115 protein-coding genes and 3 pseudogenes (1 of these 118 running past the window's edge) are annotated in these 115,343 nt (G+C 41.4%); 79 read left to right on the top strand and 39 right to left on the bottom strand.

Annotation, left to right across the window (positions count from 1 at the left end; all coding sequences use genetic code 11):
• Positions 1–376 carry the 3' portion of a 7-carboxy-7-deazaguanine synthase QueE gene (queE, locus tag CEF17_RS11845; RefSeq protein WP_100399711.1) on the top strand. It extends 344 nt beyond the left edge of the window, so only the last 376 of its 720 coding nucleotides appear in the window; its start codon lies off the left edge, out of view; it ends in the stop codon at positions 374–376.
• An 18-nt stretch (positions 377–394) separates the two neighbouring features.
• A complete protein-coding gene (gene queF, locus CEF17_RS11840) occupies positions 395–892 on the top strand; it encodes a preQ(1) synthase (protein WP_100399710.1) in 498 nt (165 codons plus the stop codon).
• Positions 893–1,135: 243 nt separating this feature from the next.
• On the opposite strand, the gene CEF17_RS11835 is transcribed toward queF, so the two are convergent.
• The 5 genes from CEF17_RS11835 to CEF17_RS11820 form a co-directional block, all read right to left on the bottom strand.
• Positions 1,136–1,468, bottom strand: coding sequence for a YtxH domain-containing protein (locus tag CEF17_RS11835; protein WP_100399709.1), 333 nt, complete (start codon positions 1,466–1,468; stop codon positions 1,136–1,138).
• The gene (locus CEF17_RS11830) at positions 1,465–1,920 is read right to left on the bottom strand and encodes a DUF948 domain-containing protein (RefSeq protein WP_054634976.1); all 456 of its coding nucleotides are present in this window, start codon (positions 1,918–1,920) and stop codon (positions 1,465–1,467) included. The genes CEF17_RS11835 and CEF17_RS11830 overlap by 4 nt, the downstream gene beginning before the upstream one ends.
• A 45-nt stretch (positions 1,921–1,965) precedes the next feature.
• A complete protein-coding gene (locus CEF17_RS11825; RefSeq protein ID WP_100399708.1) occupies positions 1,966–2,343 on the bottom strand; it encodes a DUF5665 domain-containing protein in 378 nt (125 codons plus the stop codon).
• A 143-nt stretch (positions 2,344–2,486) separates the two neighbouring features.
• Complete coding sequence (locus CEF17_RS20060; RefSeq protein ID WP_157049690.1) at positions 2,487–2,663, bottom strand: hypothetical protein; 177 nt, start codon at positions 2,661–2,663, stop codon at positions 2,487–2,489.
• 82 nt (positions 2,664–2,745) lie between these two features.
• On the bottom strand, positions 2,746–3,039 hold the full coding sequence (locus CEF17_RS11820) for a 4a-hydroxytetrahydrobiopterin dehydratase (RefSeq protein ID WP_100399707.1): 294 nt from the start codon (positions 3,037–3,039) through the stop codon (positions 2,746–2,748).
• 257 nt (positions 3,040–3,296) lie between these two features.
• Between CEF17_RS11820 and CEF17_RS11815 the strand changes: the two genes are divergently transcribed.
• The 8 genes from CEF17_RS11815 to meaB all read left to right on the top strand — a co-directional run bounded on the left by CEF17_RS11815 (position 3,297) and on the right by meaB (position 14,048).
• Positions 3,297–4,139, top strand: a complete 843-nt coding sequence (locus CEF17_RS11815; protein ID WP_100399706.1) for a dimethylarginine dimethylaminohydrolase family protein — start codon at positions 3,297–3,299, stop codon at positions 4,137–4,139.
• Positions 4,140–4,411: 272 nt separating this feature from the next.
• Entirely contained in the window at positions 4,412–5,755 is a 1,344-nt protein-coding gene (gene accC / locus CEF17_RS11810; RefSeq protein WP_100399705.1) for an acetyl-CoA carboxylase biotin carboxylase subunit, read from the top strand.
• Positions 5,756–5,788: 33 nt separating this feature from the next.
• Positions 5,789–6,430, top strand: a complete 642-nt coding sequence (locus CEF17_RS11805; protein ID WP_054634972.1) for a TetR/AcrR family transcriptional regulator — start codon at positions 5,789–5,791, stop codon at positions 6,428–6,430.
• 15 nt (positions 6,431–6,445) lie between these two features.
• Positions 6,446–6,952 (top strand): acetyl-CoA carboxylase biotin carboxyl carrier protein, encoded by a 507-nt coding sequence (gene accB, locus CEF17_RS11800; RefSeq protein ID WP_100399703.1) that lies wholly within the window; start codon positions 6,446–6,448, stop codon positions 6,950–6,952.
• A 153-nt stretch (positions 6,953–7,105) separates the two neighbouring features.
• The gene (locus tag CEF17_RS11795; RefSeq protein ID WP_100399702.1) at positions 7,106–8,659 is read left to right on the top strand and encodes an acyl-CoA carboxylase subunit beta; all 1,554 of its coding nucleotides are present in this window, start codon (positions 7,106–7,108) and stop codon (positions 8,657–8,659) included.
• Between the two features lie 17 nt (positions 8,660–8,676).
• The gene (locus CEF17_RS11790; protein ID WP_100399701.1) at positions 8,677–10,794 is read left to right on the top strand and encodes a methylmalonyl-CoA mutase family protein; all 2,118 of its coding nucleotides are present in this window, start codon (positions 8,677–8,679) and stop codon (positions 10,792–10,794) included.
• Entirely contained in the window at positions 10,781–12,940 is a 2,160-nt protein-coding gene (gene scpA, locus CEF17_RS11785) for a methylmalonyl-CoA mutase (RefSeq protein ID WP_100399700.1), read from the top strand. The genes CEF17_RS11790 and scpA overlap by 14 nt, the downstream gene beginning before the upstream one ends.
• 79 nt (positions 12,941–13,019) lie before the next feature.
• Positions 13,020–14,048: a methylmalonyl Co-A mutase-associated GTPase MeaB gene (gene meaB / locus CEF17_RS11780; RefSeq protein ID WP_100400890.1), complete on the top strand. Its 1,029-nt coding sequence runs from the start codon at positions 13,020–13,022 to the stop codon at positions 14,046–14,048.
• Positions 14,049–14,371: 323 nt separating this feature from the next.
• On the opposite strand, the gene CEF17_RS11770 is transcribed toward meaB, so the two are convergent.
• A complete protein-coding gene (locus tag CEF17_RS11770; RefSeq protein WP_100399699.1) occupies positions 14,372–14,821 on the bottom strand; it encodes a hypothetical protein in 450 nt (149 codons plus the stop codon).
• A 268-nt stretch (positions 14,822–15,089) separates the two neighbouring features.
• Between CEF17_RS11770 and CEF17_RS11765 the strand changes: the two genes are divergently transcribed.
• Positions 15,090–15,680, top strand: coding sequence for an NAD(P)H-dependent oxidoreductase (locus CEF17_RS11765; protein ID WP_100399698.1), 591 nt, complete (start codon positions 15,090–15,092; stop codon positions 15,678–15,680).
• A gap of 331 nt (positions 15,681–16,011) precedes the next feature.
• On the opposite strand, the gene CEF17_RS11760 is transcribed toward CEF17_RS11765, so the two are convergent.
• Positions 16,012–17,775, bottom strand: a complete 1,764-nt coding sequence (locus CEF17_RS11760; RefSeq protein ID WP_100399697.1) for a B12-binding domain-containing radical SAM protein — start codon at positions 17,773–17,775, stop codon at positions 16,012–16,014.
• A gap of 182 nt (positions 17,776–17,957) precedes the next feature.
• Here CEF17_RS11760 and CEF17_RS11755 point away from each other — a divergent pair, with 182 nt between their 5' ends.
• Positions 17,958–18,560, top strand: a complete 603-nt coding sequence (locus CEF17_RS11755; RefSeq protein ID WP_198508961.1) for a hypothetical protein — start codon at positions 17,958–17,960, stop codon at positions 18,558–18,560.
• 102 nt (positions 18,561–18,662) lie between these two features.
• A complete protein-coding gene (locus CEF17_RS11750) occupies positions 18,663–19,574 on the top strand; it encodes a fumarylacetoacetate hydrolase family protein (protein WP_100399695.1) in 912 nt (303 codons plus the stop codon).
• Between the two features lie 55 nt (positions 19,575–19,629).
• Here CEF17_RS11750 and CEF17_RS11745 read toward each other — a convergent pair whose 3' ends face one another.
• Positions 19,630–20,823 carry a KamA family radical SAM protein gene (locus CEF17_RS11745; protein ID WP_100399694.1) on the bottom strand — a complete coding sequence of 398 codons (1,194 nt, stop codon included), beginning with the start codon at positions 20,821–20,823 and terminating at the stop codon, positions 19,630–19,632.
• A 429-nt stretch (positions 20,824–21,252) separates the two neighbouring features.
• On the opposite strand from CEF17_RS11745, the gene CEF17_RS11740 reads away from it, so the two are divergent.
• Positions 21,253–22,644, top strand: a complete 1,392-nt coding sequence (locus tag CEF17_RS11740) for an aspartate aminotransferase family protein (RefSeq protein WP_100399693.1) — start codon at positions 21,253–21,255, stop codon at positions 22,642–22,644.
• An 88-nt stretch (positions 22,645–22,732) separates the two neighbouring features.
• Positions 22,733–23,587, top strand: a complete 855-nt coding sequence (locus CEF17_RS11735; protein ID WP_100399692.1) for a MurR/RpiR family transcriptional regulator — start codon at positions 22,733–22,735, stop codon at positions 23,585–23,587.
• Positions 23,588–23,629: 42 nt separating this feature from the next.
• Here the strand turns inward: CEF17_RS11735 and CEF17_RS11730 are convergent, their stop codons facing one another.
• On the bottom strand, positions 23,630–25,639 hold the full coding sequence (locus tag CEF17_RS11730; protein ID WP_100399691.1) for a TRAP transporter permease: 2,010 nt from the start codon (positions 25,637–25,639) through the stop codon (positions 23,630–23,632).
• A 223-nt stretch (positions 25,640–25,862) separates the two neighbouring features.
• On the bottom strand, positions 25,863–26,918 hold the full coding sequence (locus CEF17_RS11725) for a TAXI family TRAP transporter solute-binding subunit (RefSeq protein ID WP_100399690.1): 1,056 nt from the start codon (positions 26,916–26,918) through the stop codon (positions 25,863–25,865).
• 316 nt (positions 26,919–27,234) lie between these two features.
• On the opposite strand from CEF17_RS11725, the gene CEF17_RS11720 reads away from it, so the two are divergent.
• From CEF17_RS11720 to CEF17_RS11690, 8 genes are all read left to right on the top strand, one after another.
• The gene (locus CEF17_RS11720) at positions 27,235–28,335 is read left to right on the top strand and encodes an AI-2E family transporter (RefSeq protein ID WP_100399689.1); all 1,101 of its coding nucleotides are present in this window, start codon (positions 27,235–27,237) and stop codon (positions 28,333–28,335) included.
• 19 nt (positions 28,336–28,354) lie between these two features.
• The gene (locus tag CEF17_RS11715; RefSeq protein WP_100399688.1) at positions 28,355–28,732 is read left to right on the top strand and encodes a rhodanese-like domain-containing protein; all 378 of its coding nucleotides are present in this window, start codon (positions 28,355–28,357) and stop codon (positions 28,730–28,732) included.
• A gap of 174 nt (positions 28,733–28,906) precedes the next feature.
• Positions 28,907–29,050, top strand: coding sequence for a lmo0937 family membrane protein (locus tag CEF17_RS20055; protein ID WP_157843023.1), 144 nt, complete (start codon positions 28,907–28,909; stop codon positions 29,048–29,050).
• Positions 29,051–29,182: 132 nt separating this feature from the next.
• Positions 29,183–30,079 (top strand): hypothetical protein, encoded by an 897-nt coding sequence (locus CEF17_RS11710; protein WP_100399687.1) that lies wholly within the window; start codon positions 29,183–29,185, stop codon positions 30,077–30,079.
• 108 nt (positions 30,080–30,187) lie between these two features.
• On the top strand, positions 30,188–30,511 hold the full coding sequence (locus CEF17_RS11705; RefSeq protein WP_100399686.1) for a hypothetical protein: 324 nt from the start codon (positions 30,188–30,190) through the stop codon (positions 30,509–30,511).
• Between the two features lie 172 nt (positions 30,512–30,683).
• On the top strand, positions 30,684–31,448 hold the full coding sequence (locus CEF17_RS11700) for an alpha/beta fold hydrolase (protein WP_157843022.1): 765 nt from the start codon (positions 30,684–30,686) through the stop codon (positions 31,446–31,448).
• An 89-nt stretch (positions 31,449–31,537) separates the two neighbouring features.
• On the top strand, positions 31,538–32,383 hold the full coding sequence (locus CEF17_RS11695) for a YitT family protein (RefSeq protein ID WP_083465201.1): 846 nt from the start codon (positions 31,538–31,540) through the stop codon (positions 32,381–32,383).
• Between the two features lie 118 nt (positions 32,384–32,501).
• Complete coding sequence (locus tag CEF17_RS11690) at positions 32,502–32,975, top strand: BsuPI-related putative proteinase inhibitor (RefSeq protein ID WP_100399684.1); 474 nt, start codon at positions 32,502–32,504, stop codon at positions 32,973–32,975.
• A gap of 270 nt (positions 32,976–33,245) precedes the next feature.
• On the opposite strand, the gene CEF17_RS20050 is transcribed toward CEF17_RS11690, so the two are convergent.
• The 5 genes from CEF17_RS20050 to CEF17_RS11670 all read right to left on the bottom strand — a co-directional run bounded on the left by CEF17_RS20050 (position 33,246) and on the right by CEF17_RS11670 (position 39,375).
• A complete protein-coding gene (locus tag CEF17_RS20050; protein ID WP_157843021.1) occupies positions 33,246–33,407 on the bottom strand; it encodes a hypothetical protein in 162 nt (53 codons plus the stop codon).
• Positions 33,408–33,423: 16 nt separating this feature from the next.
• Positions 33,424–36,411 (bottom strand): DEAD/DEAH box helicase, encoded by a 2,988-nt coding sequence (locus CEF17_RS11685; protein ID WP_100399683.1) that lies wholly within the window; start codon positions 36,409–36,411, stop codon positions 33,424–33,426.
• Positions 36,395–37,645, bottom strand: a complete 1,251-nt coding sequence (locus CEF17_RS11680) for a hypothetical protein (protein WP_198508960.1) — start codon at positions 37,643–37,645, stop codon at positions 36,395–36,397. Before CEF17_RS11680 ends, CEF17_RS11685 begins: the two co-directional genes overlap by 17 nt.
• A gap of 687 nt (positions 37,646–38,332) precedes the next feature.
• Positions 38,333–38,638 (bottom strand): AzlD domain-containing protein, encoded by a 306-nt coding sequence (locus CEF17_RS11675; RefSeq protein WP_100399681.1) that lies wholly within the window; start codon positions 38,636–38,638, stop codon positions 38,333–38,335.
• 2 nt (positions 38,639–38,640) lie between these two features.
• Positions 38,641–39,375: an AzlC family ABC transporter permease gene (locus CEF17_RS11670; protein WP_100399680.1), complete on the bottom strand. Its 735-nt coding sequence runs from the start codon at positions 39,373–39,375 to the stop codon at positions 38,641–38,643.
• A gap of 107 nt (positions 39,376–39,482) precedes the next feature.
• On the opposite strand from CEF17_RS11670, the gene CEF17_RS11665 reads away from it, so the two are divergent.
• Positions 39,483–40,055, top strand: coding sequence for a helix-turn-helix domain-containing protein (locus CEF17_RS11665; RefSeq protein ID WP_198508959.1), 573 nt, complete (start codon positions 39,483–39,485; stop codon positions 40,053–40,055).
• A gap of 64 nt (positions 40,056–40,119) precedes the next feature.
• On the opposite strand, the gene CEF17_RS11660 is transcribed toward CEF17_RS11665, so the two are convergent.
• The 4 genes and pseudogenes from CEF17_RS11660 to CEF17_RS11650 all read right to left on the bottom strand — a co-directional run bounded on the left by CEF17_RS11660 (position 40,120) and on the right by CEF17_RS11650 (position 42,114).
• Positions 40,120–40,572 carry a GNAT family N-acetyltransferase gene (locus CEF17_RS11660; RefSeq protein ID WP_100399678.1) on the bottom strand — a complete coding sequence of 151 codons (453 nt, stop codon included), beginning with the start codon at positions 40,570–40,572 and terminating at the stop codon, positions 40,120–40,122.
• Positions 40,573–40,687: 115 nt separating this feature from the next.
• Positions 40,688–41,008, bottom strand: a pseudogene (locus tag CEF17_RS11655) (peroxiredoxin family protein); the annotation flags it as partial.
• Between the two features lie 18 nt (positions 41,009–41,026).
• Positions 41,027–41,167, bottom strand: coding sequence for a thioredoxin domain-containing protein (locus tag CEF17_RS20045; RefSeq protein WP_157843019.1), 141 nt, complete (start codon positions 41,165–41,167; stop codon positions 41,027–41,029).
• A 122-nt stretch (positions 41,168–41,289) separates the two neighbouring features.
• The gene (locus CEF17_RS11650; RefSeq protein WP_100399676.1) at positions 41,290–42,114 is read right to left on the bottom strand and encodes a Cof-type HAD-IIB family hydrolase; all 825 of its coding nucleotides are present in this window, start codon (positions 42,112–42,114) and stop codon (positions 41,290–41,292) included.
• 212 nt (positions 42,115–42,326) lie between these two features.
• Between CEF17_RS11650 and ctaG the strand changes: the two genes are divergently transcribed.
• The 21 genes and pseudogenes from ctaG to CEF17_RS21055 form a co-directional block, all read left to right on the top strand.
• Positions 42,327–43,259 (top strand): cytochrome c oxidase assembly factor CtaG, encoded by a 933-nt coding sequence (ctaG, locus tag CEF17_RS11645; RefSeq protein ID WP_100399675.1) that lies wholly within the window; start codon positions 42,327–42,329, stop codon positions 43,257–43,259.
• 80 nt (positions 43,260–43,339) lie between these two features.
• Positions 43,340–43,948: an SCO family protein gene (locus tag CEF17_RS11640; protein WP_100399674.1), complete on the top strand. Its 609-nt coding sequence runs from the start codon at positions 43,340–43,342 to the stop codon at positions 43,946–43,948.
• A 107-nt stretch (positions 43,949–44,055) separates the two neighbouring features.
• Positions 44,056–44,235, top strand: coding sequence for a hypothetical protein (locus CEF17_RS11635; RefSeq protein ID WP_054634946.1), 180 nt, complete (start codon positions 44,056–44,058; stop codon positions 44,233–44,235).
• 15 nt (positions 44,236–44,250) lie between these two features.
• Positions 44,251–44,559: pseudogene (locus tag CEF17_RS11630) on the top strand (redoxin domain-containing protein); the annotation flags it as partial.
• A gap of 254 nt (positions 44,560–44,813) precedes the next feature.
• On the top strand, positions 44,814–45,851 hold the full coding sequence (argC, locus tag CEF17_RS11625; RefSeq protein ID WP_100399672.1) for an N-acetyl-gamma-glutamyl-phosphate reductase: 1,038 nt from the start codon (positions 44,814–44,816) through the stop codon (positions 45,849–45,851).
• A gap of 25 nt (positions 45,852–45,876) precedes the next feature.
• Entirely contained in the window at positions 45,877–47,109 is a 1,233-nt protein-coding gene (gene argJ / locus CEF17_RS11620) for a bifunctional glutamate N-acetyltransferase/amino-acid acetyltransferase ArgJ (protein ID WP_442857437.1), read from the top strand.
• A 29-nt stretch (positions 47,110–47,138) separates the two neighbouring features.
• Complete coding sequence (argB, locus tag CEF17_RS11615; RefSeq protein WP_100399671.1) at positions 47,139–47,918, top strand: acetylglutamate kinase; 780 nt, start codon at positions 47,139–47,141, stop codon at positions 47,916–47,918.
• 26 nt (positions 47,919–47,944) lie between these two features.
• Complete coding sequence (locus CEF17_RS11610) at positions 47,945–49,099, top strand: acetylornithine transaminase (RefSeq protein ID WP_100400887.1); 1,155 nt, start codon at positions 47,945–47,947, stop codon at positions 49,097–49,099.
• A 43-nt stretch (positions 49,100–49,142) separates the two neighbouring features.
• The gene (locus CEF17_RS11605) at positions 49,143–50,225 is read left to right on the top strand and encodes a carbamoyl phosphate synthase small subunit (RefSeq protein WP_100399670.1); all 1,083 of its coding nucleotides are present in this window, start codon (positions 49,143–49,145) and stop codon (positions 50,223–50,225) included.
• Entirely contained in the window at positions 50,218–53,394 is a 3,177-nt protein-coding gene (locus CEF17_RS11600; protein ID WP_100399669.1) for a carbamoyl phosphate synthase large subunit, read from the top strand. Before CEF17_RS11605 ends, CEF17_RS11600 begins: the two co-directional genes overlap by 8 nt.
• A gap of 15 nt (positions 53,395–53,409) precedes the next feature.
• Positions 53,410–54,369 (top strand): ornithine carbamoyltransferase, encoded by a 960-nt coding sequence (argF, locus tag CEF17_RS11595; RefSeq protein WP_100399668.1) that lies wholly within the window; start codon positions 53,410–53,412, stop codon positions 54,367–54,369.
• A 345-nt stretch (positions 54,370–54,714) separates the two neighbouring features.
• Positions 54,715–54,792, top strand: a complete 78-nt coding sequence (locus tag CEF17_RS11590; RefSeq protein ID WP_083465225.1) for a YjcZ family sporulation protein — start codon at positions 54,715–54,717, stop codon at positions 54,790–54,792.
• Positions 54,793–54,827: 35 nt separating this feature from the next.
• Entirely contained in the window at positions 54,828–55,061 is a 234-nt protein-coding gene (locus tag CEF17_RS11585; RefSeq protein ID WP_100399667.1) for a hypothetical protein, read from the top strand.
• A gap of 74 nt (positions 55,062–55,135) precedes the next feature.
• Entirely contained in the window at positions 55,136–55,612 is a 477-nt protein-coding gene (locus CEF17_RS11580; RefSeq protein ID WP_442857455.1) for a spore coat protein, read from the top strand.
• Positions 55,613–55,782: 170 nt separating this feature from the next.
• The gene (locus CEF17_RS20040) at positions 55,783–55,932 is read left to right on the top strand and encodes a hypothetical protein (protein WP_157843018.1); all 150 of its coding nucleotides are present in this window, start codon (positions 55,783–55,785) and stop codon (positions 55,930–55,932) included.
• 82 nt (positions 55,933–56,014) lie between these two features.
• On the top strand, positions 56,015–56,182 hold the full coding sequence (locus CEF17_RS20400; protein ID WP_198508958.1) for a hypothetical protein: 168 nt from the start codon (positions 56,015–56,017) through the stop codon (positions 56,180–56,182).
• A 136-nt stretch (positions 56,183–56,318) separates the two neighbouring features.
• Entirely contained in the window at positions 56,319–56,510 is a 192-nt protein-coding gene (locus CEF17_RS11575) for a ComZ family protein (RefSeq protein WP_100399666.1), read from the top strand.
• Between the two features lie 377 nt (positions 56,511–56,887).
• Positions 56,888–57,130, top strand: coding sequence for a penicillin-binding protein (locus CEF17_RS11570; RefSeq protein WP_100399665.1), 243 nt, complete (start codon positions 56,888–56,890; stop codon positions 57,128–57,130).
• 235 nt (positions 57,131–57,365) lie between these two features.
• The gene (locus tag CEF17_RS11565; protein ID WP_100399664.1) at positions 57,366–58,301 is read left to right on the top strand and encodes a beta-ketoacyl-ACP synthase III; all 936 of its coding nucleotides are present in this window, start codon (positions 57,366–57,368) and stop codon (positions 58,299–58,301) included.
• Positions 58,302–58,504: 203 nt separating this feature from the next.
• On the top strand, positions 58,505–59,749 hold the full coding sequence (gene fabF, locus CEF17_RS11560; RefSeq protein ID WP_100399663.1) for a beta-ketoacyl-ACP synthase II: 1,245 nt from the start codon (positions 58,505–58,507) through the stop codon (positions 59,747–59,749).
• A 360-nt stretch (positions 59,750–60,109) separates the two neighbouring features.
• A pseudogene (locus tag CEF17_RS21055) lies at positions 60,110–60,343 on the top strand (IS5/IS1182 family transposase); the annotation flags it as partial.
• A gap of 250 nt (positions 60,344–60,593) precedes the next feature.
• Here the strand turns inward: CEF17_RS21055 and CEF17_RS11555 are convergent.
• The 3 genes from CEF17_RS11555 to CEF17_RS11545 all read right to left on the bottom strand — a co-directional run bounded on the left by CEF17_RS11555 (position 60,594) and on the right by CEF17_RS11545 (position 64,662).
• Positions 60,594–61,556 carry an LCP family protein gene (locus tag CEF17_RS11555; protein WP_100399662.1) on the bottom strand — a complete coding sequence of 321 codons (963 nt, stop codon included), beginning with the start codon at positions 61,554–61,556 and terminating at the stop codon, positions 60,594–60,596.
• 180 nt (positions 61,557–61,736) lie between these two features.
• Positions 61,737–64,307 (bottom strand): CBS domain-containing protein, encoded by a 2,571-nt coding sequence (locus CEF17_RS11550; protein WP_100399661.1) that lies wholly within the window; start codon positions 64,305–64,307, stop codon positions 61,737–61,739.
• 73 nt (positions 64,308–64,380) lie between these two features.
• Positions 64,381–64,662 carry a hypothetical protein gene (locus CEF17_RS11545; RefSeq protein ID WP_100399660.1) on the bottom strand — a complete coding sequence of 94 codons (282 nt, stop codon included), beginning with the start codon at positions 64,660–64,662 and terminating at the stop codon, positions 64,381–64,383.
• Positions 64,663–64,890: 228 nt separating this feature from the next.
• Between CEF17_RS11545 and CEF17_RS11540 the strand changes: the two genes are divergently transcribed.
• Together CEF17_RS11540 and CEF17_RS11535 are read left to right on the top strand one after the other, a co-directional pair.
• Entirely contained in the window at positions 64,891–65,112 is a 222-nt protein-coding gene (locus CEF17_RS11540; protein ID WP_100399659.1) for a hypothetical protein, read from the top strand.
• 95 nt (positions 65,113–65,207) lie between these two features.
• Positions 65,208–65,960 (top strand): YjbA family protein, encoded by a 753-nt coding sequence (locus CEF17_RS11535; protein ID WP_100399658.1) that lies wholly within the window; start codon positions 65,208–65,210, stop codon positions 65,958–65,960.
• Positions 65,961–66,302: 342 nt separating this feature from the next.
• Here the strand turns inward: CEF17_RS11535 and trpS are convergent, their stop codons facing one another.
• Positions 66,303–67,292, bottom strand: a complete 990-nt coding sequence (trpS, locus tag CEF17_RS11530; RefSeq protein ID WP_100399657.1) for a tryptophan--tRNA ligase — start codon at positions 67,290–67,292, stop codon at positions 66,303–66,305.
• A 236-nt stretch (positions 67,293–67,528) separates the two neighbouring features.
• On the opposite strand from trpS, the gene CEF17_RS11525 reads away from it, so the two are divergent.
• Entirely contained in the window at positions 67,529–68,632 is a 1,104-nt protein-coding gene (locus CEF17_RS11525) for a glycosyltransferase (protein ID WP_100399656.1), read from the top strand.
• Here CEF17_RS11525 and CEF17_RS11520 read toward each other — a convergent pair.
• Positions 68,618–68,809 (bottom strand): hypothetical protein, encoded by a 192-nt coding sequence (locus CEF17_RS11520; RefSeq protein ID WP_157843017.1) that lies wholly within the window; start codon positions 68,807–68,809, stop codon positions 68,618–68,620. The two genes, CEF17_RS11525 and CEF17_RS11520, sit on opposite strands and share 15 nt — an antisense overlap.
• Before the next feature lie 70 nt (positions 68,810–68,879).
• Here CEF17_RS11520 and CEF17_RS11515 point away from each other — a divergent pair, with 70 nt between their 5' ends.
• On the top strand, positions 68,880–69,428 hold the full coding sequence (locus tag CEF17_RS11515; RefSeq protein WP_198508957.1) for a peroxiredoxin family protein: 549 nt from the start codon (positions 68,880–68,882) through the stop codon (positions 69,426–69,428).
• 69 nt (positions 69,429–69,497) lie between these two features.
• Entirely contained in the window at positions 69,498–70,394 is an 897-nt protein-coding gene (locus CEF17_RS11510) for a DMT family transporter (protein ID WP_198508956.1), read from the top strand.
• 172 nt (positions 70,395–70,566) lie between these two features.
• Here CEF17_RS11510 and CEF17_RS11505 read toward each other — a convergent pair whose 3' ends face one another.
• Positions 70,567–71,550 carry a sodium:calcium antiporter gene (locus CEF17_RS11505; RefSeq protein WP_100399652.1) on the bottom strand — a complete coding sequence of 328 codons (984 nt, stop codon included), beginning with the start codon at positions 71,548–71,550 and terminating at the stop codon, positions 70,567–70,569.
• Between the two features lie 482 nt (positions 71,551–72,032).
• Here CEF17_RS11505 and CEF17_RS11500 point away from each other — a divergent pair, with 482 nt between their 5' ends.
• Positions 72,033–72,305, top strand: coding sequence for a YciI family protein (locus tag CEF17_RS11500; protein ID WP_100399651.1), 273 nt, complete (start codon positions 72,033–72,035; stop codon positions 72,303–72,305).
• 22 nt (positions 72,306–72,327) lie between these two features.
• Positions 72,328–73,197 carry an NAD(P)-dependent oxidoreductase gene (locus CEF17_RS11495; protein ID WP_100399650.1) on the top strand — a complete coding sequence of 290 codons (870 nt, stop codon included), beginning with the start codon at positions 72,328–72,330 and terminating at the stop codon, positions 73,195–73,197.
• An 80-nt stretch (positions 73,198–73,277) separates the two neighbouring features.
• On the opposite strand, the gene CEF17_RS11490 is transcribed toward CEF17_RS11495, so the two are convergent.
• A complete protein-coding gene (locus CEF17_RS11490) occupies positions 73,278–73,814 on the bottom strand; it encodes an HD domain-containing protein (RefSeq protein WP_100399649.1) in 537 nt (178 codons plus the stop codon).
• A gap of 436 nt (positions 73,815–74,250) precedes the next feature.
• Between CEF17_RS11490 and CEF17_RS11485 the strand changes: the two genes are divergently transcribed.
• From CEF17_RS11485 to cls, 6 genes are all read left to right on the top strand, one after another.
• On the top strand, positions 74,251–75,456 hold the full coding sequence (locus CEF17_RS11485) for a putative glycoside hydrolase (protein ID WP_100399648.1): 1,206 nt from the start codon (positions 74,251–74,253) through the stop codon (positions 75,454–75,456).
• A 237-nt stretch (positions 75,457–75,693) separates the two neighbouring features.
• On the top strand, positions 75,694–76,266 hold the full coding sequence (locus CEF17_RS11480) for a GNAT family N-acetyltransferase (protein WP_054634925.1): 573 nt from the start codon (positions 75,694–75,696) through the stop codon (positions 76,264–76,266).
• Positions 76,267–76,386: 120 nt separating this feature from the next.
• On the top strand, positions 76,387–76,524 hold the full coding sequence (locus CEF17_RS20395) for a hypothetical protein (RefSeq protein WP_198153376.1): 138 nt from the start codon (positions 76,387–76,389) through the stop codon (positions 76,522–76,524).
• Between the two features lie 430 nt (positions 76,525–76,954).
• The gene (spxA, locus tag CEF17_RS11475) at positions 76,955–77,350 is read left to right on the top strand and encodes a transcriptional regulator SpxA (RefSeq protein ID WP_100399647.1); all 396 of its coding nucleotides are present in this window, start codon (positions 76,955–76,957) and stop codon (positions 77,348–77,350) included.
• Positions 77,351–77,825: 475 nt separating this feature from the next.
• The gene (gene mecA / locus CEF17_RS11470) at positions 77,826–78,497 is read left to right on the top strand and encodes an adaptor protein MecA (protein ID WP_100399646.1); all 672 of its coding nucleotides are present in this window, start codon (positions 77,826–77,828) and stop codon (positions 78,495–78,497) included.
• 189 nt (positions 78,498–78,686) lie between these two features.
• The gene (gene cls, locus CEF17_RS11465) at positions 78,687–80,195 is read left to right on the top strand and encodes a cardiolipin synthase (protein WP_100399645.1); all 1,509 of its coding nucleotides are present in this window, start codon (positions 78,687–78,689) and stop codon (positions 80,193–80,195) included.
• A gap of 253 nt (positions 80,196–80,448) precedes the next feature.
• Here the strand turns inward: cls and splB are convergent, their stop codons facing one another.
• Both splB and CEF17_RS11455 read right to left on the bottom strand, forming a co-directional pair.
• Complete coding sequence (splB, locus tag CEF17_RS11460; protein ID WP_100399644.1) at positions 80,449–81,477, bottom strand: spore photoproduct lyase; 1,029 nt, start codon at positions 81,475–81,477, stop codon at positions 80,449–80,451.
• A gap of 14 nt (positions 81,478–81,491) precedes the next feature.
• A complete protein-coding gene (locus CEF17_RS11455; RefSeq protein ID WP_100399643.1) occupies positions 81,492–81,734 on the bottom strand; it encodes a transcriptional regulator SplA domain-containing protein in 243 nt (80 codons plus the stop codon).
• A 93-nt stretch (positions 81,735–81,827) separates the two neighbouring features.
• Between CEF17_RS11455 and CEF17_RS11450 the strand changes: the two genes are divergently transcribed.
• Positions 81,828–83,042 (top strand): competence protein CoiA, encoded by a 1,215-nt coding sequence (locus CEF17_RS11450; protein WP_157843016.1) that lies wholly within the window; start codon positions 81,828–81,830, stop codon positions 83,040–83,042.
• Positions 83,043–83,169: 127 nt separating this feature from the next.
• Positions 83,170–84,996 carry an oligoendopeptidase F gene (pepF, locus tag CEF17_RS11445; protein ID WP_100399641.1) on the top strand — a complete coding sequence of 609 codons (1,827 nt, stop codon included), beginning with the start codon at positions 83,170–83,172 and terminating at the stop codon, positions 84,994–84,996.
• Positions 84,997–85,492: 496 nt separating this feature from the next.
• On the opposite strand, the gene CEF17_RS11440 is transcribed toward pepF, so the two are convergent.
• The 4 genes from CEF17_RS11440 to CEF17_RS11425 form a co-directional block, all read right to left on the bottom strand.
• Entirely contained in the window at positions 85,493–86,410 is a 918-nt protein-coding gene (locus CEF17_RS11440) for a ClpXP adapter SpxH family protein (RefSeq protein WP_100399640.1), read from the bottom strand.
• 20 nt (positions 86,411–86,430) lie between these two features.
• Complete coding sequence (locus CEF17_RS11435; protein WP_100399639.1) at positions 86,431–86,814, bottom strand: globin domain-containing protein; 384 nt, start codon at positions 86,812–86,814, stop codon at positions 86,431–86,433.
• A 301-nt stretch (positions 86,815–87,115) separates the two neighbouring features.
• The gene (locus CEF17_RS11430) at positions 87,116–87,811 is read right to left on the bottom strand and encodes a lytic transglycosylase domain-containing protein (protein ID WP_198508953.1); all 696 of its coding nucleotides are present in this window, start codon (positions 87,809–87,811) and stop codon (positions 87,116–87,118) included.
• 88 nt (positions 87,812–87,899) lie between these two features.
• Entirely contained in the window at positions 87,900–88,499 is a 600-nt protein-coding gene (locus tag CEF17_RS11425; RefSeq protein ID WP_100399638.1) for a CYTH domain-containing protein, read from the bottom strand.
• 257 nt (positions 88,500–88,756) lie between these two features.
• Here CEF17_RS11425 and CEF17_RS11420 point away from each other — a divergent pair, with 257 nt between their 5' ends.
• The 4 genes from CEF17_RS11420 (at position 88,757) to CEF17_RS11405 (ending at position 91,607) form a co-directional block, all read left to right on the top strand.
• Positions 88,757–89,143, top strand: a complete 387-nt coding sequence (locus CEF17_RS11420; protein ID WP_100399637.1) for a UPF0738 family protein — start codon at positions 88,757–88,759, stop codon at positions 89,141–89,143.
• 18 nt (positions 89,144–89,161) lie between these two features.
• On the top strand, positions 89,162–89,782 hold the full coding sequence (locus CEF17_RS11415; protein WP_100399636.1) for a GTP diphosphokinase: 621 nt from the start codon (positions 89,162–89,164) through the stop codon (positions 89,780–89,782).
• A gap of 114 nt (positions 89,783–89,896) precedes the next feature.
• On the top strand, positions 89,897–90,691 hold the full coding sequence (locus CEF17_RS11410) for an NAD kinase (protein ID WP_100399635.1): 795 nt from the start codon (positions 89,897–89,899) through the stop codon (positions 90,689–90,691).
• Between the two features lie 19 nt (positions 90,692–90,710).
• The gene (locus CEF17_RS11405; protein ID WP_100399634.1) at positions 90,711–91,607 is read left to right on the top strand and encodes an RluA family pseudouridine synthase; all 897 of its coding nucleotides are present in this window, start codon (positions 90,711–90,713) and stop codon (positions 91,605–91,607) included.
• A 148-nt stretch (positions 91,608–91,755) separates the two neighbouring features.
• On the opposite strand, the gene prpE is transcribed toward CEF17_RS11405, so the two are convergent.
• On the bottom strand, positions 91,756–92,505 hold the full coding sequence (gene prpE, locus CEF17_RS11400; protein WP_100399633.1) for a bis(5'-nucleosyl)-tetraphosphatase PrpE: 750 nt from the start codon (positions 92,503–92,505) through the stop codon (positions 91,756–91,758).
• 256 nt (positions 92,506–92,761) lie between these two features.
• Between prpE and CEF17_RS11395 the strand changes: the two genes are divergently transcribed.
• The 4 genes from CEF17_RS11395 to ptsG all read left to right on the top strand — a co-directional run bounded on the left by CEF17_RS11395 (position 92,762) and on the right by ptsG (position 99,238).
• Positions 92,762–94,831, top strand: coding sequence for a cation:proton antiporter (locus tag CEF17_RS11395; protein ID WP_100399632.1), 2,070 nt, complete (start codon positions 92,762–92,764; stop codon positions 94,829–94,831).
• 433 nt (positions 94,832–95,264) lie between these two features.
• Positions 95,265–96,047 (top strand): enoyl-ACP reductase FabI, encoded by a 783-nt coding sequence (gene fabI / locus CEF17_RS11385; protein WP_100399630.1) that lies wholly within the window; start codon positions 95,265–95,267, stop codon positions 96,045–96,047.
• A gap of 124 nt (positions 96,048–96,171) precedes the next feature.
• Positions 96,172–97,005 carry a glucose PTS transporter transcription antiterminator GlcT gene (gene glcT / locus CEF17_RS11380; RefSeq protein ID WP_100399629.1) on the top strand — a complete coding sequence of 278 codons (834 nt, stop codon included), beginning with the start codon at positions 96,172–96,174 and terminating at the stop codon, positions 97,003–97,005.
• A gap of 175 nt (positions 97,006–97,180) precedes the next feature.
• Positions 97,181–99,238 carry a glucose-specific PTS transporter subunit IIBC gene (gene ptsG / locus CEF17_RS11375; protein WP_100399628.1) on the top strand — a complete coding sequence of 686 codons (2,058 nt, stop codon included), beginning with the start codon at positions 97,181–97,183 and terminating at the stop codon, positions 99,236–99,238.
• Between the two features lie 80 nt (positions 99,239–99,318).
• Here ptsG and CEF17_RS11370 read toward each other — a convergent pair whose 3' ends face one another.
• Entirely contained in the window at positions 99,319–99,708 is a 390-nt protein-coding gene (locus CEF17_RS11370; protein WP_100399627.1) for a hypothetical protein, read from the bottom strand.
• Between the two features lie 219 nt (positions 99,709–99,927).
• Here CEF17_RS11370 and CEF17_RS11365 point away from each other — a divergent pair, with 219 nt between their 5' ends.
• Both CEF17_RS11365 and CEF17_RS11360 read left to right on the top strand, forming a co-directional pair.
• Entirely contained in the window at positions 99,928–100,023 is a 96-nt protein-coding gene (locus CEF17_RS11365) for a YjcZ family sporulation protein (RefSeq protein ID WP_100399626.1), read from the top strand.
• Positions 100,024–100,165: 142 nt separating this feature from the next.
• Complete coding sequence (locus CEF17_RS11360; protein WP_100399625.1) at positions 100,166–100,687, top strand: CotO family spore coat protein; 522 nt, start codon at positions 100,166–100,168, stop codon at positions 100,685–100,687.
• 43 nt (positions 100,688–100,730) lie between these two features.
• On the opposite strand, the gene CEF17_RS11355 is transcribed toward CEF17_RS11360, so the two are convergent.
• The gene (locus tag CEF17_RS11355; RefSeq protein ID WP_054634909.1) at positions 100,731–101,216 is read right to left on the bottom strand and encodes a CotY/CotZ family spore coat protein; all 486 of its coding nucleotides are present in this window, start codon (positions 101,214–101,216) and stop codon (positions 100,731–100,733) included.
• 122 nt (positions 101,217–101,338) lie between these two features.
• Positions 101,339–103,678, bottom strand: coding sequence for an ATP-dependent helicase (locus CEF17_RS11350; protein WP_100399624.1), 2,340 nt, complete (start codon positions 103,676–103,678; stop codon positions 101,339–101,341).
• 161 nt (positions 103,679–103,839) lie between these two features.
• Here CEF17_RS11350 and CEF17_RS11345 point away from each other — a divergent pair, with 161 nt between their 5' ends.
• The 7 genes from CEF17_RS11345 (at position 103,840) to CEF17_RS11315 (ending at position 111,527) form a co-directional block, all read left to right on the top strand.
• Complete coding sequence (locus tag CEF17_RS11345) at positions 103,840–104,079, top strand: hypothetical protein (RefSeq protein WP_100399623.1); 240 nt, start codon at positions 103,840–103,842, stop codon at positions 104,077–104,079.
• 76 nt (positions 104,080–104,155) lie between these two features.
• On the top strand, positions 104,156–104,368 hold the full coding sequence (locus tag CEF17_RS11340) for a hypothetical protein (RefSeq protein ID WP_100399622.1): 213 nt from the start codon (positions 104,156–104,158) through the stop codon (positions 104,366–104,368).
• On the top strand, positions 104,349–105,242 hold the full coding sequence (locus CEF17_RS11335) for an MBL fold metallo-hydrolase (RefSeq protein ID WP_100399621.1): 894 nt from the start codon (positions 104,349–104,351) through the stop codon (positions 105,240–105,242). Before CEF17_RS11340 ends, CEF17_RS11335 begins: the two co-directional genes overlap by 20 nt.
• Positions 105,243–105,367: 125 nt before the next feature.
• A complete protein-coding gene (locus CEF17_RS11330) occupies positions 105,368–106,762 on the top strand; it encodes a sigma-54 interaction domain-containing protein (RefSeq protein ID WP_198508952.1) in 1,395 nt (464 codons plus the stop codon).
• A 247-nt stretch (positions 106,763–107,009) separates the two neighbouring features.
• Positions 107,010–108,176, top strand: a complete 1,167-nt coding sequence (locus tag CEF17_RS11325) for an iron-containing alcohol dehydrogenase (RefSeq protein WP_232725576.1) — start codon at positions 107,010–107,012, stop codon at positions 108,174–108,176.
• A 15-nt stretch (positions 108,177–108,191) separates the two neighbouring features.
• A complete protein-coding gene (locus CEF17_RS11320) occupies positions 108,192–109,649 on the top strand; it encodes a CoA-acylating methylmalonate-semialdehyde dehydrogenase (RefSeq protein ID WP_100399618.1) in 1,458 nt (485 codons plus the stop codon).
• An 84-nt stretch (positions 109,650–109,733) separates the two neighbouring features.
• Entirely contained in the window at positions 109,734–111,527 is a 1,794-nt protein-coding gene (locus CEF17_RS11315) for an L-lactate permease (RefSeq protein WP_100399617.1), read from the top strand.
• Between the two features lie 136 nt (positions 111,528–111,663).
• On the opposite strand, the gene CEF17_RS11310 is transcribed toward CEF17_RS11315, so the two are convergent.
• The 3 genes from CEF17_RS11310 to CEF17_RS11300 form a co-directional block, all read right to left on the bottom strand.
• Complete coding sequence (locus tag CEF17_RS11310) at positions 111,664–112,728, bottom strand: M42 family metallopeptidase (RefSeq protein ID WP_100399616.1); 1,065 nt, start codon at positions 112,726–112,728, stop codon at positions 111,664–111,666.
• 43 nt (positions 112,729–112,771) lie between these two features.
• Positions 112,772–113,167, bottom strand: a complete 396-nt coding sequence (locus tag CEF17_RS11305) for a GNAT family N-acetyltransferase (protein ID WP_100400884.1) — start codon at positions 113,165–113,167, stop codon at positions 112,772–112,774.
• A 75-nt stretch (positions 113,168–113,242) separates the two neighbouring features.
• Entirely contained in the window at positions 113,243–113,971 is a 729-nt protein-coding gene (locus CEF17_RS11300; RefSeq protein WP_100399615.1) for an alpha/beta hydrolase, read from the bottom strand.
• Between the two features lie 213 nt (positions 113,972–114,184).
• Between CEF17_RS11300 and CEF17_RS11295 the strand changes: the two genes are divergently transcribed.
• Together CEF17_RS11295 and CEF17_RS11290 are read left to right on the top strand one after the other, a co-directional pair.
• The gene (locus tag CEF17_RS11295) at positions 114,185–114,742 is read left to right on the top strand and encodes a phosphatidylglycerophosphatase A family protein (RefSeq protein ID WP_100399614.1); all 558 of its coding nucleotides are present in this window, start codon (positions 114,185–114,187) and stop codon (positions 114,740–114,742) included.
• A 343-nt stretch (positions 114,743–115,085) separates the two neighbouring features.
• Complete coding sequence (locus tag CEF17_RS11290) at positions 115,086–115,265, top strand: hypothetical protein (protein WP_083465191.1); 180 nt, start codon at positions 115,086–115,088, stop codon at positions 115,263–115,265.
• The last annotated feature ends 78 nt before the right edge of the window (positions 115,266–115,343 follow it).

The following is a 115,343-nucleotide window of genomic DNA, read 5'->3' as shown; positions in this document are numbered from 1 at the left end:
GCTCGATATTGATGAAGTAACGTTATCACCCAAGCCTCCAAGTTCTAACATGAAAACAAACTGGCAACAGCTTGACTTTTATGTTGAAAGGTTAAAAGAAGAAGGCAAAGGACAAGCTAGCTTTAAAATTGTTATTTTTAATATAGAGGATTTAACGTATGCACTAGCTGTTCACCAAAGATACCCCCACGTTCCTTTCTTTTTACAAGCAGGGAATGAAGATGTAAAAGAGGCAGATGATCAAAGTGTGAGGGACCGGCTGTTAACCAAATATGAATGGCTGGTAGACGCAGTAACGAAATCTGAGGATTTCAATAATGTGAAGGTGCTGCCTCAACTTCACGCTTTGTTATGGGGAAATAAGCAGGGAGTGTAAGACGAAAGGAGACTAAGGATGTCAGGGAGAAAAGAAACTGACTTAACTGAGGTTACACATCTGGGGAGCCAAAATACAGCATATCAGTTTGATTATGATCCTTCTGTGTTAGAAACCTTTGATAATCATCATCCGAAAAGAGATTATTTTGTGAAATTTAATTGCCCTGAGTTTACCACTCTATGTCCTAAAACTGGTCAGCCTGATTTTGCTACTGTGTATATCAGCTATATCCCGGATATTAAGATGGTGGAAAGCAAGTCGCTAAAATTGTATTTATTCAGTTTTAGAAATCACGGAGATTTCCATGAAGATGCAATGAATATTATTCTAAACGACCTTGTGGATTTGATGGATCCACGCTATATCGAAGTATGGGGGAAATTCACCCCAAGAGGCGGCATTTCAATAGATCCTTATGTGAACTATGGAAAGCCTGGCACGAAGTATGAAGAAATGGCAGAGTACAGACTCATGAACCATGATATGAATCCGGAAACGGTTGATAATCGCTAATAACGAGCATTGTCAGGGAATTCTTCAGGGCGTGACCTTGCAGAAATAAATAGCACAACAAGTAAAGGAGGTGTCTCGAAAGGTCACATGATTAGTGATCTGGATGAGACACCTTTTTGTATTATGGTTGAATATTTGCGTTATGCCATTGTTTTGAAGCAATGGACCAGTACCACAAAAACAGGGTGGTAAGAAAAGATTCTTTACCACCCTGAAGACCTCAAAAGAGGGATTGCCTTTATTTTATTCCTTATTCTCCGGCTCATGTTCCTTGTCTTTCCGCAAAGACAATCTTGCTTCTTTTTTTAGGACTGACATATCTTCATGAATCTTTCCATATACCTCACTGCCTCTTACCAGCAGCTGGCTTTTTTGCTCTTCAATTCTGGATTTTAATCTAGATGGGATATTTTTGACTTTCCCTGCTGTATCAGCAGCTTTCATTCTGGAAGTCTTGCCGTCTGCAGGGGCAAAGAGCAGGGTAAGCCCTGCTCCAAGAAGAGCACCTAAACCTGCGCCGGCACTTAGAGAAAATAAACGGCTGGGCTGTTTAGGGATATGGCTTTCCTTCATCATGGGTTGCCTGCTCCTTGTTGTTGGAATTCATCCTTTAACGTTTTTCTTTTCTGTGCAAGGAAATAAGTGAGAGCCAGCGCTCCGTACAACCCGCCCATGTTTTTCTCTTTTACCTTAGAAGAGCCCTCAGTGGAGTCTTTCTTAAAGGAGTTAGTGATGTCTACCAAAGAAGAAGAAAGTCTTTGTGACGCTTCCCCGGTATCTCTTACGATATGAAAAATCGGATTCAAATCATCCATTTTCTGGTTTAAGTCTAGAATCGTCTCATTGCTGTTATGGAGGATAACTTCAGTCTGCTTTGAAATTTCATCCATTTGATCAGGAAGCTTACCGACGGTCTCCTCAACCCCCCCCAGTACTTTTGTAAGGGAGTTCAAAGCTTTAATAAGGAAGATGACTAAAATTAAAAACGCGATTGCAAAAACTAATACTCCAATGCCTAATAGATCCATAAAAATTCCTCCTGCTCACATTAATTAAAATATGGTATACATAACTTATTCGCCAGGTTCTCCATTTTCCCTTTGTTCATCGATAAAATCCAACATGTCAGCTATATATTCGCCGACAAGAGGAGCGGAAACGAATAAGTTAAGGATGAATATAAGTAAAGCCAAAAAAATTGCTGTCCCTAACGTAAGTCCCACGCCGCGGGCTATCCCGGCAATTAGGTTTGTTTTTATTACTTCTTTGGGACTTGTGAAGTGATAAGCCATATCCTTAAAGCGCCCTTTTGTCGTCACTTCATCAAGACGGTCAGCAATTTTTTCTAAGCGTGTTACTTCCTCATGCTCCGGGCGGCGTCTTGTTTTCTCTAGACGTTTTTCCGTTTTGGGTGGATTGTCGTTAGATTGATGATTTTGGTCTTCTGCCACTATGTTCTCCTCCTTATTGAAACCAAAAAAACGTGTATAAGGTTTCCTTACCCTGTACATTCCTGTTTCAAACAGAAAGAAGAGGACAAGCAGTAGAACAAAAAAATTAAAGAGGGCACCCCATTTAAGGGAGACCCTCGCCATTACGTCAAGTGCACGTATGCGTTCCTCATCATTGGCTCTTTCAGGACGTAAGCATCAAATACCATTTTTAAGGCTTCATCCTCATCACCAATGCTTCTCTTTATCTCTTCAAACGTGTGATGGAGAAAACGGTCGGTCTCCAAAAGTTTTTTCATTCTGCTCTCTTGATAGCTCATCTTTATCACCTCAATTGGTCGGAGCTTGTTGTACTACTATTATATGCAAAAATTCAATTTGCGTCTCCGTACCTTGTTTATTTTATGCATGAACTGTGGAAATTAATCGATTATATTCAAAAGCTGAGCGGATATCTTTTTCGGTGATTCCTCCAGCGTCCACCGTAGTCAATCGGACAGTGACCTCTGTATGGTTTATGGTTAGATGTGGATGGTGGTTTACTGTTTCGGCGTGTGCAGCAATTTTGTTGACAAAATGAATACCATTAAGAAAAGCCGAGAATGTATACACTCGCTCTATGGTTTTTTCATCCGCCTGTTTCCATCCGTTAAGACTTTTGATTTTCTCTTCAACAATTTCATTAGCTAATATCATCGGTCTCCCTTCTTATAGTATCCAAATTTATCCTTTGGTGCTTCCGCTATCTCTTCATATCTTCATTATACCACTAAGAAAAGAATTTCAAACGAAAGACCTCTTGCTTCACCTGAAAAATTTTAAAAATTTAGAAAAAAGTAAGGAACTCCCCTTATATTTACTTTCCTATATTTCCTTCCTGTAGTAATGAGAAGAAAAAGAGTGTGAAAAGGTACGAAGGGAGGAATAATAAAATAACCAAGGAGGGGTAAAGAGTGAAGGTTGCGAGCATGCCGCAGGTAAAAACAGATTTTGATACATTAAAAGAGGTCATCGTATGTTCTCCTAGAGCGATGGAAATTCAGGAAGTCATCAACGATACACAGGAAGAATATGCAGGGTCAAATATTGATAAGAAAGAAGCAGTAAAACAGCATAATAACATGATCGAAGTGTTTGAAAGAGAACAGGTAAAGGTTCATACACTGGCTGTAGACGAGGCTCTGCCTGAACAAGTCTACACCAGGGATTTAGGAGTAGTGATTGACAATACCCTGGTTGTAGGAAAAATGAAGCAAAACATTCGAAAGAAAGAGACAGAAGTATTCAAAGGCTGGTTGAAAGAACATGGAATAACATATTATGAGATTACAAAAGGAGCCTTAGAAGGCGGAGATGTGGTAATAAGCAAGAATAATATCTACGTTGGACAAAGCGGGAGAACGGAAGCTTCTGCTATTGAAGAGCTTGCTGCTTTATTTCCTGGGAGAAGGGTGGAGAAAGTCCCAATCGAAGACAAGTATCTGCATTTAGACTGTGTGTTTAATCCTTTTTCCGAAGAATATGCGCTGTTGTATCCCAATGCCATGTCTGAAGAGTGGGCCGATACATTGCGTTCAAGGTATAAATGCATAGAAGTCACAGAGGATGAGCAGTTTAACCTTGGTGTCAATATCTTTTCAATCGGTCATAATACAGTAATCAGCCAGGACAAGTGTAAAAGAATTAATAAAGAATTACGTAATGCAGGCTTTACGGTGTACGAAGTATCCTTTTCTGAAATTATTAAGTCAGGTGGATGTTTTCGTTGTGTTACCTTTCCTATCTCCAGACAGTAAGTCTCATTGGAATTTCCGGTGAGGCTTTTTCATTTTTTAAGTGTGCGTATAAAGGAGAGAAGTTAGAAAAAACTTGAGCAAAAAACGAGGAAAGAATACAATGGAGAAAGAAACTATAAACTTTTTTCATAAAAGAAGAAAAATTCCTGAAAGAGAAATTGACAAAGTGAAAAATTTTACATAGAATTTAATTACAGACTGACCAGTCGGTCTAAACCTGACCGGATGTAAGCGTTTAAAAAAATGATAGAAATGGCAAAGAGGGTGAAGGAATGTTTACGAAAGTGTTAATAGCCAATCGAGGGGAAATTGCAGTTAGAATTATCAGAGCTTGCAGAGAGCTTGGCATTGAAACAGTAGCCGTTCACTCTGAAGCGGATAAAGAAGCCCTGCATGTCCTCATGGCAGATGAAGCTTACTGCATTGGTCCTCATTCATCAGCTGAGAGCTACTTAAAGAAAACGAACCTTGTAGCCACGGCACTGAAGACAGGGGCAGAAGCGATTCACCCAGGCTACGGTTTCCTGGCTGAAAACGCAGAGTTTGCCGAGATGTGTGCTGACCATGATATTACATTTATCGGCCCATCGCCTGAAGCGATAAATAAAATGGGGGCAAAGGCCGTTGCGCGTGAAACAATGGCAGAGGCCGGAGTGCCGATAGTTCCAGGGACAGACGGAATTATTGAAGAAGAATCAGAAGCTCTCAAAACCGCTGAAGAAATAGGATACCCGGTGATTGTCAAGGCTACAGCAGGCGGCGGAGGAAAAGGAATGCGGGTAGCATATGAAGCAGGTGAGCTGAAAAAAGCCATTTCTATGGCCCAGCAGGAAGCTGCCACCGCATTTGGAAACCCGGGTGTGTATCTAGAGAAATTTGTGGAAGAACCTCGCCACGTCGAAATTCAGGTTATGGCTGACTCCCACGGAAATGTTGTTCATTTTGGCGAGCGGGATTGTTCCATTCAAAGGCGTCATCAAAAGCTGGTTGAAGAAGCACCCTCTCCAGCTTTAGACGAAGACATCAGAGAAGCGATGGGAACTGCTGCAGTAAAAGCAGCCCAGGCTGTTAATTACTGTGGTGCGGGGACTGTAGAGTTTTTATTAGATAAGCACAAAAACTTCTATTTTATGGAAATGAATACGAGAATACAGGTAGAACATCCAGTAACCGAAGAAGTCACTGGCATAGACCTTATAAAAGAACAAATTAAAGCAGCGGCAGGAGAAAAGCTTTCTGTAAGTCAAGAAGAAATTGTGATTGATGGCTGGGCTATCGAATGCCGTATCAATGCAGAAAATCCGGAAAAAGGATTTATGCCTTCACCAGGGAAGCTTGATATGTACCTTCCTCCTGGCGGATTAGGTGTCCGCATTGATAGTGCAATGTATCCTGGCTTTACGATTACACCTTTCTATGATTCCATGGTGGCCAAGCTTATTGTCAGAGGCAAAACAAGGGAAGAAGCCATTTCACGAATGAAAAGAGCGTTAATGGAATTTGTCGTTGAAGGAGTAGACACGACCATCCCTTTCCATTTAAAACTAATGGAAAACGAAGACTTTGTAAACGGCACCTTTGATACTAGCTTTCTCGATAAGACAAAGCTTTTATAAGGGAGGTAATTTGGGAAAGAGCAGGTGATGAACATGGCCGAGAAACCAACCAAGGAGCGCATCACAGAAGCTGCTTTAAAACTTTTTGAAGAATATGGTTTTCATGCTGTGACAGTGGACAAAATTGTGAGAGAAAGCCGGACGTCAAAGGGCGGCTTTTACCATAATTTTAAATCAAAAGACGAGCTTCTATATACCATCCATGATTCATTTATTACATATGTGCTTGATAAAGCTGTAGAAGCTCATTCGAGGTACGGAACTCCAACAGAGAAGCTGTACGCAACGGTAAGGTCATTTGTTAAAATGTTTGAAATGTACAGAGCTCATGTAACAGTTTTCTATCAGGAGAGTCTATATCTTGCTCCGGAGTATTTTACCGAAATAAAAAAGAAAAGAAACAAGTATAAAGAGCTGATGTTTTCAGTGGTGAGAGAAGGAATTACCGAAGGGGAGTTTAGAAAGGAAATTCCTGTTCCGATCATGTCCATGGCAATTTTTGGAATGATAAACTGGACCTATAAATGGTATAAAGATACAGGAGAATATTCAGTTAATGATATTGCTGATATCTATGCAGATTTAATTTTGCATTCTGTGCTCACTAAAACAGCTTTGGAAAATCCGGCCTATCAAAGGTTATTTTTACGTCCTACAAATTTCAGCAGCCTTTAAAAGGAGTGAATGAACATGTTTAAAGTAAATGAAATAAAAGAATTGATCAGAGCCATAGACAACTCATCTATTGGCGAGGTTGAGATCCGCGGAGAAAATAAAGAAAAAATCACCATCCGTAAAGAAGGTGTCCAACAGACAGTGAGCGTACCGCAAGCGGCAGTGCAGCCAGCGCCAGTACCGGCCCCGCAGCCGGAACAGCCGAAAGCAGAAGAGCCAAAGCAAGACCAAGGTAGTGAAAAGTCAAAAAATGAAACGACAAGCAAACAAAATGATGATTCATTAAAGAAAATTACCTCTCCAATGGTAGGAACGTTTTATGAATCGCCGAATCCAGAGTCTGATCCTTACGTAAAAGAAGGAGACAAAGTCTCTCCGGATACAGTAGTTTGTATTGTAGAGGCAATGAAGCTAATGAATGAACTTGAAGCAGAAGTAAGCGGGGAAATTGTTGAGGTTCTTGTGGAAAATGGAGAACTTGTTGAATATGGACAGCCCCTTTTTCTTGTTAAGCCGAACTAGTACACCTTTAAAGGGCCTGTTATGAAAGCAGGCCCTTTTTTATACCCAGCCGTGCTTTATGGAGAAGAAGAAGGAATGAGACGGCTTTTTAAATCCCCTTTTTAGCACGGTTTCAAATACTTACACAATTACAGTTTTTAAGGAGGATGCAGTATGGATGATATGTTTTCAAAAATAGAAGAAATGGAACTTCGGCGGGAAAAGGTTAAGTTAGGCGGAGGGGTCAAGAGAATTGATGCCCAGCATGACAGGGGAAAGCTTACTGCCAGAGAAAGAATTGACGTGTTAGTAGACGAGGGAAGTTTCGTAGAATTGAATCCTTTTATTGAAAACAGAGGGATGGATTTTGGGGGTGCCGAATCACCTGGAGAAGGAGTGGTGACAGGGTACGCGAAAATCAATGGAAAAACGATATTTCTATTTGCCCAGGATTTCACAGTCTTTGGAGGCGCCCTTGGAGAGATGCACGCTCTAAAAATTGCGAAAATTATGGATTTAGCAGCGGAGAACGGAGCACCTATTATCGGGTTGAATGATTCAGGAGGCGCCCGCATTCAAGAAGGTGTGTTGTCTTTGGATGGCTACGGACATGTCTTTTATCGTAATTCTATATACTCCGGAGTCGTCCCGCAAATTTCAGTCATAATGGGCCCGTGTGCCGGGGGAGCTGTATATTCTCCAGCCATTACAGATTTTGTGTTCATGGTTGAAAAAACTAGCCAGATGTTTATTACGGGTCCAAAAGTGATCGAAAGTGTCACCGGTGCCAACATTAACAGTGAAGATCTGGGCGGAGCTGCCGTTCATTCCACCAAAAGCGGGAATGCCCATTTTACAGCATCTTCAGAAGAAGAGGTACTCGGAGAAGTGAGACGCCTCATCAGTTATCTTCCTTCAAATTTTGAAGAAAAACCTCCAAAGGCAGAAAAAAACAACTCCAGGGATACTGAGGACCGGGTGGATGAATTATTGGATATAGTACCTGTAGACAGCATGAAAGTTTATGACGTACGAAAGGTTATTGCCAAGGTTGTGGATAATGAAGATTTCATGGAAGTTCAGGCGGGGTTTGCTAAAAATATAGTGGTAGGCTTTGGAAGAATTAACGGGGAAACAGTAGGAGTGGTGGCTAACAATCCTAAAATGATGGCCGGGGGGTTAGACATTGATTCGTCAGATAAATGCTCTCGTTTTATCAGGTTTTGTGACTGCTTCAACATCCCTCTTATTACATTTGAAGATGTAAGCGGTTTTATACCTGGGGTGCAGCAGGAACACGGGGGAATTATACGTCACGGGGCCAAAATTCTGTATGCCTATTCGGAAGCAACAGTGCCAAAGCTGACAGTCATTTTAAGAAAGGCTTTTGGAGGAGCTTATGTTGCGTTAAATAGTAAGGCCATAGGCGCGGATTTAGTATATGCATGGCCAAACGCCGAAATAGCCGTGATGGGCCCTGGGGGGGCAGCCAATATTATTTTTGCTAAAGAAATTAAGGAAAGCAGCGATCCTGAAAGAACCCGTAAGGAAAAAATAGAAGAATACAGAGAACGATTTGCCAACCCTTATATTGCTGCGAGAAATGGGATGGTGGATGATGTCATTGATCCAAGAGACACGAGAAAGGTACTGGCAAGTGCCCTTGAAATGCTGAAAAATAAAAAGAAAGAAAATCCAAAGAAAAAGCATGGCAATATTCCACTCTAGGAAAGAAGGTGAAAAACATGAATCAAGAGGATGTTAAAAAAACAATGGAACAAATTTGTGACTTCTCTATTCCGTCTACAGCCTCCTGGAAGGAAACAGCAGAGAAATCGTTAAAAGGAGCCTCCTATGAGCGCAAGCTCCTTACCCAGACTTACGAAGGGATTACGATCCATACCCTTTACAGAAAAGAGGATATTGACGGCTTGCCATTTATAAATGCTATGCCAGGAGAGTTTCCCTATACACGGGGTACTTCACCTTCGCTTCCTTTGAAAACACCCTGGGAGATTTCACAGGAAATAAGAGAAAGTACGCCGGAGAGATTCCACTTGGCATTAAAGCATGATATTCAACGAGGTCAAAATTCTGTGGTCATTATGCTGGACCAAAATGCAAAGCTTGGAACCGATCCATTTGATGGCAAAGAAGCAGCGGGAAAAGAAGGACTTTCCATTTGTAATGCAGAGGATATAAAAACGGCTTTACAAAGCATAGAAGCGGCAGACGTTCCTTTTCATGTGGATACAGGGGAGCATCCTCTTCCTGTTTTTTCCCTTTTTTTAGCAGCTTTAGATGGAAACGTTAAAGAGCTGAAAGGAAGTATAGCGGCTGATCCTTTTGGTGCCTGGGTAGTAAAAGGAGAGTTAACGTATGAACTTGACAAGATTTTTAATGGGATGGCTGAAATCGTTCGGTGGTGTCAGGAGGAAGAGTGCCCGGTGAAAACGATACTTGTTTCCACTTCTCCCTATCATAATGGAGGGGCAAGCGCAGTTGAAGAGTTAGCTTATGCACTGGCTACAGCAGTAACTTATATTGAAGAATTAAAGGAACGGAGAATTCCTCCTGAGGAGGCTTCGAAAAGGGTTCGTTTTCAATTTTCTATTGGGTCAGATTATTTTTTAGAAATAGCAAAGCTGAGAGCAGCTCGATCTTTGTGGGCGAACGTTATGGCAGCCTATACAGAGGACGAGATGGCGAGGAAGATGAATATCCATGCAAGAACCTCTTCTTGGACAAAGACACTGTATGATCCATATGTCAATATACTAAGAGCCTCATCGGAAGCCTTCTCAGCAGCAATTGGACAGGCAGACAGTATACAGGTGAGCCCATTTGATGAAAGCTTCCAAAAACCTACCTCATTTTCCCGCCGAATAGCAAGAAATACCCAGGTGATTTTGCAGGAAGAAGCACATATAGGGAAAACGGCAGACGCGGCAGGGGGTTCGTATTATATTGAAACAATGACAAATGAACTGGCAGAGAAAGCATGGAAATTGTTTCAGGAAATAGAACAGAATGGTGGAATGAAAAAAGCGATAGAAAACGGAGCAGTACAAAAAAGGGTAGAAGACATTTCCTCAAGAAAAGAAATTGATATAGATCACCGCAAAAAGGTATTTGTTGGTACGAATCAATACCCCGACATAGAGGAAAATCCAGTAAGCTTCATTCCGGAAGATGACAGTCAAGAGATCGAAGAATTTGTGCAGAAGACGACCTCAAAAAAGAAAGCGGAAGATATTGAGGAAAGAGAAACTAGAGATTCAATCGTTTACGAGGGAATTGAGCGAGCGAAAAAAGGGTGGACCCTTGGCCAGATCGCAACGTGGTGTGGAAAGCAGGTGCCAGGAAACGAGATTACATCTATTGAACAAAAAAGAGGAGCAGAACGATTTGAGACTCTCCGCAAAAATGCACTGGCCTTTGAAGAAAAGTCGGGGAAACCATTGAAAACGTTCCTGGTTAACTTAGGAGAACTTCGCGATTATAAGCCTCGTGCTGATTTTGTTACTGGATTTTTTCAGACAGGCGGGTTTAAAGTAGTCGCTGAAAACGGTTCACTGCACGTTCAAGAGGCAGTTGAAAAAGCAATTAAAGCCAATGCTCCGTTTGTTGTTTTGTGCGGCAAAGAAGAGGATTACTCTACAATGGCTCCTGAAATTATTGAAGGAATCAAAAAGACAGATCCAACCGTTACTGTGATGATTGCAGGTAAAACACCTGACTCCCTGCACACCATTCTTACGGAAAAAGGGCTGGATGGCACAGTTTCTCTAGGGTCGAACGCCTATGAACTTCTGAAAACACTCCAACAAAAGAAAGGAGCTGAAACATATGAGCAGGCCTGACTTCACGAAAATAAGCTATCGGCCCCAAGAGTATCCTGCCAAACCGGAATTAGAAAGCTTTTCTTCTTCTGAGGGCAGCTTCGAAACTGTTGAAAAAATTCCAGTAAAAAAGGTATACAGTCAAGAGGATATAAAAGACTTTAAGCACGTTGACTATGTATCTGGCATTCCTCCATTTTTAAGAGGTCCATACCCTGCCATGTATAAAACACGCCCTTGGACGGTACGCCAGTATGCTGGTTACTCGACTGCTGAAGAATCCAATGCATTTTACCGGAGAAATCTGGAGGCAGGACAAAAAGGACTGTCAATTGCCTTTGATCTCGCAACGCACAGAGGATATGATTCAGATCATCCCCGTGTGGTAGGAGATGTGGGAAAAGCAGGGGTAGCTGTGGACTCTATACTGGATATGAAGATTCTTTTTGATGGCATTCCTTTAAATGAAATGTCAGTGTCTATGACGATGAACGGGGCAGTTCTCCCTGTAATGGCTTTTTATATTGTCGCCGCAGAAGAACAAGGAGTAAGTCAGCAACAACTAACCGGTACAATTCAAAATGATATATTAAAAGAATATATGGTGAGAAATACGTATATTTATCCTCCTGATATGTCCATGAGAATTATTGCAGATATTTTTAAATACACGTCAGAACATATGCCGAAATTTAACAGCATTTCTATATCAGGCTATCATATGCAGGAAGCTGGAGCTACAGCAGACTTGGAGCTGGGTTATACTCTTGCGGACGGTCTTGAGTATGTTCGAACAGGATTGAAAGCAGGAATTGACATTGACTCTTTTGCACCTCGGCTATCTTTTTTCTGGGCTATAGGGATGAATTATTACATGGAGATAGCAAAAATGAGAGCAGCCAGGCTTCTTTGGGCAAAATTAATGAAGTCTTTCCAGCCCAAAAACGAAAAGTCAATGGCTCTTAGAACCCACTCTCAAACTTCAGGCTGGAGCTTAACTGAGCAGGATCCATATAACAACGTGATTCGGACAAACATTGAAGCAATGGCGGCAGCTTTAGGGCATACTCAGTCCCTTCATACCAATGCTTTGGATGAAGCGATTGCCCTGCCTACAGACTTTTCTGCCAGAATCGCCCGTAATACTCAGCTTTACTTACAAGAAGAAACCGGGATTACCAATGTGGTTGATCCTTGGGGTGGGTCGTATTATGTGGAAACTCTTACGGCCCAGCTTGCTAAAAAAGCCTGGGATCATATTCAGGAAGTGGATGATTTAGGAGGCATGTCAAAAGCAATAGAAACTGGCCTTCCTAAAATGAGAATTGAAGAAGCGGCTGCCAGAAGGCAGGCTCATATTGACTCCGGCAAGGAAACTGTCGTTGGGATTAATAAGTACCGTCTTGAACAGGAAGAGCCTCTTGATATATTAGACATTGATAACAGTGCAGTAAGAGCTGCCCAAATAAAAAGGCTGGAAAAGCTTCGGGAAGAGAGAAATGAAGCAATGGTGAAAGAGGCCCTTCAGGCTTTAGGAGATTCCGCTGAGTCAGGTAAAGGGAATCTACTAGAGCTTGCGGTTGAAGCAGCGAGGGCAAGAGCAAGCCTTGGAGAGATTTCTGATGCTATTGAAGAAAAGGCTGGCCGCCACCAGGCAGTAACCCGCTCAATCAGCGGGGTTTACATTGCAGAGTACGGAGAGGAGGAGCTTATGAAGGAGGTGCGTGAGCTTACGGATGAATTTGCCCAGAGAGAAGGAAGGCGTCCTCGTATTATGGTAGCTAAAATGGGACAGGACGGCCATGACAGGGGAGCAAAAGTAATCTCCACAGCATTTGCTGACTTAGGATTTGATGTAGACATCGGTCCGTTGTTTCAAACGCCTCAAGAAGCAGCTGTCCAGGCGGTAGAGAATGACGTCCATATCCTTGGAATGAGCTCATTGGCAGCAGGGCACAAAACTCTCCTGCCAGAAGTCATAGCTGAACTAAGAAAGCTTGGCCGAGAAGATATAGTGGTGGTTATAGGTGGTGTGATTCCGGCACAGGACTATGAATTCTTAAAGAAACAAGGCGCAGCTGCGATCTTTGGACCAGGTACTGTAATTCCAGCAGCAGCTAAACAAGTCCTAGAAGAAGTGAATCAAAGAATAGAAGAGGAAGTATAATGAAGCGGCAAAGTCCCCTGTATGTTTCGAAAAGGGATGGAGGATAAGAGAGTCCATGCAGCGAAAGGGGCAAGTGTACATGGAAAATAAATACCAGGAAAACCGAAATCACCCGAAAAGAAGGAGAACTCTGTCAGTAGAGCAATATGTAGAAGGTGTATTAAACGGTGACAGGGCCACTATCGCCAGGGCTATAACCTTAGTTGAAAGCAATTCACCCAAGTATTTTCATAAATCACAGGAAGTGTTAAGGCATTTAATGCCCTATACAGGAAATTCGATTCGTTTAGGAATTACCGGTGTGCCAGGAGCCGGTAAAAGCACGCTGATTGAATCACTTGGCACAAAGCTTTGTGACAGGGGCCATCATGTAGCGGTCCTAGCGGTAGATCCTTCTTCAAGTGTAAGTAAAGGCAGTATTCTTGGTGATAAGACGAGAATGGAGAAGCTTTCCAAACATCAGCAAGCCTTTGTAAGGCCCTCTCCTTCTGGGGGGACACTCGGGGGAGTATCCAGAAAAAGCCGGGAAACGATGTTAATTTGTGAAGCGGCAGGCTATGACGTTATTATTGTAGAAACAGTTGGTGTCGGCCAAAGTGAAATAACTGTGCGTTCCATGGTAGATTTCTTCTTAGTTCTGATGCTAACTGGAGCAGGAGATGAACTGCAGGGAATGAAAAAAGGAGTCATGGAAATTGCGGATGCTCTTTTCATTAATAAAGCAGACGGCCCAAATAAACAGACAGCTGAAAATGCGAAGGCTGAGTATAATCGTCTTCTTCACTTTCTTCAGCCGGCTACACATGGATGGGAAACTAAAGCCTATACAATTTCCGCTTTAACGGGAAACGGAATTGATGACATGTGGAATGTAATTAACAAATACAAAGAAAAGACCTTGGAATCAGGTGTTTTTCAGAAACGAAGGCAGAATCAGCTTTCAGAATGGATGGACTCTTTGATTGAAGAACAGTTAAAAAGGGACTTCTATGAAAACCCGTATATTAAAGAGATCTTAACAGACACGAAGAAGAAAGTAACAGAGGGGACGCTCCCGCCTGCCCAGGCAGCTGAAAAGTTGCTTAGTGAATATAGTAAAAATAAGTAGATTTCTCTAATAGAGAGGTCTGCTTTTTTGTTTCAGCTTCAGTAAATAATGGTAAAATAGTTCTAAGAAAAGGGTTGCTGCTTACCTTAAGGAGGGTATTCTTAATGGGTGACTATAGCCGCACGAGCTGTACCCAAAAGGGATTGAAAACAAAGAAGAAGCTGACTTTGTAAAAAGCCTGGGCTTTCATTATGTACAAGGGTATTATTTTGGAAAGCCCAATTATTGCCCTCTTCCTAACAAAACAACCAAGTCGTCTTGATTGAACTTATGTAGGACGTAAAGACTGTTTGGTGCACATGGAACAGTCTTTACACTATTTCTTACATTGAAGACCCCATGACCATAGCGGTTACACCTACTACACCTAGTACGATAGGAAGGTTTTTGGCCATATACTGACGGTTGGGCATCCTGCTGATGATCCAAAAGCTTCGGTCAGCTATGAAGAATAACATAGCTGCAATCATAGCCATAATTGTAATGTCAATATTGTAAGTGAATAAATAGGCAAGTGATCCCCCGATCAGGTGAAGGATAAAAGAAATCGTATTGAAATGTTTTTCAGCCTGACGAGCAAGAAAGTCAGCGATAAAGGATACGATAGAGCCAAAGAACACAATGGGTATTAAGGAGAAAAATCCATAGATAGTATAGCTTTGCAGAATCATTCCAATTTGGTTTGCACCTGAAGTTGTCTGGATGGGAAACAGCATTCCCATAATAAACATAAACAGTGTCCAAACAGCAAGTCCTGTTAGTAGTTTATTCATGATGATCTTCGCCTCCGTTACCAGCTATCAAATTTTATCAGATGTCATTCGTTCGTTATATATCCTTCTTTTTAGACTTATAAACGGCCAAATCTATCATACATACGTAAATGGGTAAAATAATGAGAAAAAGGGAAAGAAAGTGAATGACAGCAGGCTAATGATAAAAATTGACTGGCAAACAGGAAAGCCAGCTGACTGGAAGGTATTTGCGGTAAGAAATTCAGATCATGAACCAGGTAGATAAAATAGAAAGGACTGAGAGAGGATGGGAAAGCAATTAATATTATTTATGCATCCTGACAAAGATAGTTTTAACGGAGCCATTTTACAAAAAGTGAAAGAAACGTTTCAAAGCAGCGGGGAAGAAGTAAAGATAAGAGATATTCACCAGCTGGCCTTATCTCCTGTGTTATCAAGAAAAGAATATAAAGATTCTCTTCAAGGCATATATCCTCGAGAAGTAAAAGAAGAACATAGATATATGGAGTGGGCAGACAAGATAACGATTATTTTTCCACTTTGGTGGGGAACATTTCCAGCCGTGGGAAAAGGGTATCTTGACCGTATTCTTTCATATGGGTTTGCTTATGAATTGGACGGAGAGGATCCGATCGGAAAAATGAAAGGAAAGGAAGTTGGTGTTATTTATACAACCGGCTCTCCTAAAGAAGAGTATGAGGGCAGCGGGATGGCGGATAGTGTAAATAAAGTGATGGATGAAGCCATTTTCTCCTTTTGCGGCTTTACTCCCCTTCCACCTCTTCATTTTGGCAATGCAGTGTTAGCAAGTGAAGAAGAGCATGAGGAGATGCTTTCTCAGGCAAAAGAGTACATCAAGAAATATTATTTAAACTAATCTTACTTTCGTTTTCCAGTCTGATTACAATAACGTGTCTGCAAAATAAGTAATGTTCTTTTCTACATACCTAACTTTCCCTCCAGCTTTTTACTTTCCCTTTTCCACAGGAGGGCAGGAAAAAGCTTCTGTATAAAGACAAAAGTGGAATGCAGCAAGGTAGAAAAAAATATGCAGGTTAACGTAAGGGATCTCATTGAATAAATATGTAAAGAAAGTCGTAATTCCCCTCACTGAGGACTTTACGACCTTCTTTAGACAAAAGGATATGAAGAGAGATCCTCTCTTTTCATAAATAAATACTAGGTGAAGTTTATTAATGCTTTACGTTTTACGCTTCTACAATCTTTGCAGAGGACAGGGGCAAATGAAAGACTTGTTTTTCTTTCGTTTGCGTATGGTAATATACAATCAAGTATTCTGGCTCCTTCAAGAACGTACCAGTTTGTAAATAATGGCTTAATGAGAAATCAAGAAGCTCAGTTACTGAATGCTTGTGAAGTTCTTTTTCCGACGCCTGAAGACTTTCAAAGGAAGGCCCTGCCAGCGACGGAGCATGTGCCAGACTTTTGAGGAGAGAGGAATGCTCTTTTTTTGATAAGCTATGCTCCCACCATACCTTTCTAGGTTTGTGCTTTTGATGAAGGAAATAATCATACTTCATTAAACCTTCAATGACAGATAAATGTTCTGTATCTATATCTAATAAAAATTCATGAAGGCGAAGGAAAAGGTCTTCAAGCTGATGCCCTATTCTGCTCCAGCCCTGCTTTTCCCAGTAGTCACCGAAATCCTGAAAGAAGTCAAAAGGAGTTGAAAAGGTGTGTTCTACCAGGTATTCAATTGTATGATCCATCCGGTGATCATTCCAGTACTTTTCTAACACGTCTTCCACTCGCTTAATTCGGGAAATATCACTAAAGCTTAGTATATTGTTTTTCAGCATTTCATATGGCGCGTGATCCATATAGACGTAACCGTAGTCTTCGGCTCGAAGACGCAGGCCAGTTCCCCGGAGCATTTTTAAAAAGCCGAGCTGCAGCTCTTCAGGCCGCATCTCAAATACGTCGTTAAATGTCTGTTTAAAACGCGTATAATCTTCCTCCGGCAAACCAGCGATTAAATCGAGATGCTGGTCGATTTTGCCCCCCTCTTTTACCATCGTTACTGTCCGCTGAAGCTTTTTGAAGTTTTGTCTTCGTTTTACAAGCTCATTGGTAGCATCATTTGTTGATTGAACACCAATTTCAAAGCGAAACAGGCCTTTGGGGGCATTTTTATTAAGGAAATCTAAGACTTCAGGGCGCATGATATCTGCTGTAATTTCAAACTGGAATTGACACCCTTTATGGTTTTTAATAAGGAAATCAAAGATTTCTAGGGCATAGTCTCTCTTAATATTGAAGGTGCGGTCGACAAACTTAATCATTTTAGCCCCGTTATCAATTAAGTACAAGAGATCGTCTTTGATTTTTTCCATATCAAAATATCTGACTCCGGTTTCAATGGAGGATAAGCAAAATTGACAGCTGAAAGGGCACCCTCGAGAGGTTTCAAAATACGTGATTCGTTTTCCAAGCTCACTGAGATCTTCTGCAAAGCGGTATGGTGAATTCATTTCGTTTAAATTAAATTTGGGACGAGGAGGTGAAATAACAACTTCTCCGTCTTTTCGGTAGGCTGTTCCAAAAAGGAAATGATATTTTTGCTCTCCCTCTATTTCCTGTAAAAGGTGCTTAAATGATTCTTCCCCTTCACCCATGACAATAAAATCAACCTCAGGAATCCTTTCCATCCAGTACTTTGTGTCGTAGGAAACTTCGGGTCCGCCCAAAACAATCGTGAGCTCTGGCCGGATTTTTTTAAGCATGCTTACGACCTGAATGGTTTCTTCTATGTTCCAAATATAACAGGAAAAACCAATGACATCCGGCTCTTTTTCAAATAGGCTGGTTACGATATTCATTGCCGGGTCTTTAATGGTATACTCAGCCATTTCTAATTGATAATCAGGTTCAGCATAGGCTTTTAAGCAGCGCAGAGCCAAACATGTATGAATATATTTTGCATTTAACGTACTAATTACGACTTTCATAAGATCCCTCTTTCTATGTGACGCGACCTTTTTAAAGAGGTGGGTATGTTTTTAAAAGAAGATCGTTCGCCATTTATGCTAGGAGTATGATACCATATTTCTGTTGTCTTTACAGGCTGGCATTGTTTAACGGTTTGATAAAACAGAGGTTTATCATAGGAAAAGGCGAAAAAGAAAAGGATATGATACATATGATGACATTTACCCCGTGGCTTTTTTATTTACTTCTTTCGGTTACCATTATTATTCTTGTGTTAGGATTAGGCTGGCTCATGCAAAAAGGTATAAAAAATTTGAAGAAGGAAGGCAGTAAACGCTGGGAACGAGGCGGAGCGGTTCTCCTCGCTATTCTGATGATTGGGTTTTACTTTTGGATAGCTGAAGGGTTTACAGACAGGGCTTCCTACGGGGAAACCATTGTTACTCCGCAAGGATTCGAACAGGTAGAAGAGGGTCAGAAGGTGTTGATTCCTTTTTCTTCTTATTTAGTAATCGAAAGGTTATATGAATTTGGCTTTGCCGCGCAGGAAGAAGTGAATGGAGAAGTGATAAACATTCGTTTGTTTATTGAAGATCCGCCTTCTTTATTACAAGAGTTTCCGGAATGTATTGATGGGGATGGCGTGTTTACTAACCATGCTCGTTTTGATTTTAGAGGATGCTACGAAGGGCATTGGCAGTCAGCAATCGTAGAAGAGCTTCAGCAAGAAGATTCTTTAGAACAAGCCTCAAGAGATATTGAAGGCATGTTCCCGTATTTTTCAGTAGGGCTCGGATCTGAATAAGGAAAAGACGGTAAAAGGGCAGGATTCTTTCCATAATGGAGAGAATCCTTTTTTGTACTGCTAATTTATTACTATATGAAAACAGGAAGGTGTGCGAAGAACATGAAGTTTGTGACAGCAAGAATCGGAGAATATGAAACAGCAGGTGTGGTAACAGTACAGGAGCAGATCATTGATTTAAAGCAGGCTCAGTTTGCGATGAAAAATGAAGTCTCCATTCCTGAAACGGTCGCAGGGATTATTGAAGAGGGCGTAGAAGTGATGGTGGAAATTAAGAAAGTAGTAGAGTGGGCTTCTCACCAGAAAGAAAGTAAAACGAATGGAATTTATTCATTATCAGATAAAGACGTGAGTCTTAAAGCACCTATCCCTCAGCCGCCTAAGAACGTCCTTTGTATTGGCAAAAATTATGCAGATCATGCTGCAGAAATGGGTGCAGAAAATCTTCCTTCTCACCCAATTGTCTTCACGAAAGCCCCGACCACGATTATCGGTCCAGAAGAGGAAATTGATCCCCATAAAGAGGTAACAAGTGAATTGGATTATGAAGGTGAAATTGGAGTGGTTATTGGCAGAAGGGGAAGAGGAATCTCGAAAGAGGAAGCAAAGGATTATATTTTCGGGTATACGCTCATCAATGATATTACAGCAAGAGACCTTCAACAAAATCATAAACAATTCTTTCTAGGGAAGAGTTTAGATACAAGCTGCCCGATGGGACCTTATATCGTCCATAAAGATTCTGTTTCTCATCCTGATAAGCTGGAGCTGACAACAAAAGTTAATGGGGAGGTACGTCAGCAAGGGAATACTTCTCAGCTTATTTTTGATATTCCAACCCTTATACATATTCTGTCTAAAGGAATGACCCTTGAACCAGGGGATGTAATTGCTACAGGGACCCCTGCAGGAGTAGGAAAAGGGTTTACTCCTCCGAAATTCCTGCAGCCAGGAGATGAGATTGAAATTACTGTTAAAGATATTGGTACATTGATAAATCGAATAAAAAAATAAAAACAACGTCCCGTTCAATGATTGAGCGGGACGTTGTTTTGTGCTTACGCTTTTCTTACTGTGTTGTTACTTTCTTTTTCTTGAGGGCTTTTCGGCCTTGAGGCATATCAGGCATTTCATTTACTGAAACGACTTCTTCCACCTTTTTCTTAGGCTTCGTCCAGTATTGTTCGTTTCCTGGCAGATCATCAAACCAAGCTGCATTTTCAGGGTAGTCGAGAACCATAAACTTCCCATATTCCTCATCTCGGGATTGGTGATATTTAAGATATGCTTTTCCGTCTTCAATGCCAAGGATTTCAATTTTTCCTGAAGTATGACTCATGGACAAACGAATTCTTTTTCCTAGTCCGCTTGTTTTCGCTTTAGCGGCTTCTACAGCATCATACGCCTCTTTTAAGGTAAGTACAAAATCATTGTTACCGGCAACAGGGCGGTTAATAAAGAAGTAATAAGGAGTTACTCCTGCCCAGGAAAGCTTATCAAGCAATTCTGCCAGATCATCCGGATTATCATTAATCCCTTTTAATACTGGCGTTTGATTTACGACAATTGCCCCTGCTTTATGCAATGCATCAAAGCCTTTTTTAGCTTCAGCCGTGATTTCACGAGGATGGTTTACGTGAGCCATAATATATATTCTATTGTCTGGCGTAGAGTACTCACTGATTAATTTTAACAATTCTTCATCCTCATAAATACGCATTGGATTAAATACAGGAAGCTTTGAACCGATGCGAATAATTTTCACATGAGGAATCTCACGTAGCTTTTCAATGATGTAGCGCAGCTTTTTCGTTGCAAGAATAAGAGGATCTCCCCCTGTAAGCAGCACGTTATTGATTTCAGGAGTATTTCGGATGTATTCAATTCCTGGATCAACGTCTGACATGGCTTCTTTTACATCATTTCTGAATAAACGTTTGCGGAAACAGTAACGACAATAGGCTCCGCAAACCTCGGAACAGATCAAAAGAGCAGTCGTTTTATACTTATGCTGGCACCCTGGTGCTGCATAGTTTGTATCTTCATCTGATGCATCCCAGCGTCCATACTCTTCAAGTTCTCCTTCGTTAGGAATAACAAGGTTTTTTATCGGATCATTAGGATCCTCCCAGTTAATTAAACTTAAATAGTACTCATTTACCCGGAAAACAAATTTGTCAGTAATTTTTTTCAGTTTTGCCCGCTCTTCTTCTGGGATTTCTTTAATCTTATCGATATCCATAATGTACTTCGGCTGTGCCATAGGATCACCTTCCCTTGTGGTAATAACCGCCTTAGTAAGACGGTTGTTTTCAAAGAATAAGAGAGTTATAAGGCTTTGAAATATGTAAATGACTCTGTAAGGAATCAATTTACAGCTATATAGATTAAAACATATGAGTTCAAAAACGTCAAAAAAGAAAGAAAACTTTAATAAAGGGGGAAAAATGAAGGGAAAATTTCGGTATATTGGACATACAATGTGTATATGAAGTTTGACTTTCTTTTTCGTTTATACAATGAAACTAATATTTCATTTAATTTCTTGTTTTTTTGAAATTATAATTTCATTTATTAAGAAAGTATGAATAATTGCCTTCACATTCGGGTAGTGTTACCATATAATGAAATTAACAATTCATACATTGAGGTAAAAGAAAAAGAAATTTCAAAAGTGAGGGAATGAAAGAAAATGGCTATTGAGAAGAGGCAGCATCCAGTCATGGAGCTGGCAGAACGAACGAAAGGCTCCTATGAATTTATGGAAGAGGCAAAAAAAGTAATGCCTGGCGGTGTAACAGCTAACATTAAGCACTTTGCGCCGTATCCTATTGTCATGAAGCATGGGAAAGGAGCCTACCTTACAGACGTAGATAATAATCAGTATATTGATTATCTAATGAGCTACGGAGCTCTTATGACTGGCCATGGGGATGAAGAAGTAAAAAAGGCAGTGATCAGGCAGGTGGAAGAAGACGGAACATGGCTGTTTGGTACTCCTCATGAGCTGGAAATCAAGATGGGGAAAAAGCTGCAAGAGTATTATCCAAGCATGGAGCTTCTTCGTTACACTAATTCAGGGACAGAAGCCACACTTCTTGCTATACGCCTTGCTGCAGCTTTTACTGGTAAACAAAAAGTGGCCAAGTTTGAGGGACATTACCACGGAGGCTATGACCAAATGCTTGTCAGTGTCAATCCGTCAGTTGACGACGCAGGGGAAGAGGATGAACCAAAAGGTATAGCAGAATCTAAAGGCATGTGTCCATCTACAGTTAGAAATACGGTGGTCCTTCCCTTTAATAATTTAAAAGCTTGTAAAAAGATTTTAAAAGCGAGAAAAGATGAAATTGGTTGTGTCATGATTGAACCTGTACAGGCTGGTTTTATCCCCGCTGAAAGGGAATTTATTCATGGGCTGCGTAAAATTACTGAAGAGCTTGGTATGGTATTAATTTTTGATGAAGTGAAAACAGGCTTTCGAGTAGCGCTTGGAGGCGCACAGTCAATTTATAATGTGAAGCCAGATATTACTACGTTAGGGAAAGCAGTAGGAGGCGGCTACCCTGTTGGAATGGTTGGAGGCAAAAAAGAAATTATGATGATGAGTGCGCCGACAAAAGGAGCAGATGTTTTTGACAGCAGTCAAAGTAAAGCCTCTACTGCGAATGATGTTTTATTTCACAGCGGCACGTACAATGGCCACCCTTCCATTCTGGCTGCGGGGTTAGCTACCATAGAAATACTTGAGAAGAAAAGTGATGAAGTATTCTCCTTAACCACCTATTTAAAACAGAGGCTGGAATTAACATTTAAGCGCTATAAAATACCAATGAAGGCAGTTGGCGTGGGCTCAATTTTTAGTGTAGTATTAACTGATAAGAAGAAAATTTCACACTACCGGGACCTTCAAAACACAGACCTGCAAACAAGAAAAAAGATAGATATTGAGCTGTTAAAAGAGGGGATTTATACAAAGCCTTTAAATCGTTACAGTCTATCAACCGCTCATACAAAAAAAGAAGTGGATGAAACAGTTAAAGCCTATGAAAGGGTGCTCTCTAAGATAAGCAGTTGTCTATAAATCTTAAAATGCAGTAGGTGTGAGCAAAAATAGATTCCCTCCTTTTATACCAGTTCAGAAGGTTTTGGCTACAAAGGGATGAGAGACCATGCTGGAAAGTGAAGTGTATCAGCGCATCATTGATCTTCAGGATGAAATGAGCAAATCTCAAAAGAAAATCGCAAATTATTTAATTAACAATCCAGAAACGGCTCCCTTTTTGACAGCTTCTAAGCTCGCTAAAAACGTGGAGGTTGGTGAGGCTACAGTAGTTCGATTCGCTGTCTTCTTAGATTACAAGGGATACCCAGATTTGCAGCGTCACTTGCAGGAAGCACTGCAAAGAAAATGGACTTCAGCAGAGGTCTTTGCAAGAACAACTGATAAAGAAGATCAGCCTGAAAATGCTGTAACAGAGATATTAGCAGATGATATTCAAAACTTGAATACAACTCTTCAACAAATGGACTCCAAGGTTTTTCATGAAGCAGTGAACGATATCATTCACGCCAAACGTATTTATATCATTGCATATCGAAGTGCGGCCAGTTTAGGTCTTTTCTTAGAATTTTATTTAGACCTGGTTTTGCAGAATACTGAAATGGTGACACAGGCTGATGGAGTTTCAGAGCATTTGCTTGACATCACTGATGAAGACCTTGTGATAGGCTTTGGTTTTTCCAGATATACAAAAAGAACAGTAGAAGTGCTAAAGTATGTCAAGCAGCAAGGTGCTAAAACATTGGTCATTACAGACCATTTAATGTCGCCCCTTGTACCATACGGAGACCGAAAGCTCCTGGCGTCAACGGAGATTAATTCATTTATAGACTCGTTTAGCGCCCCTTTGAGCATAGTAAGTGCTTTAATTACTGCGGTAACCCGTTCAGAGCATGAGAAAGTAGCGGTGCGTTTAAAAGAGTTAGAGGAATTATGGGGGACATTTGATGTCTTTCATGATTAATAGAAAAAACTGTGCGGTTTTACTCGCACAGTTTTTTTGTTGTTATGCTGTTTGCTGTTTGCTTCCACGGTTGCGGAAATGGTGAATAATACCGATAATAACCAGAATTGCTATCCCCGGTAGAGAAATCATTAAGTTTCCAGGGTAGATAGCCATAAGGCCTCCGGCTAATAACAAAATCCGTTCAATGATATTTGGCTTAGCAAAGTAGTAACCCATTAATGAGGCACTTACACCGGCCATACCAATCAAAGCAGTCAATACTGCTGGAATAAGCGTCATAGCCGTAGCATCCTCAAGCACCAGCACTGGATTATATACAAAGGCGTACGGGATGATGAAGGCTGCAATGGCAAGCTTTAAGGCATTTACCCCGGCTGCCATTGGATTGGCCCTGGCTATCCCGGCCCCTGCATAAGCGGCCAAACAAACAGGGGGTGTAATATCTGCCACAATACCAAAATAGAAAACAAAGAAGTGAGCTGCAATATCTGGGACACCAAACTGAATCAATGCTGGAGCAGCGATAGAGGCAGTCACAACATAGTTGGCTGTTGTTGGCAGACCCATACCAAGCAAAATACAAGCAATCATTGTATAGAACAATAGTAAGAAGAAGTTCCCTGCAGCCAAATCCAGGATAGCGCCTGCAAGTTTACCGCCCAGTCCTGAGAAGGTAACGACGCCCACGATGATCCCGGCTGTGGCACACGCAGCAATGACAGGGAGGGCAATTCGAGCACCCTTTTCAAACGCCCATAACAGATCGCGGAGGGACATTCTTGTATCTTTCCGGAATAAGCTGACCACAAAGGCTGTAACGATACCTGACATGGCAGCAAAAGTAGCTGTATAGCCCATCAATAGCAGTGCTACGATAGCAACCAAAGGAGCGATCAAGTCCATTCTTTTTAAAATACCCTTAAAGGACGGAAGCTCCGATTTAGGCAGTCCGTAGATTCCTTGTTTTTTGGCCTGAAAATGTGTTCCCATAAATACACCAGAAAAGTAAAGCATGGCAGGGACGATAGCAACTAAAATGATTTCACTGTACGGCACACCTGTGTATTCTGCCATGATAAAAGCTGCAGCCCCCATAATAGGCGGCATAATCTGTCCACCGGTAGAAGCAGAGGCTTCTGCAGCAGCAGAAAATTCAGGTTTGAATCCTGCGCGTTTCATCATGGGAATTGTAAAGGAACCCGAACTTACCGTATTGGCAACAGAACTTCCTGTTACCATCCCTTGAAGGGCACTGGCTGACACGGCAGCTTTTGCCGTTCCACCTGTAAATCGGCCCGTAGCTCCAAAGGCCAGGTCGTTAAAGAATTTTCCAATACCACTTTGGACGAGCATCACTCCAAAGAATAAGAAGAGGTAAATGAAAGTGGATGAAATTTGTATCGGGGTGCTAAAAATCCCTTCGGTAGTAAAGAAAAGACGTGTTGTCAATCTTTCCCATGTAAACCCGCCGTGAGAGAAAGCGCCCAATCCGGCCCAGTCGCCATAAACCCCATACAAAATCGCGCCCAGCGCGATGATAACAATGGGAAGCCCGACAGCACGTCGTGTAGCCTCAAGCAGTAAGACGACTGCCGTGACAGCAACTAGCGTATCAAAATCTGTATACCCAGCGACAATTGAACTGCTGACTAACGTTTCATAATTCCAAATGATATGGAAATTACAATATAAAGCTATGGCAGCAAGGAGTACATCGTACCAGGGGACACCCGGCTTTTTTGTCATGGAGCGCTTGATCGGATATAAGATAAAAATCAGCGCCAATCCTGTACCAAGATGGATAGCTCCCTGGACAATCGAAACATAGGGACCATTAACTGCTGTATATAAGTGGAATATAGTGAGGGAGATCCCCACAATAGCAACGACCCATCCCCATTTCATCAAGTTCTGCCGATAGGCAGACTCTTTATCATATTTAGATATGATTTCCTGCTCTTTCAACTGGTTCTCCTGAGCATCCACTTGTTCGGTTATGGAGGTCCCGCTGCCTGATTTATTTTCCTTCTTATTATCTTTGTCAGTCATTCACTCACCACCTTTTGTAGTATAAAAGTACCTTTAATGTATGTAGGCTGCAAAGTAGAAGTATCAGTAAGCATGCAGGAGAAAGGAATCACCATCATCATAACAAAAATGAATCGCTATGTCTCTTCATTTTAATAGGCTGAAATACCTTAATTCCCATAATATTCTCATTATTTAAAGAAGAAAGTAAAAAACGGGCCAGATCGGCCCGTTTCTACTGAGATTAGTCTAGAAGACCTTCTTCTTCAAAGTAGCGCTCTGCTCCTGGGTGAAGAGGGAGATCATCAGATCCATTCATAACATTTTCTTTTGTAGTATGCTGACCTTGAGTATGACTGATTTCATCTGCGTTTTCATAAAGGGCACGAGTGATTTCGTAGCCTAGCTCTTCACTTACCTGATCAGTAGATCCTACAAGAACTGCGTATGCCGTTACAGTCATAGCTGACTCTTCCATAAAGTCGTAGCTGTCAGCTTCGATTTCCATTCTTTCATAGCCGCTGTTCGCTTCTACTTCATCAAGAATATCGTCAGAGATTGAAATAATTCTTAAATCACGCTGATTGCTTAACTCATCAATTGTGCTGTCTGGAAGACCTAACAATCCAAAGGAAGCATCGATATTACCGTCTTGAATCTGGCCGGCAGCATCGCCAAATCCTTCTTCATAAGCATTGTAGTCTCCGTCTTCAAGACCAGCAGCTTCAAGGATTAAGCGGGCAGCTTCCTGTGTTCCCGACCCTGGAGGCCCGATTGCTACATTAGCTCCTTCAAGATCTTCAACGCTTTCAATACCAGACCCTTCAGTAGTTACAATTTGCATAACCTCCGGGTAAATGTGTCCCATAAATCCAACGTTTTCTACAGCATGGCCCTCAAACTCACCTTCGCCATTTATAGCATCCTGTGCAGGAAGGTGAACAGTCATACCAAGCTGCATTTCTCCTCTTGAGATTTGAGCAAGGTTGTCCACAGAGGCACCAGAAGAGACAGAACTTACATCAAAGTCCTCATATTCAACGTGGTTATTCATAACATTAGCCATTTCCTGGCCTAGCGGGTAGTATGTACCCCCTGTGCTCCCAGTTCCTAATTGAAGTCTTGTCATTTCATCCCCGGCAGCTTCTCCATCATCTTCTGCTGCGTCATCTTCTGTTTCTTCAGTGTCTGGAGCGTCTTCAGCACCCTCATCTACACCGTCTTCAGCTTCCCCGCAAGCTGCTAGAAACAGGCCGAAAGTAAGCAGCATGACAAGCAAAAATGAAAACTTAGATTTCATCTTGTTTCCCCCTTTATATTTTGTCTGAAGTGAACGTAGGTTCACGCTTTAATTAAAGCAAAATTGCCTATAAAAGTAAAGGACAACAACCAAAAGACCTAGTTTATTTGGATATTTTTTACACTAAACACATTGTTTTTGACAGATGTTTGTGAATTTTGCAAAAGTTGTTCACCTGGAAGCAGTATTGAGCATAAGTTACCTGGTACTTGCGGAAGAAAAAGAATGATTCGAGAGCAGGTTAGACAGGCAGAGTAGGTTACCATATATGATATAATAGTTATATTTTTATCATATAATATCAGTAGGTGATCACATGCCAAAGGGAAAATTTTTCACAATTGGATACGGGATTATAGTTGTTTTTATTATTATATATTTAGGAACGCTGATTGATTTTATTTTTACCCCGATTGTCGTCCTGATTCAAACCTTGTTTGCCCCAATTATTCTGGCCGGGGTGCTGTATTACCTGGGAAGGCCAGTTGTAAAGGTTTTAAGCAGGAGGATGCCAAGGGTCGCAGCTATTCTTCTTTTGTATTTAGGCGGGGCCGGTCTCATTTCTTTTTTAATTTACCTGATAGGTCCTGAATTACAGCGTCAGTTCTATAGTTTTGTAAATAATGTACCGTTTTTTATCAATGAAATACGGTATATGATTATTGAGCTTCAGAATAATGAATGGATTAATAATTTTATTGAACAGAATGAAGAACTGAGTATTGAAGAACTTACCCGCCAGGCAGCCGAGTATCTAAATGACTTTGCAGGACAATTAGGCAGCAATTTAGCGAGTCTTTTTGGGGCAATTGCTAATTTCCTTATAATAATAGTTATCATTCCTTTCATCCTTTTTTATATGTTAAAAGAAGGAGAGAAGGCGCCTAATATGGTGTTGAAGCTTCTGCCGCTTAAGCATCAGCAGGAGGGCAGGAAAGTGTTATCAGATATGGATAACGCATTAAGTTCTTACATACAAGGACAGATTATTGTGAGCTTTTGTGTTGGCGTGCTAGTTTATATTGGCTATCTAATCATTGGACTAGATTACTCCCTCGTTTTGGCATTGGTGGCCATGTTTACAAACGTGATACCGTTTATCGGCCCATGGATTGGAACGTTTCCAGGCGTTATTGTCGGTCTGTTGCATTCGCCATTGATGGCGTTATTAGTTATAATTATAGTAGTTGTCGTCCAGCAAATAGAGAGCAATGTAATTGCCCCTCAGGTGATGGGAAGAAAGCTTTCCATTCACCCATTAACAATTATTCTCCTGCTCCTGGTGGCAGGCCGTTTTGCAGGGTTGATAGGACTTCTTCTTGCTGTGCCCACTTATGCGGTAGGAAAAGTCATTGTCAGTCATACTTACCGATTGTTGAAATTAAGAAAGCCCCCTGAGGAGGACGGCAAATTGTAATAGGAAAGAGGGTGGGAAAATGAGCTATCACCTAGATGGTGTCGAACAACTCGATTATGCAGAATTAAAGGAGATCTTTGACCAAAAGAAGTCTTCACCGATTCTTATTGACGTGAGGGAGCCTGAGGAATATATTGAGCGGCATATTCCCAACGTCCCGTTAATCCCAATGCAAAGCATCCCAGAGAGAATAGAAGAATTTCATAAGGATGCGGAATACATCTTTATATGCAGGAGCGGGACAAGGAGTCATCATGTCGCCTTATATTTTAAAGACAACGGAATTGAAAATGTAAAAAACTTTGCCGGTGGAATGCTTGCCTGGGAAAGTGAAACAGAATCCGGCTGGGAAGGGCAAGTAAGAGACATAGAGGGACTATACTCCAGGCAGACATAATGAAAGAACCTGATGATAAGCTTATCGTCAGGTTCTTTTTTTAGGTAATAGAGCTATCGTTAGTTTAGTGGAGAAGAAAAGAGGAAATTAGAAAAGCAAGGAGTAATTGGAGCAGCTGTGAGAATAAAGGTGACCGGCTGCTATGATGGCTGAGAAGCAAAGGAGAGGGTTAACATGTTATGGACGATTATTGGAGTGCTCATCGCATTATGGCTATTAGGATTCTTATTTGAAATTGCCGGAGGATTAATCCACATTTTACTTGTTGTCGCCTTAGTTGTTTTAATCTTTAGAATGATAACAGGAAGAAGGCCTTGATAAAAGCAAGGAAAACATTTCAAAAAAATGGATAACGCTTTATAATGAAAAGAGGGCTCTGTCCCTCTTTTTTTTATGAATGGAGGGCAGAAGCCTAAAAATAAATAAAGCAAGAATGTGAGGGGGATAGAAGTGAATCTGATAGTATCTGGTATCTTTTCTGCTTTCCTGTTTTCAGGCCAATTATCAGCTCCTTTTAGTTGGGAAGACAGCACTCCGGCAAAAGAAGCAGATCGAGAGGACATAGCAGGCCAAAACCAAATTGAAGAAATAAATGAGAGAGAAGAACAGTCATTTCATGAATCTTCTTTAGAAGAACCTGAATTATACATAGATGGGCAGCGCCAAATATACACCCCTTTTTTTAAGGAAGGAGAGTTATTCCTGCCATTACCGGCAGCGATTCAGGCTCTTTCTCAATACGAAGAGTATGGAAGCGGGGAGGGAGAAGTTGCTGAGCCGTTTGATTATATTAAAGAACGTTCAATGGTTGAAGAAGTGGAAGGTCAAGAAGCAGTCAACATTGAAGCGCTGCAGGATCTGGGTATGAAGGCCTCATGGTATGATAATCCAGACCATCTTCATTTGGAAACTGGAAACCTTCTTGGAATTGAGGGAGTAAGTGTAGGGGATTCAGTTCAGGCAGTAGATAGGAAATTTGATATTCATTGGAACACAGGGTTTGGCCAGGCTGCTGACTACGTAGGATTTTATGGTGGAAACAATGAATTTGTGTATACAGATAGGTATGGGATAAAAAGAACAGGCCAAGTGCCGGATGTTCAATTTGAGGTAATGGACGACTATATTACATACATTATGATGGCCTCTGCTGATTATTCTACTTCCAAAGGCGTGTCTCCTGGGGATCCTCTATCCGAAGTACAAAGAGTTTATGGTCGGGATCATGAAACCGAATTAATAGACGGAAACAGAGTCTATATCTATGAAGTGGACCATGGCAGCCTTTGGTTTATAGGCGACAAAGAAGAAGATAGCATTCAAAGAATTGCATTATGGGATAAATAGTTTACAGAGTCTAAGCCAGAGTATTTTTTCCCTGTCAGGAAAAAGTGTTTATATTTAAACAAGTAGGGTAAGTAAATAATAAATATTCTGATAGGGGGAAATAGAGTAATGGCAAAAAGATTAGTAATGTTATCAAGTATTGCAACAGCAGTTGCTGGAATTGTAGCTTACGTAATGAAGAATGAAGAAAGAAAAGAAAAGGTTATGCATGCATCACAGCGGTTAGTAGCTAAAGCTAAAGGACAAGCAAAAGAGGATGAAGATGCAGAATTAAATGAAAAGGTAGGACATTCTGATCCTTATGATATTGATGATAACAACATGGTAGCTGAAGGGGCTCAAACCTCAGTGTTCCATTATAATAAAGCTCAAGATCGCGAGGATGAAGATCCGGCTAAATCCCCGGCAGGTGCTAAGGTAAGTGACGTGTGATAAAATTTTTACACCATGACCGTGTAGATAGAAGACAAGGGAGCTACTTCCCTTGTCTTCTTCATATTCAGCCAAAAGGCTGCCTGAACCAGGCAGCCCTTTTCCCTGTGGACAAAGACCATACATAGAAAAAGAAAAAAACCCCATTCTAAGTAAAAAGGGATGTGCTAGAATGATTGCTGTACAAGATGCTAAACTGCGTGGAATTCCTTCCCTTATCATAGCAGATGAAGAAAAGAAGTCTCTCCCTTTACCAACCGTTATTTTTTGGCATGGTTTTACAAGTGCAAAAGAGCATAACCTTCATTATGCTTTTTTATTGGCTAAAGAAGGTCTTCGTGTTATACTCCCTGATGCGCTATATCACGGAGACAGAGGGGAAGGGGTTTCTCAGAAAAAACTAAGCCTGTCATTTTGGGCTATTGTTCTTCAGGGGATCCGGGACTCAAGTGCCGTTCGGGATGCCTTGGAAGAGCGGAAGTTAATAGCAGACGGGCGTTTATTTATGGCAGGCACTTCTATGGGAGGCATTCTGACAAGCGGTGCGCTTGCCGCATTTAACTGGGTTAGAGGAGGAGCTGTGTTAATGGGAAACCCGTCCTGGGAAACATTTGCCCGTCAACAAATCAGCCGACTTACTCAAGAAGGTGTTTTAAATCTAAGTGTTGAGGAAACGGAAAAGCAAGTAGCTGCTCTGCGCCCTTACGATATATCAACGCAGGTTGAGAAATTTAAGGACAGGCCTCTCTTTTTTTGGCACGGTAAACTTGATGATGTGGTGCCTTATCATAGTGCCTATACATTTTACCAGGCTTTACATGAAGCCGTAGATGTTCAGGAAGACAATGCGGTATTTCACCTTGAACCAGCTTCAGGTCATAAGGTGACAAGAGAAGGCATGTTAGCTATGGTTAAATGGGTGGCTGGAAAGATTTGAACGAAGAAACTTAGTGTGAAGTCGTCCTCTTCTTTCACCGATGTAGAGAAGCAGCAGACGAATTATTTATATTGCCGAGGTGTCAGTTTATGATTACGAAGAGTTCAACATTAATGCAGGAAGTACAAAAGGTAGGAGTCATTGTAGTCTCGGCTATTATTATGGCAATTGGGCTGAACATGTTTTTAATTCCTGCTCAAGTTTTTGCAAGCGGGTTAACGGGTGTCGCTCAGCTCCTTGCACAATTCCTGCCACTATCAACGGGTATTCTTCTATTTATTCTCAATGTGCCGGTTGCTATATTGGGCTGGTTAAAAGTTGGGAAGCTTTTTACATTTTACAGTTTTATGCATGTAGCTTTAACTACATTTTTCCTTGAGACATTACCAATCATACAATTATCACCTGATATTTTGTTAAACGGGGTGTTTGGCGGCGTTATCACAGCAGTAGGGGCAGCCTTTGCCTTGAAATGGGGGGCTTCAGCGGGCGGTCTTGATATCATAGCTCTTATTCTTGCAAAATTAAGTGACCGCCCCGTTGGTACGTATTTCTTTTTGCTCAATGCTTTGATTGTATTAGGAGCAGGCTTTCTGATTGACTGGGAAAGCGCCTTATATACTCTCGTGGCCCTTTATGTAAGTTCAAGGGTTATTGACGCTATTCATACTAGGCATGTAAAAGTAACAGCAATGATCGTTACGAAAAAACCAGATGAGCTGAGAGCGGCCATTCATAAACACATTACAAGAGGGATAACAAGAATTCCTGCCAAGGGTGGATTTGACTCTTCGGATAAGGAAGTTATGATGATTGTTATAACCAGATATGAATTGTATGCCTTGCAACAGGTTCTTCAGGAGGTAGACCCTGATGCGTTCACAAATATCCTTACTACAACTAGTATTCTTGGAGTGTTTCGCAAAGATAACTAATGGAAATTGCGATCTTAATGAGCCCAATGGGTATTCTGTTTCTGTCTAGAGGAAAGGCATTTTTCTGTTTTTACACATGATATGATAGAGGAACAGGAGAGGATAGAGGGGGAGCGTCATGAAGCATTTGGGCTTGTTGTTATTACTATTTCTTGCAACAGCATGCGGTTCAACACAAATGAATGAAGATGATTCTTCAAAGGAAGGAGAAACAGCGATGGGCAACGGCTGGGAGCTTTCTGCAGAGATCGACGAAAGGGAAGAAACAGTAGATTGGTCATTAACTCTTCAAAATACTGGAGAAGAAGCTCTTCGTTTATTTTTTCGCACCAGCCAGCAAGTGGAAGTGGTTGTAACAGCGGAAGATGGTGAAGAACTCTATCGCTATTCAGAGGGAATGATGTTTACCCAGGTGTTAACAGAGAAAGTAATTCAGGGAAATGAAAGTCATACCTGGGAAGGGAATATTGAAAAACGAAAGTTGGATTCCGGGGAAAATAAAGTACGCTTATCAGTAACCGCGTCTGAAGTTAATGATGAAGCTGTTCAAGAAGAGGAAATGACGATCTACAAGACAGTCGCAATAGAGTAAGCTGAAAATGAAGTAATTCGCATGCGAGAAGCGTCAGCGATAACGAATGCTAGTCTTTGTCAGTGATTTAGATGAAGAAAGGGGCTGGGATAATACAGTCTCTGAAAAGTAAAAACGGTGCCAATTATCGCTTGTCGATAGTTGGCACCGTTTTGTTGATCTAAAATAGGCTTGGTCGATGATGAGGGCCCTTCTTATTAGCTAGGTTTTGTCACGGTCTCTTTTTATATTGTGCCACATTTTCAATCTCGATTGATGGTTGGAAACTATTTATATATGCTTTGCAATCTTTTCTATGCAGGAGCTCCAAAGTTTATTTATATCTTCTGGCTGAGAAAGGTTTACATTGTTTTTATCATCAGAGTGGGGGGACGGAATAGGTTTTGTACCGTACCAATAAGTTTTCCAGGGCTCTTTTGTTATATTATTCATTCGCCTGCCTCCTCACTTATTCCAGTTGAAACCATCTTGCTAGTTCATCTTCTGTTGATTTGTCAAACAGAGGAAGGTTATTAGCAAGTACTTCATCATTTAGTGTTTTTTTGTCCTTGATCAGCCGATCAATTTTTTCTTCAATAGTTCCTTTTACAACGAGAGTGTGGACGGTAACGTCTGAAGTTTGGCCAAGACGATATGCTCTGTCTGTTGCTTGTTGTTCAACAGCAGGATTCCACCAGCGGTCATAATGAATAACATGAGTAGCTTCTGTCAAATTAAGCCCCACGCCACCGGCTTTTAAGGAAAGAATAAAAACTGCACACCCCTCGTGTTCTTTGAACATCTTAATTTGGTTTTCTCTTGCATGCCTGGACAAAGAACCATACAAGTAGAATACAGGTATATCCATGTGATAATTGAGCTCTTTTTCTATTAAGGAGCCCATTTCTGTATATTGTGTAAAGACAAGGACTTTTTCATCCAGGTTTTTAATATTATCAAGGAGATAAAGAAAATAATCCCATTTCTTGGAACGGTGAGATTCTAATCTTTTTTGTTTTAAATATTGAGCTGGATGATTACATATTTGCTTAAGATGTGTAAAAGCTGCAAAAACTGCTCCTCTTCGTGCTGTCTCATTTTTTCCCTGTACTCCCCGGAGTAAGTTATTAACAACGGCTTGATATAAAGCCGCCTGCTCTTCTGTTAAGCCAAGTAAATGAGTTTGTTCCTTTTTCTTTGGAAGCTGAAGGTGTAAGGAGTCATCGCTCTTTTTTCTTCGTAATAGGCAGGGGGCAATAAGAGTTTGCAGTTTTTGTATTGCCTGTTGCTTTTTTTCTTCCTTATCATCTTGCAAGGGTTGGATAATGTCTTTTTCAAATTGAGCTTTTGATCCAAGGTATCCTCTGTTTAACAGGTCAAGAATTGACCACAGTTCATGGAGACGATTTTCAACTGGTGTACCGGTTAAGGCGACTTTATGAACAGCTTTAAGCTTTGCTGCACTCTTTCTTTGTTTTGACTGCAGATTTTTAAGATACTGGGCCTCATCAAAAATCAGACCGTTCCAGATAATAGCTTTTAGGATGTTCTCGTCTCTAGCCGCCAGCCCATAGGAAGTAATGATCACATCAGCGTTCTGGCTGAGAAGTTCCTCGCTTGTCACAGACCTGTCTTTTCCATAGTGAACGTGAACGTTTGTAAAAGGAGCAAATTGTTGAAATTCTTCCTTCCAATTTTCAATTAAAGAAGTAGGTGCAAGTAATAGAAAAGGAGAGGAAGAGAGACGGCTATTTTGGGAAAGAACAGTAACTATATATGCAATCGTCTGTACTGTTTTTCCAAGCCCCATGTCATCAGCAAGACAGCAGCCAAGACCGAGCCGCCTTTGCTGGATAAGCCAGGAGTATCCGGCATGCTGATAAGGTCGAAGTTCTCCCTTAAAGGATGCTGGAGGAGATAGTAACACAGGATCCTGTCGGTAAGCTCTTTCCAACAATGTTGATATATCTCCTTCCCAGGCAGAGTACCACTCCTCTTTAGAAACAGAGGAAGAGCTTTCCACGTCTCGTACTGCCATTTTCATGACTTGCTGCATAGGTTGCTGCTGAATCTTCTTGTACCATGCTTCCATGAGGTCAGGATCCCATACAACCCATTGATTATTCCAGGTAAGGATTCGTTCCTGCTGCTCAATAAGAAGAAGAAATTCTTCTTTTGGCAGCATGAAATCCCCAATTTGAATGTCATATTGTAAAGAAGCTGGATCATCCCAGTTGATCAGGGGGTCTACTGTCGAATGGTAAGGCTGACCCTTCATGATTATGTTATCGGGCTGTTTTTTAATGGTAACAGATTTAGGAACCAGTACAGCGATATCCTGCTTCTTCAATTCACCCGCTTCTTGAAGTAAAAAGATGCCAGCCTCAGCCCTTGATAAGCGTATCCTTCCTTTATGGAGAGAAAATTCTTGAAGGGAAGGAGCAATCTCTTTAAGATCCTTCAGCGCCCGGATAAAGTAAGGAACAGGGTTTTCTTTCCAAGGGTGAAGCCCTCGAGAAATGTCTTCTATATTTACTGTAACATCAGAGGAAGTTTTATCCTGTAAAAAGATTTCCATCTCCCACTCTTTAGACATGTTTACGGGTTCAGTAATAGAAACAGCAAGTTGGAAGGGATACGGTTGAAACCAAGACAATAGCGGCTTTTGCTCAGGATCCCATGGAGTATCTTTTGAAAAGCCAGGGTCAAGATGCCGTTGGGCATCCATGTGCTCCATATCTTTTATAAGCGATGACCGCAGTGTATCATTTTTTTCTAACGTATTTCTTATAATGAAATCTGCGGTCCGATGAGTAAGCTGTGAAAAAGAGCTATCTGATAGAAATGGAGGAAATCGCTTTTCTTGAGAGTCAGATATTTCGGCCGCTGCCGCAGCAGGAGGCATAGCTTCAAACCACTTTTGGGTGTTTATGCCTTTCAGGTACCAATGTCCATCTTGTCCCGGAAAAAACGACTTGTCTTTTAAAAGTGAAATCATTTCTTGGAAGAAGTCAAGCCAGTACTGAGCGTCCTTTCCTAATAGAATGTTTCCTTCTTCCGCCTGGCTTCTAAGAGCAGATGCTCGTTTTAAAAACAGGTCATTATATTCTATTGCGACGCCTTCTATCAAAAAGGAAGACAGGCTTTCTACACTATGATTGCTTGCGGTATTAAAGGAAAGAAGAGCTTGAAAGACCCCTGATTCACTTTCCCCCTCGCCATTTTTAACCGGTACTGTTACTTTTGTTTCCACAGAAGAAATCATTGTCCCAAAATAACTTTCTTTTTCTTCATAAAAAACTAAGGGAGCCCATTCTTCTATAGGAAAAAGAAAGGGAAACCTGCCGTAGGCAGTGGCGGGAGACATGGATCCTTTCTCGCACCAGGCCACCCATTTGCCCGGCTGGCTGTATGTTATATGGAGGATAGGGGGACTTATATTATTTAGCTGGCTCAATGGCTTTCAACTCCCTGATAAGGGCTTGATACGTACTGTATCTTTGTTTGACTTGGTTTAAAAAAATCTGAAAAGCTTCCGGTCGTTCGAGAGAAATATAGATTCGCTTCATATTCTTTAATAGGACGATGGCTTCTTGGTATGCAGTAAGATTTTTCTTTTTTATGCATTGTAAAAAGTATTGGTGATATAGAGCCAGCGTTTGTTCGGGAAAATCGTGTTCAGAAGCTGCTAGCAGCTGCCTTTCTTCATCAGTCATGTTTCCTGGCGATTTTTGAATGCTCAATAAATGTCTTAATCCTCTAGAGTATAACTTTTCCTGGGAGATAAGCCGGACATACAGCTTTTTGGTTTCGACTTCTTGAAGGCTGGCTTCTAACCTTGGAAGAATATACTCAAGGATTCGTTCTTTGGAAAGTGCAGAGTTTTTTTGCTGTTTGTTAAACTTCAGCAATCCCGGCCGGGCGACCCACTTATCCCATAGGTCAAGCTCTTCTGGAGAAAGATTGTACTTTTGTAAAAATAACTCCCTCTTATAAAAAAGAAGCTGGGTCTTACGATAGATTGCTTGATCAGTAAAAAGCTCATGTAAAAAGGCTTCTAAGAAGCTCCAATCACTTGAAGCATACATGGATTGTAAGTGAAATAAGAGTACTTCCGGCTCCAGCCTGCCTTTCCAGGGAACGAGGTATCCCAGGCTTTTTTCTTTTTCGCCTTTATGCATGGCCATTGCCGAGGCAGCCAGGGCAGGAGATAAATCAAACGGAAATTCTTTAGAAATAGCTGCTGTCCGCTTCTCGATTTTATGTACCTGAGTGTGTTGTTGACGCGAGATAGCCCATAAAAGCAGTAACGCCTGGTAAGGAGTATAGGAAAAAGAGAAAGAAAGTGCGTATTGATCAAATAAATAGTTCGTCAGCCATTCATGAAATTCGTCTGGTTCATCCTCTGTTTGAAAAAACAAAATCTCACATTCAAGGAAGAAAGACGATAAAAATTCTTTCAGGTGTTTGTCATGTGTATCTCTTCCATTGTTAGGAAAAGAATGGAATAAAGAGAAGATAGATTCTATGAAAGTAAGACAGCTTATAATTTTCTTGCTGGGTTCACTTTGCCCATTGTAAATAAACCGCCAGTCTGCAGCTAGATTTTTGTTTTTTTCACCGTTATGTGCTTGAAAAACTTGGAAAATATTAGCTGCCCTTTTTTCTTGCCTTGCTGCCTCGTTGAGCATGAAAGAATGATAAGGGGCATATTTTTCTTCGCCGCCTAAATGTGTGCTAAATAACGCAAGAGCCCACAGATGTGAGCATGGGAATGGGGCACTGCACGTGCATGTGGAGTTCGTAAACTCCATACGGTCAAAGACAGGGATATGATGTTCACAGTCTTGTAAGACGTGTCCCGAAAAGACAGATGAAGAGGTATGGACCATGAAAAGCAATTGTTTATGTAAGAGTCTTTCCCCTGATTGTTTAGTCTGCTCTGAAAATAACTGACTGACTGATGGGGAAATACGATCGTCTTGTAGGGATGAGAAAACCAATCTTATTCACCTGCCTATTTGTTCAGTAGTTATATTTTAGTCATCTGGGAGGAAATACTCAACCGCTTATTCATGTCTGTTTGGCTGAAAAAGAAAGTAGACTGCCTTTTCAACGGCAGGAAAGACGGGTTTCGGCGACATGTCGCCTCTCTTTCTCTGTTTTTTTTCTTTTAAAATTTGTTCATATTTTTGGTGATTTTACTAAAAATATGCTCGCTTGCCCCTTAGGGTACAAGTACGGGCACGTGCATGTCTTCAGCTTAAAAACACCCTGAGGGATCTTCTTTTTATGCTATTCCCGAAGGAGTTTCATGCTTTTATTTTATCAACATTAGTCATTCACTGAACCTATTTACATAGGGGACAGTGATTTTATCAAAAAAAAGGCGTAAGAAGCGTAAGAATTAAAATTGATCCTAAGACCACGAGGATAAGGTTCCCGCCCAAAAAAGCCAGAATGAATGCAGCAGCTGCTCCAAGAACGCCAAACCAGGGGGATTCGTGTATAAAGAGTATGCCAGGGAAAATAAGAGCACCCAGTGCTGCAAAGGGGACGTTTTTTAAAATACCCTCAAGTCTTGGGGGTATGGCTTTAGCGTTTAAAAAGACGAGAGGGACCATTCTGGGAATATAGGTTACTACTGCCATTCCTAGAATGATAAGCAAAAGAGAAGATGACATGTTTAAGGGCCCCTTTCTTTAATAGGATCTGATTTTTGCTGAGACGTTTTCTTAGGTTCAAGCCACTCAATAGCAATAGAGGCAAGAAGTGTTGCTAAAATGATGGACCACCCTTCGGCTAAAAACAAACTGAACGTTCCGTTTAATACAGCTGCAAAGACCGCAAGAGCCAGGACCTTCCTGTGTTTTTTGAGCGAAGGAGCGAGAAGGGCAATAAACAAAGCATAAAGGGCAAAGGTTAAGCTTTGCTGGAGCGTTTCGGGTAAAAGTGACCCTACGGTGTGGCCCACTCCTGTATTAATCACCCAGCTTAAGTAGGAAACGATAAATACGCCAAATATATATGAAGAGGTTACATTCCCTTCTTTTGTGGATGTAACAGCAAATACTTCATCGGTTAATCCAAACGAATAGGCCGCCTTCTTCCAAGGATGGTCAGGCACTGCTTTCTCATTTAAAGAAGCACTCATTAAAAAGTGGCGGATATTGACTATAAACGTAGTGAAAATGATTTCCAAGGCGCCGGTCCCAATGGCAAGGAGACTCAGAGCCATGTACTGTGCTGCGCCAGCAAAAACAAAAATACTCATCGCAAGGGCTTCCCCCATCGATAAGCCTGTGGTTTCAGCTAAGAAACCAAATGTTACGGCTGCGGGAAGGTAACCTAACGCAATAGGCAGCCCATCTCTTATTCCCGACGCAAACGTATTTTCGGGAAAGGCAAGAGCAATTCTCATGACAAGGCTCCTCTCAAGTCGTTTTGTTGTCTATATGTAGAGAAAAGTATGTTACAATATACCATATTATTGTATGTTATAGCATACACTTTCACAAGGTGATAAAAGTGGAAAAAAATCAACTAAATACATTGATCGGACGAAAGGTAAAAGAAGTACGCAAGAGAAAAGGGTTAACGTTGGATCAAGCTGCAGGAATGACAGGGGTAAGCAAACCAATGCTCGGTCAAATTGAAAGGGGAATCTCCAATCCCACAGTCAGTACTCTCTGGAAGATAGCGTCAGGCCTTGATGAAGCGTTTAGTACATTCATTGAAGAGCCTAAGCCTGACATTATACACATTAGAGCAGAGGAGCTTCAAGAGCTGGACGGAGGCCATGGTGGTTTTGTCGTTCATCCTGTATTCCCAAAGGAACGTGATCGGTCCTTTGAAGTCTTTTATATCAAACTAAAAAGGGGCGGTCACTATCATTCTCATGCTCATCAGGATGGAGTAGAAGAAAGCTTATTCATTAGTGAGGGAGAAGTGGAGGTAATGATTCAAGAAAAGATATATACGCTTAAGAAAGGGGACGCGTTCAGGTTCCAGGCAAACGTTGACCATTCTTACAGAAATGGGGGGAAAGATCAGGCAGTCATGACGTTGATTATTCACTATCAAAAAGAGAGATTTCTATAAAGAGGATTTGTTAAAGAGCCTGTAACAGTCCTAAAAAAGGCAGCCATTGTAGAAGGCCGCCTCATTAAAACCGGAATCCATACCGCTTAGAGACAACATCGTAGAAGCCAAGTGAATTATACAGGGCTTTAGTAGCCGCATTGTTAACTCCTGTTTCAAGCTCTATTCCTTTAATATCATTGTTTTCAGCCCAATAAATTATTTTTAGGAGAAGACGTTTTGCAATCCCTTGATTTCGATGCTCTTTATGGACATACAGATCATTAAGCCAAAGGTAATATCCACCTTTGTTTAATCCTACTCCAATATTTAAAAAAGCAACCCCAAGCACATTTCCATTACTCTCAGCTACGAAAATATGAGCTTGTGATCCTTCTTCCAAAGCTAAATTGATTGCATTCAGGAGAAGGTCGTAAGCATTCTCTTCTCCTAGGGCATCCATCTGCCCCATAAGTAATTGGGCGATTTCCTCGCGTAATGGCTGTTCTGCATCCTTGGGCACTTCGTAAATTTTCATTCCTGCTCCCTCTCTTCATAAAGAAAATCGATCAAAAGGCATTCTAGGTAATATATATGAGAAAAATAGTAGTATAAACAAACATTATTATCTTATCACAGGTTGAAGAAAAGGGTCAGGATTGTTTTATCACTTCTGTAATTTTAGCTGCAGAAGGAAAATCAAATTGGCTTTTTCCCACATAACGGTATGTTATGAAACCGTCGTTTGATATAAGGAACAAGCTGTGCTTTGCAATATTAGCCCCGTCTATGCCGATGCTTTGGTAGACATCAAACTTTTTAATAACAGACCTGTCTTCATCAATCAGCATAGGAAAAGGGACTTTATGTTTTTGAGCATACTCTTGTACTGGCTCCGGCTTTTGCCCAAAAACAGTCCACAGTTGAACATTTTCCTTGCGTATTTCATTATAAATCTCAGTGAGCTTCCCGAGCTCTTTTCGGCTGTTCGGTCACCATGTTCCTCGCATAAAATAAAGAAGAACAGCCTCTTCGCGAAAATTTTCAATGTTATGCTTCTCCCCGTGTATGTCCGGGAGACTAAAAGGCGGGCATGGATCTCCTTGCTTCAGTCCTTTAGTTTTGCCAAACATTCCATTTCTCCCCTCTCTAATCCTTCTCTTCCTATAGTACAAGCCTCATTGTTAAAAATGAAGCCTGACTTTTTATTTTAAGTGAACGATATAAGCTGGGAACAAAGAAAGTTCGTTCTCTCTCATCGAGAAGGGGATGGCAGTCTTAAACGATCTTCAAGAAAAAGAGCAATCCCATCTTCCTCGTTTGTGAGGGTCACTTCATTGGCGATGTTTTTTAATTCAGATATTGCATTCCCCATCGCCACTCCTATTCCTGCTTCCTCTATCATCTCCAAGTCGTTATCCTCATCTCCAAAAGCGATAACGTTTTCCATTGAAATGTTGCAGTATTCGGTGACCAGTTCCAAGCCTGCGGCTTTGTTGTTTCCTGTTTTGATAATTTCAAGCATGTGAAAAGGAGCTCCCCAGGATCTTTGATGAACACCTTTTGCATGCTTGTTGCCCAGAAGGCTTTGTAAAAGTTCAGCGTCTTCTTTTTCTTTCGGGTAAACGAGAAGTGAAGTAGGGTCTTTATCTAGGATATGTTTTAGATTCCCATAGGCTGCCGGGCTTGTTCCCATGGAAAAAAGGTCAACAAACTGCTCATCGTAGTCATGAACGTATACGTCATCGACTACTTCGGCCATAATATTTTGTACGTTAAATGCCTGGCACGTATCAATAATGGTCTGAGCGACATTTAAATCCAGCGGGGAATGTTTCCCTTTGAAAGAGTAATCGGCTGGGTGATGTACAAAAGCACCATTAAAGTTGACGATAGGAGTATCGAGAGCAAGCTCCTGGTAATACATCTGGCTTGCTCGAAAAGGCCTTCCAGTTGCAATGGCCACAGCATGTCCGGCTTTTCTGGCTTCCCGTAATGCATGAAGGGAGCGTTTTGAAATTGTCTTATTGTCAGTAAGCAGAGTTCCGTCCAGGTCAAGGACAATTAAATGTCTATCCATAATTATACCCTCCGTTGTTGTTTATTGATTTAGCATAGAATTTGCTTGATAATAAGCTGGCCCCATCTTGTTCAATGGATTGTAAAAAAACGAGAAAGAAATAGGGCAGAATCCTATCAGAAGTAATTAAAAAATGTGCTATAGTAGTACATGGAGTTAGCCTTGTCTAACCTGTAACCTTCCATACCATACATTAAGGAGGCGAAAAAGGGATGGGAGAATTCTTTTCTACTTTTTCAATTCGAGCCCTTTGGACTCCGGAACTTTTCATCATATTGCTGGGGCTTATTGTTTTATATTATTTACTTATTGAAAAATGGAGCGTTCACTTTATCAATTCAAAGCCTGTACCGATGAAACAAAAAGTTTATTTCGGCCTGGCTCTTGCGGCGCTTTATTTAGGATGGGGAAGCCCGTTGTATGTAGCCGGGCACATGATATTGTCTCTCCATATGGCTCAAATGCTGTTTGCTTACTTTGTAGCTGTGCCATTGTTCATTGCTTCGATGCCTAAGTGGTTTTTACAGACCGTGATGCATCGCTGGAAAAAGCGGTCACCGGTAAGCTACAAAATTATTATGAGCCCGATCGTAGGGCTGATTACCTTTAATGCTCTCTTTTCTTTTTACCACTTTCCGTTTGTTTTTGATACTCTTATGCTTTCTCCAGGTTGGCACAGTGTTTATGAAATAGCACTTTTTGCCGGTGCATGGCTTATGTGGTGGCACATGATTGCCCCGCTGCCTGACAAAGACCAGCTTCCGGAGCTTCGCAGGATAGCATATATTTTTGGAAACTCTGTGTTAATCACTCCTGCGTGTGCTCTTATTATTTTTGCTGGGGAGCCTTTGTATGCTACCTATACAGATTCTGCTTTCTGGGCAAACGTGATGGCCTATTGTCTGCCGGCTGGTGCCACTGTTCCGGCTGGAATGTTTAACTGGTCAGATGGATTTCAATATCTTGATACATTGAACGACCAGCAGCTGGCAGGTGTCACAATGAAGATTGTCCAGGAAATCACCTATGGAGTAATGATGGGAGTGATTTTTAAACAATGGCTTACAAAAGAAAAGACACAAGACGGTGAACTGACGATTAGTGATTTACCTACTGCCAATTTGAATCAGCTAAAGGGTCAATAAACCGTATACTACAAAAGCAACAACAGCTGCCCTGGCTTCAGAGGAACATGGGCAGGCATTGCAGATACAGGGGGAGACTTATGCGCAACACGCAACTATTGATATTCATGGGAATTATACTGATTTTTCTCCTAAGTGGATGCGGATGGCTTTATGCCAGCCCGGCTGCAGAAAGTGAATATGACATTTCAGAAGCAGACATGCAGGTTGAGGATTTTGAGTATACAAACCAGCATGGAGAATCTTTTGGGCTTTCTGAACTTGAAGGTGACTACTGGCTTGCGAGTATGATCTTTACCCGCTGTCCGAGCGTATGTCCTTTAATGACACCTAATAAACTTAATTTGCAGGGAGAGTTGGAAGAAGAGGGCGTACCTGTACAGATTGTTTCATTTACAGTGGACCCTGAATTTGATACGCCGGAACGGCTTTTAAATTACGGTGAAAATTACAATGTAGACTTTAGTAACTGGAATTTCCTCACAGGGTACTCAGATGAGGAAATAGAAGAATTTGCTCAGTCCTCTTTTAGAAGTGTAGTCCAAAAGGTGCCTGAAGAAGAGGACATTGTCCATGCTACTAGTTTCTTTTTGGTTGATGGGGAAGGACAAGTCATCAGAAAATATGATGGGCTTGATAATGATACTTCTCCAATTGTTGAGGATTTGAAATACCTTACAGGTTCATAGGGAAGCATTTTAATTGGATTGACATTGAATAACTGATACACTGTCTTGGGACCTGAAAAAAGCAGTAATCGGTTCGAGCTGATGTATATGTTAAAGGAGAGACCCCTATGAAAAAAGTTTATCCAAGGCTCCTCTTAGCTGGGCTGCTGGCCCTTGCAGTTATGATGCTTGCGGCCTGCGGAGAAGAGGAAGAGGAACTGGCTCTTCATGATGAAAATTATGAAGAAATCAGTCTTGTGAATAAAGAGCAGCCAACCGTGCTGTTTCATTTTACTGGCGTTGGCTGAGGCCTCTGCCAACAGCAGCTCGTGCAGCTGCAGCAAGAACTTGATCGTTTTGAGGATGTGGATGTGGATATCTATGGCATAAGCGTTGACTCACCAGGCCACCATGAAGAATTTAAGGAAGCTGCTGGCATTACTTATTCCTTTCTATCAGACCCAAATCAGGAAGTAATAGAAATTGTTGATATGTCTGACGGGGATATTTCTTATAGAGGTTTTTCAATTCTTGATGAAAATGGAGAAAAGATTTATTCTCATGTTAATGATTTGTTTGGTGAGCAAATAGATGACACAGAAGAACGGATCCGTGAGGCTTTGAACGAATAAATTATGAAAGAACCTGCTTGTAAAGAGCAGGTTTTTTTTTTGCTTTTTTACGAAAAATGCCAGGAGAAAACGAAGAGTCAGCAGCCAATTTATTCCTTTCGCACAGGGCAGGTACATAGGTGAATAGGTGTAACAGGGTCAGCAAATTAGAAAAAAAATAAAAAAATAGTAAAAATACAGTTGAATTAATTTTTATTCAAATTTATAATAAGACACAACGAAAAACGCATAAAGATAAAAAGAGGTGCAATTTTATGAGAGTTGCGATTATAGGAGCGACAGGTTATGGAGGAGCAGAACTTATTCGTTTGCTTCATGGTCATCCCCATATTACGGAGATTACGTTTCATTCTTCAAGCCAGGAAGGCAAAGCAATGGAGGAAAGCTATCCGCATTTGAGCGATTTATATACATCTCAGCTTCAGGAGATTGATCCAGAAACGATCGGAAAGGAAGCTGACATTGTATTTTTATCAACTCCTCCTGGAGTGTCTGCTGAATATAGCGGAAAGCTTATTGAAAACGGAGCTAAAGTCATAGACCTTTCCGGTGACCTGAGATTGAAGGAGAAAGATGTCTATGAATCTTGGTATGAGAGAGACTCTGCAGATACGGAACTATTGAATGAAGCGGTATACGGGTTAACAGAATGGAATCGTGAAGGAATTAAAGCCAGTTCATTATTATCCAACCCGGGGTGCTATCCGACAGCAACACTGCTTGGTTTAGGCCCGCTCATCAGCGAAAAACTAATCGACCTAGACACGCTTATTATTGACGCAAAGTCCGGAACGACCGGGGCAGGGAGGTCGCCTTCAGCCATTACGCATTTCAGCGAGATGAACGATAATTTCAAAGTTTATAAGGTTAATGAACACAAACATATCCCCGAAATTGAACAGACTCTAAAAGGCTGGAGCGAATCAGACGTAACTGTCACCTTTACTCCGCACCTTGTGCCGATGACAAGAGGTATTATGGCCACAATGTATGGAAAAGCGACGATGTCTGTTACAGAAAACCAGCTTAGAGAATTGTATGAAGAGATGTATAAAGATGCACCTTTTATACGAATCAGAGAAGACGGAAAATACCCGTCCACAAAAGAAGTCTATGGCACGAATTACTGTGATATTGGTCTAACCTACGATGAACGAACCGGCAGAATTACAATCGTCTCAGTCATAGATAATTTAGTGAAAGGGGCTTCAGGGCAAGCCATACAAAACATGAATCTTATGCTAGGTTTTGAAGAAAACGAGGGATTAAACCAAGTACCGGTTTACCCTTAATTAATTAGCTTTGGAGGGAAGTATAGTGAGCATCGCAGAAGAAACGAAGTCAATTGTTGAAGTGGAAAAGGGCAGCATTATCAGTCCTGCCGGATTTACAGCAGGAGGAGTCCATACAAAGGTGAAAAGAAAACGAAATGACTTAGGTGCGATCTTCTGTGACGTGCCTGCATCAAGTGCAGCGGTCTATACGTTAAATCCAATTCAAGCAGCACCCCTTGCTGTAACAAAGGAAAGCATTGCAGCGGAAGGAAAGCTGCAAGCGATTGTGGTAAACAGTGGCAATGCTAATTCGTGTACGGGAGAACAAGGATTGAAGGATGCTTATGAAATGCGCAAAAAAAGCTCTGAGGCTTTCAACGTGCCAGAACACTATGTAGCTGTAACCTCAACAGGCGTTATTGGCGAAATGCTTCAAATGAATAAGATCCTTCCGGGTGTAGAGGCCATTGAAACAAAAGGGAGCTTTAAGGATGCTGATTCATTTAACGAAGCCATTATGACCACTGATACGATGAAGAAGCATGCCTGCTACCAAATGAACGTTGATGGGAAGAAAGTGACCATTGGAGGAGTAGCAAAAGGATCAGGAATGATTCATCCGAACATGGCAACAATGCTAAGCTTTATTACAACCGATGCAAATATTGAACCCTCTTATTTACAGCAGGCACTGTCTGAGGTAACCAATACTACCTTTAACAGAATTACGGTAGACGGTGATACATCAACCAATGATATGGTGGTCGTTATGGCAAGCGGTAAATCTGAAAATGAACCCCTTCACCCTGAGCATCCTGACTGGAGCCTTTTTGTAAAAGGGTTATCACTCACGTGTGAAAGCCTGGCAAAAAAGATCGCAAGAGACGGTGAAGGAGCCACCAAGCTTATAGAAGTGGAAGTAAAGGGAGCAGCATCTGATGAAGAAGCAGGCAAGGTAGCAAAGCAAATTGTCGGTTCTGACTTAGTGAAGACAGCTGTTTACGGAACTGATGCGAATTGGGGAAGAATTATTGTTGCTATAGGGTCCACTGACGCCAAAATTGATCCTGATAATATTGATATATCAATCGGGAGCATTCCTACCTTAAAAAACAGTCAGCCGGTCTGGTTTTCCGAAGAGCAGGCAACAGAATATCTAACAAATGAAGAAGTAACGATTCATGTTGATTTGAATGTTGGAGAGGGAACTGGCAAAGCCTGGGGGTGTGATTTGACATATGACTATGTACGGATAAACGCGGGCTACCGAACGTAAATGCCCAAAAATGAAAAGGGGGGAGATTGATGAAGGAGATCGTCGTAATTAAATGTGGAGGCTCTACAGTTGATGAATTAAACGAAGAATTCTTCAAAGGGATCGTGGCGATGCAAACGGCTGGAAAATATCCAATAATTGTTCATGGCGGCGGACCAGCAATTAATTCAATGCTTGAAAAGCTTGAAGTGGAGATACAATTTATTGACGGACTTCGGAAAACGACACCTGCCGTTTTAGAGGTTGCCGAGATGGTATTAAGCGGAAAGGTGAATAAGCAAATCGTTCAAGGACTTCAAAGAGCTGGAGGGAAAGGTCTTGGCATTTCAGGCTGTGATGGCTCTCTACTACAGGCGGTTCCCGTAGATCTTGCTTCCCTGGGTCTTGTTGGCCAAATAAACAAAGTGAATGTTTCATTGCTTCATAGTTTATTGAAAGAAGGGACCATCCCAGTTCTTTCTCCGATTGCATGTACTGAAGAAGGGGATCACCTTAATGTAAATGCTGATGCTGCAGCTTCTTCTGTTGCCAACTACATGAAAGCCCAAGAACTTGTCTTTGTGACAGATGTTGACGGGGTGTTAAAAGATGGGCAGCTTCTTGAAGTCTTATCTGCTGCACAGGTGCAGGAGCTCATAGATGATGGAACGGTGTACGGAGGAATGATACCGAAAGTAAAAGCTGCTATTGACAGTCTGCAGGGGGAAATTGAAAAAGTTGTGATTGCAGGCGGTAAGGCAGACTCCAGAAACGAAGATGGCACACTAAAAGGAACAGCAATTGTGAAGGAAGCAACAGCAACCCTCTAAGCAAAGAAAGGTGAAGCTCGATGGAAATGATACAAGAGACAAAAACAAGTTTGTTTCCTACGTATAAACGCTGGGAGATAGCATTTGAAAAAGCAGAAGGATGTCACATTACCGCGGAAACCGGAAAAGTATACCTTGATTTTATGGCTGGAATAGGCGTTGTGAATGTAGGTCATGGGAATCCCAATGTTATCGCATCGGTAGAAAAGCAGCTATCTAAAGGCTGGCACGGCTCAAACCTGTTTCATTTTGAAATTCAGGAGAAAGTGGCTTCCTTATTAACAAAGCATTCGGCAGGAGATCTTGTCTTCTTTTGCAATAGCGGGGCAGAAGCTAACGAAGCTGCCATTAAACTCGCCCGGAAGCATACGCAGCGTACGAAGATTCTGAGCTTCAAGCAATCTTTTCATGGAAGAACCTATGGAACAATGGCTGCTACCGGCCAGGATAAGATTCATGAAGGTTTTGGTCCTATGCTGGACGGTTTTATGTACCTTCCTTACAATGATCTTGCAGCGGTGGAAAGAGAAATGGATAAAGAAACAGCAGCTGTAATTCTTGAAATAGTCCAGGGAGAAGGCGGTGTTGTTCCTGGAGAAGATGCATTTTTACATGGAGTACAAAAGCTTGCACAAGAACACGGTGCACTGCTTATCGTGGATGAGGTGCAGACAGGGATTGGTCGGACAGGAAAGCTATTTGCTTATGAGCATGCAAATCTCAGTCCGGACATTGTTACGGCAGCAAAAGGTCTAGGGAATGGCTTTCCCGTAGGAGCAATCATCGGCAAAGAAAAGCTAAAGGACGCCTTTGGGCCAGGAAGTCATGGATCAACGTTTGGCGGAAACCCTCTGGCTATGGCTGCAGCCGAAGCGACATTATTAGAGGTGCTGAACGACGGGTTTTTACAAGAGACTGAAGAAAAGGGAGAATATCTTTTCAGTCTTCTCACGGAGGAAGTTGGCCGTATTCCCGGTGTTAAAGCCATCAGAGGCAGGGGACTTATGGCAGGAATTGAGTGTGAAAGAGAAGCTGCTCCCTATATTTTAAAACTTCAGGAAAAAGGAGTACTTTGCATTCCGGCCGGAACACATGTCATTAGGCTGCTTCCGCCACTAACAATTACAAAAGAACAGCTTCTCCAAGGTGTAGAAGCGATCAAAAACGTAATAAGCGAATAAAAAAGAAAACCATTTGACATCCAGATGGATAGGAGGGAAAGGCATGAAAGGCTTTCTAAAGTTGGAGAATGGAGAAATATTTGAAGGAGAGTTAAGCGGCAATACGGACAAAGAAGTGTATGGAGAAGCCGTGTTCTTTACAGGAATGACAGGTTACCAGGAAGTGATGACTGACCCTTCCTTTAACGGCCAAGTAGTGGTTTTTACCTATCCCCTAATCGGAAATTACGGCATCAATCTTACAGACAATGAAAGTAAAAAGCCGCAGCCGGCAGCTCTTGTGATGAGCGAGTGCCACAAAACAGGACACCATTACGCGTGTGATAAAACGGTTGAAAAAGAAGCGGCAGAGGCAGGAATTCCTATATTAACAGGTCTGGATACGAGAGCTCTCGTAAAACGAATTCGCGAGCATGGAGACATGGGGGCAGTGATCACCACAAATCCTGAAAAAATCGATGTTGCCAGCTTTACTCCTATTGGTGAAAGGCAGCTTGTGGCTGATGCAGCTGTGAAAAAGGCAGAAACCTTTGGGGAAGGCAATCATCACGTTGTACTTGTAGATTTCGGCTATAAAGAATCTATGGTTACTTCATTAGTCGAGCAGGGATGCAAGGTTACTGTCGTACCGTACGATATGGCTGAAGAAGAGATCCATCAGCTGAATCCGGATGGCCTTCTTTTCTCCAATGGACCAGGAAATCCTAAACAGCTTAATTCATATTTGCCGGCATACAAACGTTTAGCGGAGACATACCCAACACTTGGCATCTGCCTTGGTCATCAACTCCTGGCTTTAGCGTTTGGAGGAGACACTGAAAAACTAAGGTTTGGCCACCGGGGAGCAAATCAGCCTGTACAGGATCTGGAAACGAAGAAAGTGTATATAACTTCCCAAAACCACAGCTATGTTGTGAAAGAAAATACTCTTAACGAAAGTGATTTTTCTATCCTTTTTAAGAACATTAATGATGGTTCAATTGAAGGTCTGGTTCATAATACACTTCCAATCATCACTGTTCAATTCCATCCGGAAGCACACCCGGGACCAGCTGACAGTGAAGAGATCTTTCACAAATTTATGGAACAACTGAGAAGCAAAGGGAGAGAGACAGCGTATGCCTAAAAATCAAGAAATAAAAAAAGTTCTGGTTATTGGCTCAGGGCCCATTGTTATCGGGCAGGCTGCTGAGTTTGACTATTCTGGAACACAGGCGTGCCTTGCCTTGAGAGAAGAAGGAATAGAAGTCATATTAATAAATAATAACCCGGCTACTGTTATGACTGATGAGTCTTGTGCAGATAAGGTTTATTTTGAACCTTTAACTGTAGAATCAGTAGAGAACATCATTGCAAAGGAACAGCCTGATGGACTGCTGGCAACCCTCGGGGGACAGACAGGATTAAATCTAGCCCTTTCTTTGCACAAGCAGGATATATTAAGCAAGTATAACGTGGAGCTTCTTGGAACGCCTATTGAATCCATTATCAAAGGGGAAGATCGGGAAGCCTTTCGGGATTTAATGAAGCAATTGGATGAGCCTGTTCCTGAAAGTGAAATCGTTGAAACCAAAGAGCAGGCTTTGAAATTTGCAGCCTCTGTCGGCTATCCGATTATTGTGCGCCCGGCTTATACTCTTGGAGGGGGCGGAGGAGGCATCGCCCAAGATGAAGAGGAGCTTTTATACATTATTGAAGGCGGATTGGAAGCAAGTCCGATTCATCAGTGCCTCGTAGAGAAAAGTATTGCCGGCTTTAAAGAAGTTGAATATGAAGTGATGCGTGATGACAATGACACATGCATTACCGTATGTAATATGGAAAATATTGATCCGGTTGGGGTTCACACGGGAGATTCCATCGTAGTGGCACCTTCCCAGACACTCACCGATGTCGAATACCAGATGCTTAGAGCCTCATCGTTAAAAGTAATCAGAGCATTGGGGATTGTGGGCGGCTGTAATATTCAGTTTGCTCTGGACCCTTACAGCAAACAATATTATTTAATCGAAGTAAATCCCCGGGTAAGCCGTTCTTCTGCCCTTGCTTCAAAAGCCACTGGATATCCGATTGCAAGGATGGCTGCTAAAATCAGCCTGGGTTATCATCTTCATGAACTGCTGAACCCGGTAACAGGCCATACTTATGCCAGCTTTGAACCAGCCTTGGACTATGTTGTTCTTAAGTTTCCTCGCTGGCCTTTTGATAAATTCAAGCAGGCTGACAGAAAGCTTGGAACGCAGATGAAAGCAACTGGTGAAGTAATGGCCATTGAACGAAATTTAGAATCGGCTCTTCAAAAGGCTGTCCGCTCCTTGGAACTTAAGGTCGACGGTCTCAGTCTCCCAAGTCTGCAGGACGCTTCGATAAGTGACCTTTGGACGGCACTAAAAGGACAGGATGATCAGCGGTTCTTTATTATTATGGAGCTGATCAGAAGAGATGTTTCAATTGAAGAGATTCATAAGGAAACGCAAATTAATCTCTTTTTCTTATCAAATTGGGAATATCTTGTGTCCTTAGAAAAGAAAGTTCAGAACATAGGTTGGAGTTCTGTCGATCCTTCTCTTCTTTTGGAGCTCAAAAAAGCTGGTTTCACTGACCAATGGCTCGCCGGGCAGTGGGAGACAAAAAGCAGCGAAATTTATGAAAAAAGGAAACAATTGGATCTCCTTCCTTCTTATCACATGGTTGATACATGTGCAGCTGAATTTACAGCTTCTACTGCTTATTACTATTCAAGCTGGTATAAAGAAAGCGATGTAGAGGTGAACACCGGAAAGAAAAAAATATTAATAGTAGGTTCCGGGCCAATCAGAATAGGGCAAGGAATTGAATTTGATTATTGTTCTGTTCACGGAGCAAAAGCGGTGCAAAAAGCTGGATATGAAGCAATTATCATGAACAATAACCCTGAGACCGTAAGTACAGATTATGAAATGGCAGACCGCCTGTATTTTGACCCGTTGACATCTGAAGACGTTCTGCATGTCGCAGAGCTTGAAGGTGTAGAAGGAATCGTCGTACAGCTTGGCGGCCAGACAGGGATTTCACTAACAGAGGCACTTGAAGAAGCGGGACAGCATGTCTTTGGAACAACTTCGGATATCATTGACCAGCTTGAAGACCGGGGAAGATTTTATGAGTTTATGAGCGACGTGAACGTGCGACACATTCCTGGTGTAACAGGCTATGATAAAGAAGATGTCATTCAGAAAGCTTCAGAAGTAGGGTTTCCTGTTCTTCTTCGTCCTTCCTATGTCATTGGCGGCCAGGGGATGACTATTCATTCAGATGAAAAGGAATTAGCGGAATATCTCTCTCAAAAGGGGAATGACATTGAATTTCCTATTCTTATAGATGCTTATATGCCTGGAACAGAGCTGGAAATTGATGTTTTAACAGATGGAACAGATATTTATATCCCGGGAATGTTTGAGCATGTAGAGCCTGCCGGCGTACATTCCGGTGATTCCATGGCGGTAACTCCTCCTTTTACCTTGAGTGAAGATGTAAAAGAGAAGGTTGCTCAAATCGCAAGCAGCATTGCAAAAGGCATGGATTTTAAAGGGATTTTTAATATTCAATTTGTACTTGATAACAATGAGCTGTTTGTCATTGAGATAAATCCGCGTGCTTCAAGGACAGTGCCTATTCTTTCAAAGGTTACTGGATTTAACATGATAGAGGCAACCATTGGTCTTCTTCTTGGCAAGTCTGTTACAGAGGTAACTGGTGGTCATACAGGACTTGGAAAAGAAACACCATACTTTACAGTAAAGGCGCCGGTGTTTTCTAATAACAAGCTTGCTGGATTAGACCCGATTCTGGAAGCAGAAATGAAGTCAACCGGAGAACTTATCAGCATTGCAGAGACCACAGAACAAGCGTTTAATAAAGCTTTTGCCTGGTCTGAAAGTGAAATCCCCCTTTTGTATAAAAAGAAGGGAATCGTCTATTGCGACATTGCCTCCGAGTGGAAAGATGCATGCGAGGAGACGTTACAGACTCTTGTGAAACAAGGATATACACTAGCGGCCCAAAAAGCAGCAGATGGTGTAACACAAATGGATTTCCAGGATTGGATTCAAAGGGAAGAGAGTGTCGCCTTAGTGAGCATTCCTCCAAGAGGCCACCAAACAGGAAAAGAATACAGGCAGGCTTCTCTTAAATTCAGAAAGACGATTGTGACGAACCCGTCCACATTAAAAGTGATGGTTGATGCCATGAACGGAGAGAAAAGTAAAGAAACTTCCATTCAAGAATGGTTATCTGCGGTCTCTACCACAGTTTAAAAAGGAAGTGAAGATATGCAACAGCAAGTACAAGACAAAAAAGCTGCTTCTCTGCAAGGTAGAGATGTATTAACACTCCTGGACTTTACACCAGAGGAGATTTATGCTCTGCTTCAGTCAGCAGAAGAGTTGAAAGCCCAGCAGAAAGAGGGAAAGTGCCCTCAGCTGCTGGCAGGGAAATCTTTGGGAATGATCTTTGAAAATTCTTCCACGAGAACCCGTGTGTCTTTTGAAGTTGGAATGACACAATTAGGAGGGCATGCCCTGTTTTTAAGCCCTCGCGATCTACAAATTGGAAGAGGAGAGCCAATCAAAGATACGGCGAAAGTGCTCTCTAGGTATGTTGATGCGATAATGGTCCGGACGAATTCTCATGAGAAAGTGGCTGAACTCGCTGAGCATGCTGATGTACCTGTTATTAATGCCTTAACTGATTGGTACCATCCGTGCCAGGCGCTGGCGGATCTGTTGACAGTCAAAGAGCAAAAAGAAACTCTAAAAGGCTTAAAGACGGCATTTGTAGGTGACGGTAACAATGTCGCTCACTCCTGGATGATTGCCTGCGCAAAAATGGGAATGGATGTATATGTGGCAACTCCATCTGGATATGAGCCAAACAAAGAGGTTGTAAAAGAAGTTGAAACAATTGCAGCTTCGACAAATAGTAAGGTTGTGTTGACCAAGGATCCTGTTGAAGCGGTAAAAGATGCAGATGTGATCTACACCGATGTGTGGGCAAGCATGGGGTATGAAGAGGAACAAACAAGACGTGAAGAGTCCTTTAAAGGATTTCAGGTAAACAGTGATCTTGTAAAAAATGCAAAGGATGATTACATCTTCCTGCACTGTCTGCCTGCTCATAGAGGTGAAGAAGTAAGTGCAGAGGTAATCGATGGGCCACAATCTATGGTATACGATGAAGCGGAAAACCGTCTGCACGTCCAAAAAGCAATCCTTGCAGCAACAATAAAGTAAAGATAAGAAAAGCTGTGGTGAACCGTTGGTTTCACCGCAGTTTTTTTGTTTTTTTGGAGAACCTATTTTTTTATTACAACCTAATGTTATAAATGTAACGATCAAGCAACAACATCATAACCCCGTTTCTCCTTCGTCTCATACCCCTCACCTGAATTGCCTAAATTTAGATACCAAACTGAGGCAAAGTAGTTATCGGTCAACATCCTTCATCATTTAGCATTGTATATAGCTGTGACTAGAAAAGTCATGGCTATTTCTGTTGTTAATCTAGTTGGCAGTCCAACCTCTTTTGGGATTTTTACATAGAGTATAGCAACCCATGCAATAAAGGAGGTTTATGCGATGTATGCTGGTTATGGATTTCCACTTCTGGTGGTGCTGTTTATCCTGCTGATCATTATCGGTGCTGCTTATTGTTAAAAAGCATCTAAGCCTGTGAAAGGAGGGGGAGACAGTTGGAAAGCTATCAAAAACTTATGGAAGTTCTAGTGAAAAAAACAATGGAGAAATATAATATCGAACCCGATAAAGTAAATCTTTCTAATGAAGAAAAAAACGAGCTTAGGAATGTAGTTACTGGTTTACAAAAAGAGGTTGATGAATTCCTTAAAAAGCAAGTAGTTGTCAGTGAGAAAGAGGAAGAAAAAGGCGATAAAAAGCCTCAAAACCTTAAAAAAAGAAAAAAATAAACGAATAACCTAAGGTCTTTGTCCAAACTTTCAGTAAAAAGCCTCATATGATGAAAATGAAGATAAACAAGGAGGTGTTTTCGTTGAGTTGCAAATGCAGAGCATGCAGAATAAAAGATAAAGATACAAAAAGAACTGAATGGAGAGCATTAGATGATGTTAAGCATCCGCTAGCGAAAGATGATGCGACCCAAAGCGGTCAATTTGATAATAAAACAATTCAGCTTTCTGATGAGTGTATCCTGGTAAAGGATTCAGCTGATGTGACAATCCGTACTACAGATACAAAAGCAGCAGTCAGCCTGCAAGCAGGTATCCAGGCTGCGATTATCTTGATCATTTCAATAGCAATAGGTGACGATGCAGAGGTTCCAGAATTCACGCAGGAGCTTATCCAAAAAGTAAAAACAAAACAGTTAAATTATCAAAAAACTATTGTTGAAAATTCAAGAGGTGTGGATATTAGAACGACTGACACACAAGTAGCGGTAAATATCCAGTTAATGCTTCAACTATTATTGGCAATCGCCGTAATTGTTGACATTCTTTAAAAGATAAGCAGGTTGTTCCCCCCCTGTACCAAAGTGAACACTCGGGGGGAAACAGCCTTTTTTTGCATGCGATGAGAAACTATCGAAATGGAGGGAATGTTACAGCACAATATCGGAGGCGGGGATAAATATTCATTCTGAGGCGTATGATGAAAAGAGGAGGCGATCATATGTCTTTTGAAGAATACAAAGCTTTAAAAGAACAATCAGAAAGTAATCTGACTCTGCACGGGGTAAAAAGGCTAGAAGAGTTAGCCCAGCACTACGAGGAGTCTGGGGCAAACTTTCTTCCTTATTCCCCAGAAAAAGAAGAAAGCTGATAATTTATACCTTTCTTACGTGTCTTCTCGTGATAGTATGAAATAAAACAAAGATACTGGAGTTGACGTAGGAGGGTTGGACGTGGCAATAAGACACTTGCTTCTTGGCACTTTCATTTTTTGTGTCGTTGCTTTGTTTTCATTTTTACTGCTTTTTCAAGGACTCGGCTTAAACGAAACAATTTCTGTGCTGGCAGCCTTGCTCCTCGCTTTTGCAGCTGAATGGGTCTACAGAAAGAACACTCAATGAAAAAATGAACTTTTTAAGTAAACGAAATTAATTTGTGTACATACCCCTACTGATTTAATGAAACTCACTTGACGATTAAGGGAGATAATGCTTGAATAAAGCTTGAGGCAACCATTTCAGTAAATGAGGTGACATCATGGATCAAGAACTTAATATGAAATTTATGCAAATCGCAATGGCTCACGTGCAAGAAGGAAGAGGTCTTCTTGAAAGTAAGGGAATTGAACTGGATATGCATGATCTTCAGCCAGCACTTGAATTGTTAATGAGTGTTATGGGAGAAGCATACGAATTAGGATATGAAGATGGAAAGAAGGAAAAAGAATAACAACTGCCCCCTTTGGTTCTTACGCCAGAGGGTTTTTAAATTTCGTAATAGTTTTTGCCCGGCTGTAATGGCTAGTAGTATCGATTATTTCCTTCAGCCTTTTAACCTGCGTTCAGCAGAGAAATGAGGACGGTATACCAAATGCTTTGTCCTAATGTTATCTCTGCAAGCAAGACACTGTAATCAAGTGAAATGAGCTGAAGCACAGAGATTCTAACATTTACATTTGAAAGAATTTTTCCCCTCTCTCGATAGTCTGCACAATCAATCAACGTATGAATACAAGAAAGTGTAATGTTTATTAGTTGGTTTCCTATCACAGAAGAAGGGCATATGGCATAGAATACGTTGTGACAATGCGAGAGGGAGGAAGTTTCATGTATCAATATGTTCCTTATCGAAGCAGCAGTGAGTCTCAGCGATACTTTCCGGTACTGCCATTTTTAGCAGGCTTAGCAGTCAGTCCGTTAATCTTTGGAGGATATGGTGGGGGATACGGAGGCTACGGACCATCTTATGGACCAATTTATGGTCCTCATTACGGTCCTTCATTCGGCCCATCCTATGGACCGCAGTTTGGTCCGGTATATGGTGGCTACGGGTCAAGTCCATTTTATTAATAACGGAAGATCAAGAAGCTGTTGAAGCAAGTATGACAGCTTCTTTTTTTATGTATATCTCTCTTTTGTCTCAATACCTTTATCACACCAAGCTGTGCTTAGTAGACAAGAAATGAGAAATCCTCTAAAATTAAAACCAGGTCATAACAATTAGTGATAATAATAGCAGCTGTAAAATAATAAAAAATAAGGAACAAAACCAGCAAGCTGTAGGAAAGAAATAGGGGGGACAGGTATGAGGCAAGCCGGAATCTTAGGTATAGGAAGCTTTACTGAGGGACGGGAAATAACTAATAAAGAGTTTGAGAAAGTTCTAGATACAAACGATGAATGGATTAAAACGAGAACTGGGATCGAAAGAAGAGTATTTGCCCACGATGATATAGATACATCTGACATGTGTTACCACGCAGCTGTAGAAGCTTTGGAGGATGCAGATCTTCCGGCAGAAAAACTTGATTTGATTCTTGTAGCAACCGTAACACCTGATTACCCGTTTCCGTCTGTTTCTGCGTTGATTCAAGAAAGGCTTGGAGCAAAGAATGCATCAGCGATGGATGTAAGTGCTGCGTGTGCAGGCTTCATATACGGAATGGCAACCGGACAGCAGTTTATACAAACAGGAGCTTATGAGAATGTGCTTGTTATTGGTGCTGAAAAGCTGTCTAAGGTTGTTGACATGCAGGATAGAAACACAGCTGTCTTATTTGGTGACGGAGCAGGTGCAGTCATTCTCGGACCGGTATCAGAAGGACGGGGAATCCTTTCATTTGACCTTGGTGCTGATGGAGCAGGTGCCATGCACATTTACCAGGATCCGTACCTTACTATGAATGGAAGAGAAGTATTTAAATTTGCCGTAAGACAGATGGGTGAGTCATCTATGAAGGTCGTTGAAAAAGCCGGTCTTACAAAGGATGATGTGGACTTTCTTATTCCTCATCAGGCAAACATCAGAATAATGGAAGCTGCCCGCCAGCGACTGGACCTGCCGGAAGAAAAAATGTCCGTAACCGTTAAAAAATACGGGAATACATCTTCTTCTTCAATTCCAATTGCTCTGGTTGAAGAAGTGAAAAATGGTAAAATAAAAGAAGATGATCTGGTTGTGATGGTAGGTTTTGGTTCCGGGCTTGTCTGGGGAGCCATGGCCATCCGCTGGGGAAAATAAAAAGCTTTAGAAGAGGACGGGTGAACGCGGTCTGACTTTTCGGTTTCTCCGCGTAAAGGAGGAACAAAAGTCTCTGGGGTTGCAAGGCAGCGGGAGCGTTTGAAAGGCCGCGTTTACTGCAACCATGATTACATGAAAAGTAACCAGATATACTCGAAGCAATTTACTTTTAATTTGCCACTACGTAAAGGAGAGAGAAAAGAATGAGCGATACCCCTCGTGTAGTGATTACTGGAATGGGAACTGTTAATCCAATGGGAAATGATTTAGAAACAACGTGGGAGAACATTACAGCTGGAAAATCTGGTGTCGGAGAATTGACTCGTTTGGACAAAAATGATTTTCCAATGAAAATAGCTGCCGAAGTAAAAGACTTTGACCCAGGCGCTTTCATGGATAAAAAAGAAGCGAGAAAGATGGACCGATTCACTCAGTTTGCTGTAGCTTCTTCTTTGATGGCTCTTAAAGATGCCAACCTTGAAATTACGGAGGAAATCGCAGGAAGAACAGGCGTATGGATTGGGTCAGGCATTGGCGGTATGGAAACATATGAACAGCAGTTCAGGCTTTTTCAAAAAAAGGGATACCGCAGAGTCAGCCCGTTTTTTGTGCCGATGATGATACCAGACATGGCTTCTGGACAAGTATCCATTGTGACAGGGGCCAAAGGAATTAATTCTTGTACAGTAACCGCGTGTGCTTCTGGGACGAACTCCATTGGAGATGCGTTTAAGGTTATTCAGCGTGGCGATGCTGATATTATGATCACAGGCGGAGCAGAAGCGCCAATTACAAGCATGGCTGTTGCTGGGTTTAGTACGGCGAAAGCTATAACGACAAGTGAGGATGCAGAAACTGCCTCCCGTCCTTTTGATAAGGACCGCAGTGGATTTGTCATGGGAGAAGGAGCAGGTATTGTCATCCTGGAGTCGTTAGAGTCAGCCCAAAAGCGGGGAGCACCAATTTATGCAGAAATCATCGGCTATGGGGCCACAGGAGATGCATACCATATTACGGCTCCTGCACCGGAAGGAGAGGGCGGTGCCCGGGCAATGACTCAGGCAATTAATGATTCAGGTTTAAAACCCGAGCAATTCCAGTATATGAATGCCCATGGAACCAGTACTCCTTATAATGATAAATTTGAAACTATGGCCCTTAAACAAGTGTTTGGCGACCACGCTTATAACCTTGCAGTGAGCTCTACCAAGTCAATGACCGGGCATCTTTTAGGAGCAGCCGGAGGCATAGAAGCTATTTTTACGATTAAAGCAATTAAAGACGGAATTATCCCTCCAACAATTAATTATGACACACCAGATCCTGATTGTGATTTGGATTATGTGCCCAATGAAAGCCGTAAGCAGGACATAGAAGCTGCACTTAGTAACTCTTTAGGCTTTGGCGGCCACAATGCTACAATTGCATTTAAACGCTTTGAAGAGTAGCTTGACTAAAAGCCATAAGAAAAGGCCGGGATTAAACCCAGCTAATAAGAAGGGCCCTCACCGTGGTGAGAGCCTTTTCTTGTCTCCAGTATACTAGTAGTTACTTGTTCAAAAATACACTCGCTTGAATCTTAAGGCACAAGGACGACATCTGTTCCAAACTTCATTTCATTCGCTTTCACGGTGTCTTCTATGCCCCGGGCAAGGCTTCAGCTAGCCGGGTGAACCCCACGGCGGATCTTCAGCTCTTGCTTTTCCCGCAGGCATCTCGTGATTGAACCATCAACGTCTATGTACACAAAAAGGATACCTTCTGATAAAGTTACATCACCACAACCTAACAGAATCGGAGGTTTCCTTATGTTTAAAGATGATAACATGAATCAAGTCGTTTTGCCGATGGACCTTTCTTATAAACTCCAGGAAAATGATGTTACTTTCTTTTACCGTCAATGCTCTCGTTGAAGCCATACCCGGTGAAGCATTAAGTGCTTCCTTCGTTCAACCGGTTGTCCGTCCTATGACCCAAGTGTGATGGCGAAGCTGATCCTTTGCGCTTATACACAATCCACTATTTCCGGAAGAAAAATTGAGGGCAAGCAGCCGGTTGTGGAAAAGAGATTAAAGATGAGACAATCTTCATTGGGCACGAAGGGCGACGCCACAGGCTGTCTATGGGAAGCGTAAGATCGACGGGGATCCAGTCTTAGGATTCCTGTAGTCTAATTTGCGCACCGACCAGCGGATAACCAAACAGGTTTGAATCCAAAAATAAGGCTCTAATTATCAAAAAAGATAATCGGAGCCTTATTTACTTAGGTGAGCCAGTTTTGTCCCACCATCCTTAGTTTTCTTTAAAAAAATCTTCGATAGCTCGTTCATTTGTCGTTTGGTCCCACGTAATGACATCTCCTGCATGACTATATGTTTCATACTGGTAGGTATTCTCAAGGGGAAACACGTCTGTTTCAAGTTCCGTGTAAGGAGTATGAACCAAATTATTTACCCAGCTGAACATAGAAGAAGTGGACATGTTTGTTTCGCTGCGGTTACGCAGTAAATTTACCAAAGTTGAAATCTCTTCTTTGTTCGGTAATGATAGTGTTTCTTGAAACAATGTCCTTTCTATTTCCTCACGTATCTTATTACGGCTATAGCTGTTCTCTTTCCCATTAAGAGTATGAAGAAGCATAACTGTCTGACTGCCATCCAAGGTATCAGGCAGATCTTGTCCAACATCTAAGTAAGGCAGAGGATCATCCAGCAAACTGATATTAGAGGTGAGGCGTGATTCCATTTCTTTTGTATTAAAACCTTGTGGCACAAGAAAATCGATCAAGTCTGCCACTCCTTTTGGAGGGAATAAAGCATAATAAGTAATGTTTACTCCAAAATGATCTTCTATGGTTTCTATTAAAAGTTCAATACCACCATAAGAATATGCCAATTTCAATTTATGGTCAGGACCTCCAGGGATGGAAACATAACTGTCTTCTAATAGTAGTGCATGCCGTAATTTTTCTTCTTTATGTGAGTAATTGGCTAGTGATATCGTCTGAGGGGTTACATGATCGTCATCCTCTTTGCCAAGCCCAACAAATAGAACAATTTCCTCGTTCCCGGAAGGTGGGTCTGCAAGAGCCGTACTATTTGCTTGATTTGCAAAGCCTTTATGGTCCATTTGTTCGTTTTGAGTAAAGGTTTGGAAATAAAAGGTGAATATAATTGCAAGAATCAAGAGGCTGACTGAGCTAAGGAAGAAGACCGGTTTAAATGCGAATAGTTTCTTCTTGTCTTCGCTTTCCAAAATATTGACCTCCCTTACATCCACACTAGATTATAGCAGATTACAGCTATTTATGTAGAGGGATATTTTAATTTTATTCTTTTAAGAATGTTTGTCTTTTCCAATGTTAATCGATTAAAGAATAGCCCTGATGAGGATTCACCAGGGCTGGATGACATTCCATATTTATCTTATTTGGGTTTACTTCCGGCGGGAAAGTTCTTTAGCGTAGGAAAGAGCTTCTGATTTGTTTGTAATGAAGCCATCAAAATAGGCTTTCTCGGCTTGGAATAAGAGATCTCGAAAAAGAGGCCCAGGTTGAAGACCTAATCCTTTTAAATCATTTCCGTCCAGAAGCTTTGGAAGAGAGGATCTTTTTATTATATATTCCTTTATCAATTCTGAGGATATTTTTTTCTCTTTTACGGTAAAGAATGAATAGGCAAAAAATAAGGCATCGTTTGTAAAAGAAAAAAATTGATCATGAATTTCTCCAAGTGAATAAGGTGAAAAACGAGTTTCTTTTTCAAGCAGAGTAACCGCTTCTTCAAGGATTTGATTATAGTGGCGGTTAGCTGCATAGGTTTGTGCACGAAGCAAATTTTCTTTGTCAGCTGAAAACAGGGCCATAAGACACATAAACCATTTATTTTGTGCAGAAAGGAGTTCCTTATACTCTTTAAAACAGAATTCAATTGTGTGAAGCAATGCTTTGGTTTCTTCTGTGCAGTCTGCACCCGGAAGAAAGTGTTTCAGTACATCAAGATCTTTCAGCCTTGGAACAGCTTGTACAGGGTTTACTTGCCTGAGCAGAATTTTAATTTCATTTGCAATTCTGTCCTTGGAGAGGGAAGAGACCGCTGACATCGAATGTCGTGCAAATTTTTCTGTCTCCACGTCAAATCGAAACCCAAAACGGATCTCAAAGCGAATTCCCCGTAAAATTCGGGTTGGGTCTTCAATGAAGCTTAAGTTGTGAAGGACTTTAAGTCGTTTGTTTTTAATATCCTCTAGACCGTTATAAAAGTCGATCAACTGCCCGAAGTTTCCTTCGTTAAGCTCAATGGCCATGGCGTTAATGGTAAAGTCCCTGCGGTACAAATCTTCTTTCAGGTTAGATAACTGTACTTCTGGCAGGGCTCCGGGAAAATTATAATACTCGGTTCTGGAGCTTGTAATATCGATTTTGAACCCTTTTGGCAACGTAATTACAGCTGTACCAAAAGATTCATGTTTTTTAAGTTCCCCTTTTACTTGTGAGGAGAGCTTCTCTGCAAAGGAAATTCCGTTTCCTTCTACTACGATATCTACATCATAATTAGGACGTCCCATGATCAGATCTCTTACAATTCCACCGATCATATATACTTTAAGTTCCAAGGCATCTGCGAGATGGCTGACTTCTTCGAGGAAATCAAAGATCTCTTCTGGCAGATGATCATTCATTTCTTTGGCTAAATTGCGCTCTTCTTCTAATGCATGTTGAAGCTCCTTGCTGTGAAGAACTTCAATGACATTTGTACGAGAAACAATTCCTACAACCTTTTCATCGTCAACTACGGGGAGTCTCCCTACATTATGGCGGATCATGACCTCCTGAATTTCTTCGAGAGTCGTTTTGGGTCCAATGGATAGTGGGTTTGTGCTCATATACCCTTTCACTGGAGCATGACCAAGACCATGATGAGTGGCTTTATCAATGTCTCTCCTTGAAATGATGCCGATAAGCTTATCATTTTCACCCATAACAGGAAAGCCAGTATGACCAAAACGAAACATCATTTGTTTCACTTCTTCTACTTTCATGTCAGGAGGAATAGACTTCACAGGACTTGACATCATAACGTCTGCCGTTATGGCAGGCTTAACCGTTATTTTCAAATTAGAGACAAGGTTATCTTTAAGGCTTTTAAGCTCAGGGTCCTTCACAGAAGCAGAAGCCGCCTTTTCATGGCCGCCACCGCCAAATCGATTGATGAGAGGCAGAACGTCAATTCGGTTGGTTGAAGAGCGGGCCACAATAAACGCTTTGTTTCCCATCTTAGAAACAGCAAATACAGCATCAGTCCCCGTTGTTTGCAAAAGCTTGGTTACAACCGTTGATAAGCCTCCCACAAAGTTTTCCTGTTCGTGCCATGTCACCATCATCGTTAAACCTTGGAAGTGATACTCTTTTCCGTTGGAGAGGAGCTCGTGCAGCAATTCCTGCTGGTTATATGAAAGACCTTGCTCTGAAAAACGATTGACCAGCTCGAGGTTTAACCCTTGTTCCATCAAATAAACGGCTGTTTTCATGTCGCGAATGGTGGTAGTAGAATAAGACAATGATCCTGTATCAGTATATAGGCCAAGTCCAAACAAAGTAGCTTCAAAATCCGTGATGGAAACCTCTTGTCTTTGTATTTCCTCTAGAAGGAGGGTGACAGCTGCTCCAGTCGGTTCAAGAACTGATGTATCGCCTTTTATGTCGCCTTCTTTAGAAGGATGATGATCAAAAACAGTAATATAGGGATCAGTGCATTCTTTTAAAAAGGAACCTATTCTGTTAGGTGAAGCTGTGTCAACAATAATGAGGTGAGTAACGTTCTCCCAGGAAATATCTTTTGCTTTATAAAAATCAAACATATCACGGTATATAGCCAGAAAGCCTTCAACCGGAGGGATTTGTTTATCGCTCAAGGCAAGCATGGCATCGGGATACAGTTTTTTTGCTGCTATCATGCTCGCAAGGCCATCAAAATCTAAATTGGTATGTGATACAATAACTTCCATTTTTTCCTCCTCTGACACTGTCAATAGCAATTCTACTTGTTCTGCGTATGTAGATGTAGAATGTATATTTCCCTTATTTCTGCTTTTTTAACGTCGTGATGAAGGCGTGAAATTCTTTTAATGAAAGAGAAAGAATAGCTTCTACATTATTTTGTTCGGGAGGAACTTCCACTTGATCAAAATACTTCATGATTTCTTCAATTTGGTCTTTTTGTTCCTTATACAGTCGCAGAGAAGTGAAACTAGTTTCAATTCCTAAATGAGAAGCTCTGGCGTTTAAGTCAGTAATCAGGGCATCGAATTCTTTTACTTTGTTATAGTATTGCTGAAGCTGGCGGTCTCGATTTGTGGACATCCTTAATTCTCCTAACTCCCTTAAGTTAGTTACATTTTAGTTGAACCATAGAACACCTGTAAACGAAAAAGAGAGCCCTTTGCTGTGTGTTATGGATGAATAATGGGTGTACTTCAAAATGTTGGGACTTTTTGAAGGGGAATAATACGAACGTGGCGAAAGGTTAAGAAAATATGATAGAAGCAAATTTGCTTTAGAGGAATGATTCTATAAGTAAAGGAGAGGAGAATGCTTGTAAGATTCTTTATTTTACTAGTAGGTTTTGGATTATCAGTGGCGGGTGGGATCAGTCTTCTGGCGTATATGAATTACATGGCAGCAGGATATACCTTTTATTCGTATGTGGAATTCATCGTGCACCGAGTTGAATTCTATATTTTTGTTCTCGGCCTTCTTTTTATAGCAGTCAGCATTTATTTTCCACAAAGAATGCGAGGGAACAAAGAATAAAAGAAAAGTTCAGACAAAGCAAGGTTATGGAATAAATTGGGTTGCCTCTGACTATACTGTGGGTACAAAGCGCTTAGAGTTAGGAGGCTGAAGGTATGGTCCAGGTAAGAGATGTTTGGATTAATTGGTTTGAAGGAGAAGAAAACGGGTACAACGTCTGTCCTTTTCATGAATGGCGAAGCGAAGATCGTGTGGAAGTGCTTGATCAGGCTGTGGTGGTCAAGGTAACAGAACGGTTGTTTAATTATATTGAAAATCGACTCGAAGACTTGCCTGATACTCTGTTGAAGGACGTGTACCAAAAAAGTTCTTTAAGAAAGAATATGTCCCGGGTCACTCTGGATTACTGTTTTATCGCTTGCGATGGGACAAGAATTATAGCCGTGGATACATTGGGATATAACACACCAATACGCAAAAGCCGACTCACCCCAAGACAAGAACAAATCATTTATGATCTGCTGGCTGAAGAAAATGAAAAAGAATACGATATTACTGAGGCAATGCCGGAAAAGGAATATCACATATTATCTCCACACCCACAGTATATGGAAGGATTAACGAGAAAAGAACGTCAATTGAAACAACTTTTGTTTATGGCTGTTGACCAGCTTTATACAACCGGCAACGAAGCTGAAATTCGTTACTGGTACACGGAATGGAAACCAACGAGCTATCCGGTGATTCAAACGATGGATAAGGACGAAGTATGGCATGCATTGTATGAAGAAATCCAAACAGGCTGGACAAGCCGCCACTACGAACTTTGTGAAGCGATGATTAAAGGTCAGCCCTTTTTTGAAAAGCTGTGGGATATGCAGCATGAAGAGAGCATTAAGAAAAATTAAACGAACAGACCCCCTGTCATCACACTTATGCTTTGAATCTAATATGTGAACGTTTAGGATTCACATTTACAGGTGTTAGATTCTTTTTTATAATAGAAGTTGAATGAATAGATTTGATGGCAGGGAGGTTTTGAGATGGACGGGTTAGCTTATTTGGTTATGCAGATCTTAACCGTCGTATATGCAGTAGGGACCATCGCACTTGCATTATTAGTTGGTAAAGTTTGGAAAAAGAGAAACGGCTATTAATACTTATTGATACTTATTTTTGAAGAATAAGATGAAAAAAGAGAACTCTGTTCCGTTAACAGAGTTCTCTTTTTTCATTTCCAGTTATTTGTGCTATCTTCTTTTTCGGCCAAGGCCCATTGCTCGCTCTGCTTTGGCTAACGTCTTAAAGGCTTTTCTATTCGCTCTTTCTGCCCCTTCGTCAAGGATGTTATCAAGTTCCTGTGAATCAATGAGTTCATTATATCTTTCTTGGATAGGACGCAGGATTTCAATAACAACTTCCCCAACCTCCTGTTTGAAATCACCATACCCTTTGCCAGCATATCTGCTTTCAATCTCCTCTAGACTTTCACCGGTTCCTAAAGACAAAATCGACATCAGATTAGATACTCCAGGTTTTTCTTCACGGTTAAAGCGGATCTCGTTTTCAGAATCAGTTACGGCACTTTTAATTTTTTTCATAATTGTTTTTTCATCATCAAGCATAGATATAAATGCTTTTTGGTTTTCGTCTGATTTACTCATTTTCTTCACAGGATTCTGTAAAGACATGATTCTTGCGCCTACCTTAGGGATTTGTACCTCTGGAATTGAAAAAATATCATTATATTTCCGGTTAAATCTTTCAGCAAGGTTCCGGGTAAGTTCCAAGTGCTGCTTTTGGTCCTCGCCAACTGGTACAATATCTGTCTGATACAGAAGAATGTCTGCTGCCATCAAAGGAGGATACGTTAATAAAGCAGAGGAGACAGCTTCTTTTCCTTCCGACTTATCTTTAAATTGCGTCATCCTTTCAAGTTCCCCAATGTAAGATACACATTGCATAATCCAGGCAAGCTGCGCGTGAGCAGGAACCTCGGATTGAATAAATAGTGTAGATTTTTGTGGATCAATACCTACGGCTAAGTATAGAGCAGCGAGGCTTTTTATATTTTTACGGAGGGTTATTTTATCCTGAGGCACGGTAATCGCATGCTGGTCAACGATACAAAAAAAGCACTCATTATCCTCCTGCATATCTACAAAGTGCTTCATGGCACCCAGATAATTGCCGAGAGTCAATGTGCCGCTCGGCTGTATGCCAGAAAATACTGTTTTCATGATTTGTCATCCCTTCTTCTCCTAAAATACAATTGGTCATTTTCAACAGGGAGAAACTAAGAACCCCTGTAGTTTACAACTTGAGTCCTATCAAATACTTAGTTTGCTTTGTGATTGATCTCTTACCATATTACCCGAAACTCTTTCCTCTCGTAAACCGGACACCTAAAGTTTACATGCCGCTCCTCTTTTGCGCATAGCATGTTAGAAAGAAGGGGACAAAGGGGGGCACCGGTGTGAATGTCTTGCTTTTTTCAATGTCCGGATGTAACGGTTCTGATCGTGCTGCGCTTGCTGTCAAAGAGGAAGGAAAAGCGTATGGAATGAAAATCAAGGTTGTTGACCCTTTAAAAGAATACGTTCCAGGGGCCCACCAATTTTTAAAGAAGAGAACACTTCTTAAAGAAAACAGTTCGAAGATCGCTGGATATATAGAGAAGTATTTGGAGGCTTGGGCTAGATATCTTTTTAAGAAAATGTATCCATGGCTTGATAAGGTTTCTAGAAAGGCTGATTTGTTTGTAAGTATTCACCCGCTTTATACGTATCTCCTGGCATTATACAAAAGCGAGCGCAAAAGCAGCATACCTTTATACGGTGTGAATGCAAATTTCACCCTGGAGAGGATGCACGATGTAAAAGGTGTGAATGCCATTATCACTCCTTTTCCGTTTGCAGAGGCAGGCAGTAATACAAGCGCACCTGTAGTCCCTCTGGGTATGCCTGTCATGTCAGCTGACAGCATAAAGAATACAAAAGAAGGAGCAAGGACGGAATTCTCTCTTTCATCTGATAAAAAAATAATAACAATTGTAGAAGGGGAGGAAGGGATCTCATATTCAAGAATGTGGAAACAGCTTTCAAAGGTGCCGGTGCCATGTACCTTCCTCTTACTAACTGCAAGGAGTTCAAAGGCAGCTTCCTTCTACTTTAAAACTAGTCATTCCGGCCATGATATACGCATTGTACCTCATACAACAAAATATTATGAGTATCTTCTTACAAGCGATATTGTCATAGGAAGAGGCGATGCTGTAACCAGCAGTGAAGCCCTCTCCTTAAAAATCCCTTTTATCTGTTTGCCGTCGCGAAAAGATGTAGAGAAAGAAAACCCTTTGCTGTTACAAGAAAGAAATGCAGCTCTCGCCACTGAAAATTATAAAGAAGTGAAGGAAAGAGCATCAGACTTACTTTTGAATCCTTTTTTGTATCAAAGAATGCAAAAGTCTGGGTATGAATTTATTAAAGATTCGGCTGCTCCATCAATTGTCAGGTATTTATTCAGGGAAGGTGTCAGGGGTCAAAGGAGAAAGCTTCCCCCGTACTTAACTCTCATTTGACGTTTGATCCTTTTTTCTTTTCTCCCACAGTAACCCTCCATAGAAAAGACAGGCCAAAAGAAGGGGAATGATGAGCATCCATCCAGGATCTCTGTTTCCCTGGTATGTATACAAGACTACACCTCCAATGATAATAGAAAGAACAGTTAAGATGACCCGGTACCACCAGATTCTCAAGAGCAGGGCTCCTTTCAAAAAATAATAGAGGGACATAAAATAAAATCCCGGACCCGGAGAGGAGAGCATGATGAAAACAGGTAAAGGCAGACTCATATTTGTTTTGTTTTGCGGGCTGTTTTTTTTATTGGGGTTAATGTATCAAAATTGGGAAGCGCCGGTCAAAGAAGTTGTTCAGCCCATTGAAAAAGAAGGAATAGAAGCCGGGATGAAAGCACCTGACTTCTCCCTGCCTTCTCTTGCAGGAGGAGAGGTGACGTTATCTGATTATTACGGAGAAACCGTCATTCTTACCTTTTTTACTACGTGGTGCAGTGTTTGCCAGGAAGAGCTTCCTGCCTTGTCTCAACTGTACCAGGAGGAAAAAGGAACAGGAATAAAAATGTTTGCGGTTAATGTTGCGGCACAAGAAGCACAAGGAAAGGACCTAGAGAACTTCTCCCGTCATTTTCAATTATCAATGCCTGTTTTAATCGACAAAACCGGAACGTCTTCTCAAAAGTACCAGGTAACCGGAGTGCCAATGACTTATATCATTGATGCAGAGGGGAAAATAGAAAAAAGATACTTCGGGCCTGTGCATCAAGAGGAACTTAAGAAACACTTTAGAAAAAATTGACAATAGTCTCCTGCTGCCATACGATGAAACACAGATATGTTACTTAAGACGGCAGCAGGAGGGCTAATCATGGGATTTATCCTGGCTTTGTTAACAGGGCTTTGTTTTGCGATCAGCAACATCTTAGTAAGAAAAGGGATGGCCCATTCACAAAAAGATAATGGAGTACTGACAACGTTATTGGTGAATCTTATCGTATTGGGGGGTGCCGCTTTACTTTTCAGACTCCTTACAGAAGGACAGCCAATAACTTGGCAGGGGTTAGGGTGGTTTGCCCTGGCAGGTGTATTTACAACATTTCTTGGGAGAACCACTTTATTTATGAGTTTTCGGCATATTGGACCAACGAGGGGAACAGCTGTTAAGAACAGTGCGCCTATGTTCACCGTACTTTTTGCTGTGCTTTTTTTGGGAGAAGCAGTGGCAGGTCTTCCCTTGGTTGGTATCATTCTTGTATTATGCGGCCTTTTCATCCAGGGTTATTATATGGTTCAGCAAGGCCCAGATTTATCTGTGGATAAAGGAAGAGAGAGAAAGGGTTACTTCATAGCGCTGACTTCTGCCGTTGTGTTTGGGATCGGTCAGGCTTTTCGGAAGCCAGGAATGGAGAGCATGTCGGACCCGTTTTTAGGAGCGTTTATTTCGGCTTCAGTAGCTTCGATACTATTTTTATCCGTGGAAGCAAGGGAAACGCGTATCTTTACTCAAATAAAGCGGCAGATAAAAGCAAAAAACATATATTATATAGGAGCTGGTGTCTTTACAAGCTTTGCTATGATCTGTTTTTTTTCTGCAATTATGTTTATACCAGTTTCTTATGTAGCTGTGGTAGCTGCATTAGAGCCCATGTTGACTATTATTTTAAGTAAACTGTTTCTTAGGCAGGAGGAGAAAATTTATGGGTATACATTGGCAGCCGCTTTCACAATTGTAGGCGGAGTAGCTATGATCATCCTTTTTACTTAAGGAAAACTGAAATGAACGAGGTTGACAACAACCAGATAAAAAATGACCCTCACCTGCTGGTGAGAGTCATTTTTCATTTTTCTTGTTTTACATGGCACCTCGCTTGCACTTAAATACGGTGCGCCACCAGTTCAAGTTCAATTTCACTCGCTTTTTACGATGACTTGTTTATTTAAGCAATGAATATTAAATATGAGGAGACAAAATAAAAAACAATCAATACAGCTGAAGGCAGGGGATAAAAAGTAATATGATCCTTGCGTCCTCGAAAGATAGACAAGAGGACGATAGCTGACAGAATTGTTACAGCAACTGCCGTAATCATATGAACATCACTTACAGCCTGAAGAATTGGAGCAGGCTGATAAGCCAAATCTGTGACAAACAACAAAATAATGTTAAAGAGGTTACTTCCAAGAATGGAGCCTAAAGCTAGGTTGTGGTTCTTTAATTGAAGAGCCACTAGCACTGAGACAGCCTCTGGCAAGGATGTGGAAGCTGCAATAAGGAAGCTTCCTACAAAGCTTGAGCCCAGGCCCGTAATGACAGCAATCTGATCTCCTGTAATTGTAAGAACAGAACCGGCAAGCAGTATGATTACTGCAGCAATAAGAAACCCTATCTTTGCTCGCTTTAACGAAATGGCGTGTGTATGGTAGTCTGATTCCTCTTCATTCCCCTGGACCGGGGCTTCTCCTTTTACTCTGCTGATTAAAACCATCCCGCCTATATACACGGCAAGAATAAGAAGAGAATCAAGGCCAATGCCAAGAATGGAAATATCGGTTCTGACAAAGAGAGCAAAGATGACCATTAAGCCTAAAAACATTCCTAAACTTGATGTATAAGCATGAGATTTAGAAGTTTGACCAAAGAGCTTTTCCTTACGGTAAAACAAATCAAATACTGCGATGATCAGCAGGTTAAACATATTGCTTCCTAATACATTTCCAACAGCAATGTCTGGATTATCAAGCACAACGGCTGTTAAACTGGTTGTCACTTCAGGAAGGGAGGTTGCCCCTGCTAAAAGAAGCGTTCCTACCAGCAATCCTCCAAGCTTTGACTTCTCACTTAAGACATCGGCATAAGTGGAAAGTTTGATTGCGGCCAGCACGGTGAAAATGGCGGCAATAGTAAATAAAAAGAACGCCATAGTGTTTGTCTCCTTTTCCCTCCGTAATAGTAAGGACATTTTCAGGCCTTTTCATTAGAAAAAGGAGGGAGCTTTTACCACAAAAAAAGACCCTTTTATAAAAGCCTTCTGGTTTTCTCCGCCCAAAAAGCTTTCATAAAAAGGTCTTGCGTACCTTGAGTCACATGGACTTCAAAGCTCAACGGACCGAGTGAGAAACTCACTGTCATGACGACCCGCCAACCATTTGGACGCTACTCCCCTTTAAATGAACCTTGTTTACAAGCTAAACATACCACCGCTTTCGTACCCAGTCAATGGAAAATTTTGAATAATTGGCCGTTTTATTCATGGGAAAAGGCATGAATAAATAAAACCTAACACCGGAAAACAAAATACTTTATCTATATAGAAAACAAGTTTAAAATAAATAGGTGAAAGTAACATTTTGAAAATTTATACTATTGTCCAGCCCTTTGCTGGAATTTGGGAGGAGAGGTAAGATGAAGTATTTTGCAGCATTTTTACCAATGAAAGATAAGGAGCTTAGTGACAAATACAGACAAGCTCATTTAGATTTCTTAAACAAACTAAAAGACGAAGGAACGATCCCTGCTTATGGACGCTTTGTAGATGGCGCAGGAGGATTGGTCATCTATAAAGGAGAATCCCAGCAAGAAGTTGAAGAACTGGTGAAGCAGGATCCATTTGTGTCCGAAGGGGCAAGAGATTTTGAAGTCCATGAATGGGCATTGGTGTCTGATCACTGGAAATAAAGAGCCGGAAGGAGGAAGATCAATGACAAAATTAGCATACATAGGGCTTGGGAATATGGGACTTCCCATGGCTGTAAATCTTGTGAAAGCTGGCTATGAAGTCTACGGCAAAAACCGTTCTCAAGGAAAAGAAGAGAAGTTTGCCGGACAAGGCGGAAAAGTGGGGAAATCTGTTAGCCAATTGGCAAAAGAAGCTGATGTTGTCATGACATGTCTGCCTATGCCGGATGATGTGGAGAATATGATTCTGGGGAAAGACGGCCTTCTTGAACATGCGAAAGAAGGATTGACGATCATTGATTTTAGTACGGTTTCCCCAGAACTGAATGTGAAAATTTATGAACAGGCTAATGAGAAAGGGGTGCACTTTTTAGATGCACCGATTAGCGGAGGCACAACTGGGGCAGAAGCAGCAACTTTAGCCATTATGGTTGGCGGGGATGAGAAGGTGTTTCAGGAAGTCACCCCAATTCTTGAAACAGTCGGCGAGAATATTACATATGCCGGCCCATCCGGCAGCGGGACGAAAGTGAAGCTGATCAACCAGTATTTTGTCGGTATGCATACCATGGCTGTAAGTGAAGCGATGCATCTGGCGACTGAAGCTGGTATTGACCGGGACCTTCTTTATAGTGTTCTTAGTAAAAGTTTTGCTCAGAGCAGAATTTATGACAGGCATTATCCTGATTTTATTGCCAAAGAGCAGTACACACCAGGCTTTGCCCTTGAACTCCTTCATAAAGACCTTAGACTGATGAGTGCAATGGCTGAGGAAGCAAATGTTTCTTTAGAATTTGGTCAAAGTATAACCAAGGCTTTTGCAAAAGCAGAAGAGATGGAATTAGGTAAAGAAGACATGAGCGCTTTATACAAATATGTAAAAAGCAAATAACAAAAAAGCCATCAAGCCTTGTTAAAGGGGGTTGATGGCTTTTTTAATTTACTTGGCTGATCACCCGATATTTGGTAAAGCTACACCGATTCTTTAAGCTTTCTTTCATAAAGAGCTTTCTCAATCATTCCATCCAGCTGTTTCAGCTTTTCATAAGCCTTTTCTTCGGAAATGCGGCGGTAATGGTGACGTCCGTTTGGTTCCTCGTCCATTTCATCTGCGAGTGCGACGACTCGCTGAAGGTTACTTCGGTTTAAATCGGCTTCAGGCAGATAAGAGTCTGTGTGAAGCAGAATTGCTAATGCAATCTCTTTTGCAAAACGCCGGTCTTCACCAAGCCTCACTAATAATTTATGAGCCCGTTCAGCTCCCTTGATGGCGTGAATGTCATTTTCTTTATATAAATTAAAGTCCCACTCTCCATTTTTATACCACGTATAATGCCCCATATCATGAAGGAAGGCTGCTTTTGCAGCAAGGTCGGGATTCACTCCGTATTCGTGAGAAAGACGAAATGCGTGATAGGAGGCAGAAATGGCATGGGCCAGACCAGCTCGCTTTACATATTTTTGGGCAATCGGGTGATTAAATATTTGTAATAGCGTTACTTGTCTCATACCAAAATCCCTCCTATACTTTTAGTCTCTTCTAAATATATTTTTACTATTATAACGATTTCCAAACATACTTGCAAGTGAAATTTAAACGTTTTAGTTTACCGCTGCCTATATTATCTTAGTCACAATATATACAAGGTATTCGTCACAATTTAAATTGCATTTTACTGGTTTTCTTCAATATAGACAGGGAAAACAAACCTTGCGACGAGAAATAATAAAAAATTGCGAGAGAAGGGAGATAATGACATATCGCGGGAGGAGTAACAAAGAAAGTTGGAAAAGAAATGAAATTTTTCCCTAAATCTATTGGTATGCAATCTTGAGCGTAGTATAATTTTGGAAGAAAGTATATTGAAAATGATATTTATTCCAAATATTTGTCAGGAAATTAGGAATCAGAATGTGAACTATACATAAAAGGGGCAGTGTGAAAATGAAAAAATATGCTATAGGAGCAGGGACAGCATTGTTGTCTACCGTGTTGTTTATCTCTCCTGAATCTGCAAAAGCTGAAGAAACGTCTGACGTTGGACAGCATAGTCATAAAGTATCAGAAGCAAAAGAAAGAGAATTGCCAGAAAGAATGCTGCGTTTTCGTTATGAGTCCGGTTACACCTTTGAATATCCAGATGCAGTTCGAGGGACGTTTGTAACCGGACACTCAGCAGGTGGCTCCAAGTTTAATGAACTTATTGAATTGACAAACGAAACGGAGCTAAACGCGATGGTTATTGATGTCAAGGATGATCATGGCCACCTGACATTCAGGCCAAACGAAGATTCTCCGTACATGGATATCAGCCAGGAATGGATTAATGACCCTGAGGAAATGATGGCTACCCTCGAAGAACATGAAATATATCCGATAGCTCGTGTGGTTGTTTTTAAAGATACTGTACTAGCAGAAGAAAGACCGGAATGGTCTTTCACTCAAGATGGGGAAGTATGGAAAAATAACAGAGGAGAAGCCTTTGTGAACCCGTTTGTTGAAGAAGTTTGGGATTATAACATTGACATTGCTGAAAAAGCAGCCCAGCTGGGTTTCCAGGAAATTCAGTTTGACTATGTGCGTTTTCCGGAAGGATTTGAAAACAGGTACGATGTGTTAGATTATGACCATGGAAATTACGCTGACAGTGATGATGATGTGGAAGCGAGAGTGGATGCTGTATCCGACTTTGTGGCACATGCCAGGGAGAGGCTAGGAGGCGCCTATGATGTAGATGTTTCGGTTGATGTTTTTGGTTATGCATTTACAGTGGAAAACGCTCCCGGCATTGGACAGAATATCGTTAAAATTTCAGAAAATGTAGATGTTATTTCTTCTATGATTTATCCGAGTCACTGGACTCCTCACTTTGGATTAGACAAGCCGGACTTGTACCCATACGAACTGACCGATGCCTATGCTCAAGTAGAAAATGAAGTGCTGGGACAGCTTGATGACCCACCGGTATCAAGACCTTGGATTCAGGACTTCACAGCGAGCTACCTTGGGGCCGGTAACTATATCCCTTATGGAGTAGAAGAGGTGGAAGCTCAAATCAGGGCCTTAAACGAAAATGGCATTGATGAATTCCTGCTGTGGAATGCAAGTAATAATTATACCGAAGGGGTAGATTACACTCCATTAGATTAAAACAAAAAGGATGTCTTATTCCAGTCCAATACTCGTGACAGGAATGAGGCGTCTTTTTTAATGGCTACATTAGGTTACATATAGTATTCTGTAAAAAAGACCTTAGGGAGAATAATGACTTTGGTGCAGTATGGATAAAAGGTGGAAGGGTGCGGAAACTAAAGTCAGGTGGTTCCAAAATAATCAGAATTCTCGTATAATGTAGTGGAGAAGACAAATGGAGGTTATAGTAACCATATGAATTGGTACGAAAAGCTGAACCAGTATTTCCCTATAGAAGAAATGAAGTCGAAGGAGCATATGGAGCTGCTTTTAAAAGAAAAAGGTGACATTTACCGTAAAGATGAAGGCCCTCATCATGTCATTATGTATGTGGAAACAGAAGACTTTGTCTTCATTGACTATCTATTTGTTTCGAAGAAAAGCCGGGGACAAGGCTTGGGCCATAAGCTTATAGATAAGTTGAAGAAAAAAGGAAAACCAATTATACTTGAAGTAGAGCCACTAGACTACGAAGACACAGATAGTGAAAAAAGACTTCGTTTTTATCAGCGGGAAGGGTTTAAACATGCAAAGTCGATAGGCTATAGCCGCCGTTCCTTAGCAACTAAAGAAGTGAACACGTTAGAGATTTTATATTGGTCTCCAGGGAATGAATCAGAGGAAACCATTTATGAGAAGATGAAGCACACTTATGAAAACATTCATACGTACAAGGACCAGCAGTTATATGGAGAATCCTATCAGGATGTTGATGAAGTTCTGACTTACACTGAAAAGGCATCAGAACGGAAGAAAGAAGAAGTTTAGAACTGCTCATCCTCTATGGTTTCAAGGTACCATCCTCTTTTTGTCAGAGCATGTTCTAATATTGGTTGTCAATCAAGCAAAGTGTATTCTGAACATCTCTTTCACAAGGAGGGAGAAATAATGAAAAACAAACAAAAGCTGAAACGCAAAAATAAAAGAGAGGTCCTTCGTGATATGCTGAGGAAGAATTTAAAGGATCTTAATAGACTGCCTCAGCCTGAAAGAGGCCCTGCCCAGCCAACAAAGACATCTGCCTGAACCATAATAGAAAGCCGCTATCCACTGCGGTTTTCTTTTTTATTATAGCTCTGTTAAAGTTCAATGTTTATTACTATAAGAAATTTGATTGTAGGTAAAAGCGTAAGGAGTTTTCTTTTTTCCGAGGAAGCTGTGAGATTGGTACATGCGAGCATCTTTTACTGAATATCAACCACAAAATGTAAAAAAAGCAAAGTCTTTATTATAAAAAATAAAAAAAGGTTTATTGAGAATTTAGAAAAGGTATATAAAGATTGTGCGTATCAGTAAGCTGTGAATTATGTAAGTATGTCAAAAAAAACGAATATCTTTAAAAAATGTACCCAAATTAGAATAATTATTGTATAATTATATTTGTAAAGATGAAGAACTACCGTGGAAAACTATTTAATATAATATATCGTTTCTTTGAAGGGAGAGGTTTCAACCAATGGTAACCTTGCTCACATCTCCAAGCTGCACATCATGCCGGAAGGCAAGAGCGTGGCTGGAAGAACATAATATTCCATATGAAGAGAGAAACGTATTTGCATCTCCTCTTACCGTGGATGAAGTTAAAGAAGTCGTTCGAATGACAGAAGATGGAACCGACGAAATTGTATCTAAAAGATCCAAGGTGTTCCAAGAACTAGAAGTTGAGCTTGAATCCATGCCTTTGCAGCAATTATTCGAATTAATCAGTGAACATCCAGGGTTACTGAGACGGCCGATTATTTTTGATGAAAAACGTTTGCAGGTTGGATACAATGAAGCGGAAATTCGCCGTTTTCTACCGAGAAAAGTTCGTACTTTTAACTTATTAGAAGCACAGAAAATGGTGAATTAATGTATAAAAAGAAAAAGCTTCTACTTATCAATTGTAGAAGCTTTTTCTCATTTACATACTATTTACATAAATAGAACAAAGTTTGGCAATCCTTCAAACAATGAAGCATATAGGTGAAGAAAAGTGTGTTTTTCTATACCGAAACGAGTTGAAGAAATGTTATAATATATGTAGGAAGGGAATAATTGTTGTTGTAATTATAATTTTCAAAATAATTCTTGACAATGCACGCGCTTTCCTTGAAAATAATGATTTAATAAAAGGTTTACACGACCCATTCTCTTGATTCGCTCCGCTCCCATCATAAACGAAAAACAGTAAGGGATGAGCACCAGCCTTAACAACAATTGTCTTATCGTATAAAATAATTAATATAATGAACGATAAGATTATAGATGCTTTGCACTGGGTATAGCCGTACTAAAGATATCTTGGAGAAAAGCATTCGACCTTACCTAGTAGGAGGGAGAGAATCATGGAAATCGAAAGAATTAATGACTCCACAATTAAGTTTTATATCACGTATCGTGACATTGAAGATAGAGGTTTTGACAGAGATGAAATCTGGTATAACAGAGAACGTGGAGAAGAGCTCTTTTTTGAAATGATGAATGAAGCAACGGATCATCAAGATTCATTTGAAATAGAAGGTCCCCTTTGGATCCAGATCCAGGCTCTAGAGAAAGGACTTGAAGTAGTAGTAACTAGAGGCCAGATTTCTGATGGTAATGTTAAACTGGAAATTCCTGTCACTCAGGATAAAGGTGAAGACATGCCGGTGGATGATAACATTGTTGATATGCTGGATGAACAGTTCCGTTCTTCCCAAAAGAATCGCCAATATAGTCAAAACCAGGATGAAGAACTCGAACTTGTTATTGAATTTAAGGATTTAGAGGATTTGATATCACTAAGTCAATCCTTTGATGCATCGTACGTGAAAAATGAAGTATACCACTTCCAAGGCTCCTATTACTTGTATCTTCTCTTTGATAATCACTACACAGAAGATGAACAGGATGATATGCTAAGCCGGGTGCTCGAATATGGAGAAGAGTCTGATGTGTCGATATACCGTATTAGAGAGTATGGTAAGACTATTGTAGAAGAAAACGGTTTGCAGGTTATAAAAGATAACTTTTCATAATCAAGAGAAATCGTGCCTTTTTAAAGCCGGTTCCATTAAGGAACCGGCTTTTTTTGCGCGTTCCTGAAAGAGAGCAAGAGAGACTTTGCTTTTGAACAGCATATAAATAGGGAATGAGGAAGAAAAGGAAGTGGAAAGAAGTATATATCTCATACATAAAATAACAGCTTAGGAATTGGAGAAATGGCCATGAAAAACCGTTTTAATATTGTCGTCTTTTTATTACTATTGGTTACTGTTTTTTATATAAGCCGGGACTTATGGGATGGCTGGATTGTAGGAGCCATCACCCTTCTTTTTACTTTGTCAGTCATTTTTATAGCGATTGTTATTTTTCTGGAGAACAGAAATCCAACGAAGACATTGACCTGGCTGATCGTCTTAGGTGTGTTCCCTGTTGTCGGGTTTATTTTTTATTTACTGTTTGGGCAAAATCATCGCAAAAACAAAAACTTAACGAAACAAGCAGCCCTTCAAGAGCAGGCATTTGAAAAAATAGAACAAAGCCGCTATTTAGATGAAGGGGAAATTAGAAAAATGGGAAGGCAGGAACAGTTATTTCGTCTGGCTCATCGAATAGGAAATAATCCAATAAATTTCAATACAAATACGAAAGTGCTGACTGACGGAAAAGAAACCTTCACTCACATTACCCAAACATTAAAAATGGCTAAAGATCACATTCATTTAGTGTATTATATTGTAAGAGATGACAAGCTGGGCCAGGAGATCAAGGAGATACTTATCCAGAAAGCCGAAGAAGGGGTAAAGGTTCGTTTTTTGTTTGATGCAGTTGGCTGCTGGAAGCTGTCAAAAAAGTATATTAAAGAGTTAAAAAATGCAGGAGTAGAAATGGTTCCTTTTGCTCCTGTCAGACTCCCTCTGATCACACATCAAGTAAATTACCGTAACCACAGGAAAATTATCATTATTGACGGTCAGCTTGCATATGTCGGGGGGCTCAATATTGGGGATGAATATATGGGAAGGAATAAGTACTTTGGGATCTGGCGGGATACCCATTTAATGGTGCAAGGAGAAGCGGTCCGAACTCTTCAATTAATATTTCTGCGGGATTGGTACTATTCGACAGGCAAAGCGCTTTTAGAACCGCAGTACCTGTCACCGGCTCTTCCAGAGGGAAAACAAGATGGTGGCGTGCAAATGATCGCAAGCGGTCCGGATACAAAGTGGGAAGTCATTAAAAAACTGTTTTTTTCTATGATTACCTCTGCAAAAAAATCAATTTGGATTGCTTCCCCTTACTTTATCCCTGATGATGATATCTTGTCTGCATTAAAGATTGCTGCATTGAGCGGAATTGATGTCAGGTTGTTAATGCCTGCAAAACCAGATAAAAGGATTGTATTTTATGCATCGCGTTCTTATTTTCCTGAACTAATGGACGCAGGGGTGAAAATTTATGAATACGATCGTGGCTTTATGCACAGTAAAATTATGATTGTCGATCATGAGATTGCCTCTTTAGGCACAGCAAATATGGACATGAGAAGCTTTCATTTAAATTTTGAAGTAAATGCCTTCCTTTACCGGACAAAAAGTGTAACCACTCTGGTTGGAGATTATATTTATGACTTGGAGCATTCCACACGGATCATGCTGCCAGAGTTTCAAAAGAGGCCACTTGTGACAAGAGTCGTAGAATCAACGTCCAGGCTTCTTTCTCCTTTATTATAGGACTCTGTTATAGGCGAATAGCCTTTTATAAGTCATTTCTTTGTAAAAGAAAGCGCGAGAGCTTCGGAAGTAGTAGGAGCCGAAGGTCCCGCAAAGTGTTTTTCGAGGAAGTTGAGGTCATGCCTAAGCTAGAAGACATCGTGAATGACAATGTAAAAAAATGAATGGATATTACACTTGTACGTTAGGTGCAAGTAAGCACCTTTTAAGGAAAATCAACTACTAAAGGCAGCAAAGCTAAAAAAGAGCGCGTTTACGTGAAATACTCTATCTTTGCTGCAGGGAAATACTCAGAGAGGTGTTTGGAAAAGAATTCTTTTATTTTTTCTTGTTCATCTGTCTGATACACATATTTACCTATCCCGTATCGTCCCCATTTATACTTTCTTTTTTCTTCTTCTAATTCTAGCTTGGTCATCGGATAATTTTGTTCAATGACTCGCTTTGCCGGCTTCGTAAACCGATGCTGTATTAATTCAAAGGTAAGATCATCCGCGGCGGAAGGAGGTAATGTTTCACTTAGGTGTTGAAGCATTCCAAGGTATCCATCTTCCCATCCTTCATGGATGTAAATAGGTGCTATGATAAAGCCAAGAGGGAAGCCAGCCTTTGCTACCTTTGCGGCCGCTTCAATTCGTAAGTCTAATGGTGAGGTGCCTGGTTCAAAGTTTTTAATGACAAAAGGAGCATTAATGCTGAATCGAAATCTTGTCCGGCCGTTATGATTGGCATCAAGAAGATGATCGACATGATGGAATTTGGTCACAAATCGAAGCAGGGCATGTTCTGATTGCCCAATATGCTCTATTGTCTTTTTAAGCGTGTGTGTAAGGTGGTCGATTCCGACGATATCAGATGTACAGGAAGCCTCAAACCTGGTTATTTCCGGGGCTCTTTCTTCTACATACTTATCTGCTGCTTCAAAAATTTCTTCTATGTTAACATAGGTACGAATATAAGGTTTGCTTCCCATTGTTGTTTGAAGATAACAATAATGACAATGTCCCATACAGCCAGTGGCTAAGGGAATAGCATACTCAGCAGAGGGCTTGGATGAATCAAAGGATAGAGTTTTTCGGACACCTACAACCAAGGTTGATTTGGCTTTGCGGTACTTTTGTAAGTGAGTATCTCCTGGCAGGTTTCTAACTTGGTTATGAGAGGTTGTTTGCCGAATTTCTACTCCTTCCTTTTCAAATTTGGCTTTTAATTCCCTGCCAAGTGGGTATTCTAAGGCTCTTGGCTCAATGTATACAAGCTGGGGATAAAAAGGTTTCATCATCCATCCTCTCCTTTTTACATTTCACTTTGTTCGTTGTCTTCGAAATAATAATTGTACATCTTTACTGCTTCTTCATACGTTGTATATATTGCATAATCATCCTGAAGAGGATAGTGGGTATCCAGTAGAAATAATGACAGCTCTTCATTGTTTTCCGGGCTTTCAGTAATGACTGCTTCCTGAATGGTTGCTACATTTTGAGTGTGAGGGTTGCGGTAAATAACATAAGCTTTGTCCCCATTATTAAATTGATGCATCGAGATTCTCCTTTCGTAAACCATACCAACTTAATCTACAGAGCAGGAATTCCTCTTCCTTCTGGTGAAATGAATATTCATTGGAGGTGTTTTATGTTCGTAGCTAAAAAAAGTAATGGCTCTACCATTTCCTTGTTACATTCTTATCAAAGAGAAGAAGCCCAAAATGCCAGCTTGCTGTTTTGTCCTTCATGCAGCAGTGAGGTTATTTTAAAAAAAGGGTCCAAACGCCAGTGGCATTTTGCCCATAAAATTTCTTCGTTATGCTCTTCTCAAAACGAACCCGAAACAGAAGAGCATCTTGCAGGAAAACAACGCCTATATTATTGGCTGAAAAAGCAAGGTTTACCCGTATTTCTAGAACATACTCTCCCCGTTACAAAAAGACGAGCTGATCTTTATCTTCCCCTTTCCCCGCGTCCCGTAGCAATTGAATTCCAATGCGCTTCTATGACAGACGAGGAATGCTTAAACCGTACAAGGGATTATCTAAAAGAGGGAGTGTGGCCTCTATGGATATTTTCCCTGCAGCGATTCCGGTCCCGGCACCCAATGAGCCTCGAAGGAATGACCTCTCTCTACTCATTTGAATGGATCCCCTTAAGAGAAAGCGTCTCACTTTCTCATCGTTTTCTTATTTACTATTCCCCTGCTCAGCAGCGCTTTCATTTTTTGTTCCCTCTTACTAGCCTTTCCTCACGCCGTACCTTTTATCAGCAGACCTTACTCCATGAAACAGACCTTTCATTTTCCCAGTTGTTTAATCCGCCCGTTCCAACAGAGCCCCCGACCATATTATTTTCTGCCTGGATGAAAGTGAAAAAACAATGGAGATATGGTCGTAAGAATAATCGCGAAGGAATAGTCTATAACGAAGTGAATAAATTATTTGCTTCTCATTATAGAGACAGCAGCTTGTTTTCTGCGGAAGCGGGCTGGCCAATAGTAAACAAGGAGGAATTAATAACCAAACCTTTGTGGTGGCAGAGCTGGCTCCTTTTTTTTCTAAGCACATGTGTAAAAGAAGGGAGGACGATAAAGGAAAAGACTCTTTGGCAGGAGTTCAATGGACGAATGGAGGAGAATGGATTTCAAAAACGAGTGATGCCCTTATTGACCAGACATGATGAATACTTATATATCTACATTAGGTTTATAGAAAAAGCAGGGCTGGTAGAGGAGGTGGAAAAAGGGGTTTGGAAGCAGAAACGTTCTTTGTACCTTCCATCATCTCTGGATGAAGGATATTTTTTAGACGTAAAGATATCGAAAGCATTTTTTTCATTTATTAGGAAGGATCTGAAATGATAATTAAGGTAACATAGCTTTCTTTTTTAAAGGGAAGGATTATAAGGAATAGACATTTTTGTTGGAGAAACTTTTCATCATTCGTTAAAATTGGAAACAGAATATATATTGCGTGGGAGGATGCTAAATGAGTGAAGAGAAGAAGAACAATAGCTTACCGAAACGGGAAGATCTTCCAATTGATACAACATGGAACCTAGAAGACATTTTTTCCACCGATGAAGAGTGGGAAAAAGAATTTAATCATATAAAAGAGTTGCTGCCTGACTTGCAAGAGTACAAAGGAAAAACGGGAGAATCTGCAGAACAGTTATACGGATTGTTAGCCCTTCAGGATAAAATTGCTGAAAAGCTGGGACGTTTATATACATACGCTCATATGCGTAGCGATGAAGATACAGGGAATTCCTATTATCAAGGCTTAAACGAAAGAGCATCAAGCCTTGCATCCCAAGCAGGGCAGGCTATGGCTTTTATTGTCCCTGAGATTCTTAACGTACCGGAGGATAAAATCAATAATTTTCTTGAAGAGAAAAAGGAATTGCAAGTATACGCTCACGCACTGGATGAGATCAATAAAAACCGTCCTCACGTATTAAATGAGTCAGAAGAGTCTATTTTGGCTCAAGCGTCAGAAGTAACTTCCGCACCAGGGAATACCTTTGGCATGTTAAACAATGCTGATTTGAAATTCCCTTCCATTGATGATGAAAACGGGGAAGAAACCCAAGTCACACATGGGCGGCTTCTGACGTTTTATGAAAGCGAAAACCGCCGTGTAAGAAAAGATGCGTTTAAAGCGGTTTATGAGACGTATGGAAAGTATAAAAATACATTTGCCAGCACGTTAAGCGGACAAGTAAAAAGAAATTTATTTTATGCTAACGTCCGTAATTATGAGTCTGCACGCCAGGCGGCGTTAAGTAATAATAACATTCCAGAGGTGGTCTATGACCAGCTGGTTGACACAGTAAACGAACATCTCCACCTCCTTCACAGGTACGTAAGCCTACGGAAGAAAGTGTTACAGCTTGATGAGATACACAATTATGATTTATACACCCCGCTTGTAAAGGGAGTAGATATGAAAATCAGCTACGAAGAGGCAAAGGAGCATGTTGTAAACGGTGTTCAGCCTCTAGGGGAAGAGTATGTGAGTAAGATAAAAGAAGGCTTTGAAAACCGCTGGATTGATGTGTATGAAAATGAAGGGAAAAGAAGCGGAGCATATTCTTCCGGAGCGTATGGAACGATGCCTTATATTTTGATGAACTGGCAGGATAACGTAAATAACATGTTTACTCTTGCACATGAATTAGGTCACTCTTTGCACAGCTATTACAGCAGAGAAAACCAGCCGTTCATTTACTCTGATTACACCATTTTTGTGGCCGAGGTCGCTTCTACATTAAATGAAGCCCTTCTTAATGATTACCTTCTGAAGACAATTGATGACAAGGATAAAAAGCTTTACTTGTTAAACCATTTCCTTGAAGGGTTCAGAGGAACAGTCTTTCGCCAGACTATGTTTGCTGAATTTGAACAAATTATTCATGAGAAAGGGAAAAATGGTGAACCTCTTACCCCGGATTTGCTGAATGAGACTTATTATAAGTTAAACGAAAAGTATTTTGGAGAAGATATAACTTTGGATGAGGAAATAGGACTCGAATGGGCCAGAATCCCTCATTTCTATATGAATTTTTATGTGTATCAATATGCAACTGGCTATAGTGCAGCGACAGCTTTATCTAAACAAATTTTAGAAGAAGGAGAGCCAGCAGTAGAAAGGTATCTGGAATTTTTAAAATCGGGCAGCTCAGATTATCCTATTGAAGTATTGAAAAAAGCGGGAGTCGATATGACGTCCTCTGAACCTATCAAAGAAGCGATGAGTGTGTTTGAGGACACATTAAATGAAATGGAAAAGCTTTTAGAGATGAAAGAAAAATAAGCCATGATAAAAGGCACAGCCCGAGCTGTGCCTTTTTATGATATCCCCTTAAATTTATTGCGCTCATTTAAACAGTGGACGGTAAAAAGAATAGAAAAAAATAAAGCAAGGCTGCCTGCAGCAACAGGGATAAAATGCATTACCCCCAGTATAAATAAGAAAAAGCTCAATATAATTAGAATGATTCCTACACCAAATGCCAGCACTTTGTCCTCCCCTTTGCCATGACATTCATTCTTGAATATATGTCCATGACTGAAAGGCTATTCCTTTTTGAAAAGTGAAAAACATTAGATTGCACCATAAGGCATGTTGGCTTAATTGTTAATAAATAATAAATTACCAGGTGAAATTTTGTAGATTTCAGTGAAAAACCACAGTTCAAGGTCCTGCAGCAGCGGGCTTTACAAGCTGAAACGCTGCTCGCGGAATAAAAGATACTGTAAATGGCAAATGAAGTAACGCTGTAAGCAAATGTTGTACTTTGCCTCAAAGCTTAAGAGGACAAATATTTCCAAAAGGTTCCGTACTTTACTGGCACCCGCTCCACTTTTCGTTTCAACATCAATTTCTTCAAACAGGATTCAGCCTCTTTGAGAGAAAGATCATAAACAACAGCAACTTCTTTGCTTGCAACGAATTGAAACTTTTTTAAGAAATCCTCCAGAGGAAGTTTGTCTGCCCTTTTGGGCGTAAAGCCCAGCATTTCAGTGAGAATATCAACATATACTTCGTATGGATAGGAGCCAGGTACCTTCAGGCCGGCTTCTTCAATTTTTTCATTAAAGAATACAAAGGTGGGAGCCCGGTCTACTTCCATTTCTCTTGTCGTTTTAATATCACACTGAAGCGCCTTGATGGCACAGGTTGAATGAAAGTCAGATTGAAAGCTGTTTTCGTCCAGTCCTGTTGCTCTGGCGATCTCATAAAGAACCTTTTCGTCAGCCACATTTTGTTTTTCTAGAAAAAGTTTTTCCCTCAGTTTGCGACTAAAAGTGGCAGCTTTTGTTCTTCCTTGCATCTCGGCAGCTTTAATGGCAAGTGAAGGGACATAAGAGGAGACAAGAGGATTTTCCAGCCAGACATCCCCGTCACAGGACATCCCTGTTCTTGCTGCCGTTTCTTCAAACCTTAAAGCTAAATTCTTAGGATTTTTCTTGTGTTTGGAATCATAAGAATCCCGCGACTCGAGCTGACTTGCAATGAAAAAACGAATAGAAAAATAACTGCCGAATTCAATGATGAATTTCTTTAGAGTGGGTTCAAAGGCCCAACATTCTGGACAAAGAGGGTCTGTAAAGACGTATAATTCTATTTTCTTTTTTGGAGTTCTCAGCGCTTCAGCTTCTTCGGCAGAAATTCCGCATATGCCAAGCCAATCATCACATTGAACCTGTTTCTCCTCTTTTTTCAATGGTCCACACTCCTTTCTGTCTATTCTTCAGGTGTATTGACCATATGGTGTGCAGTAAAAGTTAATCGATCAAAAATGTGTTCACGCAACGGGCCTTCCAAACCAACTTCATCCATAGCCAATTTCATACAGGAAAGCCATGCCGACGCACGAGAGGGTGTAATAGGAAATGGAATGTGCCTTGCCCGCAGCCTTGGATGTCCATGCTCTTCGGTGTATAAAGGCGGCCCGCCAAGAAACTGGGTTAAAAATTGTTTTTGTTTTCTGGCTGTTTCTGTTAAATCCTCAGGAAAGATAGGGGACAGCTCAGGGTGATTCTTCACATGTATATAAAAAGTATCAACAAGACGGCTTAATGTTTCTTGGCCGCCGATTCCTTCAAATGGGCTTTGTTCTTCTTTCATAGGTTTTCTCCTTTTACGGTTTCCATACTTGTTGTTCTTCCACAATCGTTCTCACTTAAGATAGCGGGAAGGAATATAGATTGCAAGAAAAAAGCTCTGTAAAAGTAAATGATATGATTGAAAGGTATATGAAAAATGACAAATCATTTACAATTTTATTGTAGCAATGCATCTTCATATCAGCAAATATAACGAACTTGTGCTGTACGGTTAAAATAACGGTCTGAACGAGAGAGGAGCAAAGGAGGAAGACAAAAAAGCAGATCCAGTTACAAGCTGGATCTGCTTACATATCATTTTATTAAGCTAACGAGTGAAAGGTGTTCATAACTTTAGGCACGTATGCCTGCGTTTCTTTAAAAGGAGGAATACCATTATAGCGGTCTACATTCCCCGGACCTGCATTATAAGCTGCAAGTGCCAGGCGGGTATTGCCATTATAGCGGTTCAGCATATCTTTTAAATACCTTGCACCCCCGTCAATATTTTGTTTAGGGTCATATGGATCATTTACTTTCAGCCACTTTGCTGTGCCCGGCATTAACTGCATTAAACCCTGTGCTCCTGCATGACTTTTGGCGTTAGGATTGAAGTTTGATTCATGCTTTATAACCGAATAAATTAGGCGGGGATCCAGATTATAACGTTCGGCAGCCTCTTCAATTAATTGATTGTAGTTTGAAGAAGCAGAGAGTGATTTCTTCTCTGAAGATGACGAGCCCTGAGAAACCTCTGCAGGTGGTGAAGTTTTACTTTTTGATGCAAGCTTCATTGCAGCTTCATGAAAACGCTCAGCTGCTGCAGGTGTTAAAAACAGCGAACGGTCAGCTAACCCTTCCTTTACAGAGCTGGCTTCTGAAAACGAAGAAGGTATTGCTTCTGTCAGGTTTTGTATGTGGGCGTCAAATGCTGTATGGAAAGCTGGATCTTTTATTGACTTCTGCCGGCCTGCTGACCCATCAAAAAACATGGAACCTGAAATAAATGAAATATTCATTACTTTCACCTCGTTAAAGTATACATAAGAGCAAATGCATGGGACGGAACAAAGAAAAGGATTCGGAGAAATGAACCTAAATGAAAAGCTACTCCGTTTTCTTTGTTAATTCGCTTTTTCTATTAAAAAACCTTTGTATTTTGTTTGGTGTTTCCCTTTTAGGGATGTCATATTTATCTAAGATGGCCATCAGTACCTTGTCGACATGGTCTCTACTCGTTCCTTCAAATTCCAGTTCATAATCATCCTTATCCAAATAAGTGCTGTGGTCAAATACAAGCTCTCCCTTTTGATAAGGAAGCTCTAGACGGTATGTAGTCAGTGTGCCAAGGTTGTTTACTTTTTTTATATCGGTTAAGGAAAGAGAAAGGTTTAATTGTTTTTCAACTTCTCCTTCGGGGATATGTCCCGTTTGAATTGCTCTTTCGGCTTCTTTTTCGGTTAACAGCTGATTTGTTTCCAGAAGTTCATCTTTGTGGGGTTCTTTAAGAGTCAACATCCATTGATTGTTCTTCTCCCTGATGCGAAGAGCCGCTTTTTTCCCTTTTATTTGAAAATCTTCTGTGTCAAAATAGGTGTTGCGTTGACGTGTGAATTGATCATAAGAAAGGTTCCATTCCTTCATCAAGCGTTCAAACTCATCTTTGGTAACCAGATTCTTTCCTTCAATTTCAATATCTTGACCCATAGTTTCTCTCCTTTTATTTATGCTGAAAAATAATTACTTGAATATAAGATAACATGTCTTCAGGATGGGACCAAAAAGAGGCTCGATAGAAGCTGTTCTTTAAAATGCTGCCTCCGACTGAATATTGTTGAATGATACTGGCTTGTGACAGCCTTCTGTTAGAGTTGAAAAGGCGTGGTGTGGTAAAATAGAAAGAGAATACAGGATTGTTCAGGCTTAGTCCTGCACTAGTGATAGAAATATAATGAGGTGAAACCATGCAGCAGCACGTACTTACCATAACGCAAGTGAAAATTGAAGAAAATGAACTATTACTTACTCCTATAGAAGAGTGGCCAAAGGATGAGTGGTTAAAACTGAAAGACGGAGAAAGAATGCTTGCAGACTCTGATGCCTTGGCTTTGGTTTATATCTTGGAGCTTGACGGTCAGTTTGTCCAGCTTCGTTTTCCAAAGCATACGTGGCCCCAATTACATGAGGGCTATCAAAAAGGACTTCCGGCTGTTTTGGAAGGACCAGAAAATATTACACTGGAAAAGTTCAAAGAAGAATTGGAATATCTTCTTGATAACATCGAAGGTAATGGGAACTACGGAGAGGATATGGTGGCGGCCTTTGAAAACGCCTTTCAATTAAATAAGTAAGAAGAAGCAGGTGGTCAAATGAGCAACTGGGAAGTCTTTTTGTCTCCTTATAAGCAGGCTGTGGAAGAGCTTAAAGTAAAGCTAAAAGGTTTGAGAGAACAGTATCAAAGGTCTTCTCAGCACACGCCTATAGAATTTGTTACTGCGCGGGTGAAGCCAATCACCAGCATCCTTGATAAAGCAAAAAGAAAAAATATGTCTCTGGATCGCCTGGAAGAAATGCAGGATATCGCCGGTGTAAGAATTGTCTGCCAGTTCGTTACCGATATTGACACGATTGTCGCGCTTGTTCACGCGCGAAAGGATTTTAAAGTAATTGAAGAAAGAGATTATATTAAAGAAAAGAAAGAAAGCGGGTATCGCTCTTATCACATGGTGGTAAACTACCCTGTCCATACTATTGAAGGACAAAAGGATGTCATGGTGGAAATTCAAGTGAGAACGATGGCTATGAATTTTTGGGCCACCATAGAACATTCATTAAATTACAAATACAGCGGGGAGATCCCTGAAGACATTAAGAGACGTCTTCAGCGAGCGGCTGAAGCGGCTTTCCAGCTCGATGAAGAGATGTCCAAAATTCAGGGGGAAGTCCGTGAAGCTCAACAAATATTATCTCAACAGCGCGGGTCTACATAATTTAAATACACCATACAAATATCAGCACAGGATATAAAGGACTAATAGGAACCAAAGATAAAATACCAGGATTCAGTTTCTGGTTTATTAAAGGAAGGACAGGGGACGGGTAACATGAGATACACGGTAACCTCCAGGGGGGATGAAACATCAAACGCCCTCCAGCAAAGAGTAAAAAGTTATTTGAATGATTTTGGCCTTGTATATGATGAAGAGAATCCGGAAATTGTTATTTCTGTTGGCGGTGATGGAACCCTTCTTCACGCTTTTCATCACTATAAAGATAAGCTGGATGAAATGTGTTTTGTCGGAGTCCATACCGGTCATTTAGGATTTTATGCTGACTGGAAGCCGGAGGAAGTGGAAAAGCTTGTCATCCATATTGCAAAGACTCCGTTTCAGATTGTGGAATACCCTTTACTTGAGGTTGTTGTGAGACATTATAATCAGCCCCAATCTGACCGCTATCTTGCGATTAATGAATGTACAGTCCAAACCATGGAAGGGTCTTTAGTATGCGACGTGGATATTAAAGGGGAAAATTTTGAAACCTTTCGCGGGGATGGCCTTTGTATTTCAACTCCATCTGGAAGCACAGCCTATAATAAAGCACTAGGAGGAGCGATCTTGCATCCTTCCCTTGCTTCGATGCAAGTAGCAGAGATGGCGTCGATCAATAACCGGGTATACCGTACTGTAGGCTCTCCTCTGGTACTGCCGCAGCACCATACCTGCTTGTTACGCCCATTGAACGATGTAGATTTGCAGCTGACAATTGATCATACAACCTTAGTAGATAACAAAGTCAAATCCATTCAATGCCGGGTAGCTGAAGAGAAAGTTCGCTTTGCTCGTTTCAGGCCATTTCCTTTCTGGAAAAGAGTTAAGGAATCATTCATTGGCGACTAACATAAAAGTGGTGAGGTAAATGAATTCGCCTAAAGCTATATGGAGAGTGCCTTCTACCTTTGAAGAAGGCACTCTCCGTTCCTTTTTAAGACATGAGATCGGCATGTCAGGGCGTACATTGAAAGCGATAAAAAAAGAAGGGAATCTGCTTGTTAACGGAAGAGAGGAAACAGTTCGGGCTTTTTTAAACCCGGAAGATACTGTTACGGTGTACTTCCCTTTGGAGAAACCTTCCGCAGAACTTGAACCCTTTTTCTTTCCACTTTCTATTTTGTACGAGGACGAACATCTTCTCATTGTTGACAAGCCTGCGGGGATGGCAACGATCCCGGGGAGAGGAGAGAGAGGCTGCTCTCTTGCTGAAGCTGTCATTCATTATTACAAAGAACAAAAGATTCCATCGGCCTTTCATGCCGTAAATCGTTTAGACAGAGATACAAGCGGAATTGTAACGTTAGCAAAGCATCAATATATTCATGAGAGGCTTTCTTTTTTTCAAAAGGAAGGATGGTCAGTGAGAGAGTATACTGCCGTGGCTGAAGGCAGGGTTATTCCGAAAAAAGGGCAGATCATTGCACCTATTGGACGCAGGGAAGGAAGCATGATTGAAAGAACAGTAATCAGCACTGGTGATTATGCAGAAAGCTCGTATAAGGTCATAAAGGAAAAAGGCAGCGCCAGCATGATTGAGCTTACGTTAGAGACAGGTCGAACCCACCAAATTAGGGTGCATATGTCTCATATCGGTCACCCTCTTGCTGGTGATGACCTGTACGGAGGTTCTCAACGTTATATTCGGCGCCAGGCACTTCACTCGGGTTATTATTCAACGATTCATCCAATATCTTTTCAAAAAATAAACGTTCATGCACCACTTCCTCATGACATTGTCCAGGCATGGAAAGCCATTGACTAACAAAACAGGCTGCAAAGTACAGCCTGTTTTTTTAATACTGGAAATTGCAGAAGAGGAGGAAAGAGGATTAAAAACGCACAATTATGGTCCATTCTCAAGGATTATGGGCTTTCATCCATACTATGAACAGGGGACTGACTTCAACCCTTTAGAGTTCATTTTCTTCGAATTCTCGGAACTTCTCCTGTACAAATGGCATGGTGGAAGGGACAGAGATGAGTTCTTTCTCTGGGTACTTAAAGGCTGTTAAGGCCCCTCCAAATACGCAGCCTGTGTCTATATTGATCGTTCGGTTCAACATTCGGGGTTTTATAACCGGAGTGTGTCCGTAAACGATCCAGGAATTTCCATTATACTTTTTTGCCCAATCTCTTCTCACTGGAGATCCATTCGGTTCTTTTTCCCCGGTAATATCACCGTATAAGACGAAGGTTTTTACCTTCTTATCATGACGCCCAATATAATCTTCACGGATTCCAGCATGGGCGGCTACAATGTTTCCCTCGTCCAGCTCATGATAAAGAGGAGAGCCTTCAAAAAGCTTCATAAAGCGGGCACGAACCTTTTTGTACGTTCTGCGGTCAAGGTTCTCTAATTCTTCAACCGTTGTTTCTAGACCGTGGCTGATCACTATATTCCTTCCTAAAAAGTACCGGTACAGCTTATCACAGTGATTGCCAGGGACATAATAAGCGATATTATTTTCAGTAAGAGAAAAAACAAGCTCTATGACACCAACTGAATCAGGTCCCCGGTCTGTCAGGTCACCGATAAATACGAGTTTCCTGTTATCAGGGTGAGTCCACTTCCCATCAATGTACTTATAGTTCAACGTCGAAAGCATTTCTTTTAATTCATGAAGACATCCATGGATATCGCCTATAAAATCCAATTTCATATCGTTTTTCCTCCTCCAGAATAATTTAAGCGTTTTCCTCTTACAATGGTATAAAAAGGCTTTATATATCACGCATTTTGCATTGACGGCAAGAAACCAATAATGTGATAATGTTATCTTTGCAGAGGTAGTCGTCAGCCATACCTACTAGAAGGCGGGCGCTGCCGTTGTAATGAGATTGACCCATTCCCTATTTAAACAGAACAAAAACATGATGGGATTAGCGGGAAAAAATGTTTTATAAAGGAGATGGAACATGTATACAGCTATTGGCGATCCGGTTTTAATTTTCGCTCTAGCTATGGTGACGTTTTTGCTTGCTCCAATGCTGATGCACAAATTAAGAACTCCCGGCCTGATTGGCCTTATACTTGCCGGTGTAATCATCGGCCCTAATGGTCTCGGCCTTATTGAAAGAGACAATACAATTGTTTTACTCGGTACAGTTGGACTATTATATATCATTTTTATTGCGGGGCTGGAGATTGACCTGGAAGGATTTCAGAAATATCGGAGGGACAGTGTTATTTACGGGTCATTTTCCTTTGCTATCCCATTTTTTCTAGGCTTAGTCCTGGCACTGGTATTGGGTTATTCACTAACAGCTTCTGTCCTGCTTGGATCTATTCTTGGTTCTCATACATTGCTTGCCTATCCGATAGCCAGCCGGCTGGGAATAACAAAAAATAGAGCTATAACCACGACGGTGGGTGGAGTGGTTATAACAGATACAGGAGCTATGCTTGTTCTTGCTATTATTGCAGCAATGACACAAGGACAGATTAATGCTGCTTTTTGGATGGTTCTGTTCGTATCAATTATTCTCTATGTCACTCTTGTTTTTCTTATTTTGCCCTTTTTATCTAAAATATTTTTTAGAAAAACAAGTCATGAAGGATCAAGAGAATACATTTTTGTGATGACAATGTTGTTTGCCAGCGCAGCAGGGGCGACATTTGCCGGGCTGGAACCCATTATTGGGGCGTTCCTGGCAGGTCTGGCTTTAAACAGGTACATCTTAGAGCATGGTCCGTTAATGAATCGAATCAAATTTGTGGGAAATGCGCTATTTATTCCATTTTTCCTGTTAAGTGTGGGTATGTTGATGGATGTCCGCCTATTTATAGAGTCGCCAGAGTCCTGGGCTCTTGCCGGCGGGATGATTTTACTCCTTCCTATAGGGAAATGGCTCGCTGTCTATTTTTCCTCTAAATTATTTCATTTTAATAAAACCGAGGAAAAAGTAATGTTTGGGCTTTCCGTGCCACAGGCAGCGGCCACTCTTGCGGCTACTCTTGTCGGGTACGATCTGGGCCTGTTTGACCAGACGACCGTAAACGGTGTAATCTTTATGATTCTTATTACTTGTATGATTGGCCCATATGTAGTGGAAAAATACGGCAGGCAAATGGCTTTAAACGAGGAAGTAAGCTTTTCACGTACGAAGCAGGATGCCGGAAGAGTGCTCATACCACTTTCCCAAACCACCACAACCACCACAGATGCACTGCTCGATCTTGCCTTTTTATTAAGGACGCAGCATTCCACAGAGCACGTATATGCGTTACATGTGGTCCAGGATCAGGGGAAACCAGATGCAAAACGGCTCGCTGAAGCAGAGAAAATGCTTGGTCACGCCATTGTTTACGGGGCAGCAGCTGAGGTGCCTGTTCAAATTTTGACCCCAGTTGATGCCAATGTAGCTGCCGGTATTGAACGGGCTTCACAAGAGAAAAGTATAGATACGATTCTTCTTGAGTGGAAGGCTGAAACGTCTACGGAATCAAAAATGTTTGGCCGAAAACTTGACCAGATTCTAGACCTTACTCAGCAGCACCTGATTGTTTCCAAGTTTGCCCATCCAATTAATACAGTAAATAAGCTGGTACTCCTCTTTCCTCCTGGTAGTGACCATCAAAGCGGCTTTATGGAATCAGTAATTACTATTAAGAGATTGGCAGCTCAACTAAGTGCTCAGATAGAAGTAATTGTCGTGAAAGATAAGAAAAAGCGGTTCGAGGGAATTATCAGTGGAGCTGAACCGCAAGTTACCTTTGAGATAGAAGAAGCTGATTCATGGGAAGAGGTTCTGGAGGGTCCCCTTCAGAAAACAAAGAAAGATACCCTTGTTATTTTAATCAGCGGAAGAAGAGGAACAAGTGCGTGGAGTCCTGTATTGGAGGATCTCCCCCAGCATCTGGCAACTCTTCCGCCCGAAAGCTTTATGGTGATGTTCCCACCGATAGATCAAGAGGTGGACGAAAGAGGGGCAAGAGGAACAGAAATACCAAAAACAGTGATGAGAAGAAGCGATTACGAAGATTAAAGGGCTGGGAACAGCCCTTTTTCTTTCTTTTTTTACAATCAGAGTGGCCCTTTGAGGGTAGCGCCGGTTACCATCTTTTTAAAAAGGAGAACTGAATCAATAGAAGGCCTATCCTTATATAAGGTTCGGGTCTATTTCCTTGTCTATTATTCGAAGGAGCGAAAGGAGGCGACTCCTGCGGGAAAAGCAACAGCTGAAGAGCTCGAGGAAGCAGAAGCGTTGCTCAGGGACAGCGCCCTTCTGGAGCGTTCTGAGGAGTCACATCAATCATTATATGAAAAGCTAGGGGAAGAAAAGTCTCTCTATAGTCCTTTATCTTTTTGCGTCAGGGCAATCTTTGATTGGTAGGATAAAGAAAAAAAACATGTTATACTTTCTTATGACCAGGTAATAAGAACAAGGGAAAATAACAAAGGAAGAAAGGGGTTAGAAAATGAATTTATCCTTAGAAGGACGTACATATGTTGTGATGGGCGTAGCAAATAAAAGAAGCATTGCATGGGGGATTGCCCAAAGCTTATCCAAAGCAGGAGCCCGCCTCGTATTTACTTATGCAGGAGAGCGCCTGGAGAGAAACGTTCGCCAGCTTGCTGACAGCCTCGAGAGGGATGACTCTGTGGTCCTGCCATGTGACATTAGTGATGATGAAGCAATTGAATCAGCCTTTCAAACGATCAAAGAGGAAGTAGGTGTGATCCACGGCCTCGCACACTGTATTGCTTTTGCTAACAAAGAAGAGCTTGAAGGAGACTATTTAAATACTACGAGAGATGGGTTTTTGCTAGCTCATAATATCAGCGCTTATTCCTTGACTGGAGTAATGAAAGCTGTGAAAAACCTTGACTTGATGAGCGAAGGCGGATCAGTTGTTACTATGACGTACCTTGGCGGAGAGCAGGTAGTGAAAAATTATAACGTAATGGGAGTAGCGAAAGCTTCTTTGGATGCAAGCGTGAAATATCTGGCTAACGACCTTGGAAAAGATGGAATTCGTGTAAATTCTATCTCTGCAGGCCCTATCCGTACCCTGGCTGCCAAAGGAATCGCTGGATTTAACGATGTGATTAAGGAAATGGAAGAACGGGCACCACTGCGAAGAGCGGTCACCCAGGAAGAAGTAGGCGATACAGCCTTATTTCTTATGAGTGACTTATCCCGGGGCATTACAGGAGAAATGCTTCATGTCGATGGGGGATATAACACCATTGGGATGTAAACAATAAGACAAACAAGTGCTTAGAACGCTTCACCGGTGTTTACAAGCACTTGTTTTTTTGTTGACACCCCTGTGTCATAGCTTTAAGATCAAAGAGATAAACACGGGTAAAAGAGGGTTTAGGATGAAAGTATTAAAAGTTCTGAATAACAATGTCGTCATTGCGGAGCACGAAGAGTTTGAAGAAGTCATTTTGACAGGCAAGGGAATTGGTTTTGGAAAGAGAACAGGTGACTCAGTTGGAGAGGAAAAAGCAGAAAAGTTTTTTATTTTGCATGGAGAAGAAGAGCAGGAGCAATATAAGCAGCTTTTAAACGAGGTAAGTGAAGACTTTATTGCCTGCATGAATGAAGCGATGTCATTTGTTAAAGAACAATATAAGTTCGAGCTAAATGAACATATCCACATTGGTTTAACAGACCACTTATTCTTTGCCGTGCGCCGTTTGCAGCAGGGAATGGAGATTAAGAATCCTTTCCTTCAAGAAACTGAACTTGCTTACCCTAAAGAATACGCAGCCGCTGAAGAAATTATTGAGTATATGAACAGGTGCCTCGGGGTTTCACTTCCTAAAGGGGAAATCGGATTTGTTACGCTACATCTGCATAGTGCAGTTTCTAATCGCTCGTTATCAGATGTTAACAAACACACGCAGCTGGTGTCTAATCTGACAGAGGTGATTGAAAAAAGTCTAAATATCGAGCTGGATCCTAAGGATATGAACCACCAACGACTTATCAGACATTTACACCAAGCTATTCAGCGTATACAAAATAATACTTACAATGAGGAAGAGCCCCATTCTTTAAAAAAGGTGTTGATGCAAGAATATCCTGTGTGCTACAATTTGTCCTGGAAGTTGATAAAAATTATGCAGCATTCCTTACAGACAACAATACCTGACAGTGAAGCGGTTTATTTAACACTTCATATGCAAAGGCTTTCAAGAACTAAATAATAAACGTGGATGAACTTATTCCGTGTTACTGGTAAAGCAGGCATGAGAGAAAAAGTTAGATGTCCAGATGCTGATGGCAGGGAGCAGTGTGCTCTTCTGACCCATAGCTTATCTGGCCTCTATTTTCTCTCATGCCTTTTTTATATTTATTTATATTTTTTAAGGAGGATAAAAGATGAAAAACGCGTTTGGTATATTACAGCGCATTGGGCGTGCATTGATGCTCCCTGTAGCCATCCTGCCGGCAGCCGGGATTTTACTGGCGTTTGGGAACGCCATGCAAAATCCTGACATGATCGCTATCATGCCTTTCTTGGAGGCCGGACCCGTCGAGCTTATAGCTCAGCTAATGGAAGATGCAGGAGGAATTGTATTTGACAACCTGCCGTTAATTTTTGCCATCGGGGTAGCTTTGGGACTTGCCAATGGTGATGGTGTTGCCGGGTTAGCAGCAGTCATTGGATTTTTAATTATTAACGTTACGATGGGAGTAATGGGCGGCGTTGAATCTGACATGGTTGATGGAAGCCCGGCTTATGCGGAAGTATTAGGAATTCCGACGTTGCAGACCGGTGTTTTCGGGGGAATTATTGCAGGGATACTTGGCGCCTACATGTATAACAAATATTTTAATATTGAATTGCCTTCATACCTTGGCTTTTTTGCTGGAAAACGGTTTGTTCCGATTGCTACAGCCTTTGGCGGGTTGTTTATTGGGATAGCCTTGAACTTTATCTGGCCAACTGTACAGGATGGCCTGAACACATTTTCATACTTTATGACGGAATCTAACCGTACATTAGCTGCTTTTATTTTTGGAGTCATTGAAAGAGCCTTAATTCCGTTTGGCCTTCATCATATATTCTATTCCCCGTTTTGGTTTGAATTTGGTTCGTATGTAAATGCTGCCGGGGAAACGATTCGCGGGGACCAGCGGATTTTCTTTGAACAAATTCGGGAAGGAGCTGACCTGACTGCAGGAACATTCATGACTGGTAAATATCCGTTTATGATGTTTGGACTCCCGGCCGCTGCGTTAGCTATTTACCATTGTGCAAGAGAAGACCAAAAAGTATATGTAGCTGGTATCATGGGTTCTGCAGCTCTTACTTCATTTCTAACTGGTATTACTGAGCCTATTGAATTTAGTTTCTTATTTGTCGCTCCGTTGTTGTTTGCCATTCATGCAATTTTTGCTGGCTTATCTTTTATGGTAATGCACATTCTAGGAGTTCAAATTGGTATGACCTTCTCAGGGGGAGTCATTGATTTCTTCTTATTTGGAATACTTCCTAACCGAACAGAATGGTGGCTGGTGATACCCGTTGGACTAGCTTTTGCGTTAATTTATTATTTTGGTTTCCGTTTTGCGATTAAGAAGTTTAACCTGATGACACCTGGACGTGAGAAGCCAAAAGAAAAGAAGAAAGGTGATACGGGAGAAACCAAAGAACTTCCTTATGAAGTCTTAAAGGCATTTGGTGGACAGGAAAACTTAAATCAGCTTGATGCATGTATTACGCGCCTTCGTATCAGCGTCAATGATAAAAGCAAAGTAAATAAAGACCGACTAAAAGAGCTTGGAGCATCGGGTGTGATGGAAGTGGGAAATAACGTTCAAGCGATCTTTGGCCCTCAGTCAGATGCTCTTAAATCCCAGATGCAGGATATTATTGCAGGAAAAGTACCAACCGAGCCTGCGACAAAAGAACCTTCGTTTGATCCTAAGAAAGAAGCTAAGCCGGCAGTCCCGGCAGCTGTAAATGAAAAAGAACTGGTTAGTCCTGCGAGTGGAGAGGTACTTGATATTTCAGAAGTGCCGGATGAGGTGTTTTCTGGAAAGATGATGGGTGATGGCTTTGCGATTAAGCCTTCAGAAAACATTTTTGTCTCGCCAGTTGATGGGACAATTATTAATGTATTCCCAACAAAACATGCGATAGGAATTAAGTCAGAGAATGGACAGGAAATTCTTCTTCATATTGGGATTGATACGGTAAATATGAAAGGAGAAGGCTTTGAAGTATTTGTGGAAGAAGGCGAGAAGGTGAAAGCCGGGCAGCCTTTGGTGAAAGCTGATTTAGACTTGATTGAAAGAAAAGCGAAGTCAGCGATCACACCTGTGGTGTTCACTAATTTAACTGATGGTGAATATATACAAGTCACAAAGGACGGTCAAGTGCTGAAAGAGGAAAAAATCGCTTTTGTAAAAAAGGATGCCGGTGTTTCATAACTCAAACATAAAGCGAAGGGGGGATTCCCCCTTCGCTTTTTTATCTTCATGTAAGAAAGGGTAAGAGCAAAAGTTATCCTCTAAAAAAATTGGCCCCATAGCCAAGGAAAAAGCCCGGTACCTGGCTGACCTGGAGTACCCGGTCCTGGAGTGGTTCCCCATGGAGGTCTCGGACGCGGAGGCCTTGGACGGGGACGAGGACGAGGAGGAATTGGACCATAGTATGGAGCGATGCCGATTAAGTCAGAAAAATGAACTTGAATATATTGAGGTGTGACCCGGCCTTCTCGATACATAAATAAAGATACCATTCCAGTGCGCGGGTTATACTCTAGGACATAAGCCACTACTTCGCCGTATCCAGGAATCGAGGTGGTAATCCATTGATTTACGTATCGGCTGATCACCTGCGGAGGGATCATTTGGACAGTTGGCTGCTGCCGAACATCCTGATAGTCTTCAAACCACATATTTTTTCTCTCCTTATTTTCTATCTAAGTCACTTTCTTTTTCCCTATACCATATGTAGAAGGAACATCTAGTGTGCGAATGCCTGAAAAATGGCTGATAAGTGAAACAAAGATAGGCACCAGCCCTAATTGCGTTAGAAAACACACCATCAAAAGACATTTGCATATAGCTATGGTGAGAGAGATTTCTCAAGAACCAATTTAAAGGAGGAATTTTTAATGTCTCACGGATATGGAGCAGGAGTCGGCGGATTCACTTTGATTGTTGTGCTGTTTATTTTGCTTGTAATTGTTGGTTCTGCATACGTGTATTAATTTTTAGCGCCGGTATAACCGGCGTTTTTTTATTTTCTGTTCCTTTTTATTTTTTTAGACTATAAAGAAGAAAGAAAACAACGTCTACCTCTGTATTTTACACATACATATAAAGAAAAGATTAAAAAAGGAGGGGAAACTTTTGTCCAATTACAATCAAAAAAAACCGGTGCAGCAACCCCTTTATTATATTGACCAGCCTCAGTTTAAAAGTTCAGATGCCCCCCAGCAGATGTTTGCTGTAAAGAGGAAGCTTTCTGAAAAGAAAGCAAGAGAAGAGAGAAAGCCAAAGCAGCGGAAGGAAAAAGGAGCAAAAAACGAACAAAAGAACACGAAAGAAAAAGAGAAGGATATTTTAAGGCTTGAACAAGGACAGGGTATAGAGGAAACGATAAAAAAAGAAAACAGAGAGAATGAAGAACTGATACTAAATAAACAGCCTGATTTTAACGTGCCAAAAGAAGTAAAAGAAACTATTGCCTATCTAAAAAACGTGCCTCATTTTATTCATCCGGTTATTACTTGTGAGACTGATGAACAGTATTACGAGGGGTATTTTAAATCTTACCAGAATCAAACCATAACTCTCGAAACTAGAGACACCTTTACGACTGTCTCAGTCCATGAAAAAGATATTAAACATTTAGCTATTACGAGCTTATAAGATAATGAAGAAAACCCTCCTCGTATGTGAGGAGGGTTGTTCTTTATTTGCTGCAATGATGACGGCGGTCATCGATCGGTCCGACTAATGCCGGGTCCAGGCATTGAATGGCACAGAAGCATTTTAAGTCAACTTCAATACAGAATCTTGTTCTTTCAAGAGCAGTCACATCGCAAAGGAACGTTGGATCAATGCAGCTGCCATGGAAGTCCACTGTTGCATCCGGGCGCAGCAAAGATAATGTAGCGCAGCATTTAGCTTCATCCAGCTCTTCTACTCTGAAAAAGACGGTTGCAAAGCAGTCATCTCCTCCAATATCTCCAAAAGCATGGAACATATCACCTTTTTTATCTTTTAGGATAAATGGGATGGTATCCATGGTAGTAGGTCTGCCTTTTGGACTTAATAAATTAGTAAAACAGCTGTTTACACAGTCATCTGCTGGTCTGACTCTATCTTGTGCATCTTTAATGGCAGCAACTGCATCACATACACAGTGGCCAGTATCATGCTTTTTTCCACAACCCATGTTTTTCACTCCTTCTTAATCTTTTCCATACCATCATATAAAGATAGGTGGAAATTGGTGAGTGAAATCTGGGAAATTTGACTATTTAGGCGTGCCAAAAAAAGTGAAAGCCACCCTTTTCTTTATGGGTGGCCGGCCTTTATTGTTTTATGGGTAGAGGGAAGATGCTTTTGTCCCCGGAGCTCCTTTATAAAACGGGAAGCTCTGGCCTTGCTTTCCCGGCGGTACTGGGGCACAGAGATGGCAATTTTTTTCTTCGCCCGGGTCAAGGCAACATACATTAACCGCCGCTCTTCTTCAAGGTAACTGCTTTTCCCTTCTCTGAGCATTTCAAGGGAATGGTCGTGGGGGAGTCCGCCTTCTACTGCCCCTAATATATAGACATTCTCAAATTCCAATCCTTTAGATTGATGAATGGTCATAATTTTCACGGCTTGAGGTGGCTCGTCTTCTTTTTTCATGAGCTCACATTGCGCCGTCATATGATCGGCATGTTCTAGAAAACTGGATACTGTATCATGTCTGCGCGCAGCCGTTTCAAGATCTTTGATATCGTCAGAGCCTCTTTCCAGTTTATTTCCCTCTTTCCCGTTCTTTTTTACATATTCTTTTAATCCTAGATCCTGCTGCAGAATTTTCAGCGCTTCTATTGGTTCCTTCTTTTTCAAAGAAGGAATCTTAGGGATAATTTTTTTAAGCTTTGTCCGTTGGAAATCCTGGAGGCCTGAAAGCAAAGGCAGTGCTTCAAGGAGCGTGATATCTTCGTTAATAGAAAGCACGCGGGCATCATTATATGCAGACTGCTTAATAAACAATGCAGACATGAGCTCGCGGACGGCGTTTCCATCGTCAGGATTAATGGATAATCGAAGATAAGCAAGCGCTTTGCGAATATGCTTTTTTAAATAAAATGCTTCCTGGTTTCCGTAAGACGTAAAAGGAACGTTTGATTCCAGCAGCCGTTCAAATAATGCTCTCCCTGCCGAATGAGTACGGTATAATACAGCAAAATCATTAGGAGAAGATCCTTGTTCAAGTTGCTGCTTGATGTCTGTAACGGTTGCTGTAGCTTCCTCTTCTTCATTCAATGGATAATACAGAAGAGGGGAATGGCCTGCAGGTTCTATCGACTTCATTTCTTTTTCATGTCTTGCCTGGTTGTTAGTAATGACCTGGTTAGCCAATGTAATAATCGGAGACGTAGAGCGGTAGTTGTCTTCTAAGGTAACTGTTTTGGCTTCCGGAAAATTATCAGTGAATCTGAGTATAAAAGAAGGATCGCTTCCTCTGAATCCATAGATAGACTGGTCATCATCACCAACCACACATAGGTTACGATAGCGTGCTGTCAGCAGCTGTACAATTTCATATTGAATAGGATTTATATCCTGATATTCATCAATCAGAAGATATTTAAAACGTTCCTGATATCGTTCTAACAGTTCCGGGTTCGATTGGAGCATTTTTAAACAGCCAGTCTGCATATCGTCAAAATCAAAAAGGCCTTTTTGCTCCTTGACCTCTTCGTAATAAGAAAACAAAGAGAGTGTTTGTTCTTCAAAGGGATCAGCGGATTCTATCTCTTGAGGAGACTTTCCTTGGTTTTTCCACTGGCTGATTTGCAACAGGGCTTGATCATAAGCAAAAGAGCGGTCATCGAGTCCGAGCTCTTTCCCTTTTTCTTTTAAGATTCCTTCTTGCTTCCAATTTTCCTTTAAAAGGCGGTGCTGCTGCCATTTCTCCTTTTCATGGTGAATCAGCATTTTATAAAAGATGCTGTGAAACGTTCCGGCTAAAAGACCTGATAAATTAATATGGCCAAGACCGGGAAGGGTTTGAAGACGTCTTTTCATTTCTTTGGCTGCTTTTACTGTGAAAGTGATAAGCGCCAATCTATTAGGAGGAATCTCTTCTGTCGTCAGCATATACGCTGTCCGGGCTGTTAACACTCTGGTTTTACCGCTGCCTGCTCCGGCTAAGATAAGGAGCGGTCCATTTGTAGTATGGACGGCTTCCCACTGAGGCTGGGTTAACGAAAGGTTGTGCCTGTCGAGAAATTGTTTATAAAGGTCACCTGTTGGTTCCTTTCGCTGGGAGAGACTGCATTCTGTGGGAACTGTCACCCACAGAGGACGGCGCCATAAATGTGTACTATTTTCTTCAGTTGTTCCTTCGGATATTGATCTGCTTTTTGGTAACTCAAATCCGTTGTTTTCTTTAGGAGATGTGTCCTTCGTTTGAATATGCTCGGCAAGCTTTTCAGCTTCTGAGAGGCAAAAAGAATCGTCCCCTGGGTGATGAAAAGACAGGGGATGGTGGATACCGACTTTCGCATGGATCGGAGCACGGCACACAGGGCATAACACTTGTCCTTTGCTTGCACTGCTGACCACACGCTGCCAATGATACCTGTCTACTTTCTCTGTATGAATCAGCTGCTCTTGAAACAAGGCTACTTTCATTCAAAATCTCCACCCTATATGCTTAATATCGTGTTTGGTAAGCTACCTTATTATCCTATCAAAAGGTGGGCAAAGGGAAAAGGTAAGTCTTGGTTAAAAGTATATTTTTTTAAGAATGAGGGTATAGTACTATAAACCATTTATGAGAGGGGCAGTTACATATGGGGTATGTACCGCCGCATCATAACATTACAGCGCTTCAATACGGGAGCCGAATTCCTGAAGAAAAGCCTTTTGTTAAGAGAGTAACACCGGTTCAGCCGATCCTTTTTCAGCGTTTACCCGGCGGGAAAACGAAAGAATATGACCGGTATGAAAGAAACGCAGAGCTTACAAGAAAACGCAGAGATATTGAAAAGAAGCTCTACGGACACGGGCGTTTATTTGATGGAAAAGCGTAATGGCTGAGAGGGACCATCTGATAAGGTCCTTTTTTTGCGTACAAGTTTAAAAGCTTTAAAAGAAAGGGGAATCTCTGTGATTTCTTTTGTTATATTAGGAGTACTCATTTTGTTGTTTTCAGGAGGTCTTTTTTTTCTTTATTGGATTCAGCAAGGTATATTTCATATTGGATCTTTTTTTGGGCTGCTGATAGGGATTGTATTCCTTGTTATCTCCTGGCAGCAAATTAAGCTGAGAAAAAGAGACAAAGAAGGAGAGAAGGGAAGCCATGAACCTAAGAAAGATTAAAGAAGGGTGTTCCTATTTCGCAAGCCCGGTCAACATAGGATATGTACAAAAAAATGAGACAGGGCTTCTCATTGATGCGGGCATCGATGCTTCCGTTTCTAAAAAAGCAGTAAAGGAGTTAAAAGAAAAGGGGCTGCCATTAACCGATGTGTTGATTACCCATGCTCATACCGATCATTTTGGGGGAGCCGGGTGGATAGCAGAGAACGAACATGTGAGGGTGTGGGCTGAGCCCTTTGAAAGACAAGTGCTGGAACAGCCAAAGCTTGAGCCTGTATATCTGTTTCAGGGAAACGAACCCCCAAAGGAAATGAGAAATAAATTTCTTGAAGGACCTGCTGTCTCCGTTACCCATACGGTGGAGGAAGGAACAGTGGAGATCGGAAGCATCAGCGGGGAAGTGATTTCTCTGCCTGGGCACAGTCACGGCCAGGTCGGCTTCTGTGTTGATGGTATTCTATACGCTGGTGATAGTTACTTTGCTCCTCTCTATCTTGAAAAACATAAAATTCCGTTTTTGGTTGATAAACAGGCTGCAGTCTCCTCATTGAAGAAGATGTTGACATTAGACGTTCAGGGGGCGGTCCCAGGGCATGGCCACTATGAAGAAAACTTTAAGGGAACTGTAAACAAGAACATTGCTTTTCATCAACGCGTAGAAGATGACCTGCTTTTTTTACTGAGGACTGTAAAACAAATCTCTTTAGATGAGTTGATTGGAAGGTTTTGTGAGAACAAAGGAATCATATTTTCCCAGCTTGGATCATGGGCGTTGTACCGGACGGCTGTAACGGCTTATGTAATGAGTCTTGTTAACGAAGGACAAGCCAGACTTATATTTGAAAGAAATCAGCTTATGATAACGGCAAGTTAATGGAGAGAAAAAGGCTTAGGTCATGCTAAGCCTTTTTCTATTTTATAGAAATCAGTCTTATAGGAACCGGCAAAATGATAGAATAAAAGGACAAATGATAGAAAAGGAGCCGATTTGCTGTGAAGATGAGTGAAGAGCTTTCCTTTGATATATTACATACCGTTCTCGACAGTGCTTATGAAGGCATCGTCATCGTCGACAAACAAGCAAGAATCATTCATTTTAACAATGCTTACAGCAGAATAACAGGGATAAAAAAAGAGCAAGCGTTAGGACAGCCAGTGACAGACATAATCGACAATACACAGCTTCATATGACACTACAGACCGGACAAGCAGAAAGAGGAAAGATTCAAGTGATCAGCGGCCAGGAAATGGTCGTGCACCGGATTCCAATCTGGAGAGGAGAGGAAGTAGTCGCAGCTGTCGGTATGTTGATCTTTGAAGGGGTTTCAGAGCTTCATAAAATATTGGAAATGCACCAGGAAAAAGAAAGAAAGGCTGACAAGGCCCTGGCAGACAGCCAGAAAAATGATAAAAAGCAAATGGTGACTCTTGATCAAATTATTGGCAAGAGCAAGGAAATGAGTGAAACAAAACGAATCGCAAGAAGAGCGGCAAAGACACTGGCGACGGTGTTAATTACAGGTGAAAGCGGAACCGGCAAGGAAATGTTTGCGCAAAGCATTCATCAATTAAGTCCTTTTGCTGACGGACCTTTTGTAAGTGTCAACTGCGCGGCAATTCCCGAACATCTGTTGGAAGCAGAATTATTTGGATATGAAGAAGGAGCCTTTACGGGTGCCAGAAAAGGCGGGAAACCGGGAAAATTTGAGCTTGCTGATCAGGGGACTCTTTTTTTAGATGAAATAGGGGATATGCCAATGATTATGCAGTCCAAAATACTTCGTGTGCTTCAGGAAAAAGAAGGGATGCGTGTCGGCGGCTTAAAGCCTTACCGGACAAATGTCAGAATAGTTGCGGCGACAAACAAAGAGCTGGAGCAAATGGTGAGTGAAGGGGGGTTTAGAGAGGATCTCTACTACAGATTAAACATTATCAGACTTCATATCCCACCGCTGCGTGAAAGAAAAGAAGATATCCCTCTGCTTCTCAGCTATTATGTAAAGGAGATTTGTGAAAGATACTTGGCATCTCCCAAGCATTTTACAGAAGAAGCAGTGAAGCTGCTGACAGCTTATAACTGGCCGGGAAATATAAGGGAAGTAGTTAATATAGTAGAGAGAATTGTCAGTTTAGCAGAAGGAGAAGAAATATCTGCAACTGATCTTCCCAGCATGGTCCTTAGGCACCAAGACAGTCATACTCCCGTGTCCTTTTCTGGCTGGGAGACCGCTGAAGTGCTTGATACTGTAAGAAAAGAAAGTATAAAGCAGGAACGAGAAGTCATTATAAATGTCTTAAAAGAAACAAAAGGAAACAAATCAAAGGCGGCAAAAAAATTAGGAATTCACCGCTCAACTTTATATGAAAAGCTGAAAAAGCTTCAGATAAAATAGAAGTTGTCGTGTAACCCCGACAATAACCAGACAGAAACACTACATTTTCATCATTTTTGTTTGATTTTTCCGACACTTTTCATAAAGTGTCTTTTTTTAATTACTGAAAAAAAGAGGGAAAAAACCTGATTCTATAAGGTTTTTCACAAAAATGAAGAATGGTGACAAAAGTTGGCACAATCTTTGCAATTAATATAAACAAATGAAACAAGGAGGGGATATTTTGGGAGCGTTTTCAACATTGCGGATGCCTTCTGCCATATTCTATGGACAAGGCTCATTTCAAAAGGTTGGAGAAGAAGCGGGCCTGCGTGGAAACAGAGCCTTGATTATCACCGATAAGATTATGGACAGCTTAGGCTATGTAGAACAATGCAGGGAAAATCTTTCACAGCATAACATTCAATCTTCTGTTTATTTAGATATAGATTCTGAGCCAACTGATACCTACGTGGAAGAATCGTTACAGATTTTTTCCAATGATCAATGCGATCTCATTATTTCATTAGGCGGGGGAAGCTGCATCGACACAGCAAAAGCTGTATCCATTTTAGCATCAAACGGAGGATACATTGGTGATTATATGGGAGGGCAAAAAAATGTGACTCAAGATCCGGTTCCTCATATTGCTATTCCTACAACAGCAGGCACAGGTTCAGAGGCAACAGATGTAACAGTCATTACGAACACGAGCACGGAAGTGAAGATGATGATAAAGCAGCCAGCTTTTATGCCGGAAGCAGCGATCGTAGACCCTTTGTTAACTCGCTCATCTCCTAAGTCAGTAACAGCAGCTACGGGAGTGGATGCATTAAGCCATGCGCTCGAAGCTTATATTTCACGCAAAGCACATCCGATGACTGATGTTCTGGCGTTGTCCGCTATGGAGCTTATCATTAAAAACATTCGCCAGGCTTATTTTCACGGCGATGATCTTGAGGCAAGGGAAGCGATGTCATTGGGGGCTTTGCAGGCTGGTATTGCTTTTTCCAATTCTTCTGTCTGCCTTGTTCACGGGATGTCCCGTCCGATAGGAGCTTTGTTTCATGTGCCCCACGGCTTGTCTAATGCCATGCTTCTTCCTGCGGTACTGGAATTCAGTCAGGAAAACTGCCAGGAACAGCTGACAAAAATAGGAGAAATAGTAGGGAAAGACGAGACAGCGGAAACGGATCCTGCCATTCGGACTGTAGAGACAGTGAAAAAGCTCTGTCTTGATTTAGACATTCCTAATTTAAAAGAATGGGGAATTGAGGAAGAAAGATTTAAACAGGTTACTGATAAAATGGCTGAGGATGCGTTAGCAAGCGGCAGTCCGGGAAATAACCCAAAGGTTCCTACCAAAGAAGAAGTGAAAGAGCTTTATCAAGTTTGTTATGATTATAGGTTTACTAAAAATACAACAGTGATTTAAAAAGGAGAAGATAAGATGATTACAAAAACAGAAAAGACGCTAAAGAATTATATTAACGGTGAATGGGTGGCTTCAACTTCAGAAAAAGCAGAGACTGTTCCTAATCCAGCGACAGGGGAAATACTTGCTGAAGTGCCTCTTTCTTCAAGGGAAGACGTAGACAAGGCAATTAAAGCTGCCGAGAAAGCTTTTGCTTCCTGGAGCACCACAGCAGTACCAAAAAGAGCACGCATCCTTTTTAAATATCAGCAGTTGTTAGTAGAAAACTGGGATGAGCTCGCACGCCTTGTCACAATGGAAAATGGCAAAAGCTACAACGAAGCTTATGGAGAAGTGCAGAGAGGGATTGAATGCGTGGAATTTGCAGCCGGGGCACCGACGCTTATGATGGGAAAGCAGCTTCCAGACATTGCTGGTGGCATTGAATCCGGGATGTACCGGTATCCTGTCGGAGTCATTGGCGGAATTACCCCCTTTAACTTCCCTATGATGGTGCCGTGTTGGATGTTCCCGTTAGCGATTGCATGTGGTAACACCTTTGTTTTGAAACCATCTGAACGTACCCCTCTGTTGGCCAACCGCCTGGCCGAACTATTTACAGAAGCTGGTCTGCCTGAAGGTGTCCTGAACGTGGTACACGGGGCCCATGATGTGGTGAACGAGCTTCTTGAAAACCCTGGAGTAAAAGGAATTTCCTTTGTTGGTTCTCAGCCGGTAGCCGAGTATGTGTACAAAAAAGGTGCCCAGCATGGTAAACGAGTCCAGGCTCTTGCAGGAGCGAAAAACCATTCGATCGTCATGCCAGATGCCGACATTGACAATGCGGTTTCCCAAGTGGCCAGCGCTGCTTACGGGTCTGCTGGTGAACGCTGCATGGCGGCAGCTGTGGTCGTAACGGTAGGCGATGTGGCAGACAAATTTGTAGATAAATTGAAAGAGGAAGTTGATAACATCACAATTGGAAACGGCTTAGAGGAAGGTATCTTTCTCGGACCGGTCATTCGTCAGTCTCATAAAGAAAAAACAGAAAACTATATTCAAAAAGGTCAGGAAGAAGGGGCAACTCTTGCTTATGACGGCCGGGAAAAGACCGTTCATATGGAAGAGGGATATTTCATCGGTCCGGTTATTTTCGATAACGTCACGACAGACATGACAATCTGGAAAGAAGAGATTTTTGCTCCTGTTCTCTCTATTGTAAGAGCAGAAACGTTGGAGGAAGCCATCGCTCTTACAAACGAATCCGAATTTGCCAATGGCGCCTGCATTTATACTGACAGCGGTAGTGCTGTGCGTCAATTCCGCCAGACCATAGATGCGGGAATGCTTGGCGTGAACCTTGGTGTGCCGGCTCCCATGGCCTTCTTCCCATTTTCCGGCTGGAAGAATTCCTTCTACGGAGACTTGCATGCCAACGGTACAGACGGCGTGGAGTTTTACACTCGGAAAAAGATGGTCACTGCTCGCTGGTAATAACTAAGGAAAGAAAGAGAGGGAGAAATCCCTCTCTGGTTACTAGAGACTGAAAATTCAGATTTATTTTTGAGGAGTGTACCGATGAACCTATTAGTCTTATCCTTATTAGCGTTTACTCCTATACTGGCTGTTATTCTATTTCTTGTTATATTAAACTGGCCGGCGAAATATGCTATGCCAATTTCCTACATTGTTGCCGTTGTTGTAGCGTTTGTTGTCTGGCAGGTACCGGCGAGTTTTATTGCAGCATCCACTGTTCAGGGGTTTGTTATCGCTTTGACATTGCTCTACATTGTGTTTGGGGCACTGCTTTTACTTCAGACGTTAAAAGAAAGCGGTGCCATTGCCACAATCAGGCAGGCTTTTACTGATATTACACCTGACCGCAGAGCACAAGCTGTGATCATAGGGTTTTTATTTGGAAGCTTTCTGGAAGGAGCTGCAGGCTTTGGATCTCCGGCAGCAGTTATAGGCCCGTTGCTATTCGCACTAGGCTTCCCTGCACTTGCAGCTGTCTTAGTCGGCTTAATTATTCAAAGTACCCCAGTTACCTTTGGTGCAGTCGGAACGCCAGTGATCGTCGGTTTGCAAACTGGTATCGATGCTCCTAACGTGAATGCAGCCGTTGAGGCCATGGGGATTTCCTATACTGATTATGTGATGCAGATTGGAATGCAGGCAGCCTTCATTCATGGAACGATAGGGCTGTTGATTCCTTTATTTCTTTCCTGTATCATTACAAAGTTTTTTGGGAAAAATCGTTCTTTCAGAGAAGGACTCGGTATTTGGAAGTTTGCTCTTTTTGCGTCTATCATGTTTACGCTTCCCTATGTTTTCGTTGCCATGTATATTGGTCCTGAGCTCCCATCAGTAATCGGTGGTCTGGTGGCATTGGCAATTGTCATGTTCACTGCAAAAAAAGGATTTCTATTACCTGAGGAAAAGTGGGATTTTCCTCCAAAGAAGGAATGGAACGAGGAATGGACAGGCTCAGTCACTGCGGATGCAGACAAACTTCGTCCAGGCATGAGCATGATAAAAGCATGGATTCCTTATGTACTTGTGGCGGCAATATTAGCCATGACTCGCCTGGTAGAACCCGTCACTCAATTTTTAACTGCTCAGGAAATCACTTTTGCTAATATGTTTGGCACAGACGTATCAGAAACGGTAGAGGTATTATACTCCCCTGGTTCAGTCTTTATCGTGGTATCGCTGCTTGTTATTCTTCTTCATAGAATGAAAATGGAAGAGGTCAAAAGAGCGTGGACAGAAGCCGGAAAAACGATGATTAAAGCCGCAGGAGCCCTTATATTTGCTGTCCCTATGGTAAGGGTACTTATTAATTCAGAAACAAATGAAAGCGGTTTAGAGAGTATTCCTCTTGTACTGGCTGAAGGAGTTTCCTCCATTGCAGGAACAGCATGGCCGCTCATTGCCCCATGGATCGGAGCATTGGGGGCGTTTGTAGCAGGAAGCAACACGGTAAGTAATATGATGTTTTCATTGTTTCAGTGGGGAGTTGCCGATAATATAGGGGTTCCTCAAGGATTAATTGTAGCCATGCAGGCTGTAGGAGGAGCTGCTGGCAATATGGTTACAGTTCACAATGTAGTGGCTGCTGCTGCCACGGTTGGTTTGATAGGCAAAGAAGGCCTCATTATTCGCAAAACAATCATTCCGCTCACCTATTATTTACTCATGGCAGGACTGATGGCCACAGCGATTATTGCTTTCAGCTTTTTGAACGTCGTGACCGTTTATGCATCAGCTGTGATCCTCTGTGTAGTATTAATGGTTTCAATCAGATCAAAGTCTTCTAAAACCAGCATGAAAAAAGGCCGGCAGCAAGAAGAGAAGAAAATAGAAGCCTAAGGTCAAAACTCCCTCCCTCGTTGAAAGAGGAGAGGGAGTTTTGGGTTATCATAGCTGTATTCCCGCAGCTACATCCTGCTTCATCATGTTCCCGGGCAATTCGAAAAGCCGTCATGAACATTTTAGAAAGCAGTGCTTATATGAAAGAAAAATCAGTGTCCTGCTCTGCAGCTAAAAGAAATGCTAGTAGAAGGTCCTTGGTGGCATAAAGGTCTTTAACATCTATCACTTCAACTGGAGAATGGGCATACCGTGACGGGATCGAAAGGACTCCGGTTGGGATTCCTTTGTTTGCAAGCGCCATGGCTCCTCCGTCTGTTCCTATGCCGGGAAATATTTCTCCTTGATAAGTGATTTTGTTTTTTTCAGCAAGCTCTATTAAGCTTTCTCTAACCGCAGGGTGAGAGATTAAGCTAAAGTCCAGAATCTTAATGCCTGTACCTTCTCCTAGTATAAGACTGTTATCCATAGTTTCTTCAGGCGTGTCACTTACGGCTGTTGTATCAAGGGCGATTGCTGCGTCAGCTTCAACCTGTTCTGCAGCCACCTTTGCACCCCGGAGGCCTACCTCTTCCTGTACGGTAAAGATAGCAATAACTGTCCCGGCAAAAGGGGAGGTTTGGAGCTCTTCTAAAGTGTGTAATAAGACAGCACAGCCGGCTCGATCATCAAACCCCTTCCCAACAATTTTTCCGGTTGTGTCATTCCCTAAAGGTTCCATGTTTGATTTCCAGGTAACAGGATCACCCATCCTTATTCCTAAATCTTCTGCTTCTTTCTTTGAAGAAGCGCCAACATCAATATATAGATGTTGATGATTTCTTACTTTGTTAGGGTCGTCAAACTTCACGAAATGGGCTGACATGGTGCCGATAACCCCTGTTAGTAAGCCTGTTTTCGTTCGGATTTGTACCTTTTGTGCTAGCAGGATGCGGTCATCGTGTCCGCCCAGCTTTTCAAAGCGGAGCAAACCGTTTTCTTCTATTTTTTTTATGATAAAGCCTATCTCATCCATGTGGGCTGTAATGATTGTAGAAGGGCCTGGAGAGGTTCCGTGTTTTTCAGCAATGATGTTTCCCAAAGAGTCAACCTTTACATCGTCTGCCAGGTTCTGTACGTATTCTAGTATCCACCGGGCTGCAGGCTGTTCGTGTCCGCACGGCCCGTGTAACCGGGTCAATTGTTGTAATAGCTCAAACATTTTCTATTCCTCATTTCCTAAGTAATCAGCAAAAACCTTGCAGTTACTGCAACTGCAAGGTCTTTTTCATTTCGACGTGGGGGATGCCGGCATCCATGAACTCACCGGACGTAACATGATACCCCAGCTTTTCGTAAAATCCTTTAGCGCGGGCTTGGGCGTTTAACTTAAGGTTTACCCTTTGCTCTTTTGCGATAGATTCAATTGCTTCCATAAGTAATCGTCCTGCTCCGGTATGACGGTAGTCTGCAAGAACACAAATTCGTTCTACTTTCCCCACACCTTCTACCTCACGGAACCTGCCGGCTCCAATCGGTTTGTCTTTGTCATAAGCAACAAAATGAACAGCTTCTTCTTCGAATTCATCAATTTCTTCTTCCTCTGGTACCTTTTGTTCCTCTACAAATACGTTAAAGCGTACGTTATAAGCATCACTCATTTGTTCCTGTGTTGTTACTTTGATAACCTCTGGCACTTTTTCGTCTTCCTTTCTGTATGTATTCTTTCGTGAGTATTAATCAAGGGTGAACATAAAACGGAGAGCTTCAGGTAAATCCTGTTCCCAGTCTTTCCAGAAATGTCCCCCGTTAAATTCGTGATAATAATAACGTGCCTTTCCTCCAGCGAGCAATTTGTTTAACTCACGATTCGGCGTTAAAAAGTCCATTCGCGAACCATCGGTTGTTTTTACGTTTGTTTCTTCTGATCCTATCGTGTGGTAAATCTCAAAACGATTCCAGCTTTGATTTTCTCTCACGGCATCAAGCACGGTTTCGTTAACAAACGGACTGTGCATCATCACCCGGGAAAAAGTGTTGGGGTATTCCAGAGAAGCCATAAGGGAAACGGTAGCAGCCAATGAATCTCCTATTAAGGTTCTGCCGTGGGGGAGGCTCCACGTCTGGTACTGGTCATCGAGGAAAGGAAGAAGCTCTTTTACCAGGAATTGTATATATTTTTTATGGTCCTCACTGTCCGGGTGATACCATACTCGTCTCATCTTTACAGAAGGATAGGGAACACCGATGACAATTGTTTCCCTGGCGCCTTCTTCCATGACTGCCTCTACCTTCCGGCCGATTTTTCCGAGCTGAAAGTAGTCTCTTCCATCCTGAGCGATGACGAGGTGATATGTATACAGGGGATTATAATTAGGCGGTAAATATACATGCAAGTCAAATGTGGTCTCTAAAATCTCACTCGTGAAAGTAAGAGCTTTCATTTGGCCTTTCATAGTTATCATAGATCCTTTCTTTAAGCAGAGCGTTGTTTTATTTGATTTTCATAGGGGAATACCCACAGACATATAGTAATAATATAAAAATATTGTAACATACGGATTCTGCTCCTATAAAAGATATTCAGCTGATCTCACCAGATGACAAGGAGACATTCCATAGATTGCTATATACATCTTATAAATATGGTAGAATAGAATTAGAGGAGGCGGTCTGTCATGAAAAAACCAGTACCTTGCGATGTGGTAGAAAAAGCAGCACGCGATATTTTAAAAGAGCGTGGTGTAGAAATAAGTGATATAGCTCAAATCGTATACGATATGCAGGCAAAATATGTTCCTAACCTCTCAATGGAAGACTGCTATGAAAGTTCCGACGCTGTACTTAGCAAGCGTGAAATCCAGCATGCTATTCTGGTTGGAGTGGAGCTTGATAAATTAGCAGAAAAAAATATGTTATCCGAACCATTACAGTCTCTCGTAGATACGGATGAAGGGTTGTTTGGAGTTGATGAAACCATCGCTCTTGGCTCTGTGTTTGGTTTTGGAAGTATCGCGGTTACTACATTTGGATTTTTAGATAAAGAGAAAGTGGGTATTATTAAGACGCTGGACGATAAAGGAAAGGAAGACGAGTGTCATACCTTTCTAGATGATCTTGTTGCCAGTATAGCTTCGAGTGCTTCGGCCCGCCTGGCTCACCGTTTACGAGACCGGGAAGAAAATAAAAGAAAAGAAGACATTGATGCCAGGGAAGATGAAGAATTAATAGGATAAGAAATCTAAGTTAAAGAGTACCTTTTTTGTAAGGTGCTCTTTTTATATGGAGTAAACATGGCTAAAACCTATGGGTTCTGTGGATGAGTGTCCCTGTATAGGTTTTCCTTTTGGGTATCAGCATTTTCAATGGGCAGGCCTGGAAATTGGATTCATATAAAAGGATCGCTTGGAAATAATAACTACGGGATATGTACCGTGGCACAGTATTCGGAAGCTGCATACATCCTATAGTAACTGAATAAGTAAAGAAAGAAGAGTAGTGATTTTTCTTTGCAATTAGACTACAATAGATAGCATAATTATTGAAAATATATGGAAGGAGAAAGGATGGGAAAAGGTCATGAAACCCCGTTGGATATACTGGAAGCAGACTTTTTGCTCCAAATTCCAGGCGGGCTGTCTAAAAGCCAAGCTGGAAGAGAACTGGCACAATGGTTACGAGATAGGTCCGTGTGTGGAGATTAAGAAGCTCAAAACCGATAAATACGTCGTTCGTTATACATTTGATGAAATTGGTTAGTTGACATAGATATGCGAAGGAGCCTGAAAAGATGTCTGGAGAAATCAGTAAACTGGCCAAAAAGCTGCAAATAAAACC

The organism is Bacillus sp. FJAT-44742 (assembly GCF_002797315.1).
Lineage (GTDB): Bacteria > Bacillota > Bacilli > Bacillales > Marinococcaceae > Thalassorhabdus > Thalassorhabdus alkalitolerans.
Note: the sequence above shows the minus strand (reverse complement) of the source record. Positions and strands in the feature narration are given on the sequence as shown.

Coding starts and splice junctions, on each gene's coding strand:
- queF (WP_100399710.1), top strand. CDS start 395: ATGTCAGGGAGAAAAGAAACTGACTTAACTGAGGTTACACATCTGGGG.
- CEF17_RS11835 (WP_100399709.1), bottom strand. CDS start 1,468: ATGATGAAGGAAAGCCATATCCCTAAACAGCCCAGCCGTTTATTTTCT.
- CEF17_RS11830 (WP_054634976.1), bottom strand. CDS start 1,920: ATGGATCTATTAGGCATTGGAGTATTAGTTTTTGCAATCGCGTTTTTA.
- CEF17_RS20060 (WP_157049690.1), bottom strand. CDS start 2,663: ATGAGCTATCAAGAGAGCAGAATGAAAAAACTTTTGGAGACCGACCGT.
- CEF17_RS11820 (WP_100399707.1), bottom strand. CDS start 3,039: ATGATATTAGCTAATGAAATTGTTGAAGAGAAAATCAAAAGTCTTAAC.
- accC (WP_100399705.1), top strand. CDS start 4,412: ATGTTTACGAAAGTGTTAATAGCCAATCGAGGGGAAATTGCAGTTAGA.
- CEF17_RS11805 (WP_054634972.1), top strand. CDS start 5,789: ATGGCCGAGAAACCAACCAAGGAGCGCATCACAGAAGCTGCTTTAAAA.
- accB (WP_100399703.1), top strand. CDS start 6,446: ATGTTTAAAGTAAATGAAATAAAAGAATTGATCAGAGCCATAGACAAC.
- CEF17_RS11795 (WP_100399702.1), top strand. CDS start 7,106: ATGGATGATATGTTTTCAAAAATAGAAGAAATGGAACTTCGGCGGGAA.
- CEF17_RS11790 (WP_100399701.1), top strand. CDS start 8,677: ATGAATCAAGAGGATGTTAAAAAAACAATGGAACAAATTTGTGACTTC.
- scpA (WP_100399700.1), top strand. CDS start 10,781: ATGAGCAGGCCTGACTTCACGAAAATAAGCTATCGGCCCCAAGAGTAT.
- meaB (WP_100400890.1), top strand. CDS start 13,020: ATGGAAAATAAATACCAGGAAAACCGAAATCACCCGAAAAGAAGGAGA.
- CEF17_RS11770 (WP_100399699.1), bottom strand. CDS start 14,821: ATGAATAAACTACTAACAGGACTTGCTGTTTGGACACTGTTTATGTTT.
- CEF17_RS11765 (WP_100399698.1), top strand. CDS start 15,090: ATGGGAAAGCAATTAATATTATTTATGCATCCTGACAAAGATAGTTTT.
- CEF17_RS11760 (WP_100399697.1), bottom strand. CDS start 17,775: ATGAAAGTCGTAATTAGTACGTTAAATGCAAAATATATTCATACATGT.
- CEF17_RS11755 (WP_198508961.1), top strand. CDS start 17,958: ATGATACATATGATGACATTTACCCCGTGGCTTTTTTATTTACTTCTT.
- CEF17_RS11750 (WP_100399695.1), top strand. CDS start 18,663: ATGAAGTTTGTGACAGCAAGAATCGGAGAATATGAAACAGCAGGTGTG.
- CEF17_RS11745 (WP_100399694.1), bottom strand. CDS start 20,823: ATGGCACAGCCGAAGTACATTATGGATATCGATAAGATTAAAGAAATC.
- CEF17_RS11740 (WP_100399693.1), top strand. CDS start 21,253: ATGGCTATTGAGAAGAGGCAGCATCCAGTCATGGAGCTGGCAGAACGA.
- CEF17_RS11735 (WP_100399692.1), top strand. CDS start 22,733: ATGCTGGAAAGTGAAGTGTATCAGCGCATCATTGATCTTCAGGATGAA.
- CEF17_RS11730 (WP_100399691.1), bottom strand. CDS start 25,639: ATGACTGACAAAGATAATAAGAAGGAAAATAAATCAGGCAGCGGGACC.
- CEF17_RS11725 (WP_100399690.1), bottom strand. CDS start 26,918: ATGAAATCTAAGTTTTCATTTTTGCTTGTCATGCTGCTTACTTTCGGC.
- CEF17_RS11720 (WP_100399689.1), top strand. CDS start 27,235: ATGCCAAAGGGAAAATTTTTCACAATTGGATACGGGATTATAGTTGTT.
- CEF17_RS11715 (WP_100399688.1), top strand. CDS start 28,355: ATGAGCTATCACCTAGATGGTGTCGAACAACTCGATTATGCAGAATTA.
- CEF17_RS20055 (WP_157843023.1), top strand. CDS start 28,907: ATGTTATGGACGATTATTGGAGTGCTCATCGCATTATGGCTATTAGGA.
- CEF17_RS11705 (WP_100399686.1), top strand. CDS start 30,188: ATGGCAAAAAGATTAGTAATGTTATCAAGTATTGCAACAGCAGTTGCT.
- CEF17_RS11700 (WP_157843022.1), top strand. CDS start 30,684: ATGATTGCTGTACAAGATGCTAAACTGCGTGGAATTCCTTCCCTTATC.
- CEF17_RS11695 (WP_083465201.1), top strand. CDS start 31,538: ATGATTACGAAGAGTTCAACATTAATGCAGGAAGTACAAAAGGTAGGA.
- CEF17_RS11690 (WP_100399684.1), top strand. CDS start 32,502: ATGAAGCATTTGGGCTTGTTGTTATTACTATTTCTTGCAACAGCATGC.
- CEF17_RS20050 (WP_157843021.1), bottom strand. CDS start 33,407: ATGAATAATATAACAAAAGAGCCCTGGAAAACTTATTGGTACGGTACA.
- CEF17_RS11680 (WP_198508960.1), bottom strand. CDS start 37,645: ATGCTCAACGAGGCAGCAAGGCAAGAAAAAAGGGCAGCTAATATTTTC.
- CEF17_RS11675 (WP_100399681.1), bottom strand. CDS start 38,638: ATGTCATCTTCTCTTTTGCTTATCATTCTAGGAATGGCAGTAGTAACC.
- CEF17_RS11670 (WP_100399680.1), bottom strand. CDS start 39,375: ATGAGAATTGCTCTTGCCTTTCCCGAAAATACGTTTGCGTCGGGAATA.
- CEF17_RS11660 (WP_100399678.1), bottom strand. CDS start 40,572: ATGAAAATTTACGAAGTGCCCAAGGATGCAGAACAGCCATTACGCGAG.
- CEF17_RS20045 (WP_157843019.1), bottom strand. CDS start 41,167: ATGTTTGGCAAAACTAAAGGACTGAAGCAAGGAGATCCATGCCCGCCT.
- CEF17_RS11650 (WP_100399676.1), bottom strand. CDS start 42,114: ATGGATAGACATTTAATTGTCCTTGACCTGGACGGAACTCTGCTTACT.
- ctaG (WP_100399675.1), top strand. CDS start 42,327: ATGGGAGAATTCTTTTCTACTTTTTCAATTCGAGCCCTTTGGACTCCG.
- CEF17_RS11640 (WP_100399674.1), top strand. CDS start 43,340: ATGCGCAACACGCAACTATTGATATTCATGGGAATTATACTGATTTTT.
- CEF17_RS11635 (WP_054634946.1), top strand. CDS start 44,056: ATGAAAAAAGTTTATCCAAGGCTCCTCTTAGCTGGGCTGCTGGCCCTT.
- argC (WP_100399672.1), top strand. CDS start 44,814: ATGAGAGTTGCGATTATAGGAGCGACAGGTTATGGAGGAGCAGAACTT.
- argB (WP_100399671.1), top strand. CDS start 47,139: ATGAAGGAGATCGTCGTAATTAAATGTGGAGGCTCTACAGTTGATGAA.
- CEF17_RS11610 (WP_100400887.1), top strand. CDS start 47,945: ATGATACAAGAGACAAAAACAAGTTTGTTTCCTACGTATAAACGCTGG.
- CEF17_RS11605 (WP_100399670.1), top strand. CDS start 49,143: ATGAAAGGCTTTCTAAAGTTGGAGAATGGAGAAATATTTGAAGGAGAG.
- CEF17_RS11600 (WP_100399669.1), top strand. CDS start 50,218: ATGCCTAAAAATCAAGAAATAAAAAAAGTTCTGGTTATTGGCTCAGGG.
- argF (WP_100399668.1), top strand. CDS start 53,410: ATGCAACAGCAAGTACAAGACAAAAAAGCTGCTTCTCTGCAAGGTAGA.
- CEF17_RS11590 (WP_083465225.1), top strand. CDS start 54,715: ATGTATGCTGGTTATGGATTTCCACTTCTGGTGGTGCTGTTTATCCTG.
- CEF17_RS20040 (WP_157843018.1), top strand. CDS start 55,783: ATGTCTTTTGAAGAATACAAAGCTTTAAAAGAACAATCAGAAAGTAAT.
- CEF17_RS11575 (WP_100399666.1), top strand. CDS start 56,319: ATGGATCAAGAACTTAATATGAAATTTATGCAAATCGCAATGGCTCAC.
- CEF17_RS11570 (WP_100399665.1), top strand. CDS start 56,888: ATGTATCAATATGTTCCTTATCGAAGCAGCAGTGAGTCTCAGCGATAC.
- CEF17_RS11565 (WP_100399664.1), top strand. CDS start 57,366: ATGAGGCAAGCCGGAATCTTAGGTATAGGAAGCTTTACTGAGGGACGG.
- fabF (WP_100399663.1), top strand. CDS start 58,505: ATGAGCGATACCCCTCGTGTAGTGATTACTGGAATGGGAACTGTTAAT.
- CEF17_RS11550 (WP_100399661.1), bottom strand. CDS start 64,307: ATGGAAGTTATTGTATCACATACCAATTTAGATTTTGATGGCCTTGCG.
- CEF17_RS11545 (WP_100399660.1), bottom strand. CDS start 64,662: ATGTCCACAAATCGAGACCGCCAGCTTCAGCAATACTATAACAAAGTA.
- CEF17_RS11540 (WP_100399659.1), top strand. CDS start 64,891: ATGCTTGTAAGATTCTTTATTTTACTAGTAGGTTTTGGATTATCAGTG.
- CEF17_RS11535 (WP_100399658.1), top strand. CDS start 65,208: ATGGTCCAGGTAAGAGATGTTTGGATTAATTGGTTTGAAGGAGAAGAA.
- trpS (WP_100399657.1), bottom strand. CDS start 67,292: ATGAAAACAGTATTTTCTGGCATACAGCCGAGCGGCACATTGACTCTC.
- CEF17_RS11515 (WP_198508957.1), top strand. CDS start 68,880: ATGAAAACAGGTAAAGGCAGACTCATATTTGTTTTGTTTTGCGGGCTG.
- CEF17_RS11510 (WP_198508956.1), top strand. CDS start 69,498: ATGGGATTTATCCTGGCTTTGTTAACAGGGCTTTGTTTTGCGATCAGC.
- CEF17_RS11505 (WP_100399652.1), bottom strand. CDS start 71,550: ATGGCGTTCTTTTTATTTACTATTGCCGCCATTTTCACCGTGCTGGCC.
- CEF17_RS11500 (WP_100399651.1), top strand. CDS start 72,033: ATGAAGTATTTTGCAGCATTTTTACCAATGAAAGATAAGGAGCTTAGT.
- CEF17_RS11495 (WP_100399650.1), top strand. CDS start 72,328: ATGACAAAATTAGCATACATAGGGCTTGGGAATATGGGACTTCCCATG.
- CEF17_RS11490 (WP_100399649.1), bottom strand. CDS start 73,814: ATGAGACAAGTAACGCTATTACAAATATTTAATCACCCGATTGCCCAA.
- CEF17_RS11485 (WP_100399648.1), top strand. CDS start 74,251: ATGAAAAAATATGCTATAGGAGCAGGGACAGCATTGTTGTCTACCGTG.
- CEF17_RS11480 (WP_054634925.1), top strand. CDS start 75,694: ATGAATTGGTACGAAAAGCTGAACCAGTATTTCCCTATAGAAGAAATG.
- CEF17_RS20395 (WP_198153376.1), top strand. CDS start 76,387: ATGAAAAACAAACAAAAGCTGAAACGCAAAAATAAAAGAGAGGTCCTT.
- spxA (WP_100399647.1), top strand. CDS start 76,955: ATGGTAACCTTGCTCACATCTCCAAGCTGCACATCATGCCGGAAGGCA.
- mecA (WP_100399646.1), top strand. CDS start 77,826: ATGGAAATCGAAAGAATTAATGACTCCACAATTAAGTTTTATATCACG.
- cls (WP_100399645.1), top strand. CDS start 78,687: ATGAAAAACCGTTTTAATATTGTCGTCTTTTTATTACTATTGGTTACT.
- splB (WP_100399644.1), bottom strand. CDS start 81,477: ATGATGAAACCTTTTTATCCCCAGCTTGTATACATTGAGCCAAGAGCC.
- CEF17_RS11455 (WP_100399643.1), bottom strand. CDS start 81,734: ATGCATCAATTTAATAATGGGGACAAAGCTTATGTTATTTACCGCAAC.
- CEF17_RS11450 (WP_157843016.1), top strand. CDS start 81,828: ATGTTCGTAGCTAAAAAAAGTAATGGCTCTACCATTTCCTTGTTACAT.
- pepF (WP_100399641.1), top strand. CDS start 83,170: ATGAGTGAAGAGAAGAAGAACAATAGCTTACCGAAACGGGAAGATCTT.
- CEF17_RS11435 (WP_100399639.1), bottom strand. CDS start 86,814: ATGAAAGAAGAACAAAGCCCATTTGAAGGAATCGGCGGCCAAGAAACA.
- CEF17_RS11430 (WP_198508953.1), bottom strand. CDS start 87,811: ATGAATATTTCATTTATTTCAGGTTCCATGTTTTTTGATGGGTCAGCA.
- CEF17_RS11425 (WP_100399638.1), bottom strand. CDS start 88,499: ATGGGTCAAGATATTGAAATTGAAGGAAAGAATCTGGTTACCAAAGAT.
- CEF17_RS11420 (WP_100399637.1), top strand. CDS start 88,757: ATGCAGCAGCACGTACTTACCATAACGCAAGTGAAAATTGAAGAAAAT.
- CEF17_RS11415 (WP_100399636.1), top strand. CDS start 89,162: ATGAGCAACTGGGAAGTCTTTTTGTCTCCTTATAAGCAGGCTGTGGAA.
- CEF17_RS11410 (WP_100399635.1), top strand. CDS start 89,897: ATGAGATACACGGTAACCTCCAGGGGGGATGAAACATCAAACGCCCTC.
- CEF17_RS11405 (WP_100399634.1), top strand. CDS start 90,711: ATGAATTCGCCTAAAGCTATATGGAGAGTGCCTTCTACCTTTGAAGAA.
- prpE (WP_100399633.1), bottom strand. CDS start 92,505: ATGAAATTGGATTTTATAGGCGATATCCATGGATGTCTTCATGAATTA.
- CEF17_RS11395 (WP_100399632.1), top strand. CDS start 92,762: ATGTATACAGCTATTGGCGATCCGGTTTTAATTTTCGCTCTAGCTATG.
- fabI (WP_100399630.1), top strand. CDS start 95,265: ATGAATTTATCCTTAGAAGGACGTACATATGTTGTGATGGGCGTAGCA.
- glcT (WP_100399629.1), top strand. CDS start 96,172: ATGAAAGTATTAAAAGTTCTGAATAACAATGTCGTCATTGCGGAGCAC.
- ptsG (WP_100399628.1), top strand. CDS start 97,181: ATGAAAAACGCGTTTGGTATATTACAGCGCATTGGGCGTGCATTGATG.
- CEF17_RS11370 (WP_100399627.1), bottom strand. CDS start 99,708: ATGTGGTTTGAAGACTATCAGGATGTTCGGCAGCAGCCAACTGTCCAA.
- CEF17_RS11365 (WP_100399626.1), top strand. CDS start 99,928: ATGTCTCACGGATATGGAGCAGGAGTCGGCGGATTCACTTTGATTGTT.
- CEF17_RS11355 (WP_054634909.1), bottom strand. CDS start 101,216: ATGGGTTGTGGAAAAAAGCATGATACTGGCCACTGTGTATGTGATGCA.
- CEF17_RS11350 (WP_100399624.1), bottom strand. CDS start 103,678: ATGAAAGTAGCCTTGTTTCAAGAGCAGCTGATTCATACAGAGAAAGTA.
- CEF17_RS11345 (WP_100399623.1), top strand. CDS start 103,840: ATGGGGTATGTACCGCCGCATCATAACATTACAGCGCTTCAATACGGG.
- CEF17_RS11335 (WP_100399621.1), top strand. CDS start 104,349: ATGAACCTAAGAAAGATTAAAGAAGGGTGTTCCTATTTCGCAAGCCCG.
- CEF17_RS11330 (WP_198508952.1), top strand. CDS start 105,368: ATGAGTGAAGAGCTTTCCTTTGATATATTACATACCGTTCTCGACAGT.
- CEF17_RS11325 (WP_232725576.1), top strand. CDS start 107,010: ATGCCTTCTGCCATATTCTATGGACAAGGCTCATTTCAAAAGGTTGGA.
- CEF17_RS11320 (WP_100399618.1), top strand. CDS start 108,192: ATGATTACAAAAACAGAAAAGACGCTAAAGAATTATATTAACGGTGAA.
- CEF17_RS11315 (WP_100399617.1), top strand. CDS start 109,734: ATGAACCTATTAGTCTTATCCTTATTAGCGTTTACTCCTATACTGGCT.
- CEF17_RS11310 (WP_100399616.1), bottom strand. CDS start 112,728: ATGTTTGAGCTATTACAACAATTGACCCGGTTACACGGGCCGTGCGGA.
- CEF17_RS11305 (WP_100400884.1), bottom strand. CDS start 113,167: ATGAGTGATGCTTATAACGTACGCTTTAACGTATTTGTAGAGGAACAA.
- CEF17_RS11300 (WP_100399615.1), bottom strand. CDS start 113,971: ATGATAACTATGAAAGGCCAAATGAAAGCTCTTACTTTCACGAGTGAG.
- CEF17_RS11295 (WP_100399614.1), top strand. CDS start 114,185: ATGAAAAAACCAGTACCTTGCGATGTGGTAGAAAAAGCAGCACGCGAT.
- CEF17_RS11290 (WP_083465191.1), top strand. CDS start 115,086: ATGAAACCCCGTTGGATATACTGGAAGCAGACTTTTTGCTCCAAATTC.